Source organism: Streptomyces sp. NPDC006512, from assembly GCF_040611935.1.
Taxonomy (GTDB): Bacteria; Actinomycetota; Actinomycetes; order Streptomycetales; family Streptomycetaceae; genus Streptomyces.
On the sequence record NZ_JBEXPG010000001.1, the window covers coordinates 1 to 111,962 of the forward strand.

Genomic DNA, 111,962 nt, shown 5'->3' on the forward strand with positions numbered 1-111,962 from the left:
CTGGTGGGGTTTTGTTATGTCTTCGTTGTTGATGAGGCTGCTCGGCGGGCCCGCCCGCGGGCTCCGCGCGGCGCCCCCCCCCTTCTCGCGCTCCCGCGGGCCTCAGACGGTGACGCCCGCCCGCCGGGCCACTTCCAGGGCGGCGTCCGCGTCCAGCGCGCCGCCGGCCGCCGCCAGCAGCGCGGCGACGGCGCCGGAGTCCACCGTGCGCCGCTCGGCGTGCCCCGCGAACGCGGACAGCGCCTCCCGCACCGCCGGCCCGCCGGGGGAGGCTTCGCCGAGCACGCACTCGGCCTCGTCGAGGAACTCCTCCTCCGAGTCCGCCCAGGGGGCGGCTCCGTCCAGCCCGTCGCCCATCTCGTCCGCGCGGTAGTCGACGCGGTGCCAGGCACCGTTCTCCCACCAGTAGACGAAGCCGAACATGTTGCCCGCGGCGTCCTCACGCAGCTGGTCCCACGGCAGCCAGTCGGGCCCGCCGGCGAGGAAGTCGAGCGGCTCCGGCCCGACGTGGGTGTAGCTGCCGTCGGCGTCCTGCCCGCAGAACACGGCCCGGTCGGTCCCGCACATCCGCATGCGCCACCAGTACGATCCGCTGCCGTTCTCGCCCCAGACGCCGTCCTCGTCCAGCCAGTACTCGTCGTGGTCGCCGCGCGCGGCCGCCAGCGCCGCGAACGTCACCGCCCTCGCCCACAGGGTTCCGGCGGGATCGAGGTCCTCGGGCACGCTCGGTCGTTGCATCATGATCTCCTTTCGAACGGACACCCTCGCACAGCCCCCGTCCGCCGCCGAACCGCCGGGTTGTCCACAGGTACGGGAGTACGGAGCCGGGGTGTCGGCAGGTGCCGTTAGGCTTCTCGGATGGCCCCTTCGGACCCTTCCCCCGAGATCCCGGACGCGCTGCAGGTACTGCACCGCGTCTTCGGATACAGCTCCTTCCGCGGCGAGCAGCAGGAGATCATCGAGCAGGTCGTCGGCGGCGGAGACGCCCTCGTGCTGATGCCGACCGGCGGCGGCAAGTCGCTCTGCTACCAGATCCCGGCGCTCGTCAGAGAAGGCACGGGCGTCGTGATCTCGCCGCTCATCGCGCTGATGCAGGACCAGGTGAACGCGCTCACCGCCCTCGGCGTGCGGGCCGGCTTCCTCAACTCGACGCAGGACCCGTACGAACGGCAGGCCGTCGAGCAGGCCTTCCTCGCCGACGAACTGGACCTGCTCTACCTCGCCCCCGAGCGGCTGCGCTCGGAGGGCACGCAGCGGCTGCTCGACCGGGGCAAGGTCTCGCTCTTCGCGATCGACGAGGCGCACTGCGTCGCCCAGTGGGGCCACGACTTCCGGCCCGACTACCTGGCGCTGTCCATGCTGCACGAGCGCTGGCCGAAGGTGCCGAGGATCGCGCTGACCGCGACGGCCACCGAGGCCACCCACGCCGAGATCGTGGCGCGGCTCGGCCTGGAGGAGGCCCGGCACTTCGTCGCCAGCTTCGACCGGCCGAACATCCAGTACCGCATCGCCGCCAAGGACAACCCGCTCAAGCAGCTGCTGGAGCTGATCCGGACCGAGCACGACGGGGACGCCGGAGTCGTCTACTGCCTCTCGCGGTCCTCCGTCGAGAAGACCGCGGCGTTCCTGGTGGAACAGGGCATCGACGCCCTGGCGTACCACGCCGGCATGGACTCCAGGGCGCGCGCGGCGAACCAGGCGCGCTTCCTCCGGGAGGACGGGGTCGTCGTCGTGGCCACGATCGCCTTCGGCATGGGCATCGACAAGCCGGACGTGCGCTTCGTGGCACACCTCGACCTGCCGAAGTCGGTCGAGGGCTACTACCAGGAGACCGGCCGCGCGGGCCGCGACGGAGAGCCGGCGACGGCGTGGCTGGCGTACGGCCTTCAGGACGTGGTCCAGCAGCGCAAGCTCATCGAGGGTTCCGAGGGCGACGACGCACGCCGCCGGTCCCTCGGCATGCACCTGGACGCCATGCTCGCGCTGTGCGAGACGGTCGACTGCCGCCGGACGCGGCTGCTCGCGTACTTCGGGCAGTCGGGCGAGCCGTGCGGCAACTGCGACACGTGTCTGACGCCCGCCGAGTCCTGGGACGGGACGGTCGCGGCGCAGAAACTGCTGTCCACGGTGTGGAGGCTGGCGAAGGAACGGCGCCAGAAGTTCGGCGCCGGCCAGATCATCGACATCCTCCAGGGCAAGAAGACGGCCAAGGTCATCCAGTTCGACCACGACGGACTGTCCGTGTTCGGCGTCGGCTCCGACCTGAGTACCGCGGAGTGGCGGGGCGTCGTCCGCCAGCTGCTCGCGCAGCGGCTGCTGGCGGTGGAGGGCGATTACGGGACGCTCGTCCTGACGGACGACAGCGGTGAGGTCCTCGGAGGGTGCCGCAGCGTACAGATGCGCAAGGAGAAGGCGCCGGCCGGCTCGTCCCGGAAGCAGTCCGGGTCGCGCCCGGGGAAGGGCGCCCGCGTGCCGGTCGACCTGCCGGCCGCTGCCGAGCCGGTGTTCCTCGCCCTCCGGGCCTGGCGGGCCGCGACCGCGCGCGAGCAGGGCGTACCGGCGTACGTCGTCTTCCACGACGCGACGCTGCGGGAGATCGCGACGCGGCTCCCGGGCACGGTCGAGGAACTCGGCACCATCGGCGGCGTCGGCGAGGCCAAGCTGGCCAAGTACGCGCAAGGAGTCCTCGACACCCTCGCGGAGTCGGCCGCGACCACCTCCGCGACCGCCCCCGCGACGGCTGCGGCGGTTCCGGCCGGAGGCGCTGCGGCCGCTCCGGCCACCGCCGCGTTCCTCTCGGCGGCCGCCGAGGAGGAGCCGCCGCCGCACGCCGACGAACCGCCCTTCGACCCGGACGAGATCGACCCGCCCTGGGACGACTGGCAGTAGCCGCACCACGACGGCCCCCGTCCCCTCCGGTGTCGCCGGAGGGGACGGGGGCCGTGGCGTGCGCGGGGCGCGGGGGTCAGGCGCGGGCCGAGGGCTCCGGCTCGCGGTCGGCCGACCGCGCGGCGATCCGCGGGTTGCGGGACTTGAGGACCGTCCAGCCGACCGCCAGGCACAGCGCCCAGCCGGCGCCCACGTACAGGGAGACGCGGCTGTCGGGGTCGATGGCGATCAGCACGGTGACCATCAGCAGGAAGGCCAGGGCTATCCAGCTGCACACCGTGCCGCCGGGTGCGGGGAAGGACGAGGCCGGCAGCCGGCCGGCGACCACCGCGCGGCGGTAGCGGATGTGGCTGACGAGGATCATCATCCAGGTCCAGATGCCGGCCGCGGTCGCGACCGAGGTCACGTAGCCGAACGCCTTCTCCGGGACCACGTAGTTCAGGACCACGCCGATGCCCATGAGGGCGGCGGAGAGGGTGATGCCGAGCGCCGGGGTCTTGGTGGAGCTCAGCTTTCCGAGGATCTTGGGGGCCTCGGAGTTGGCGGCCAGGTCGCGCAGCATGCGGCCGGTGGAGTACATGCCGGAGTTGCAGGACGACAGGGCCGCGGTCAGGACCACGAAGTTGACGATCGCCGCACCGGCCGGAATGCCGATCTTCGCGAAGGCCGCCACGAAGGGGCTGACGCCCGGCTCGAACTCGGTCCACTTGACGACCATCAGGATCACGCTGAGGGCGCCGACGTAGAAGACGATGATGCGCCACGGCAGGGTGTTGATCGCCTTGGGGAGCGTCTTCTCCGGGTTCTCGGACTCACCCGCGGTGACGCCGACGAGCTCGACGGCGAGGTAGGCGAACATGACGCCCTGGAGGGTCATCAGGCTGGAGCCGACGCCCTTGGGGAAGATCCCGTCGAATGCCCAGAGGTTGGAGACGGCGGCGGTGTCACCGGCCTGGCTGAACCCGAAGGTCACGACGCCGATGCCGATCACGATCATGCCGATCAGGGCGGTGACCTTGACCATCGAGAACCAGAACTCGATCTCGCCGAAGATCTTCACCGAGATGAGGTTGGCGACGAACAGGACCACCAGGAAGACCAGGGCGGTCACCCATTGCGGGAAGTCCGGGAACCAGAAGTGCACGTAGATCGCGGCCGCGGTCAGCTCGGCCATGCCGGTGACCACCCACATGAGCCAGTACGTCCAGCCGGTCACGAAACCGAAGAACGGACCGAGGAACTCACGGGCGTACTCCGCGAACGAACCCGAGACGGGCCGGTACAGGAGCAGTTCGCCGAGCGCCCTCATGATGAAGAAGACGATGACGCCGGCGAGGGCGTACATGAGGATGAGACTGGGCCCGGCCTTCGCGATGTTCGCGCCGGCACCCAGGAAGAGGCCGACGCCGATGGCGCCGCCGATGGCGATCATCTGGACCTGGCGGCTGTTGAGGCCGCGTTCGTAGCCCTCCTCGGGCGTGCCGCCCGTGGTCGCGTCGCCGTCGTCTCCGCGGTGCTGTTCAACCTGCGTCGAGGTCATGCTGTGGTGCGCCTTTCCGCTCCATGTAGACCCGCGCCGTCCTCGGCCGCGGATCGGGTTCCGATCCCCCGGATGCTGATGGAGTTGCTGCCGGCGGTCGGCCGGCTCCAGCGCCTCTGCTCGGACGTGGGTGGTCCGGCAAACGGTCGTGAAGATGTACCACGCCATTCGGCCGAAAACCGTGGTGTACATCACCGGCAAATCCCTCATTGGCCCGTGATCAGGCCGAAAGACCCTTGCGTGGTCACGGGATCGTTATCCGGATCTGAGGATCTGCTGAGCGAACACACAGTGACATCGAGGCAATGCGTGACACGCGCACTGCCCGTGCGGAACCCGGCGGCCACGCAGCGTGCGCCGCGGGTGCGGACCCGCGTCGCGGGGGTGCGTACACCCGGCGTGAGGGGCCCGTCACGCCGTGCGCCTTCCGAAAACCTGCACATCGTGTGCGCGATCGCGACGGCCCGCCCGCCCGGGCCAGCGGTATGCCGGATATGCCCCATCCGCTTGATGCCGGTTTGATCGTTTCCGTTCCGTGTAAGCAACGGACGGCCCGTATGTGTTACTCGATCTTGTGAAGAAGCCGTCACCATTCCGTGAATCAAACTCCACCTCTCTCTTCAGAGGTGACCATCCACCCGTGATGGGGCGTCAACGGGATTGGGTGGGCAGCGCGTTCGCGTGCTTACATCTGCGCATTGCGGCAGTCCGGAATGGCGGCCGAGTTTCGGGCCGTCGGGCCGCCGGGCTGCCGCGGTAATGAATTCATCCCCCCAATGAAAGGTGCGCATCATGCGTAACGACCTTGAGACCCGTGAGATCGCCGACACCGAGCTGGACGCCGTCTCCGGCGGCATCATCGGCATCTCCGGCGGCCTCGGCGGCGCCGTGACCAGCGATGTCAGCGACGTCGTGGGTGTCGTGGGCTCCCTCCACACCGTCCAGGCCGCGCAGGGCCTCGTCTCCAACGTCCCCGGCCTCGTCACGGGCATCACCGGTGTTTCGGTGAACACCGGTCGCGTCGGTCTCTGATCGTCATTTCCCCATGAACCCCGGAGCGTCCCCCACGGCTCCGGGGTTCCTGGCTGCCCGCGCCCGGCCGATACGAATGCAGTCGAAGGAATAGTCCGTGCAGTTTCGACAAAAGGCTCTTTCCAAGCTGCAATCGCCCGAAGAACTCGACCTGCCCGTCCGCTTCGCACGCCCGCAGGGGCGGCTCGTCCTGGCCGTCACGGTCATCGTCATGGCCGCCGCGAGTTTCTGGGCCTTCACCGGCACCGTGTCCTCCAAGCTGAGCGCACCCGGCATCCTCACCCGCGCCGAGGGCAGCTACGTACTGCAGACCCCCGTCGCGGGACAGGTGACCGCGGTCCTCGCCGAGGAGGGCCGGCTGCTGGACGCCGGCGCACCCCTGCTCACCGTCCGTACCGAACAGGGGGACCGCCCCGTGCGCGTGGTGACCGCCGGCCGGCTGACGGCACTGGTCGCCAAGGTGGGTTCCGTCGTCGCCACCGGCGCGGACGTGGCCACCGTGGAACGCGTGAAGGATCCGCGGGACCCGCTCGTCGCCGTGCTGTACGTGCCGGGCGCCGGCGGACCGGCGATCCCCGTCGGCGCCGAGGTCGACCTGAGCGTCCAGTCCGTCCCGCACCAGCGGTTCGGCATGCTGCGCGGCCGCGTCGAGACGGTCGGCCGCGCGCCCCAGACACGGGCGCAGATCGGCGGCTTCCTGGGCGACGACGCCCTCGCCGAACAGTTCTCCCGCCAGGGCGACCAGGTCATCGCGGTGCTCGTACGGCTCGAACCCTCCTCCACCCCGTCCGGCTACCGGTGGTCCTCCGGGGACGGGCCCCCGTACGACGTCGAATCCAGGACGCCGGTCACCGGATCCGTCCACCTCGTCGAGCAGCGCCCCGTCGACTGGCTGCTGCCGTGACCGCGCCACAGCTTCCGCCGGCCGGCCGCCGACGCCACCGCCCCGACCCCAAGGGCGGAACCCGCCGCAGGCCCGCGCCCGCCCCCAGGGGCAGGACGCCCCGCCCCGTACGCACCCCCACCGTGCTGCAGATGGAAGCCGTGGAGTGCGGCGCCGCCGCCCTCGCCATGGTGCTCGGCCACCACGGCCGCTTCGTCCCCCTCGAAGAACTGCGCATCGCCTGCGGCGTCTCCCGCGACGGCTCCCGCGCCAGCAACCTCCTCAAGGCCGCCCGCGGATACGGGCTGAAGGCCAAGGGCATGCAGATGGACCTGGCCGCGCTCGCCGAGGAGAGCGCCCCCGCCATCCTCTTCTGGGAGTTCAACCACTACGTCGTCTACGACGGCACGGGCCGCCGGCTCGGCCGCAGGGGCGTCTACGTCAACGACCCCGGCAAGGGACGCCGGTTCGTCCCCATGGACGAGTTCGACACCAGCTTCACCGGCGTCGTGCTCACCTTCGAACCCGGTGACGGCTTCCGCCGCGGCGGCCGCAAGCCGGGCGTCCTCGGCGCCATGCCGGCCCGCCTGCGGGGCACTTCGGGGACCATGGCCGCCGCCGTGCTCTCCAGCCTCCTCCTGGTGGCCGTGGGCGCGACGGTGCCGGCCCTGAGCCGCACCTACATCGACATGTTCCTCATCGGGGAGCAGACGTCCCTGCTGGGCGTCCTGTTCGCCTCGATGGCCGTCGCCCTCGTACTCACCGCGACGCTCACCGCACTCCAACAGGCCAACCTGCTGCGCGGGCGCATCATCTCCTCGACCCTGGGCGGCGCCCGCTTCTTCCGGCACCTGCTCAGGCTGCCCGTCGCCTTCTACTCCCAGCGCAACCCGGCCGACCTGGTCCAGCGCCTCCAGTCCAACGACGCGGTCGCCGAGACCCTCGCCCGGGACCTGGCCGCCGCGGGCGTCGACGCCGTCGTGATCGTGATCTACGCGGTGCTGCTGTGGGCGTACGACCCCCAGCTCACCCTCGTCGGCGTGGCCGTGGCACTGCTCAACGTGGTGGCCATGCGGATCGTGATCCGGCTGAGGGCCACCGGCACCCAGAAGCTGCGCGCCGAGAGCGCCCGGCTGACCAACACCTCCTACAGCGGTCTCCAGCTCATCGAGACGATGAAGGCCACGGGCGGTGAGAACGGCTTCTTCCGCCGCTGGGCCGGACAGCACGCCGTCACCCTCGACGTGCAGCAACGGCTCGGCGTGCCCAGCGCGTGGCTCGCGCTCGCCGCCCCCACGCTCGCGGCGTTCAACAGCGCGCTGATCCTGATGATCGGCGGGCTGCGGGCGGTGGAGGGCCACCTCACCGTGGGTCTGCTCGTCGCGTTCCAGGCCCTGGTGACCAGCTTCACCGCGCCGATCTCCCGCCTGGGCGGCGTCGTCGGACGGATCCAGGACTTCGCAGCCGACGTGGCCCGCCTCAAGGACGTCGAGAACTTTCCCGTCGACCCGGTCCACTCCCGGCGCGAACCCGCCGCCGGCACCCGCCGCCTCAAGGGCCATGTGGAGCTGGACCACGTCACCTTCGGCTACAGCCCGTTGGACGCCCCGCTGCTCACGGACTTCTCGCTCTCGGTCGGCCCCGGGCAGCAGGTCGCGCTCGTCGGCGGCTCCGGCAGCGGCAAGTCCACCGTCTCCCGGCTGATCTCCGGCCTGCACGCCCCCTGGGAGGGGGCCGTCCGCATCGACGGGATGCGGCTGGAGGACATTCCGCGCGGCGCGCTGGCCGCCTCCGTCTCCTTCGTCGACCAGGACGTCTTCCTCTTCGAGGGAACCGTCCGGGACAACGTCACGCTGTGGGACCCCTCCATCCCGGACGAGGCCGTCATCGCGGCCCTGGAGGACGCCGCCGTGCACGACGTCGTCGCCCGCCGTCCCGGCGGCATCCACAGCCGCGTCGAACAGGACGGCCGCAACTTCTCCGGCGGCCAGCGGCAGCGCCTGGAAATCGCACGCGCGCTGGTGCGCCGCCCCAGCGTCATGGTCCTCGACGAGGTCACCAGCGCCCTGGACGCGGTGACCGAGCAGGTCATCATCGACAACCTGCGCCGGCGCGGCTGCGCCTGCGTGGTCATCGCCCACCGGCTGAGCACGGTGCGCGACAGCGACGAGATCGTGGTGCTCGACCGGGGCACCGTCGTCGAACGCGGGCGCCACGAGCACCTGCTCGCCGCACGGGGCCCGTACGCCGAACTGGTCAAGGAGCACTGAGGTGACGTACGCACACCACGCCACCACCGCCGGCCAGTGGGGCGGCGCCCCGGCCCCGGACCCCGTCGTGGCGGCCCTGGGCGCACTGGGCTCGCCCGTCGACTGCACGGGCGTGCGCAGCCTGTCCCTGGAGGGCCCGCTCGTCCTGTGGCTCGTCGTGGAGGGCGAGCTGGACCTCTTCGCCGTCGACGCCGCACACGCCGGACACTGGCACTTCCTGGGCCGGCTGGAACCGGGCACGCTGCTGCTGGGCCCGGCCGAGGGCCCCGACCACACCCTCGTCGGCCGCCCCCTCCAGGGGTGCCGGCTGCGGCGCGTCGAACTGCGGGAGCTCCACCGCCCCGAGTACGGCGGCCCGTTCCCCGACGACCGGTTCCAGGGCGGACCGTGGTACGCCGACCAAGCGCAGTACGAGGCCGCCGCAGGACGGCCGAGCCCACTGGAGGACGCCTTCGCGCGCGGCGTGGGCCGCGGCCTGCGCGTGCTGTGCCAGGCACCGCTGGACGGCGGCGCCGGCGCCGCCGGACACGACGGGGCCGACGAGGACATCCTGTGGATGCGGGTCACCCCGGGCAGCGTGCAGTACGGCGCCGTGTACGAGGCGGAGGCGGTGGGCACCCTCCTCGTCGACGCGGCGATGTGGCAGGGCATGGTCGACCAGCAGCACCGCCTGCTGTACGCCCTCGACGGCTGGATCGAGCAGCTGGAGCGTGCGCACGAGGACCGGACGGCGGCCGGGATCGAGGCGGGCCGGGCCGCCCGCACCCAGGCGGACCGGACCTTGCTGGCGTCCATCGTCCGCGCCGGCCGGGACTCCCACCGGACCGCGAGCGCCGACGCGACCTTCGCCGTCTGCCGCCTGGTCGCCGACGCGGCCCGCATCCCGCTGACCGAACCGGGCGGAGCCGACGGCTCCGGCGACCAGGCCGATCCCGTCGAACGCATCGCCCTCGCCTCGCGGATCCGCACCCGCGCGGTCAGGCTCCGCGGACCCTGGTGGCGGGAGAACACCGGCCCGCTCGTAGGCCGGCGCGAGAAGGACGGTACGCCGGTCGCCCTGCTGTGGCGGCGCGGCGGATACGAGGCGGTCGACCCCGCCACCGGCACGCGCGAGCGCGTCGGCAAGGCGAACGGCGACGCCTTCGAACCGCGCGCCGTCATGCTGTACCGCCCGCTGCCCGACGGGCCGGTGGGCCTGCCGGCCCTGCTCCGCTTCAGCGTGCGCGGCACCCTCCCGGAACTGCGCAGCCTCCTGACGGGAGGGCTGGTCGCCGTGGTCCTGGGCGCACTGGTGCCGATCGCGACCGGCCGGGTACTCGGCCGGTACGTCCCGCAGGCCGAGACCGGCCTCATCGTGCAGACCGGGCTGGCACTGATCGCGACCGGCATCGTCTCGGCCGTGTTCATGCTGCTCCAGAACACCTCCCTCCTGCGGATGGAGGGCCGCATCGAGGCCACCTTGCAGCCGGCCGTCTGGGACCGGCTGCTGCGGCTGCCGACGAAGTTCTTCGCCGGCCGCTCCACCGGCGAACTGGCCGGCGCGGCGATGGGCATCAGCGCCATCCGCCGCATCCTGTCCGGCATCGGCCCGGTCTGCGTACAGGCGGGCGCGGTCGGCGCGGTCAACCTCGTACTGCTGCTCGTCTACAGCGTGCCGCTGGCCATGGCGGCGCTCGCCATGCTGGTCGGCGTCGCGGGCGTCTTCCTCGCCCTCGGACTGTGGCAGCTGCGCCACCAGCGCCGGCTGATCGCGCTCGGCCACCGGCTCAACAACCAGGCCTTCCAGACCCTGCGCGGCCTGCCCAAGCTCCGCGTCGCCGCCGCCGAGAGCTTCGCGTACGCCGCCTGGGCGCGGGAGTTCGCCCGTACCCGCGACCTGCAACAGCGCATCGGCCGGATACAGAACGTCATCACGGTCCTGGGCGCCGTCTACCTGCCGCTGTGCACGCTGGTGATGTTCGTCCTGCTGGCCGGACCCGCCCGCGGCGCCATGTCCGCCGGCGAGTTCCTCACCTTCAGCACCGCGCTGACGATGCTGCTGTCCTCGGTCACTCAGCTGACCGGCGCGCTCATATCGGCCGCCGCGGTGCTGCCGATGTTCGAACAGATCAGACCGCTCCTGCGGGAGACGCCCGAGGTGGTCCGCTCCAACACCCGGCCGGGCGAGCTGACCGGGGCCGTCGAGGCCAGGAACCTGTCGTACCGCTACACGGACGACGGGCCGCTCGTCCTCGACGACGTCAGTCTCCGGGTCGGCCAGGGCGAGTTCGTCGCGATCGTCGGGGCCAGCGGCTGCGGCAAGTCGACCCTGCTGCGGATGCTCATCGGCTTCGACAAGCCCGTCTCCGGCAGCGTGCTGTACGACGGGCAGGACCTGGCGGCGCTCGACCAGGCGGCCGTGCGCCGCCAGTGCGGAGTCGTCCTGCAGAACGCCCAGCCCTTCACCGGCTCGATCCTCGACTGCATCTGCGGCGCCGGGACGTACTCGCTCGAAGAGGCGTGGGAAGCCGCCGCGATGGCGGGCCTCGCGGACGACGTCAAGGCCATGCCGATGGGAATGCACACCATGCTGTCCGACGGCGGAGGCACCGTCTCGGGCGGCCAGCGCCAGCGCCTGATGATCGCCCAGGCCCTCATCCGCAAGCCGCGCATCCTGTTCTTCGACGAGGCCACCAGCGCACTGGACAACGAAACCCAGCGCGTGGTCGTCGAATCCACCCGCGCCCTGAACGCCACCCGCGTCGTGATCGCCCACCGGCTCTCCACGGTCATGGGCGCGGACCGCGTGATCGCCATGGCGGACGGCCGCATCGTCCAGCAGGGCCCGCCCGCCGAACTGCTCGCCGACACCACGGGCCTCTTCCACGACCTGGTCCGCCGTCAGCTGCGATGACGGTCGGCGTTTCATCGGGATGTCATCGCCCGCTGCCACTGTCGTCAGGTGACCTCGGCCGACCGCGTCCCCCGACGGGAAGCGGACGCGCGGGCCGACTACCTGGGGAGGATCGCGATGCGAGCAAGAAGGACCGCGGCCGTGTTGTCCGGGCTTCTGCTGACGGCCGGGCTGTCAGTGGCACAGGAGTCCGCAGCGCAAGCGGCGGCCCCGTGCGAGGGCACCTACACGATCGTCGTCGGCGGCACCGGCAGTTCGTGGAACAACGACGGCTTCTACGGCAACATCCAGCAGCACGTCGGCTACCCCACCCAGATCCCCAACGGCGCGAGCGCCCGGGCGGGCGTCAACGAGCTGAACCGGCTGGTCCGCGACCAGCGTGCCGCCTGCCCCGGCCAGCACGTCAAGATGGGCGGCTACTCCCTGGGCGCCGCGGTGGTCCACACCTGGGTCACCGAGAACTGGCAGACGTTCGACAACGTCAACGCCATCCTCATCGCCGACCCCAAGCGCCAGGGCCCTCCCGGCGCCAACGGCGGATCCGTGCCGTTCGGCGGGATCATCGGTGCGCCGCTCGCCGGCGCCGACAGGTTCTTCGGCAACGTGCCGGTCAAGACGATCTGCCACTGGGACTACGTCTGCGACGAGTCCGCCGGCATCTGGACCTACCCGAACAACCACGTCAGGAACTACCCCGAAGACTTCAACATGGACCACCACAACGACGGCGCCAACGAGCAGTGGTACAACGGCGCCTGGTACCCCGCCTAGGCCGTCTCTGCCCGCGGAACCTCCGCCCACCACCTGCCGCCGGCCCGGGCGAACCGGCCGGCGGCAGGTGGTGACGCGTCCGCGCCGCACCGCTACCGCGCCGCACCGCTACCGCGCGGCTCCGGCGAGACCGAGACCGGCTTCGTCCCCGCGCAGGATCATCCGTTGCGTCCGCCGCAGCATCCCGCTCGGGGGAACCCCCAGGGCGTCCGCCAGCCGGCCACGGACGCGCCCGAACACGGCCAGCGCGTCCGCCTGCCGGCCGCCACGGTAGAGCGCCCGCATCAGCATCGCGGCCACCGGCTCGTTCAGGGGGTTGGCCGCGGACAGCGCGAACAGCTCGGCGGTCGCTTCGGAGCACTGGCCCAGGCGCAGCCGGCACTCCGCCCTCCGCTGCGCGAGGGCGATCCGGCGCTCCGTGAGCCGAAGCCGTTCCAGTTCGGCGAGGGGCCCCGGAAGGCCGGCCAGGAGTTCCCCGCGGAACAGGTCCAGCGCCCGCGAACACAGGCGGACCGCCTCTGCCGGGTCGCCCGCCCGCTCCGCCGTCCCGACGCCGGCGACCAGGTCCTCCAGGCGGGCCACGTCCACGTCGACCGTGCCGGAGACCAGCCGGTAACCACGCCGGTCGTGCTCGATGACCGGGTCGGGACCGTCCCCGGCACGCAGGGCCTTGCGCAGCCGGTACACGTACACCGGCACCACGTTCGCGAGCGGCTGCTCCGTCCCCCATACGCCGTCGAGCAGCTTCTGCCGGCTGAGGGTCCGCCCCGCGCACAGGGTCAGCGCCGCCAGTACGGCTTGCTGGCGGAAGGGCCCCAGGTCCAAGGGCCGCCCGCCCTGCCATGCCTGCACCGGTCCGAGCACGGAGATCCGTACCTCCGGCCCGGCCGCGCGGCCCGCGCCGATCCGCGGCGCCCGGCTCACCCGCCGTGTCCGGGGGCCGCGTCCGGGGACGACCAGGCCGCTGTCGAAGGCGTGGACGATGGCGGCGGCCCGGTCGCGCAGACCGAGCTTCACGAGGATCCGTGCGAGGTGTTCGGCCACGGCCTCCTCGGGGAGGGCCAAGGCGGCGGCGATCTCGTCGTCCCGCAGGCCCCGTCCGACCGCGCACAGCACCTCGCGCTCCTCGGGCCCGAGCACGGGGACGGGGGCGGTCGGCCGGTCGGTGGTGGCGGTCGTCGGCAACGCTGCTCCCCGGGCTCCGGACTGGTCGTACTGGCGGACGCCGTCGACAAGGTAGGGGCGGGAGCGCGGGGCGGGGCATCCGGAAGGATCCGGAGTGACACGCGCCGGGGCGTGCCGTGAAACTGGCGGCGGGCGCCCGTACCGCGAGCGCGGCGCCCGTCAGGCGTCGAAGCGGTGGCGGGAGGCTTCGATGTGGCCGAGGTACCGGTGGGTCCAGTCGCACATGCCGTCGATCGTCACCCGCAGGGCCCGGCCCGGCTCGGTGAGGGCGTACTCGACGCGGGGCGGAACGACGGGGTGCACCGTGCGCTCGATCAGGCCGTAGCGCTCCAGCATGCGCAGGTTCTGGGTGAGCATCTTGTGGCTGATGCCCTCGACCTCGCCCCGCACCTCGGTGAAACGCAGGGTGCGTTCGCCCAGCGCCTCGATGATCAGGAGCGCCCATTTGTTGGCGACGTCCGAGAAGATCTCCCGCGCCAGGGAGTCCGCGCGCCTGAGGTCCGCGTCCTCGGGCGAGCCGCTGTACTGCTTGGTCACCTTGAGGTTCCCCCGTCACCGAAAAGTGCGTTCTTCCATGTCAGCGGCCACTCTCCTACGGTTCTCCAGTAACCACAAGAGAGCGACTCGCTCAGCGAACGGAGGCTGGCAGCATGGCCGTCACCCTGGTGAACCCCAACGGACTGCCCGAAATAGACGTCTACCGGCAGGTGTCCATCTCGACCGGGTCGAAGCTGGTCTTCATCGCCGGGCAGGTCGCCTGGGACGCCGACGGTGCCCCGATCGGGGAAGGCGACCTCGCCGCACAGGTCGAGCAGTGCTACCTCAACATCGCCACCGCCCTGGCCGGGGCCGGCGCCTCCTTCGCCGACGTGGCGAAACTGACCGTCTACGTCGTCGACTGGACCCCCGACAAGATGCCCCTGCTGTTGGAGGGGATCGCCCGGGCGGGCGCGGCACTGGGCGTCACGCCGGTCCCGCCCGCCAGCATGCTGGGCGTCGCGGCACTGGACGTCCCCGAGCACCTGGTCGAGATCGAAGCCATCGCCGTCCTCGACTGAACGGGCCCGGCCCGCCAGGGGCGGCCTAGGAGTTGCTCCACCCGGTCGTCGCGGAATACGAGTCGAGCAGGTCCACCACGAAGACCAGGGTCGAGCCCGGCGGGATCAACGGTGAGGGGGACTGGTTGCCGTAGCCGAGACGCGGGGGAACGATGATCTCGCGCCGGCCGCCCACCTTCATCCCCTTCACCCCCCGGTCCCAGCCCTTGATGACCCTGCCACTGCCCAGGGCGAACTTGAACGGCTCGCCCCGGTCCCAGGAGGCGTCGAACTCCTTCCCGGACGCGAAGGTCACCCCGACGTAGTGGACCCTGACCACCATGCCCGGCTTCACCTCGGCGCCGTCCCCGACGACCAGGTCCCGGGTGGTCAGCTCGGCAGGAGCGTCACCCTCCGGAACCACGACCTCGGGCTTCGTCGGTTCACTCATCGCAGCCTCGTCCCTCTCCGTCGAAAGCCCCGGCCCGGACCGGCCGGACCCGTGGACACCCGTACAACAGAGGACCACGCTACCGAGAAGGCCGGCGATCGCGTCCGCAAGGCCGTTGCGCGGGCGGTCCGTCCGGGTCGTTCGTCAGGCGACGACCTCGGAAGCCTTCGTACCCGACTCCGCGGACACCTCTCGGACGCGACCATTTAGGATGTCGGCCGCGCGTTGACGTCACATGCGGTGACGTCACGCCGGGCGTGCCTCGTGTGCGGTCTCGCGTCCGTGAGCCGTCCGACCGGATGCGCCCGGCAGCTGTTCCTACGGGGGAGAACTTCGGTGTTCGGAATCATCAGACCATGCCGTCATCGCCTGGGCGAGGGCCTGCGTACCGAGTGGATGGCGCACCTGTGCGGGCTGTGTCTGGCTTTGCGCAGCGAGTACGGGCAGTTCGCGAGGGTGGCCACCAACTACGACGGCCTGATCGTCTCGGTGCTGACCGAAGCGCAGTCGGAGCGTACGGGGGACTGGCGGCGGGGGGCCGGTCCGTGCCCGCTGCGCGGGATGCGGTCGGCGGACGTGGCGCAGGGTGAGGGTGCGCGGCTGGCGGCGACGGTGTCGCTGGTGCTGGCCGCGGCGAAGATGCGTGACCACGCCGCCGACGGCGACGGCTTGGTGGGGCGCCGCCCGGTGGCGCTGGCGGCACGCCGGATAGCCGACAACTGGGACCGGGCGGGCGTCGCGGGCGGCGAACGACTCGGCTTCGACACCGCGCTGCTGCTCGGGGCGGTCGAGCGCCAGCCGGACATCGAGCGGTCGACCGGCCCCGGTGGCTCGCTGCTGACGGTCACGGAACCCGCGGAGACGGCGACCGCGGCCGCCTTCTCGTACACCGCGGTGCTCACGGACCGCCCGGGCAACGCCGAACCGCTGGCGGAAGCCGGCCGTCTCTTCGGCCGGCTGGCGCATCTGCTGGACGCGGTGGAGGACCTGGACGCGGACGAGGCGTCCGGCGCGTGGAACCCGATCGCCGTGACCGGCGCGGACCGGGCCGAGGTGCGCCGGCTCTGCGACGACGCCGTCCGTGGCATCCGACTCGCCCTGTCCGACGCCGTGTTCGTCGACGGCCGGCTGGTGCAGGCGCTCCTGGGCGGCGAGTTGGAACGGGCCGTCGACCGGGTCTTCGACCCTCGGCATCGTCACCACCAGCACCGCCGCCAGGTGCGGGGCCCGCGCATGCTGCCCTGGCTGGGACGCCGTGCGGAGACGGAAACGCCCGCGGGGACCGGTACGGGCGCGGCCTGCGGCGTGGGGGAGCTTGCGGGCGCGGCCCCGGAGGGCGCGGTGACGGCGTCGGTCCGGCATCCGGAGGGACAGTGCCGGCGGTGTCGCGAATGGGGCCGGTTGTGCCGCGACTGCAGGTTGTGCCCACGGTGCTGCCGCTGCGGCGACGACGCCGGCCAGGATGACGGCGAGCCCTTGCAGTTCGGCGACGGCAACCGCAACGGCGGTGCGAGCCGGGACGGTTCCGGCAGGGACGGTTCCGGTGGTGACGGCTGGTTCGGCGGCCACGGCGGCGGCTCGGGCGGCTCCTCCGGCGGTTCGGGCGGCGGTCACGGCTCCGGCGGCTCCGGTGGTTCCGGCGGGGGCTCGGGTGACGGCTGCGGGGGCGGCGGTGGCTGCTGCAATCCGTGCAAGTGCTGCTGCGACTGCTGCGACTGAACGACGGATGAGCTCGGCTCCCCGCCCGGTTCCCCGCCCGGTTCCGCGCCCTGTTCCCGCCCGGTTCCCCGCCCGGCGGGGAACCGGGTGCCCCGGCTGGAAGTGCGGCGGAGGACGGCTGGAGGGGCGGGCCGGTGCCGGCCGAGGGAGGCCGGAGCGGCGGCCGGGATTGCCCTCGTGGACCCCTCCGCCGCCGGGAACGGTCGGCAAAATGGCTTGAGCCCGGGCGGCGGCAGCGACAGGATCGGCGAACAGCGATGAGTTCTTCCCGGCGCCGCGGTCTGTCTGTGTGACCCGCCCACGTGCGGAGGACACTCACATGACGGAAGGCACCATGCCCGCACCACACGCAACGCCCACGCCCTCGCCCGCCCGCGTCACCGCCGTGCTGCGGATCCTCGTGCTGTCCACGTTCGTCGTCCTCCTCAACGAGACGATCATGGTCAACGCGATCCCGCGGCTCATGCGCCAGTTCGAGGTCACCGCAGCCGCCGCAGGATGGCTGTCCACGGCCTTCATGCTCACCATGGCCGTCGTCATCCCGGTGACGGGGTGGTTCCTCCAGCGCGTGACGACCCGAACCGCCTTCGGCCTCGCCATGGCACTGTTCCTCGCCGGCACGGCTCTGGCCGCTGCCGCGCCCGCCTACCCCGTACTGCTGGCCGCGCGCGTCATCCAGGCCAGCGGCACCGCCGTCATGATGCCGCTGCTCATGACGACGCTGATGACCCTCGTGCCCCCGCACGACCGCGGCCGTGTCATGGGCAACATCACCCTCGTCATCTCCGTCGCACCCGCCCTCGGCCCCGCCGTCTCCGGTGTGCTGCTGCAGCTGGGGTCATGGCGCCTGCTGTTCCTGGCCGTGCTCCCCATCGCCGGAGCCATGGCCCTGTTCGGCCGGCGCAACCTGGTCAACATCGGCGAGCCGCAGGCCGCCCCCATCGACTGGCTGTCCGTCCCCCTGGCGGCAGCGGGCTTCGGCGCCCTGGTCTACGGCCTGAGCGGGCTCGGTGCCGAGAACGCGGCCCAGGCCCCCGTACCCCCGGAGGCCACCACCCTGGTCGGCGCCGTGCTCGTAGGCCTGTTCGTATGGCGCCAGCTGGCACTGCAACGCTCGTCCGCACCGCTGCTGGACCTGCGCGCCCTCACGTACCGGCACTTCTCCGTGGCACTCGGTCTGATGTGCCTGTCCTTCATGGCCCTCATGGGTGCGTTCATCCTGCTGCCGATCTACCTGCAAGAGGTGTGCGGCCTGACCTCACTGCAGACCGGGCTGCTCCTCATCCCCGGCGGCCTGACCATGGGCCTGCTCGGACCACAGGTCGGCAAGCTGTACGACCGGCTCGGCGCACCCCGCCTGGTCGTACCCGGAGCCGTACTCACGGCGCTGTGCCTCGCGCTGTTCGCCCTCACGGGCGAACAGACCTCGCCGTGGCTGGTGCTCGCCCTTCACGTGGCCCTGAGCGCGGGCATGGCGTTCGTCTTCACCCCCGTCTTCACCTCGGGCCTGGCCGTACTGCCGCCGCACCTCTACCCCCACGGCTCCGCCATCCTGGGCTCGCTCCAACAGGTCGCGGCCGCCGCCGGCACCGCCCTGGTCATCGCCGTCATGTCGGGACGCGCCGCCACGGCGGCAGCCGAGGGCGCCGACGCCACCGGCGCCCTCGCCACGGGCATCCGGTGGGGATTCGGCATCGGCGCCGCACTCGGCGCCGTGGCCGTGCTGGTCGCGTTGCTGGTCCGCACCCCGCCCGCTCCGCATCAGCCCCCCGCGCCGGAGCCCCAGGACGAAGACGGCGCCACGACGCACAAAACCGCCCACACACCCACCTGACACCCTGGACGGCCGGACCACCGCCGGCTCTCGACGTGACCCGGCGGGTACCGCTTCCCGTGCCACCCCACCCGCGCCGACGGGCCGGCAGCCGGGTCCGTGCGCTGGAGCGGGATGTTCGCGGCCTACGCCGCGGGCCGCGTGGCCAGCCCCAAACCGGTCCACAGCCAGGCCATCGGAGGCATGGTGAGCGGCATCCGGAACGCGGTGTTCAACGCCACCGGCAAACGCCTGACGGACCTGCCCATCAGGCTGGAGGCGCTGCTCTGAGCGCCGGACCGAGTCGGGCCGATGGCCTCCCCGGGCGGACCTGGTACCGGGCCAGGTGTGAAACTGCCCGTGCGCGCCGCCCTGATCCCCGCCCGCCACCACCTGCCGTGTCACACTCCGGCCGGGTCGGTGCGTTCGGCGGGACAGGGGCTGAGCGGGTGATCCCAGCTGACCGTCGACGGCCGTAAGGCGACCGGAGGAGCAGAGCGGTGACTGACATGGGCCCGATCGTGGTGTTCGCGAACTTCCTCTCGGACTTGGCGGTGGATCTCAACGAGGGCCAGATCCTGACGCAGTGGGCCCAGCAGGCGCCGCGGAAGGTGTGGCTGCTCCGGGCGGGGGACGTGTTCGTCACCCCCGTGCCGCTGAGCCCGGAGTTCCTGCGCTACGCGTACGGCCTGACCGGGGTGCCCCCGGAATCGGTGGCTGTCATCGAGGTGCCCCCCGCCGGAGCCGTCCCGCTGGCGAGGGCGGTGCGCGAGGCGGGCCTCGTCGAGCAGGTGAGGGCTCTCGCCGGGGACCGTGGCGCGGCGCTGCTGCCGACGGCGCTGGACGCGTCGGCGATCGCGTTCGCCCGGGACATCGGCATCGCGGTCCACCCGTATCCCACGGTCGAGGCCGCCGAGGCCGCCCTGAGGATGGCCATGCTGCTCAACACGAAGACCGGCTTCCGCGAGACGGCCGGGAAACTGGGCATGCGGCTGCCGACGGGCCGGATGTGCCGGCGCCCGCAGACGGAAGGCGTGGCGCGTGACCTCTTGAGGCACCACGAGCGCATCGTGGTGAAACCCGACCGTTCGGCCGGAGGGCACGGGATGCGCTTCGTGTCCCGCGACGACCTGAGGGGCGGGGCGAGCCTGCCCCTCGATGCGGTCGGTGGGCCCGAGGGCCTGTGGGTGGTGGAGGAGTGCCTCGACGTCGCCGAGTCGGTCAGCATCCAGATGGAGGCGACCCCCTCCGGGCCACGCGCTCTCTTCAGCGGAGCGATGCGCACGGTGCAGGGTTCCTTCACGGGATACGCCTCTCCGCTGCCGCCGTCCTGCGCACACGTGGCCGGCGAACTGGAGGAGTGGGGGACGGCCCTCGGCCGCCACCTGGCCGACCACGGCTACGCCGGGCCCTTCGGGCTCGACGCGCTGGTCGACACGGACGGCGTCGCGTACGCGAGCGAGAGCAACATCCGCCGTACGGCCACCACCACACCGCACGCCATGGTCACCCGGTTGACCGGAGGACCGGCCGGGCCGCACCCGGCGCCCGCGTGGTCGGTGGCGAAGGGCTGGACGCGCACTCCCATGGACTTCGACGAGGCCCTCGCCCGGCTGCGCGCCTCCCGCCTCGCGTTCGACCCGGATCACGGCGAGGGCGTGGTCCTCTACGCGGACGTACCGCCCGACGGCCGTTCCTGGCGGTACGCGGTGATCGCCAGGAGCCCCGGGGACGTCGAGGAACAGGAAACCGCCGTGGCGGCGGTCCTCGACTTCGAGGGGGGCTGACCCGCACGACGCCGGTCCCGGCACCCAGGAAGGGTGCCGGGACCGGCGTCGTCATGCGGGAACGGGATCAGGCGGGGCGGCCGCCGAAGGGGGCGCCGGTGCCGTAGTACGTGCCCAGCTCCTCCCGGTACCCGGCGTCGCCGAGATGCTTGTCCCGGTGGAACTCGGGGGAGTCCTTGATCTGTTCCTTGGTGCGGTCGACGAAGACCTTCTTGTCCTCCGGGTCGATCCTGACGACGGTGCTCGCCGGCAGCAGGACCTCCTTGCCGAAGATCCACACACCGGTGTCGACCACCAGATAGGCGTCACCGACCTCGTCGGAGTGCTTGTCGACCTTGCCGATGCCGCCGTCGGTCGCCTCGACCTTGTAGCCGGTCAGATCGGTACCGGCCAGGTGGCCCGACGTCGACTTGTAACTCCACACATGTTCAGTCACGCGAAAACAACTCCTCGGTCAATGGAGGACGGCGGCGAACTGCCTCTCCGCCGACCCTCCTTGTTCCGTACGTCGTGCTCGGCGGATGTGCTGCTCACCGCCTGGACTTCACCTGCCCCGCCTTCGCGACTTCACGCACCCGCACCGAAGAACGGGCCCTCGAGGCCTCCTCGGACCAGCAGACATGGCTGATACCGATTGGCTCGACTACTGGCTGTCGCAGGCTCCGCCCTCTCAGAGGGGGCGTTGGCGCTGATCGCCGCTGTGGTTGCCCGGGAGGACGGTGGGGGACCTGCGGCTGAAGCCTGTGCTATCGACCGGCTCAGATGGCTGTCAGCGCGGTGTGAGAGCCTCCAGGGCATGAGTTATGACCTGGCTGTCTGGGAGGGCGAGAGGCCGGCGGATGACAAGTCCGCCGGCCGGGACTTCAACGACTTATACGACCGATACATCGAGGCCGAGGCGGAGGAGCCTCCGTCCGAACGCATAGCGGCCTTCGTCACCAAGCTTCTTGAGCGGTGGTGTGATCTCCCTGAGGACGAGGAGGACACTTCGCCTTGGTCGACCGGGCCGTTGATCGGTGAGGCCAGTGGTCCTTTGATCTACTTCCCGATGCGGTGGAGCATGGCCGAGGAGGCCTCTGCCTACGCGGCGGCCGTGGCGGAGTCCATGGGGCTGGTCTGTTTCGACGTCCAGCAGGACCGGCTCAGGCCTTGAGCGGGTCCCTCACCGGCGGCAGCCGGTGAGGGCTGTGTCCTGCCCGGCACCAGCCCCGTCCTGCGGGAGCATCTAGAAAAAGCCGAGCTTCTTCGGTGAGTAGCTGACCAGGAGGTTCTTCGTCTGCTGGTAGTGCTCCAGCATCATCTTGTGGGTTTCGCGGCCGATGCCGGACTGCTTGTAGCCGCCGAAGGCGGCGTGGGCCGGGTAGGCGTGGTAGCAGTTCGTCCAGACGCGGCCGGCCTGGATCGCGCGGCCCGCGCGGTAGGCCGTGTTGACGTCACGGGTCCAGACGCCCGCGCCCAGGCCGTACGCGGTGTCGTTGGCGATGCGGACGGCGTCGTCGAAGTCCTGGAAGGAGGTCACGGACACCACCGGGCCGAAGATCTCCTCCTGGAAGATCCGCATGCGGTTGTCGCCTTCGAAGATGGTCGGCTGGACGTAGAAACCGCCCGCCAGCTCGCCCTCCAGCTCCTGCTTGCGCCCGCCGGTGAGGAGCTTGGCGCCCTCCCGCTGGCCGATCTCCACGTACGACAGGACCTTCTTCAGCTGTTCCTCGGAGGCCTGCGCCCCGATCATCGTGTCCGTGTCCAACGGGTGTCCGGGCACGATGAGTTCGGTGCGGGCGACGGCCGCCTCCAGGAAGTCCCCGTACCGGCCGCGCTCGATCAGCGCGCGCGACGGGCTCGTACACACCTCGCCCTGGTTGAGGGCGAACATCGTGAAGCCCTCCAGGGCCTTGTCGCGCAGGTCGTCGTCCGTCGTCCAGATGTCGTCGAAGAAGAGGTTGGGGCTCTTCCCGCCGAGTTCGAGGGTGACCGGCGTGAGGTGCTCGGCCGCGTACTGCATGATCAGCCGGCCCGTGGACGTCTCCCCGGTGAAGGCCACCTTCGCGACGCGCGGGCTGGACGCCAGGGGTTTGCCCGCCTCCTCGCCGAAGCCGTTGACGATGTTCACCACGCCGGGCGGCAGCAGGTCCGCCACCAGGCTCAGCCAGTAGTGCACCGAAACCGGTGTCTGCTCGGCCGGCTTGAGGACGACCGTGTTCCCGGCCGCGAGCGCCGGAGCGAGCTTCCACACCGCCATCAGGATCGGGAAGTTCCACGGGATGATCTGGCCGATCACGCCCAGCGGCTCGTGGAAGTGGTAGGCCACGGTGTCGTCGTCGAGCTGGCTGAGCGCACCCTCCTGGGCGCGCAGCGCACCCGCGAAGTAGCGGAACTGGTCGACGGCCAGCGGCATGTCCGCGGCGAGCGTCTCCCGGACCGGCTTGCCGTTCTCCCAGGTCTCCGCGACCGCGAGGGCCTCCAGGTGCTGCTCCATGCGGTCCGCGATCCGCAGCAGGACCGTCGACCGCTCGCCGGCCGAGGTGCGGCCCCAGCCGGGCGCCGCCGCGTGGGCCGCGTCCAGGGCGCGCTCGACGTCCTCGGCGGTGCCGCGCGCGACCTCGGTGAACGGCAGACCGGTGATGGGGGAGGGGTTGTCGAAGTACCGGCCGCGGGCGGGCTCGACGTACTCGCCGCCGATGAAGTGGTCGTAGCGGGACGCGTACGACATCAGCGCGCCCTCGGTACCGGGCGCAGCGTAACGGGCCATGGTGTCCTCCCCTTGCCGGGCGCCGGCCGCCGTCGGACAGCGCTCGGGGAGGAGGCTAGGAGCGGGCAGGTTGCGGGTACGTTGCGTGCCGGGGGCCCGCCGCGGTGACGGGCCCGGCGTACCCGTACCCGGTTCCGTTCCGGCTCGCGGCGGGCGGCGCGCCGAGTTCCGCGTCGAGGGCGCGCACGCGGGCCAGCGCGGCCGGCCGGCCCTCCGGTGGCAGGGCGTCGGCCAGCGCCCTCCACACCGCCGGATCCTCCGCGCCCCACGGGGCGCACACCCAGTCCGTGAGCAGTCCCGCGTCCGCCCGGGCGATCACCGCCGCCCGTGCCTGCTCCTCGATCCGGCGGCGCAGCCGCACGATGCCGGGCGCCGTCGACGCGGGCAGCAGCGGCCCCGCGTACCGGGCGAGCGCGGCCGAGACGGCGCCCGCCGCCAGATGCCGGATCACCGCGGTGGAATCGGCCTCCAGCGGGGCGGCCGTCCGGTAGGGCCGCGAGAGCAGGTGCTCCGCCCCCAGCAGGCCCCGCAGCCGGGACATCTCCGCCCGCAGGGTCACCGCGGAGACCGACTCGTCCTCGTACAGGGCGTAGGCCAGCTCCTCCCCCGACAGGCCCTCCGGATGGTGCGCCAGCAGGGTGACGATCTCGCTGTGCCGCCGCCCGAGCGGGATCCGCCGGCCCCCGAGGACCAGCAGCGCGCCGTCACGGCCGAGCACGGTGAGGCTGTCCCGGCCGACGGCCGGGGGTTCCGGCGCGAGCAGCGCCAGCTGGGTCTCCGCCGCGCGGGCCACCGCCTGGACGAAGGCCAGCGAATGGGGGTGGGCCAGACCGTCGCCGCCCGTGATGTCGACCGCCCCGAGCACCCGCCCCGTCCCGGGGTCACGGACCGGGGCCGCCGCGCACGTCCAGGGATGGACCCGGCGGCTGAAGTGCTCCGCCCCGAAGACCTGGACGGGCCGCCCGACGGCAACCGCCGTACCCGGCGCGTTCGTTCCCATCGCCGTCTCCGCCCAGCGCGTGCCCGGGACGAAACCCAGCCGCTCGGCCCGGCGCAGCGTGGCCGGCTCACCCTCGACCCAGAGCAGCCCGCCCCGCGCGTCGCACACCGCCAGCAGGTGCGCCCCGTGCGCCGCGAACGCCCCGACGAGGTCCCGGAACAGCGGCATCACCCGGGCCAGCGGATGCTGCGCGCGGTAGGACCGCAGCTCGGCCTCCGCCAGCTCCAGCCGGGGCTCGCACTCGGGACTGAGCCGGGCCCCGGCGCACCGCCGCCAGGACTTCGCGATCACCGCCCGGACCGGAGCCTCGACCCGCCCGTCCTCGGTGAAGGCCGCGTGCGCCCGGCGCAGGACGCGCGTGCGCTCGACGGGATCGGCCCCGCCCGGCAGCGCCAACGACGGATCGCCCATGTCACCCTCCCGAGGGACCGTGGTGCCGCGGTACGCGGAGCGCCCCCATCGTCGTGCGGGTGCCCGGCCCCGGCAAGCACTACGTCGGCCACTCCCCGCCGAAACGAGTGCCCGGGGGCGGCCCGTCGATCAGGCCGGCCCGTCGGCGCCTTCGCCGGGGCCGGCCTCCAGAGAGGCCAGGGCCGAGGCCGGGTCCGGCGCGCCCGGGCCGGCCAGGGTCCACCGGCCCGCCTCGCGGCGCAGCGGCCACCAGCGGCCGTCCCGGCCGAGGCGGAGCTGCTGCCGGGCGCCCGGTGCCGTCCAGCGGGCGCGGACCCGGCGCAGCTCCGGAGCATCCTCGTCCGGCCAGGCCGCCGCCAGTGCGGAGCGGGCCCGGGCCAGAGCCTCCCGGTCCGGCGACCAGTCGTCCTCCAGCACCGCGAGGGCGGGCGCCCCGCCGAAGCCCCAGGCCCGTACGGCCAGGGCCATCGCCGGGCCGTCGCGGCCGGAAGCCGCCGCCAGGCGGAAACGGAGCCGGAAGTGGCGGGCCCCGGCGGTGAGCCGTACCGCGTCTTCCGTGGCGGTCAGCGGGGCCCGCCGCGCGTACTCGGCGCCGCCCGCGGCCAGGGCCTCCGCGAGCAGCCGGTGGGCTTCGGACGCGGCCGCCTGCGCGAGGAACTCCACGGCGTCCACGTCCAGTCCCTCCGGCTGCGCCTCGGTGTCCAGCGTCGGCGGCTGACCCGGAGCGTCCGGCAGCTCCGGCGGCGGGGGCAGCGGCGGCAGGCCGGCCCGGGCCGCGAACACCTCGGCCGCCGGGACGCCGGTGTCGGCAGGCCGGACACCCGGTTCCGGTTCCCGTTCCGGTTCCGCTCCGGCGACGCTGCGGTCCTCCAGCTGGATCACGAGGTCCCGCTCCGCACGCCCGCGCAACAGCAGCAGCAGGAACGGGTCCCCGTCCAGCAGCCGCGCCATCTGGTAGCAGAGCGCCGCCGTGTGCGGGCAGTGGTCCCACTCGCCGCAGTCGCAGCGCGGGTCGAGCTCGCCGATGCCCGGCAGCAGGTCCACCCCGGCCGCCGCCGCGTCCTCGGCCAGCTCCGGCGGCACCTCACGGTCCAGCAGCGCGGCGATGTGCCCCGACTCCGCGGCCGCCAGACCCAGCAGCCGGTCCCATTCCGCTTCCGTGAACTCCTGGACCAGCACGTCCGTCCGGTGAGCCGTCCCGTCCCGGTCCCGCACCACGGCCGTCAGCCCGCCCGCGCGCACCGATACGGCGCCGACCGCGCCGGTGCGCGCGTACCGCCGGCCCTGCCTGACCTGCTCCGCGTCGAGGGCGCCGTCCTCCAGGGCGCGCAGCCAGGCGTGACCCCACCAGGTGGTGGCGAAGGCCCGGCCGGCGTGCGGCGGCAGCGCGGGGAACGTCTTCTCGTACGGGTCGTGCGCGCTGCTCATCGGTTGCTCCCCGGGGCCGGGCGCAGGGCCACGAGCTCGGCCAGCTCGGCGTCGGTCAGTTCGGTCAGCGCGCCCTCGCCGCCCGCGAGGACGGAGTCGGCCAGGGCCCTCTTGCGTTCCAGGAGTTCGGCGATGCGGTCCTCGACGGTGCCCTCGGCGATGATCCGGTGGACCTGGACGGGCTGGGTCTGGCCGATGCGGTAGGCGCGGTCGGTGGCCTGTTCCTCGACGGCCGGGTTCCACCAGCGGTCGAAGTGGACGACGTGTCCGGCCCGGGTCAGGTTCAGGCCCGTCCCGGCCGCCTTGAGGGAGAGCAGGAACACCGGGACCTCCCCGGACTGGAAGCGGTCGACGAGTTCCTCGCGGCGCGGGACCGGCGTCCCGCCGTGCAGGAGCTGCGAGGCGATCCCGCGTGCCGCCAGGTGCCGCTCCAGGATCCGGGCCATGGCCACGTACTGGGTGAAGACCAGGACGGAGCCGCCCTCGGCGAGGATCGTGCCGAGGAGTTCGTCGAGGAGCTCCAGCTTTCCGGAACGGGCGGTGTCCTGCGCCGCCTCCCGGCCGCCGGCCCCGGTGGGGTCCTGATCCTTCAGGTACTGGGCGGGGTGGTTGCAGATCTGCTTGAGGGAGGTCAGCAGCCTGACGACCAGGCCGCGTCGCTCCATCCCGTCCGCGGCCGCGATCGCGGCGAGGGTCTCGCGCACGACCGCCTCGTACAGCCCGGCCTGTTCGCGGGTGAGGGACACCGGGTGGTCGGTCTCCGTCTTCGGCGGCAGCTCGGGGGCGATGCCCGGGTCGGACTTCTTGCGCCGCAGCAGGAACGGCCGCACCAGCGCGGCCAGCCGGGCGGCGGCCCGCGGGTCGCGGCCGCTCTCGACGGGCTCGGCGTAGCGCGCGCGGAAGGTGCCGAGCCGGCCGAGGAGGCCGGGCGTGGTCCAGTCGAGCAGGGCCCACAGTTCGGAGAGGTCGTTCTCCACGGGGGTGCCGGTGAGGGCGACGCGGGCCGGCGCGGGGATGGTGCGCAGCGCCCTGGCGGTGGCGGAGCGCGGGTTCTTGACGTGCTGGGCCTCGTCGGCGACGACCATCCCCCAGGGGCGGGCGGCGAGTTCGGCGGCGTCGAGCCGCATGGTGGCGTACGTGGTGAGGACGAAGCCGCCTTCGAGTCCGTCGAGGGTGCGGCTGCCGCCGTGGAAGCGGCGTACGGGCGTGCCGGGCGCGAACCTCTCGATCTCCCGCTGCCAGTTGCCCAGGAGGGAGGCCGGGCAGATGACGAGGGTGGGCTCGGGGCGGTCGCGGTGCAGGTGCAGGGCGATCAGGGTGACGGTCTTGCCGAGGCCCATGTCGTCGGCCAGGCAGGCGCCGAGGCCGAGCGAGGTCATCAGGTCGAGCCAGGCCAGCCCGCGCAGCTGGTAGTCGCGCAGGGTTGCGGCGAGGCCCTTCGGTGCCTCGGGGAGGGCGGCGTGTGCGGGGTCGGCGGTGAGCCGTGCCTTCAGCTCGGCGAGCGCTCCGGCGGCCGTCACCTCGACCCGCGTGCCGTCGACCTCGGTGGAACCGGTGAGTACGGCGGCCAGCGCGTCGGCGGCGCCGACCGTGACGGGGCGTTCCGCGCGGGCGCGGGCGCGCCGGACCTCGGCGGGGTCGACCAGCACCCACTCGTCGCGCAGCCGGACCAGGGGGCGCTTCGCCTCGGCCAGGCGGTCGAGTTCCGCCGGGGTCAGGTCGGCCGCCTGATCGCCGAGGGAGTGGCGCCAGTCGAAGGACAGCACGGCGTCGGGGGAGAGGAGGCCCGGTACCGGCGGTGTCCCGGAGGCGTGCGCGGGAGGGGAGCCGATGACGGCGCGGGAGGTGAGGGTACGGGCGAGCCGGCGCGGCCAGTGCACCTGGACACCGTCGGCGGCGAGGGCCGCGGCGGCGCCGCCGAGCAACTCCGTCACGTCCTCGTCGGCGAGGTCGACCGCGTCCGGTACGGCGGCCCCGAGCAGCGGGGCGAGCGCGGGCCAGATCCGGGCCGCGCGGCGCAGCGCGCGCAGGGCGTCGAGGCGGGCGCGGGGCGGGAAGGGGGCAGGGGCGGCTCCCGGGGGCGCCGTCGGGGCGGCCCAGACGTCGGAGGCGTCGGCGACGAGGCCGGAGTCGGCGAGGCTGTGCATCTGGAGCACGGCGCGCAGGGCCGGCGGGGCCTCGGATCCGGGGGAGTCCGTGGCGTTCGTTTCCGTTTCCGTGTCCGTGGTAGCGGCGTCGGGGGAGAACGGGGAGACCGGGGAGTTCCGTGAGTTCGGGGCGGAGCCGGCGGTGGAGCGGTCGCCGTCGGGCCGGTGCGGGCCGGTGTCGCGGAGTTCGATGCGCAGGGAGATGCGTACTCCCGCGTCGTGGCCCGCAGCGACCTCGTCGGCCCACGCCCGCAGGGCGGGACCCGGCCGGGCGGGCAGGGAGCCCGCGGGCGCCGCGAAGGCGGGGCCGCCCGCGGCGGCGGGTGCGGCGGGGGACCGGGGCAGGGTGTCGGCGACCGCGTCGAGGAAGGCCCGCAGCAGGGGTTCGGGGGCGGGCAGCCGGAGCGGGCCGTCCGCCTCCAGGGGGACGCAGTGGGCTTCGGGCGGCATGGCGGACGCCAGCTCCCGGACCGCCCCCAGGTCGGCGGCCTCCAGCGGACCGGCCCGCCACGCGTCGTACCCGGCGGGGCTCAGTCCCGGCAGCAGGAGCCCCCGGGCGGTGAACCGCAGGGCGAGCAGCGCGGCCGCTCCCCAGAACGCGGCCGGGCCGCTCGCGCCGGGGGCGGTACGGGCCCGGGTGAGCAGCGGCAGGGCGGCGGCGACGGGCAGCACCAGGGCCTGGACGGGCACCCGGCGCAGCGCGGGCGTGACCACGGTCAGCTCCTCCACGACGCCGTCGGGGTGCTCGAAGCAGTCGGAGCCCCGGGAGCCGCCGGAGCCCCGGGAGCCGCCGGAGCCCTGGGAGCCCCCGGAACCCTGGGAGCCGCCAGATCCCGTCTGCCAGAAGGCGACGCGGCCGTTCCGCGGCGGGTCGGCGGGCAGGAAGACCGCAGAGTGGCGGAGGAGGCCGGAGATCTCGGAGCGCACGCATTCCTCAAACTTGACTACCGGGTACGGGGCGGCCGAGAGTACCTCATGCCCGGCCCCCGGCGGTGTCAGCGACGCGGTGACCTGGGTCACGCGGGAACGCGCGGTCGGGGCGGAGCGTTGAGAGGTCAGTAGCCGACGCAGGAGGAGGTGTCCGTAGATGTCGAGGAGCGGAAAGGTCGCGGTTGCCGCGGTCGCTGCAGCCATCGTGCTGTTCTACGTGTTCGGCGTGTGGGGGCTGGTGGCCCTCGTCGCGGTCCCGGCCGTCGCGTACCTCCTGCTGGACACCTCCCAGCGCCGTCGACTGCGGGGCATATCCAGGAAGCAGCTCGGCCGCTGAGGGCGGCAAGGGGGACGTTTTTCATGAACACCGCACAGGTCGCGGCGGTCAGCAGCAACGGCGCGTACTCGTTCACGAAGCCGAACCGGGAGAGCATCACGCTGCTCGCCGGCCTCGGTGTGGAGGGGGACGTGCACGCGGGGGTCACGGTCAAGCACCGTTCGCGCGTGGCGCAGGACCCGACGCAGCCCAACCTGCGGCAGGTGCACCTCATCCACCGCGAGCTGTTCGACGAGGTGGCGGGCCAGGGCTTCGAGGTCGCGCCGGGCGAGCTCGGGGAGAACGTGACCACGCAGGGGATCGACCTGCTCGCGCTCCCGACCGGAACGCTGCTGACGCTCGGCGAGGAGGCGGTCGTGGAGGTGACCGGTCTGCGCAACCCGTGCCTGCAGATCGACAACTTCCGGAGCGGGCTGCTCAAGCAGGTCGTCGGGCGGGACGAGGAGGGACGGCTGGTCCGCAAGGCCGGAATCATGGCCGTGGTCCACCGCGGCGGCACGATCCGCCCCGGCGACACGATCACGGTCACCCTTCCGGCACGCCCGCACGTCCCTCTCGAACGGGTCTGATCCAACGGGTCTGAAGGGACGGGCCGACGCGGACCGGCACCAGAGCCCGGCGTCGGGCCCGCACCCGGTGCCGGGGCGTCCCGTCGACGCGGAGCACCCCGGACCCGTTCCGGCGCGGCTGGGCCGGCGGACCCCGGTTCGGGTCAGTAGTAGTCCCGCATCAGGGCCGTGGCCCACTGCGGCTGGCGGGTCCCGCCGCGAGGCCCGAACTCCTCCATGTACGGCTTGAGGTCGAGCACCGGAGTGCCGTCCACCGCGTCGAGGCCCGCCACGTGCACGTCCAGGCCGTCCACCTTCAGCACCCGGCAGCGCGAGACGCCGAGCCGGTTCGGCCGGTTCTTCCCGCGCTGCGCGAAGATGCCGACCAGCGGCCAGTCCGTGTTGCCCCGGGGATGCCGGGCGCCCGTCTCGATCTTCTTCACCGGTACCCGGTCGAAGTGGTAGACGACCTCCAGGTGCGAGAAGTCCTCCAGCCCGTACAGGGCTTCCGGACCGAACCGCCGCGCGTCCAGCCGGATGACCGCCGTCTCCCGTCCCCAGTCGTCGTCGGCCACCTCCGCGCGGCCTCCCAGGACCACCCCCACCGGCTCGCACTCCACCGACTTCACCGACTTCTCCGACTCCACTGAATCCTCAGCGCCGGCTCGCTCCGTCATGCCGTCCCCCTCGTGTACGCACTTCTCGTTCTCGTGAGTTCACGCCGGCCGCGCGGCCACGCGGTCCAGCGCCGCCAACAGTTCCCGGAGGTCGACCTCCCCCTCGCGGGGGACGGCAAGGACCTCGCCCGGCTCCTCGTCCAGCAGGACGAAGGCCGTGTCGTCGGTCCGCGCCACCAGCGACCAGCCGGGCCCGTCCGCCCGTACGGTACGGGCGCCCTCGGCGGCGAAGGAGGACCGCACCCGGCCCGCCGGCGGCGCCTCGCGGGTGTATCCCGTCGCCTCCTTGAGCGCCCGCGCCAGACCGGGGTGCGCGGCAGCCGCCGCCCCGCCGTCCGTCGCCACGCGCTCGCGCCAGTCCGCCCACTCCCGGGCGATCTGGTCCGCACCCATGCGGCGCTGCACCGGCCCCCAGGCCTCCGCCGAGGGCGGAGTCAGCGGCACCCGGCCGGTGCCGTCCGCACCCTGCTCCGGATCGTGCGGCTCCGGAACACCCGGCGCGGACACCGTCAGCTCCAGCGGCCAGCCCGCGAGGGAGACCACGATCGTCCGCTCGTCGGGCGACAGGTCGTACTCCATGCCGCAGTCCCAGGAGGCGATGGCGGCGGCCACCAGCGAGACGTCGTCCACGACGACCGTCCAGCGCGCCCCCTCCTCGTCCTGCCCGAGCACCAGCCCGTACCCGTCCGTGACCGGCCGTACGCCCAGCAGCGCACAGGCCTCCGGGAAGTCGTCGCCCAGGACGGCCGGGAACTGCGTGGGGGTCAGCAGCACGGCGGTCAGCACGTACAGCGAGCCCCCGTCCTCCTCGTCTGACACGTGGCCTCCCGATCGCTCTCTCGTCGGCGCACCTTAACCAGCGGGTAACACGCACGTCGAGAGCAGGAGGAGTCCGATTTCCAAGCCCGCCACCTGTACGTACAGTTGGGAACCCGCCACAGAAAGGGATACCGGTGCAGCGTTACGACCGGCTGAGGGAAATCCTCCGGCTCGATCCCGACAAGGACTTCCTCGCCATCTACCGGCTCACCGCCACCTACGAGTTCCCCTGGGACTTCACCCGCGCCCTGGAGCTCGCCCTCTTCCGGACCTACGCCGTCCCTTCCATCGGCGGCCTCCTCGCCGAGACCGCCGAGTTCACCGAGCGCACGCAGAAGCGGTACGACGACACCGTGCTGCTCCTCGACGCGGTCGTCGAGCACGGCTTCGACAGCGACACGGCGCGCACCGCGATCCGCCGCGTCAACCAGATGCACCGCAGCTACGACATCTCCGACGACGACATGCGCTACGTCCTGTGCACGTTCGTGGTGATCCCCGCACGCTGGATCGACGCCTACGGCTGGCGCCCGCTGACCCGGCACGAGCGCACGGCCTGCGCCCGTTACTACGCGACCCTGGGCCGACACTTGGGCATCAAGGACATTCCGGACTCCTTCGACGAGTTCGAGAGCACCCTGGAGGCCTACGAGGCGGCCCACTTCGGCTGGGACGAAGGGGGCCGCGCGGTCGCCGACTCCACCCTCGGCCTGATGGCCTCCTGGTATCCGGCGCCGCTCGCCCCCGCCGTGCGGGGCGCGAGCCTCGCCCTCCTCGACGAGCCGCTGCTGAGCGCCTTCCGCTACGAGTTCCCGCGCCCCGGCGTCCGGCGGCTAGTGCGGGGCGCCCTGCGGCTGCGGGGCCGCGCGGTACGCCTGCTGCCCCCGCGCCGAAGCCCCCACCACGCCCGTCAGAACCCGGAGGTCAAGGGGTACCGGGGCGGCTACGACGTGGGCGAACTCGGCACCTTCCCGGTGCCGGGCGCGGGCGGCTGTCCCGTACCCCACCCCCGCCGTCCGGCCGGGGCGGACGCCCAGCCGCCCGCGTAGCACCGGCCGGCCGGGGCGTGCGGGCTCAGGCGCGACGGTCCGCGAGCACCAGGAAGCGGGCGTCCTCGTCGGCGTAGCGGGTCATGTCCCAGCCCGAACCGGCCAGCAGCGGGCCGAGGTTGTGCTCGGCCCGCAGGTCGTCGGGGGTGAGCTCCCGGCCGTGGCGCGCGGCGAGCGCGGCGCGCCCGATCGGGTGGAAGAGCGCGAGCCGGCCCCCGGGGCGCACCACGCGGGCGAGTTCGCGCAGGTTGGCCGCCGGGTCCGGCAGGTGGGCGATCAGCCCGGCCGCGAACACCGCGTCCAGGGCGCCGTCCCGCAGGGGCAGCCGGGCCACGTCCGCCCGCAGCAGCGTCCCGTCCGCCCCGCGCCCGGCCCGCCGCGCGGCGGCCAGCATCTCCTCGGTGAGGTCGACGCCCAGCACGGTTCCGGAGGGCCCGACGGCGGCCCGCAACGGGGTCAGCGCCCGGCCGGTGCCGCAGCCCGCGTCGAGCACCCGGTCCCCGGGGCGCAGCCCGGACTCGGCCACGGCGGCGACGAAGGCGGGCCCGTCCTCCGGGAACTTCCGGTCCCAGGCTTCGGCGCGCACCCCGAAGAACTCCTGCACATGCGTGTGGTCTCCGCTCATGCGCCCATGATCCCGCACGGCGGCGTTCCCACGGCGCCGCGCGGGGTTCTGGCCACCTACCGCCCTCCGAGGCTGCCTGCGGTGCGTGCACAAGGTGGTACGTGGTGTGATCGAAGACGAACGTAGCTCTGTCATATTCCAGCAGTTCCAGCGGCTTTCGAAATGCTCCCCTTGTTCGTCCCCTCACCCGGACTAGCGTCCCGTGGCCATGGGACACCTGGACCACGCCGCCTATGGCTGGCTTACACCCGTACTGTCATACGTGATGGCGTCGATCGGCGCCGCCCTCGGGCTGCGCTGCACCGTCCGCGCGCTCGCCGCGACGGGTACCTCCCGCCGCAACTGGCTCCTCACCGCCGCCTCGGCCATCGGCACCGGCATCTGGACGATGCACTTCATCGCCATGCTCGGGTTCCACGTCACCGGTACCGAGGTCCGCTTCAACGTGCCGCTGACCATCCTGAGCCTGCTCGTCGCCGTGCTCGTCGTAGGCGCCGGGGTCTTCGCCGTCGGCTACGGCAGGAACCGCGGCAGGGCCCTCGTCCTCGGCGGCCTGACCACGGGCCTGGGCGTCGCGAGCATGCACTACCTCGGCATGGCCGCCCTGCGCCTGCACGGCGAGGTCACCTACCGGCCGCTGGTCGTCGCGCTCTCCGTCGCCATCGCCGTGCTCGCCGCGACCGCCGCCCTCTGGGCGGCCCTCAACATCAAGGCACCCGTCGCCGTCGCCGTGGCCTCGCTGGTCATGGGCGCCGCCGTCACCAGCATGCACTACACGGGCATGGCCGCCGTCGCCGTCGGCGTCACCCCCTCGGACACGGCGCTCTCCGGAGCCACGGCCATGCAGTTCATCTTCCCGCTCGCGGTCGGCCTGGGCTCCTACCTCTTCATCACCGCCGCCTTCGTCGCGCTCTCCCCGACCGCCGACGAGCGGGCGGCCTCCGCCTCCGCCCGGAACCTGGGCGAGAGCGCGCTGCCCGCCCGCTGATCCGGCCCCGCCGCCCCCCGACGTCCGCCCCCGACCTTCGCACGCACCACCCGGAACGAGGAGCCCATGCGCAGACCCCGCACCAGACCGGAAGCAGCGGCACAGCGGCCGCCCGTGCCCCCTGCGCGCGGCCGCCGGGCGCACGCGGGGCCCCCGGCCGAGGAACCCGAGCAGGACCGGGCCCCCCTCCCCGGTGCGGCCCCGGCCCGAGCCGCTGCGGGCGGGGTGCGGCCCCGGATCCGGCTGCGGCCCGCCACCGTCCGCGCGAAGATCGTCTCGCTGCTGATGGTCCCCGTGATCTCGCTGCTGGCCCTCTGGGGTTTCGCCACCGTCAGCACCGCCCAGGACATCGCCCGCCTCAGCCGGATCCGCCAGGTCGACGCCGAGATACGCACCCCCGTCGCCGCCGCCCTGACCGAGCTCCAGGCCGAACGCCGGTCGGCCGTCCGCTTCCTGGCCGATCCCTCCGACCAGGGATCCGCCCTGGCACAGCAGGTCCGGCGCACCGACGACGCCGTACGGAGCCTGCGCCTCGGCGACCGCCACACCGTCGCCGACTCCGGGAACCACGGCGCCGACGTCGTCACCCGGCTCCGCGACTTCGTCACCGCCGCGGAGTCCCTCGGCTCCGCCCGCAAGGACGTCACCGACCGCCGCGCCGCCCCCGACGCGGCCTACGAGACCTACACGCGCGTGGCCGACTCCGCCCTCGCCGTCGAAGGTGCCCTCTCCGGTGGCCGCGACCCCGAACTCGGCTCCGACGCCCGCGTGCTGCTGGAGTTCGCCCGCGCCGGGGAACTGCTGGCCCGGGAGGACGTCCTGCTCGCCGTGCCCGGCCAGCGCAGTGCCGAAACGCTTCGGCGCCTGGCCGGGACCGTCGAAACCCGGCGCGCGCTGACCTCCGCCGCCGCCCGGGACCTGCCCGCCGCCCAGCGGGCCGTATGGGAGGCCACCTCCAAGAGCGCCGCGTACGCCGACCTCACCGCAGCCGAGGACCGGGCCCTGGCCGCCACCCCGGGCACGCCCACCCCGGCCGCCCCCGGCAACGGCAACGGCAACGCGGGCGCGGCGCGCGAGGCGTCTGCCGCTCCCGCCGGCTGGGAGGCCGCGTACACGGAGATCAGCGCCTCGATGAAGGAGATCCGCCGGACCGCGCACGCCGAAGCCGCCGACCGCGCCGACCCCTTCACCGAAGGCGCGCTCAGCCCCGCCGGCGCCGCCGTGCTGCTGGGCCTCGCCGCGGTCGCCGCCTCGCTCGTCATCTCGGTCCGCATCGGCCGCGCCCTGGTCGTGGAGCTGGTCTCGCTGCGCAACACCGCCCTGGAGATCGCCCACCGCGAACTCCCGCACGCCATGGACCGGCTGCGCGCCGGACAGACCGTCGACGTGGACGCCGAGACCCCGCCCGGGCCGCCCGCCGACGACGAGATCACCCAGGTCGGGGAGGCGCTGTCCACCGTCCACCGGGCCGCCCTCAGCGCCGCGGTCGAGCGCGCCGAACTCGCCAGCGGAGTGAGCGGGGTGTTCGTCAACCTCGCCCGCCGCAGCCAGGTCCTGGTCCACAAACAGCTCACCCTCCTCGACTCCATGGAGCGGCGCGCCGACGACCCGGGCGAGCTCGGCGACCTCTTCCGGCTCGACCACCTCACCACCCGCATGCGCCGGCACGCCGAGAGCCTGATCATCCTCTCCGGGGCCTCCCCCGGACGTGCCTGGCGGACGCCGGTCCCGCTGACCAACGTGGTCCGCGCGGCCGTGTCCGAGATCGAGGACTACCCGCGCGTCGAGGTCAGCCGGCTCGCCGAGGCGGCCGTCGCCGGCGGGGCGGTCGCGGACCTCACCCACCTCCTCGCCGAACTGATCGAGAACGCCACCCAGTTCTCGCCCCCGCACACCAAGGTCCGGGTCAGCGGCGAGCCCGTCGGCGCCGGCTACGTCCTGGAGGTCGAGGACCGCGGCCTCGGCATGGGCCGCGACGTACTGGCGCAGGCCAACCGGCGCATCGAACACTCCGAGGACCTCGACCTCTTCGACAGCGACCGCCTCGGGCTCTTCGTCGTCAGCCGGCTCTCCGCCCGCCACGCGATCCAGGTGCACCTGCGCACCTCGCCCTACGGGGGCACCACCGCGGTGGTCCTGCTGCCGAACTCCCTGCTCCAGGGCGCCATCGCCGGACCGCCGGCCGCCGCGGCCGCACCCGGAGCCCCGGACGGGGCGGTACCCGGGGCCGGCCCCGCGCCGTCGCCCGCCCCGGCCATGACCGTCGTACGGGAGTCCGTGCGCGGCCTCCCGGCCACGGCTCCGGGTCCTGCCCCGGCCCCGGACCGTGACCGGGTTCCGGCTCCGGCTCCGGCTCCGGCTTCCGGCCCCGCCCCGCAGCGGCACCGGCCCGCCCCGGTGGCCTCGCTGCGGCCGCGCGGCTCCGGCGGCACGGCCACCCGTACCCACCAGGCACCCGCCCCCGTCTCCGCGTCCGTACCGGACCCGGGGCCGCTGCCGGGCCCCGCCGACCCGGCCCCCGGCGCCCCTCCCGCCCCCGCCTCCGGATCCGTGTCCGTACCCGGTGCCTCGGTGACCGAACTGCCCCGCCGGGTACGGCAGGCGAGTCTCGTCCCGCAGCTGCGCGAGGCCCCCGTACCGAAGGCTGCGGCAGGGGCGGGGGGCCCCGGGGAGCCGCCCGGCCGCAGCCCCGAGCAGGCCCGGGACCGCATGGCCGCCTACCGGGACGGCTGGGCGCGCGGCACCCGCGAGAACTCCCCCCACGCAGGCAGCGAAGGAGAAGCGTGATGATCGAGCACCACGGAACCGACCTCGACGGCGTCCGCCGGAACGGCGAACTGGACTGGCTGCTGGACGACCTGGTGACGCGGGTCCGCGAGGTCCGGCACGCGGTGGTCCTGTCCAACGACGGGCTGGCGGTGGGCTCCTCCAGAGCGCTCGGCCGGGAGGACGCCGAGCACCTGGCCGCCGTCGCCTCCGGGTTCCACAGCCTCGCCAAGGGTGCGGGACGGCACTTCCACGCAGGGGAGGTGCGCCAGACCATGGTGGAGATGGACGAGGGGTTCCTCTTCGTCGCGGCGGCCGGGGAGGGCTCCTGCCTGGCCGTCCTCAGCGCGGCCGGCGCCGACATCGGGCTGATCGCCTACGAGATGGCCCGCCTGGTCAAGCGGGTCGGCGAACACCTCTACACGCCCGCCCGGTTCGCGGCCCACCCGCCGGCCGCCGGGTGAGGGCGGGGGCCCGGAACGTGGACGGCCAGTGGTACGACGCCGAGGCGGGGCCCCTCGTCCGCCCGTACGCCATGACCGGAGGGCGTACGAAACCCGGACCCCACGGGGTCCGCTTCGACCTGATCGCGCTGGTCGTGGTCGACCCGGACGCCTCCGGGGACGCGGACGATTCACTGCTGGGGCCGGAGCACCGCACCCTGCTCGGACTGTGCCGCTCCGAAACGCAGTCGGTGGCGGAACTCGCCGCGGACGCGGACCTGCCGGTGGGTGTGGTGCGGGTGCTGCTGGGGGACCTCCTGGAGGCGGGACACGTCAAGGTGAGCCGGCCGGTGCCCCCCGCCCAGCTGCCGGACGAGCGGATTCTGCGTGAAGTCATCGAAGGATTGCGAGCGCTGTGATGGGACTGCACGACAACGGGCCCGCGCGGGCCGACGGTTCGGGGACGGACGGGGAACTGACCGCGCTCGCGCTGAAGATCCTCGTGGCCGGCGGCTTCGGCGTCGGCAAGACCACGCTCGTCGGCGCGGTCAGCGAGATCAGGCCCCTGCGGACCGAGGAACTGCTGAGCGAGGCGGGCGAACTGGTCGACGACACCGGCGGGGTCGACCAGAAGACGACGACGACCGTGGCCATGGACTTCGGCCGGATCACCATCCGGTCGGGACTGTCGCTGTACCTGTTCGGGACCCCGGGACAGGACCGCTTCTGGTTCCTGTGGGACGAGCTGTCGCAGGGCGCGCTGGGCGCGGTCGTCCTCGCCGACACCCGGCGCCTGGAGGACTGCTTCCCGGCGGTGGACTACTTCGAGCACCGGCGGATCCCCTTCGTCGTCGCCGTCAACTGCTTCTCGACCGCCCGGCGTTACGGGTCGAACGAGGTGGCGCGGGCGCTGGACCTGGACCAGGGGACGCCGGTGGTGCTGTGCGACGCGCGGGACAAGGACTCGGGGAAGGAGGTGCTCATCCGGCTCGTCGAGTACGCCGGGCGGATGCACACCGCCCGGCTGCTGGACTCGGTGGGGCCGCAGCCCGGCCCCGCGTGAGCGTCAGTCCGCGACACCGGCCGTCGCGATGACCTTCTCGATGGGGACGCGGACGAGGAGTTCGCCGGGCACGGCGTTGCGCCGGCCGAAGGCCTCGCCCCGTTCCTCGCCCATGTAGCGGCCGCCGATCCGGGTGGCCCAGCGCAGCATTTCCTGCGCGTCGTCGGCGTACTCGCTGAGCGTGGCGCGCCCCTGGAGGACCACGTAGGAGAAGGGCGGACGGTCGTCGTCCACGCAGAGGGACACCCGGCCGTCACGGGCCAGATTCCGCCCCTTGACGGTGTCCTTGCCGGTGTTGAACACGAAGGAATCGCCGTCGAGTACGAACCAGATGGGAGCGATGTGCGGGCTTCCGTCCTCGCGGACCGTGGCCAGCTTCCCGGTACGGGTGCCGTGGGAGACGAACGCCCGCCATTCCTCTTGAGTCATCTTCTGTGCCATGGGCCCATCCTCCTTGCCGGAAAGCCCCTGGTGGGGAAGGCTGGCGGAACGACTACGCGGGGCGGGGCGCGGCCATGTCGGCCGCGGCGACGGGGAGGGGCTGGAAATGGCACTGGACAAGCAGCTGGACTGGTTGCTGGACGATCTGACGCGCAGGGTCCAGCAGGTCCGGCACGCGGTGGTGCTGTCGAACGACGGACTGGTGACGGCGGCCACCGCGGGACTCGCGCGGGAGGACGCGGAGCACCTGGCGGCCGTCGCGGCCGGGTTGCAGAGCCTGGCGAAGGGCTCGGGACGGCACTTCCGGGCGGGTGAGGTGCGCCAGACGATGGTGGAGTACGACGAGGGCTTCCTCTTCGTGGTGGCGGCGGGATCGGGCAGCTGCCTGTGCGCGCTCAGCGCCGCCGAGGCCGACATCGTGCAGGTCGCCTACGAGATGACGCTGCTGGTCAACCGGGTGGGCGAGCACCTGGGAGTCGCCGAGCGGCGGATCACCGGGGGCTGATCCCCCGAGCCTGAGGGCGGGTCTGAGGGCGGGTCTGGTTTCCCAGCCGTCCGGGGCCCTTCGCGGGTCCGTCCGGAGGTTATCCACAGGCCTCGGCCGGTTTCGTCGCGCTGAGTTACGGTCTTTGCACAGAGTGATCGCCACTCGTGGGGGAGGACCGTGATGAAGAAGGCTGTGAAGGTGTGCGCGCGACCGGAGACGACGGCCGTGCAGGCGCTACCGGGGGACCCGCGGCAGGATGACCTGCTCGCCGCGCCCCGGGCCGCCGGGGAACTGGGTCTGGGCCGGGCCGAGTTCGCCCGCGCCGTGCAACTGGGCCTGGTCCGGGCGGGTCCGCGGGCCCCGGGCGGAGCTGCCCGCTTCACCCGGTCCGAGCTGGAACGGGTCAAGGCGGGCGGGGGTTTCCCGGAGGCCCTGCGCGCCCGCGTCGAAACGGTGGCCGGCGCCGACGCCGGGGCGAGGGTGCTGGGCACCGGGCCGAGCCGGTTCACCCGCCTCGCGCGCTGCGGGCACCTCACCCCCGTCGGCTACCGGATCAACCGCTACCGAGTCGTCGTATGGCTCTACCTGGGTGCGGAACTACGGGAGTTCGCCGCCGCGGAGCCGGGGCTGCTGCGCGGGGCCGCGCCCGCGCGGGACCGGGAACTGATCGCGGCCGGGGGAGACCTGAGGCCCAGCGGCTGGCGCGGCCGGCACGTGGGCCTGCTGCTGAGACGGACTTCCGACCCGTGGGAGCGGGCGGCCGTACTGGCCTCCGTGCTCCCCGAGGAGAAGGTGCGGACCGCGGTACCGGACCCGGCCGAGCGGATCGTGCTGGCCGCGCTCGCGCCGCCCCCGCCCTACGGCCACCCGCAGGCCCCGGCGGCCGCGGCGGTGGCGCGGCCCCTCCTGCGGGCGCAGCCGCCGGACGAGGTGGAGCGGTACCGCGCCGGCCTGGACCTCGCCCTGGCCGGAGCCCGCGGTCAGTCGAACTCGACGGGGGAGAGGGGGCCGACGTAGACCCAGGCGCCGGCCTCGCGGGAGAAGGCGCTGTGCTCGTGCAGCGAGCCCGTGTGCCCGCCCTCGCGGTAGTGCGCGCGGAACTCCACGGAGCCCTCCGTCTCGAACATGCCGCCCCGCTCGGTGGCGAGGATCTCCAGCCGTTCCCAGCGCTGCCCGGGATCCAGGTCTAGCCGGCCCGGACGGGTCGAGGAGTGCCAGGAGCGCAGCAGGTAGGCGGTGTCGCCGACCGCGAAGGCGCTGAAGCGCGAGCGCATCAGCAGCTCGGCGGTGGGTGCCTGCTGGGTACCCGCGTGGAAGCGGCCGCAGCACGCCGGGTAGGCGGCGGGCAGCCCGCAGGGACAGGGGAGGGCCGGGGTGGGCATGCGCGTGCTCAGCTCTTCGGTTCGGGAGGGCGGACGGGAACTACTGCGGTGACACGGCCGGCTTGCCGGCGTCGGGTGCGTACGGGCGGAACAGGCCTTCCTGGACGACGGAGACCAGCAGCCTGCCCTCCACGTCGTAGATCCTGCCGCGGGCCAGACCCCGGCCGCCGTGGGCGATGGGCGACTCCTGGTCGTACAGGAACCACTCGTCCGCCCGGAAGGGCCGGTGGAACCACATGGCGTGGTCCAGGGAGGCCATGTCGAAACCGCGCATGCCCCACAGGGGTTCCACGGGGATGCGCACCGCGTCGAGGAGGGTCATGTCACTGGCGTAGGTGAGGGCGCAGGTGTGCACGAGCGGGTCGTCGCCCAGCGGGCCGACCGCCCGCATCCACACCGCGCTGCGCGGGTCGGCGTCCTTGAGCTCCTCCGGGGTCCAGCGGAGCCGGTCCACGTACCGGATGTCGAAGGGCTGCCGGCGGGCCATCCGCTCCAGCGCCTCGGGCAGCGCGCCCAGGTGCTCGCGGATCTCGTCCGCGACCTTCGGGAGGGTGTCCGGGTGCGGGAAGTCGAGGCGAGGGGGCAGCTGGTGCTCGATGCTGCCCTCCTCCGGATGATGGAAGGAAGCGGTCAGATTGAAGATGGTCTTGCCCTGCTGGACCGCGGTGACGCGACGCGTGGTGAACGAACGCCCGTCGCGCACCCGCTCCACCTGGTACACGATGGGCACGCCGGGGATGCCCGGGCGCAGGAAGTACGCGTGGAGCGAGTGGACCGGGCGGTCGCTCTCGGTGGTGCGGCCGGCCGCCACCAGCGCCTGCCCGGCCACCTGCCCGCCGAAGACGCGCTGGAGGGATTCCTGCGGGCTCGCGCCCCGGAAGATGTTGACCTCGATCTGCTCCAGGTCGAGCAGATCGACGAGTCTCTCGGCGGGGTTCGTCATCAGGGGTTCTCCACTGTCGGGTCCGTCGGGTCCGTCGGGTGCTGCGGGTACGTCGCGCGGGGCCGGGTCAGAGCTGGCCGAGCTCACCGACCGAGGTGACCCGGATGACGGCCCGGCCCTCCTCGTCGGACGCCGCGAGGTCGACCTCGGCGCTGATGCCCCAGCCATGGTCCCCGTTCGGGTCGGCGAAGGTCTGGCGGACGCGCCACAGACCGTGCGCCGGGTCCTCCTCGATCTGCAGGAGCTTGGGGCCGCGCGCGTCGGGGCCGGTACCCAGGTCGTCGTACTCGTCCCAGTACCCGTCCATGGCGTCGCCCCAGGCGTCGGCGTCCCAGCCGGACTCGGCGTCCAGCTCGCCCAGCACGTTGACGTGGTCCAGGGCCGCCAGTTCGACCCTGCGGAACATGGCGTTGCGGACCAGCACGCGGAAGGCGCGGGAGTTCGCCGTGACCGGCTTGACCTGATCGGCCTTCTCCTGGGCCTGCTCCGCCGTCTCCACCTCCGGGTTCGCCAGCTGCTCCCACTCGTCCAGCAGGCTGGAGTCGACCTGACGGACCAGCTCGCCCAGCCAGGCGATGAGGTCCTGGAGGTCCTCGGACTTCAGGTCGTCCGGGATGGTGTGGTCCAGCGCCTTGTACGCGCCGGCCAGGTAGCGCAGCACGATGCCCTCGGTGCGGGCCAGCTCGTAGTAGGACGTGAACTCGGTGAAGGTCATCGCCCGCTCGTACATGTCGCGGATGATCGACTTCGGGGAGACGGGGTGGTCCCGGACCCACGGGTGGCTCTTGCTGTACACGTCGTAGGCGTGGAGCAGCAGCTCTTCGAGGGGCTTGGGATAGGTGACCTCCTGGAGCCGCTCCATCCGCTCCTCGTACTCGATCCCGTCGGCCTTCATCGCGCCGACCGCCATGCCGCGTTCCTTGTTCTGCTGCGCGGCGAGGATCTGGCGCGGGTCGTCCAGGGTCGACTCCACGACCGAGACCATGTCCAGCGCGTAGGAGGGGGACTCCGGGTCCAGCAGGTCGAAGGAGGCCAGGGCGAAGGTCGACAGCGGCTGGTTCAGCGCGAAGTCCTGCTGGAGGTCGACCGTGAGCCGGATGGTGCGGCCCTCGGCGTCCGGGGTGTCGAGCTTCTCCACGACGCCGCCGTCGAGCAGCGAACGGTAGATCGCGATGGCCCGGCGGATGTGCCGCAGCTGAGCCTTGCGCGGCTCGTGGTTGTCCTCCAGCAGGTGGCGCATCGCCTTGAAGGCGTCGCCCGGCCGGGCGATGACCGACAGCAGCATGATGTTGGTGACCTTGAAACGCGAGGTCAGCGGCTCCGGGTCGGCGGCGATCAGCTTCTCGAAGGTGGTGTCCGACCAGGCCACGAAGCCCTCGGGGGCCTTCTTGCGGACCACCTTGCGGCGCTTCTTCGGGTCGTCGCCCGCCTTCGCCAGGGCCTTCTCGTTCTCGATGACGTGCTCGGGCGCCTGCGCGACCACGAACCCGGCCGTGTCGAAGCCGGCCCGGCCGGCGCGGCCGGCGATCTGGTGGAACTCACGGGCCCGCAGCGTGCGGACGCGGCTGCCGTCGTACTTGGTGAGCGCGGTGAACAGGACCGTGCGGATCGGGACGTTCACGCCCACGCCGAGGGTGTCGGTACCGCAGATGACCTTCAGCAGGCCGGCCTGCGCCAGCTTCTCGACCAGGCGCCGGTACTTGGGCAGCATGCCGGCGTGGTGGACGCCGATGCCGTGCCGGACGTAGCGGGAGAGGTTCTGACCGAACTTCGTGGTGAACCGGAAGTTGCCGATCAGCTCCGCGATCTTGTCCTTCTCCTCGCGGGTGCACATGTTGATGCTCATGAGCGACTGCGCCCGCTCGACCGCCTGGGCCTGGGTGAAGTGCACGATGTACACCGGGGACTGTCGGGTCTCCAGCAGCTCGGTGATGGTGTCGGTGATCGGCGTCGTCACGTACTCGTACGACAGCGGGACGGGCCGGGTCGCCGAGCGGACCACCGAGGTGGGACGGCCGGTGCGCCGGGTCAGGTCCTCCTCGAAGCGCTTGACGTCGCCGAGCGTGGCCGACATCAGGACGAACTGCGCCTGCGGCAGCTCCAGCAGCGGGATCTGCCAGGCCCAGCCGCGGTCCGGCTCCGCATAGAAGTGGAACTCGTCCATGACGACCTGGCCGATGTCGGCGTACTTGCCGTCGCGCAGGGCGATGGAGGCGAGGACCTCGGCGGTGCAGCAGATCACCGGGGCGTCGGCGTTCACGGAGGCGTCACCGGTCAGCATGCCGACGTTCTCGGTGCCGAACAGCTTGCACAGGTCGAAGAACTTCTCCGACACCAGCGCCTTGATCGGAGCGGTGTAGAAGGTGACCTTGTCCTGGGCCAGCGCCGTGAAGTGGGCGCCCGCCGCGACGAGGCTCTTGCCGGAGCCGGTCGGGGTGGAAAGGACCACGTTCGCCCCGGAGACGACCTCGATCAGTGCCTCCTCCTGCGCCGGGTACAGGGTGATGCCCTGGCCCTCCGCCCACGAGGAGAAAGCCTCGAAGAGGGCGTCGGGGTCGGCGTTCGGCGGGAGCTGATCAATGAGGGTCACACCCCCCATCTTGCCTGGCTTCACCCCGGATGAGGGAACCGGCAGACGGGAGGAAGATCACCGACGGTACGCTGAGCCGTCCGGGCGGCCCGATCGATTCCCTCAACAGGGCCCCATCACCACGGCACTGGGGCGGGAACGAGCATGATGGGTCCGGCGCACTCACTGTCGGGGGCAGCGGCCTGGCTGGGGGTGGGCGCCGCCGCGGCGGCCGCCGGGCACCCGATGCCGTGGCCCGTCCTCGTCGTCGGCGCGCTCATCTGCGCGGGCGCCGCCCTCGCCCCCGACCTCGACCACAAGTCGGCGACGATCTCCCGCGCCTTCGGCCCGCTGTCCCGGGGCCTGTGCGAGGTCGTCGACAAGATCTCCTACGCCGTCTACAAGGCGACCCGCTCACCCCGCGACGCCCGCCGCACCGGCGGCCACCGCACCCTGACCCACACCTGGCTCTGGGCCGTCCTCATCGGCGGGGGCTCCTCCGCCCTCGCGGTCACCGCCGACCGCTGGGGCGTCCTCGCGCTGCTCTTCGTCCACCTCGTGCTCGCCGTCGAAGGCCTGCTGTGGCGGGCGGCCCGGATGTCCAGCGACGTCCTGGTCTGGCTGCTCGGGGCGACCAGCGCCTGGATCCTGGCCGGGGTCCTCGACCAGCCGGGCAACGGCGCGGGCTGGCTGTTCACCGCGCCGGGCCAGGAGTACCTGTGGCTGGGCCTGCCCATCCTGCTCGGCGCCCTGGTCCACGACATCGGCGACGCCCTGACCGTCTCGGGCTGCCCGATCCTGTGGCCCATTCCGATCGCCGGGAAGCGCTGGTACCCGATCGGCCCGCCCAAGATGATGCGCTTCCGCGCGGGCAGCTGGGTGGAGCTGAAGGTCCTCATGCCCGCGTTCATGCTGCTCGGCGGAGTGGGCGGCGCCTCCGCCCTCGGCTTCTTCTGAGCGCCCCGGGCCCTGCGCGTCCCGGGCTCTCCGGGGAGTTCCCGGGCCGTCTGTTCACAGCCGACCCGGACGGACATCATGTGTGCCGACGAGCCGTCGGAGCCGTCGGCCCGCATGACGTCCGGGGGGACCCATGGGCAACACCAGCAGAGCCGTCGGCGCGGGCGTGGCGGCGGCGGTCCTCGCCTCGCTCGCGCTCGCCGCACCGGTACGCGCGGACTCGGGGGACACCGCCGCGGCGCCGGACACCGGGGCCGCCTGCGCACCGGCGCTGCGCGTCCTGAAGTCGCTGCCGGGGCCCGACGGCGGCAATCCGTGGCTGCACACCGACCAGGTGAACGGCATCGGCCCGCTCGGCCTGTCCGTCGGGGTGTCCCACGACAGGCCCGCCTACTGGCTCGGCACCGCCGTGCACGCCGTGCCGCTGCCGGCGGGAGCCGCCGGGGGCAGCGTGGAGGCCGTCAACCGCCTCGGACTCATGGTCGGCACGCTCACCGGACCCGGTGGCCGCAAGGCCTTCAGCTACCGGCCCGGCGCGAAGGCGGTCACGCTGCTGCCCGGCGGCCAGTACGCCACCGCCGTCAACGACCGGGGCCACGTCGTCGGCCGCCGCCACGACGCCTCGACCGGCGCGAGCACCGGCCTCGAATGGTCCGGCCCGGCCCTGCGCAGGGAACTGCCCGTCCCGCCCGGCTTCCGGCTCGACGAGGTCACCGGGATCAACAACGCCGGGCAGATCACCGGACACGGCTCGGGCCCCACCGGCGACGACGACGAGCCCTACGACATGAACCCGGGCCTGCTCTGGTCCGCCGACACCACGGCCGCCCCCACCCTGCTCCAGCCGGTCGGCGGCAACTACGAGTACTACAGGCCGCAGGCCATCGACGAGAGCGGCCGGATCGTCGGCCACCACTGGTACACCCGGGCCATGCAGGAGACCCCGCTCCTGTGGACGGCCCCGTACACGGAGCCCTCCTACGTGCCCCCGCCGGCCGGGAGCACCAGCGGCACCTTCGAGGACATCAGCCCCCGCACCGGGGTCTCGGTCGGCGCCGCCACCACCTACGACCCGCCCGAGGACACCGTCGTCCGGGCCCAGTACCGGTCCGGCGGCGGCCCGATGCGCGTCCTCCCCGGACTCACGCCCACCGGCTACTCCGCCGCCTACGCCGTCGGGGACGACGACCGCGTCGGCGGGGTCGCGCTGGACGCCGCGCACGTGGCGCACCCGGTCGTGTGGACCTGCGCGGGCCGTCAGGCGTACGAGCCCGTCGCGCCGGCCCGCCGGCCCGGCGGCAGCCCCGTAGGCCCCGCCGGCCCGGCGAAGGCCCCGTAGACCCCGCCGGGCCGGCGGCCCGGTCAGCCGTGCCAGGAGCGCCACAGAGCCGCGTACGCCCCGTCGGCCGCCACCAGCTCGTCGTGCGAGCCGAGCTCGCTGATCCGGCCCGCCTCGACCACCGCGATCACGTCCGCGTCGTGCGCGGTGTGCAGGCGGTGGGCGATCGCGATGACCGTACGGCCGTCCAGCACCCGGGCCAGCGAACGCTCCAGGTGCCGGGCGGCCCGCGGGTCCAGCAGCGAGGTCGCCTCGTCCAGCACCAGCGTGTGCGGGTCGGCCAGCACCAGCCGGGCCAGCGCCACCTGCTGCGCCTGCGCCGGGGTCAGTGCGCTGCCGCCCGAGCCGACGTCGGTGTCCAGCCCGGACTCCAGGGCCCGCGCCCAGCCCTCCGCGTCCACCGCGCCCAGCGCCGCCCACAGTTCGGCGTCCCCGGCGTCCGTACGGGCGAGGCGCAGGTTGTCCCGCAGGGACCCCACGAACACGTGGTGCTCCTGGTTGACCAGGGCCACGTGCTCGCGGACCCGCTCCGCCGGCATCCCCGACAGCCGCGCACCACCCAGGGTCACCTCGCCCGTCCGCGGGGCGTAGATGCCCGCCAGCAGCCGGCCCAGCGTGGACTTGCCCGCGCCCGAGGGGCCGACCAGCGCCATCCGGGTGCCCGGCGGCACGGCCATCGACACCTCGTGCAGGACGTCGACGCCCTCCCGGTAACCGAAGCGGACCTCGTCGGCCCGCACCTCGCGTCCCTCCGGGGAGAGCGCGCCGTCGCCGGCCGCCGGTTCGATCTCGTGGACGCCGACCAACCGGGCCAGCGACACCTGGGCGATCTGCAGTTCGTCGTACCAGCGCAGGATCAGGCCGATCGGATCGACCATCATCTGCGCCAGCAGGGCGCCCGTGGTCAGCTGTCCCACCGACATCCAGCCCTGGAGGACGCAGTAGCCGCCGATCATCAGCACCGAACCCAGGATCGTCACGTAGGTGACGTTGATGACGGGGAAGAGGACCGTCCGCAGGTACAGCGTGTACCGCTCCCACGCCGTCCATTCCTTGATCCGCTGCTCCGACAGGGCGATCCGGCGCCGCCCCAGGCGGTGCGCCTCGACGGTGCGGCCCGCGTCCACCGTCTCGGTGAGCACCGCCGCGACCGCCGCGTACCCGGCCGCCTCCGAGCGGTACGCCGACGGAGCCCGCCGGAAGTACCAGCGGCAGCCGATCACCAGCACCGGCAGCGCCACCAGCGCGGCCAGGGCCAGCGGCGGCGCGGTCACCGCGAGCGCGCCGAAGAGCAGCCCGGCCCACACCACGCCGATGGCGAGCTGGGGCACGGCCTCGCGCATCGCGTTGGCCAGCCGGTCGATGTCGGTGGTGATGCGGGACAGCAGGTCACCGGTGCCGGCCCGCTCCAGGACGCCCGGCGGCAGGCCGACCGAGCGCACCAGGAAGTCCTCGCGCAGGTCGGCCAGCATCTCCTCGCCGAGCATCGCCCCGCGCAGCCGAACCAGCCGCACGAAGCAGGTCTGGACGACCAGGGCCAGCGCGAACAGCAGTGCCACGCGCCCCAGATGGAGTTCGCGCGCCCCCTCCGCGAGGTCGTCCACGACCCGGCCCAGCAGGTACGGGCCGGTCATGGAGGCGACCACGGCGACCGCGTTGACCGTCACCAGGACCACGAAGGCCCGCCGGTGGCGGAGGAACAGGCCGCGCACGTAGCCCCGTACGGTCTCCGACGAGCCCACGGGCAGCGTCGCGGCCGTCTCGGGGGCCGCCGGATCGTATTCCGGTGGCGCCACGCCGATCATGCGGATCCCTCGATCTCTGTGAGTGCTTCTTCCAGCCGGACCAGTGCGGCGCCGGTCCGGTCGGTCCCGCCGGTCCCGTCCGTCCCGCCGGTCCTGTCGGGCCCGTCGGGTTCGCGGGTGACGACCGCGCGGTAGCGCGGATCGTCGCGCAGCAGCTCGCGGTGCGTGCCGGCCTTGAGGGCCCGGCCCTCGTGGACGAGGACGACCCGGTCGGCCCGGTCCAGGAGCAGCGGCGAGGACGCCAGCACCACCGTGGTCCGCCCCTTGCGCAGGGCCGTGATCCCGTCGGCGATGCGTGCCTCGGTGTGCGAGTCGACGGCCGAGGTCGGTTCGTCGAGCACCAGTACCTCCGGGTCGGTGACCAGCGACCTGGCCAGCGCGAGGCGCTGGCGCTGCCCGCCGGACAGGGACCGGCCGCGTTCGGTGATCCGGGCGTCCATCGGATCGGTGACCCCGTCGGGCGCCGACTGGAGCAGGGCGTCCAGCACGTCAGCGCACTGCGCCGCGGCCAGTGCCGCCGCGGGCTCCACCGCACCGGAGGCCGGTACGTCGAAGAGCTCGCGCAGCGTCCCGGACAGCAGCACCGGGTCCTTGTCCTGTACGAGGACCAGCGTGCGCGCCGTGTCCAGCGCGAGCTCGTCCAGCGCCACCCCGCCGAGCAGCACCGAGGGCCCCTCGGCCGCGGTGTCGCCGGCCGGTACGGGCTGCCCGCCGAGGCGCTCCGCGAGCCGGCCCGCCACGTCCGGATCCCCGCACACGACGGCCGTGAACCGCCCGGCCGGAGCCAGCAGCCCGGTCTCGGGGTCGTACAGGTCCCCGCCCGGCGCGGGCGCGTCCGGCACGGCGGCGTCCGGGCCGGTGCCGGCGTCGGCGTCGGCGTCGGCGTCGGTACGGGTCAGCGACAGCACCCGGGCGGCGCGCTGGGCGGAGGGACGCGAGAAGGAGTAGGCCATGGCGATCTCCTCCACGTTCCTGAGCGGGTAGAGCATCAGGGACACGGCGCTGAACACGGCGACGAGTTCGCCGACGTCCAGCCGGCCGTCCAGCACGAGCGAGGAGCCGTACCAGACGACCGAGATGAGCAGCAGGCCCGGCAGGAACACCTGGATGGCCGAGATCAGCGCCCACATCCGGGCACTGCGCACGGCGGCGGCCCGGACCTGCTGGGAGGCCTCGCGGTAGCGGCCGAGGAACAGCTCCTCGCCGCCGATGCCCCGCAGCACCCGCAGCCCCGCGACGGTGTCGGAGGCGAGCTCGGTGGCCTTGCCGGCCTTCTCGCGCTGGAAGTCGGCGCGCCGGGTGGCCCGGGGGAGGAGCGGCAGGGCGGCGAGCGCCAGCACCGGCATGCCCACGGCCACGACGACGCCGAGGGTCGGGGCGTAGAAGACCAGGCCCACGCAGACGATCACGATCGCGAGGACGGCCGCCAGGAAGCGGGAGACGGCCTCCACGAACCAGCCGATCTTCTCCACGTCACCCGTGGAGACGGCGACGACCTCACCGGCGGCGACCCGCCGGGTCAGGGCCGCGCCAAGGTCGGCCGTCTTGCGGGCCAGCAGCTGCTGCACCCGGGCGGCGGCCGTGATCCAGTTGGTGACGGCCGTGCGGTGCAGCATCGCATCGCCGACGGAGATGGCGATGCCGAGGAGCACGATCGCCGCCCCGACGAGCAGGAGCCGCCGGCCGTCGCCGTCGACGACGGCTTCGACGCCGAACCCGACCGCGAAGGGCAGGCCGGCGATGCCGCAGTGGTGCAGCAGTCCCCAGCCCAGGCTCTTGGCCTGTCCGCCGAGTTGTCCCCTCCCCAGCCACAGGAGGAAACGGGGGCCGGAGCGGGCGTCGGGTACCCCGGGGTCCGGATACGGAAGATCGCTGATCTGCATGACGCCCCATGACTGGTCGAGTAGTCCAAACCACGCAAGGTTCGCCTTCCGGACCCGGCCCGGGCAATCGATTTTCCGGCCCGGGCCGGGGTCCGGCCGGGGTCCCTGCCGCTCCGGGGCGCGCGCTCCGGAGCGCGCGGACGGCGTACGGGAAGGGTGTGGATCCGGAGGACCTCAGGGCCGGGTGGCCCGTTCCAGGGCGAGGAGCACCGAGTGGTAGCCGCGCCCGGTGGCCCGGTCCATGCCCACCTCGCACATCCGGTTCGCCGACAGGTGCGCGTCGAACCGCCGCGCCGTCACCTCCCGCGCCTCCGGGGCCGTCGCCGACGCCGTCAGCTCCGGGTGGAGCATGCCCCGGTCACCGGCGAAGGCGCAGCAGCCCGCGTCGTCCGGGACGACCACCTCCTCGGCGCAGGCCTCGGCCACCGTCCGCAGCTGCGCCTCGTCGTCCAGGTGCCGCATGGAGCAGGTGGGGTGCAGGACGGCCGATCCCACGGTGCGCAGCACCTCCAGACGCGGCAGCAGTTCCTCGGCCGCCCAGACGACCGAGTCGACGATCCGCAGCCCGGCGTGGAGCGCGCGGTTGTCGTCGGTCAGGTACGGGACGACCTCGCGGGCGAGGCCCAGGGTGCAGGAGGAGGCGTCGACCACCAGCGGGAGCCGGCCCCCGGCCGTCCAGCCCCAGGCGGCCTCGACGGTCCGGTTGGCCATGATCCGGTTGCCGTCCGCGTAGCCCTTGGAGTGCCAGATCGTCGCGCAGCAGGTGCCCGCGACGTCCTCCGGGATCCACACGGGCATCCCGGCCCGCTCCGACACGGCCACCACCGCCTCCGGGAGGGAGGGCCCGGGATGCCCGTCGGGGTTGCCGAAGATCCGGTTGACGCAGGCGGGGTAGTAGACGGCGGCGGCGCCGGCCCGCCGGGTGGGCGGCAGCCGGCGGGCGGCGGCTCCCGGGATCTGCGGCAGCCACGCGGGCACCAGGTCCGGACGGACGGCCTTGCGCGCGAGCGCCGTCGCGGCCCCCAGCAGCCGGTCCGCGACCGCGTCGGGAACCGCGCCGGCGGCGGCCACGGCCAGCCGGGCGGCGGCCTCCACGGTGCGGAACCGCCGGGCGGCCAGGGCCGCGGCCCGCTCCTCGCGCGGGCCGTGCCGGCGGTGGCGGAAGTCCCGCATCAGCGCCCCGGTGTCGATGCCGACGGGGCAGGCGAGCTTGCAGGTGGAGTCACCGGCGCAGGTGTCGACGGCGTCGTAGCCGTAGGAGCCGAGCAGTTCGTCGAGCACGCGGGAACCGGGCTGCTGCCGCGTCATCTCGCGGCGCAGCGCGATCCGCTGGCGCGGGGTGGTCGTCAGGTCCTCGCTGGGGCAGGTGGGTTCGCAGAACCCGCACTCGATGCAGGGGTCGGCGACCGCCTCCACCCGCGGGATCGTCTTCAGGCCGCGCAGGTGGGCCCGCGGATCCCGGTCGAGGAGGACGCGCGGGGCGAGGATCCCGTCGGGGTCGACGATGCGCTTGGTGCGCCACATCAGCGCGGTGGCCTCGGGGCCCCACTCCAGCTCCAGGAAGGGGGCCATGTTGCGGCCGGTGGAGTGCTCGGCCTTCAGGGAGCCGTCGAACCGCTCCACGGTCAGCCGGCAGAAGGCGTCCATGAACGCCGCGTACCGGGCGACGTCCTCGGGCTTCGCGGCGTCGAAGGCGAGCAGGAAGTGCAGGTTGCCGTGGGCCGCGTGACCGGCGACGGCCGCGTCGAACCCGTGCTCCTCCTGGAGCGCGAGGAGTGCCTCGCAGGCTTCGGCCAGCCGCGCCGGGGGCACGGCGAAGTCCTCGGTGATCAGGGTGGTTCCGGGCGGCCGGGCGCCGCCCACGGCGGTGACGAAGGCCTTGCGGGCCTTCCAGTAGCCGGAGATCGTCCCCGGGTCGCGGGTGAAGGCGTTGGTCACGGAGGCGACGGGCGCGACGAGCTCCAGGGCGGGCAGCACCGCGGCCGCGCGGCGTTCGCACTCCGCGCGGCCCGCCGCGTCCGGAGCCCGGAACTCGACGAGCAGGGCGGCCGTGTCCTTGGGGAGGTCCGCCCAGTCGGCGGGCACGCCCGCGACGCTGACGGAGGCGCGCAGCGTGTTGCCGTCCATCAGCTCGACGGCGAGCGCGCCGGCCTCGTTGAACAGCGGGACGGCGGCCGCCGCGGCGGGCAGCGAGGGGAAGAAGAGCAGGGCGCTCGTGAGCTCGCGGTCGAGCGGGACGGTGTCGAAGACGACCTCGGAGATGAAGCCGAGCGTGCCCTCGGAGCCGACCATCAGGCCGCGCAGGATCTCCACGGGCGTGGTGCCGTCGAGGTAGGCGTCCAGCCGGTAGCCGGTGGTGTTCTTGATCTCGTACTTGGCGCGGATCCGGGCGGTGAGCACCGGATCGGCCTCGATCTCCGCCTTGACCGCCATCAGGGCGCGGCACAGGGCCGGTTCGGCGCGGGCGAGCTCCTCGTCCGCGAGCGGGTCGGCGGTGTCCACGACGGTGCCGGTCGGCAGGACGAGGGTGAGGGAGGAGACGGTCCGGTACGAGTTCCTCGTGGTCCCCGCCGTCATGCCGGAGGCGTTGTTCGCCACGACTCCGCCGACGGTGCAGGCGATGGCGCTGGCCGGGTCGGGCCCCAGGATCCGGCCGTGCCGGGCGAGGGCGGCGTTGGCCCGCAGCACGGTCGTGCCCGGCCGGACGCGGGCGCGGCGGCCGCCGTCGAGGACCTCGACGCCCGTCCAGTGGCGGCGTACGTCGACCAGGATGTCCTCGCCCTGGGCCTGCCCGTTGAGGGAGGTCCCCGCGGCGCGGAAGACCACGTCGCGCTGCCTGCCGTGGGCGTACGACAGGACGGCGGAGACGTCGTCGACGTCCTCGGCGACCACCACGACCTGCGGTACGAACCGGTACGGCGAGGCGTCCGTGGAGTAGCGGACCAGGTCGGAGACCTTCCACAGCACCTTCTCGGCGCCGAGCAGTTCGGTCAGCTCCGTGCGCAGGGCGTGGGGGGTGCCGGCGGCCAGCCGGTCCGGCACCCGGTCGGGGGCGGGGACCCCGGGGCCGCGCGGGCGCAGCGCGCCGGGGTCCGGTTCCAGCAGCGGCATGGGCGATCCCCGATCCGTCCCGGCGGTGCCCGGCCGGCACCGCTCCCGGTGACGGCGCCGGAGCGCGGATCAGCAGGGGCGCTCCGCCGCCGGTACGTCCGTCAGCGTGTTCAGCAGGCCGCCGAGCACCTCGCGCTGTCCGGCGGTCAACGGAGCCAGGATCTCCTCTGCCGCGTCGGTTCGCGCGCTGCGCAGACGGCGCAGCGTGGCGCGGCCGGTTTCGGTGAGCTCGATCCGGATGACGCGCCGGTTCGCCGGGTCGGGTGCCCGGCGGACGCAGTCGGCGGCCTCCAGGCCGTCCACCAGGGTCGTCACGGCCCGCGGCACTACCTCCAGACGCGCGGCGAGATCGGCCATCCGGGGCGGCCGGTCGCCGCCGTGGTGCGCGACGAGCCGCAGCAGCCGGCCCTGCGCCGGGGTGATCCCGAGCGGCTCCATGTGGCGCTTCTGTATGCGGTGGAGCCGCCGCGTCAGACGCAGCAGCTGCTCGGCGAGGACGCCGTCTGAGGTGTCGCTCTCGGACCCGGTGCTCATACTGGGAACAGTACCAGGACCCGATTCATTGTGAGCATAGGTAACAATGAGCTAAGCTCATCGGAGTCTCGCCAGAAGGAGGCCCATGCGCCCCGAAGAACCGAAGTGGACACCATCGAACGAAGCCCTCGACCCCTCCCTGCCCGGCCCCGCGGAGCGCCCGCGCGAGCTGCGCCGGATCGTGGGGCTCTTCCGGCCCTACCGCGCCCGGCTCGCCGTCGTGGGCGCGCTGGTCGCCGCCTCCTCGCTGGTCGGCGTCGCCTCGCCGTTCCTGCTCAAGGAGATCCTGGACGTCGCGATACCCGAGGGCCGCACCGGCCTGCTGAGCCTGCTCGCCCTGGGCATGATCCTCACCGCCGTGGTCACCAGCGTGTTCGGCGTGATCCAGACGTACATGTCCACCACCGTCGGCCAGCGCGTGATGCACGACCTGCGCACCGCCGTCTACGCCCAGCTCCAGCGGATGCCGCTGGCCTTCTTCACCCGCACCCGCACCGGCGAGGTGCAGTCGCGCATCGCCAACGACATCGGCGGCATGCAGGCGACCGTCACCTCGACGGCCACCTCCCTGGTGTCGAACCTGACCGCCGTGATCGCCTCCGTCGTCGCGATGCTCGCCCTCGACTGGCGGCTCACCGTGGTTTCCCTGCTCCTGCTGCCCGTCTTCGTGTGGATCAGCCGCCGGGTCGGCCACGAGCGCAAGCGGATCACCACGCAGCGGCAGAAGCAGATGGCCGCGATGGCGGCCACGGTCACCGAGTCCCTCTCGGTCAGCGGGATCCTGCTCGGCCGCACCATGGGCCGCTCGGAGTCCCTCACCGCGGCCTTCTCCGACGAGTCCGAGAAGCTGGTCGGGCTCGAAGTGCGCTCCAGCATGGCCGGGCGCTGGCGGATGTCCACCATCGGCATCGTCATGGCCGCGATGCCCGCGCTCATCTACTGGGCGGCCGGCATCGCGCTCCAGACGGGCGCCCCCTCGCTCTCCGTCGGCACCCTCGTCGCCTTCGTCACCCTCCAGCAGGGCCTGTTCCGGCCCGCCGTGAGCCTGCTGTCGACCGGTGTGCAGATCCAGACCTCCCTCGCCCTGTTCGCCCGGATCTTCGAGTACCTCGACCTGCCGGTGGACATCACCGAGAAGGCCGAGCCGGTCCGGCTGGAGCGGGCGAAGGGCGAGATCCGGCTGGAGGACGTGCACTTCGCGTACGAGGCCAAGAACGGCCCCACGCTCACGGGCATAGACATCACGGTTCCGGCGGGCGGCTCCCTCGCCGTGGTCGGCCCGACCGGGTCCGGCAAGAGCACCCTGAGCTACCTGGTGCCGAGGCTGTACGACGTGACCGGAGGGCGGGTCGCCCTCGACGGGGTGGACGTGCGCGACCTCGACTTCGACTCCCTCGCCCGTTCCATCGGCGTGGTCTCGCAGGAGACGTACCTCTTCCACGCCTCGGTCGCAGACAACCTGCGCTTCGCCAAACCGGACGCCACCGAGGAGGAGATCGTCGAGGCCGCCCGCGCGGCCCAGATCCACGACCACATCCAGTCCCTGCCCGACGGCTACGACACCCTGGTCGGCGAGCGCGGCTACCGGTTCTCCGGAGGCGAGAAGCAGCGCCTGGCCATAGCCCGCACCATCCTGCGCGATCCGCCGGTGCTCATCCTCGACGAGGCCACCAGCGCCCTCGACACCCGTACGGAGCACGCGGTGCAGCGGGCCATCGACGACCTGTCCCGCGGCCGCACCACCATCACCATCGCGCACCGCCTCTCCACCGTCAGGGACGCCGACCAGATCGTGGTGCTGGACGGGGGCCGCATCGCCGAGCGCGGGACGCACGAGGAACTGCTCGGGGCCGGGGGCCGCTACGCCGCGCTGGTCCGGCGCGACCGGGACGCCGCGCTGACGCCCGGAGCGGTCCGCACGGCGGCCGGGGACGCCGGACGGGGCTCCGCCGAAGAGCCCGTACCGACTCCGGTGAACGTGTGATCATCTGACCGGCACAGGGTGCGATGCCGGAAATGCCACACTTCGCCGGTTAGCGTGCCCGTATGCGTCATGAGTACCGGCAGCCGCAGCGCCGCCCCCGGCTCACCCGCCGGGGCCGTCTGGCGCTCTTCCTCGGCACGCTGATCGCGCTCGGGGCCGCGGTCCTGATACCGCTGTTCCAGCGCGCGCAGGCGCCTGAGAAGCCGCGCCAGCTCGCGATCCCCGAGGGATGGCGCGCGCAGCAGGTGTACGCCGCGATCGACCGCGAGCTGAAGCTCCCGGCGGGCTCCGCCAAGGCGGCCGTCGCCACGGCCGGGCTGGACCTGCCCCCGGAGGCGAAGGGCAACCCCGAGGGCTACCTCTTCCCCGCGACGTACCCGGTGACCTCCGAGACCACCCCGGGCGCGCTCCTCGCGTACATGGTGCGGACCGCCCACCAGAAGCTCGCCACCCCCGCCGTCGCCGACGGCGGCAAGGCGCACGGCATGACCCCCTACCAGACGGCCACCCTCGCCAGCATCATCGAAGCGGAGGCCGACACCCCGGCGGACATGGGGAAGGTCGCCCGGGTCGTGCACAACCGGCTCGCGAAGTCGATGCCGCTCCAGATGGACTCCACCGTCAACTACGCGCTGAACCGCAGCACCGTGGACACCAAGCTCAGCGACACCCGCATCGACCACCCCTTCAACACCTACGAGCGCCAAGGCCTGCCCCCCACGCCGATCGACAGCCCCGGCCTGCGCGCCATGGCGGCGGCGGTCGCGCCCACCCCCGGGGACTGGCTGTTCTTCGTCACGGTGAAGCCGGGGGACACCCGCTTCTCGGCCACCTACGACGAGCACAAGAAGCACGTCGCGGAGTTCAACCGGCTGCGTGCCGCGGCGGAGCCGTCCCCCGCCCGCGGGACCTGAGACCCGGCCGGGCCGCTACCGGGCGAGCGAGGGCGCCGGGGTCCGGGCCGCCAGCAGGCGGCGGATCTCGCGGACCGCGGCGCCGCCCGCGCGGTTGGCGCCGACCGTCGAGGCGGAGGGTCCGTAGCCGCTGAGGTGGATCCGCTCGTCGCGCACCGCCCTGGTGCCCTCGACGCGGATGCCGCCACCGGGCTCGCGCAGCCGCAGCGGCGCCAGGTGGTCGACGGCGGCCCGGAAGCCGGTGGCCCACAGGATCACGTCGGCGTCCACGCGTCGGCCGTCCGCCCACTCGACGCCGGACGGGGTGATCCGGTCGAACACCGGGAGCCGCTCCAGCACCCCCGAGTCCAGTCCGGCCCGGACGGCCCCGGTCAGCGCCAGGCCGGTCACGCTCACCACGCTCCGCGGCGGCAGCCCCCGGCGGACCCGCTCCGCCACCCGGGCCACCGCCTCCCGGCCCTCGGCCTCGCCGAAGGCCCCGTCGCGGAACACCGGCGGCCGCCGCGTCACCCAGGTGGTCTCCGCGGCCACCTCGGAGATCTCCAGCAGGTGCTGGACCGCCGAGGTGCCGCCGCCGACGACCACGACCCGGGCCCCGGCGAACTCCTGCGGCCCCGGATAGCCGGCGGTGTGCAGCTGCCGCCCCCGGAACAGCTCCTGGCCCGGGTAGCGCGGCCAGAACGGCCGGTCCCAGGTGCCGGTGGCGTTGATCAGGGCCCGCGCGGACCAGGTCCCGGCCGAGGACTCCACCAGGAGCCGGCCCGCGGCCCCCTCGCGCACGGCCGTGACGTCCACGGGGCGGCGTACGCGCAGGCCGAAGCGCTCCTCGTACGCGGCGAAGTACTCCCCGATCACCTCGGAGGAGGGCCGCAGCGGATCGGCTCCGGTCAGTTCCATGCCGGGCAGCGCGTGCATGCCGTGCACCCTGCCGTAGGTCAGCGACGGCCAGCGGAACTGCCAGGCCCCGCCGGGGCGCGGCGCGTGGTCGAGCACCACGTGGCCGATGCCGGCCCGGGCCAGGTGGTAGGCGCCGGACAGGCCCGCCTGCCCGGCGCCGACGACCACGACGTCCACCTCTGCCGGTGCTTCCGCGTACCGCGCCGTTTCGTTCACGGTTCTACTAACCCGGGACGGTCACCCGGTCTTCCCGTCCGGCGAGGAGGCCGCGCGCCGCCAGTTCCGGGGTCACGCCCTCGCCGAACCAGTAGGCCTCCTCCAGGTGCGGGTAGCCCGACAGCACGAAGTGCTCGATGCCCAGCGCGTGGTACTCCTCGATCCGGTCCGCGACGTCGGCGTGGCTGCCGACCAGGGCCGTCCCGGCCCCGCCCCGCACCAGCCCGACGCCCGCCCACAGGTTCGGGGAGATCTCCAGCTCGTCCCGGGAGCCGCCGTGCAGGGCCAGCATCCGCTGCTGCCCGACCGACTCGCTCACCCCGAGCAACGACTGGGCGGTGGCGATGTCCGCGTCGGACAGGTCCCCCAGCAGCCGGTCCGCCGCGCCCCACGCCTCCTTCGCCGAGTCCCGTGAGATGGTGTGCAGCCGGATGCCGAAGCGGACCGTCCGTCCCCGCTCCTCGGCCAGCGAGCGGATCCAGTCGATCTTCTCCTTCACCTGCCGCGGAGGCTCCCCCCACGTCAGGTACACGTCGGCGTGCTCGGCCGCGACCGGACCGGCCGCCGCCGAGGACCCGCCGAAGAAGATCTCCGGCAGCGGGTCGGGCGGCAGCGCCGTCAGCCCGCCGTCGATCCGGTAGTGCTCACCCCGGAAGTCGTACGGCTTCCCGCCCCAGACGCCCCGTACGACGGAGAGGAACTCGGCGGTCCGCTCGTACCGGCGGTCGTGGTCGAGGTGGTCCCCGAAACGCCGCTGCTCCGCCGAGTCCCCGCCCGTCACCACGTTCAGCAGCAGCCTGCCGCGGGTGATGCGCTGGTAGGTGGCCGCCATCTGCGCGGCCAGGGTCGGCGAGATCACCCCCGGCCGGAAGGCCACGAGGAACTTCAGCCGCTCGGTGTGCTGCGCCAGCGCCACCGTCGTCAGCCAGGCGTCCTCGCACCAGGTCCCGGTCGGCGTCAGCACCGCCTCGAAACCGAGCCGTTCGGCCGCCTTGGCGATCTGGGCGAGGTACTCGATGTCGGGCTCCCGCACCCCGGCGGCCGCCCGGTTGGCGGCGTAGGCGTGCCGGTCGACGAGGGTGCGGCCGTCACCCCCGGTCGGCAGGAACCAGTGCAGGCGGACGGTCATCAGGAGTCCTTCCCGTACGAGCGGGGGGCGGTGTCGGAGGGCGGCAGGTCACGGTTGAAGCGGGTGTCCACGAAGTCCTTGAAGACGACCTTGCCGGGGATCAGCTTCAGCTCGGTGAAGGTGTCGGCGATCTTCTGCTCGGAGGCCACGGCCGCGTCGTCCACGGCGACGGTGACGCGGGTGCCGTTGCTGCGCTTGACCGCGTCGAAGGCCACCTCGTACGGCAGTCCGGTCTCCTTCGACCACACCTTGGCCCATTCCTCCGGGTGCTTGAACACCCAGTCCTGGGCGCGCTGGACCCGCTGGAGGTAGTCGGCGATGGCCTTGCTCTTCGCGCCGTCCTCCAGTGCGGACGGCGCGGCGACCTGGAAACCGAGGCCGTTGACGAGCCCCTCGCCGGAGGTGAGCACGCGCGCGCCGCCGCGCAGCACCTGGGACGTGTACGGATCCCAGACCGCCCAGGCGTCGACCTTGCCGCTGTTGAACGCGGCGAGCGCGTCCGCCGGCTGGAGCAGGGTGATCTGCACGTCGGACGGGGCCAGGCCGGCCTGCTGGAGGCTCGCGATCAGCTGGAAGTGCGCCGAACTGCCCTGGGCCACGGCGACCTTCTTGCCGCGCAGATCGCCGGCCGACCGCAGCGCGGAGTCCTTGGGCACGAGGATCGCCTCGCCCGCCGAGGAGCCGTGCGTGGCGCCCACGACGGCGATCTTCGACTTGGCGGCCGCCGCGAAGACGGGCGGGGTGTTGCCCACGCCGCCGATGTCCACGGCCTTGGCGTTGACCGCTTCCAGCAGCGGCGGACCGGAGGTGAACGTGGACCACTTGATCGTGTAGTCGAGGCCGTCCAGCTCACCGGCCGCGCGCAGCAGGGACTCGTAGCCGCCCTTCTGGTCACCGACGCTGAGCGTGACCTTGGCCCCGCCCTTGGCCCCGTCCGAGGAGGAGGGCGCCGAGCCGCTGTCGGCGGAGGCTCCGGCGCACGCGGTCAGGACCAGGGACAACGGGATCAGGGAGGCGAGCAGGGGCAGGGAGTTGCGTCTCATGTCGGTTCTCTTCGGTCTCTCGTGCACGGGCGGAAGGAAAGCGGGGGTGGGGGAGGGGGAGCCGGGTTCAGCCGACGCCGAGTTCACCGAGGAGCCGGGTCCGCAGTTCCGCGAACCCCGGGTCGCCGACCGAACGCGGCCGCTCCAGCGGCACCTGGGCGTCGTAGGCGATCCGGCCCTCGTCCATCACGAGCACCCGGTCGGCGAGCAGCAGGGCCTCGTCCACGTCGTGGGTGACCAGCAGCACCGCACAGCCGCGCCGCTGCCACAGCTCGGCCACCAGCTGCTGCGCCTTGATCCGGGTCAGCGCGTCGAGCGCCCCGAACGGCTCGTCCAGCAGCAGCAGATCGGGTTCGCGCACCAGCGCCCGGGCCAGCGACGCCCGCTGCGCCTCGCCGCCGGACAGCGTCTTCGGCCAGGCGTCGGTGCGGTGTTGCAAGCCCACCTCGGCCAACGCCCGCTCGGCCCGCTCGCGTTCGGGACGCCCGGGCAGCCCGAGGAGGACGTTGCGCCACACCCGCTTCCAGGGCATCAGCCGGGGTGCCTGGAAGGCCACCGCCCGCCGCTCGGGGACGAGCACCAGGCCCTCGATCTCGCGGTCCAGACCGGCCAGGATCCGCAGCAGGGTGGACTTCCCGCAGCCGCTGCGTCCCAGGAGCACGGTGAACTCCCCGGCGCGCAGCGCCAGATCGAGTCCGTCGATGACGGCCCGCCCGTCGAAGGCCCGGGTGAGGCCCTCCACCCGTACGGCGGCCCGGGGGATCACTGCCCCTTGAACGTCGGTCGCCATTGCAGCAGCAGCCTTTCGAGAGTACGGACGACGAGGTCGGCGGAGAGGCCGAGGAAGGCGTAGACGACCAGGCAGACGACGATCACGTCGGTACGGAAGAACTCCCGCGCCTGGTTCATCAGGAACCCGATCCCGGCGTCCGCGTTGATGGACTCCCCGAACACCAGGGCCAGCCAGGCCGTCGCCAGCGAGTAGCGCAGCCCGGTCATGAACCCGGGCAGCGCCCCGGGCAGCACCACGTGCCGTACCAGACCCCACCGGCCGAGCCCGAGGGCGCCGCCGGCCTCGATGAGCTGCTCGTCCACGCCGCGGATGCCGGCGTACACGTTCAGGTAGAGGTGGAAGGCCGTGCCGAGGGCGATCAGCGCCACCTTCGGCGCCTCCCCGATGCCCATCCAGATGATGAACAGCGGGATCAGACCGACCCAGGGCACCGTGCGCAGCATCTGCACGCTGGCGTCGATCAGGTCCTCGCCGAGCCGTGACAGCCCCGACAGCAGGGCGAGCACGGTGCCCGCGGTGCCGCCGATGACCAGGCCGACCGCCACGCGCTGGAGGGAGATGCCCATGGCCGCGGGCAGGGTCCCGTCCCCGATCAGGCCGATGGCCGCGTCGGCGATCGTCGACGGCGGCGCGAGCGTGTCCACGGGCAACACCCCGAAGGTGCTGGCCAGTTGCCACAGCGCGAGCAGGAGCAGCGGTCCGGTGGCCCGGCGCACCCAGCGCGGTACCGGTGTGCGCCGCGCGGAGGACGGCACCACGGGTACGAGGGCGGGAGCGGAGTCGGGTTCGGAGGCGGTGGCGGTACCGGCGGGCTGAGCGGCCGCCCCGGATCCCGTTTTGGGGGATATGTCGGGCGGCGCGTGGCCGATGCTCATGGAGGCTCCACGGAAGGGGAGAGGCGAGGAGGCGCACGCACCCGCACCGGCCCCGCACCGGTACGCCGCAGCGCAGGGCTACGGGACCGGTACGGCCGGGGAGTTCAGGGCGTGCGGAGGCCGAGCGCGGAGCGCTCGTGACACGAACGGGAAAAGGGCGTCAGCAGCCGCGGCGACACGCGGCGGAGGCCACCCGCAGCAGGTCGATGTGACCGCGCGTGGTGAGGAGGGCTGAACGCAACATGCGGCAGAACGTAGCCACCCGGGCGCCGGGGGGTCAATGCCGTCTCGGCCACTGGACACCGCGTCTCCGATATCGGGACGCCGGGTCCGTCTGAACGGGGCGAACACCCGCGGAACGGACCTCGTCCGCAGGGTGTGGCCACACGGGCGGCCGTCCGCGTACGCGACGAGCCGCGGGCGGGGCGGGCGCGCGGCCCGCCCCGCCCGCGGCGGGGGTGAACGTCCGACGGCCGCCGCGGCGGGCGGCCCGTCGAGGGGGCACCGGTCAGGCCGAATCCCTGATCCAGGCCGCCAGTTGCTCCGGGGTGGTCGAAGGGTCCGCCACCAGCGTGGCGAGTTCGTCCTCCCGGAAGGTGGCCGTGGTGACGGCCGGGCAGCGGTGGCAGGCGTCCACACCCGTCTGCTGCCACCACTGGCACCGGGCGCGGAGGTGGCACCGTGGGACCGCGCGGGTGTCCGCGTCGGCCGCGGGCAGGGCCAGGACCCGTTCCACCAGCGCGCAGTCGTCGCCCCGCCGGTTGACGCAGGCCGAGACGCAGTGCGAGGCGAAGCGCAGGACCCGCGTCGGCTCGATCCCGTCCGGCAGGGTGGACAGGACCTCCGGCGCCGGGACGGGATCGGCGAGGTACACCACCCGGCCGTCGGCCGCCGAACGGACACCGAGGACGACGGACTCGGGAGCCCGGGCCTCGCCGCTCGGACACCAGGTCGGCGCCGCGGCCGCGCTCTGCTCGCTTCCCACGGTGCTCACCGTCCCGTCAGCCTTCGATCGCGTCGTACGACTCGAGCACCTCACGGCCCACGGGGCCGCCTATGGTGCCCTGGAGCCCGAGGGCCTGCTCGTGCGCCACCGCCTGCGCGAGGTTCTCGTGCAGCTGCTCCACGGACGTGATCCGCGCGCCGGACGACGTGCGGTCGGCCGCGTTCGCCGCGCCGACCGCGGTGATCGCTATCCCCGCGGCCATCACGACCGCGGCGCCGCCGGCCGCCAGTTTGTTCTTCTTCATCTCCATCGAGCCCTCTCCTGGTCCGGGGCGGCGTGCTTCCCGCCGCCGCCGAGGCCCGAGACTAGGAGCGGAATTCGGCCCAAAGGGGCAGTTCCCAGGGGCAGTTGGCCCCGCCGCAGCTCAGCGCGGCGCGGTCGGACGTGAGGTCAGCGCGGCCGCAGCGTCGCCGGGACCGGCCCCACCGGCTGGAGGGTCAGGCCGGGGAACACCTTCGCCGGCACCGGCCCGGTGTCGAGGTGGAAGCGCTGCCCCAGCACCGCCAGCACCAGAGCCGCCTCGACCAGCGCGAACCGGGCCCCCAGACAGGCCCGGGGCCCCCCGCCGAAGGGGAACCAGGCGTGCTCGGGCACCGGCCGCGGGGCGTCCGCGTCCCACCGCTCGGGCCGGAAGGCCAGCGGCTCGGGGAACCAGCGGGCGTCACGGTGCACCGACCACGGGCTGGTCCACACCGAGGTCCCGGCCGGAACCGGCCGTCCGCCGAGCCGCGCGCCCTCGCCGGCCACCGCCGAGATCAGCCAGATCGGCGGGTAGATCCGCAGGGCCTCCTTGACCACCTGCCGCGTCCAGGGCAGCCGGGCGTAGTCCTCGTACCCGGGGAGCCGCCCGCCGAGCACCCGGTCCAGCTCCTCCGACAGCCGGGCCCTGGCCTCCGGTGCCCCCGACAGGAGCTGCCAGGCCCACGTCAGGGTCGTGGAGGTGGTCTCGTGGCCGCCGATGTACAGGGTCACGGCCTCGTCCCGCAGTTCCCTGCGCGACAGCGGCTCCCCGTGTGCACCGCGGGCCGCGAGCAGCCGGCTCAGCAGGTCGTCGCGTTCCTCACCGGCCGCGGCGGCCGCCTCGTGCTCCCGTACGACGTGCTCGATCTCCCGGTCGAGGACCGCTACCGCCGCGCGCATCCGGCGCCGCCCCGGCGTGCGCACCCACGGCGGCAGGAACAGCGTCAGCCCCCGGAACTCCGCCCCCAGCTCCCGCTGCGCCGTGGCCATGGCGGCGCTGATCGGAGCCTCCCGGCCGGCCGCGTCGCCCCCGAACAGGGTGCGCACCGCGATCCGTTGGGTGAGCCCGGCCATCTCCCGGTGGACGTCGATCCGGGCACCCGGAGCCCAGCCGGAGGCGAGGGCGTCCGCGCACTCCACCATCGTGGCGGCGTACGCGCGCACCTGCCGCGGCCGCACCGCGGGCTGGACCAGCGCCCGCTTGCGCCGCCAGTCGTCCCCGGTGGCGACGACCACCCCGTTCCCGAGGAGGCTGCGGAACGCCCAGCCCAGTTCGGTCGGCCGGAAGGTGTCCTCGACGGCGCCGAGCAGTTCGCCGGCGTGCTCGGGCCGGGAGACCAGCACGTTGCGGCGGGGTCCGAGGGCCCACGGCACCCAGTCGCCGTACTCGTCGCGCAGGGACTCGAAGAAGGCCAGCGGATCGCGGGCGAAGGCCGGCAGGTTCCCGACGAGGGGCCACCGGCGCGGTCCGCGCTCGGCTCCCCGGGACAGCGGTGGGGCGGTCACCGGGGCATGGTGCCAGCGCCAACGGAAGGGCGCCAGGGTCCGGACGGCGGCTGCCGGAACCCGCACCGGCGGGACACCTGCGCCCAGCCACCCGGCAGACTCCGCGGTGAAGATCAGGCCGCGCCGCGGCCCGCCCCGTGCGCGGTCAGCCAGTCGTGGGCCGCGTCCGCGCTGAACTGCGCCTGACCGCCCGCGAAGAGCAGGCCCGCGCCCGCGAAGGCCGGGTCGTCCGCGGTGGCCGCCACGTACGGGACCGCCACGCAGGCCATCCCGGCGGCCCGGGCGGCCTCGGCTCCGGGCGCCGCGTCCTCGATCACCACGCAGTCGGCCGGCGCGGCTCCGAGCCGGCGGGCCGCCTCCAGGAACACGTCCGGCGCGGGCTTGCCGTGGGCGACCTCCTCGGCGGAGACCACCGTCGTCAGCAGGGCGTCCAGTCCGGTGCCCACGAGCACGGCGTCGATCGCCTCGCGCGAGGAGCCCGAGGCCACCGCCATCGGCACGCCCCGCGCGTGCAGCCGCTCCACGAAGGCGCGCATCTCGGGGAAGGCCTCGGTCCGGGTGCGGGCCAGCTCCAGGTAGGCGGCGTTCTGCTCCGCGAGGAGCTGCTCGACCGGCGCCCGCAGGCCGTACCGCTCCTTGAGGACCTCCAGCGTTTCCAGGGTGCCGATCCCGATGAAGCGGGAGTGCTGCTCCCACGTGAAGTCGGGGACGCCGTGCCGCTCCAGGGTGAGGCGGCCCGACTCGTAGTAGTTCGGCTCGCTGTCCACGAGGGTGCCGTCGAGATCGAATATGACGGAAATCATCCGCTGTGCCCGTCCTGCCGGTCGTGTGCCTGTCCCCGCCATCCTGTCAGGGTTTGCCCGCTGCCCTGTCCGCGGCCGCACTGGTCCCCGCCGCCCTGCCCACCGCCTCGACCAGCGGCAGCAGCCGGTGCGCGACCCGCTCGCGCAGCGCCACCTCGGTCCGCGTCCGGACCACTCCCGGCAGCCGGATCAGCTGCTGGATCACGTCCTCCAGGTGCGCGTTGTCCCGGGCCGCGACCCGCGTCAGCAGGTCCCCGCCGCCGGTGATGGAGAAGGCCTCGATGATCTCGGGCACCGCGGCGAGGGCGTCGCCGACCTCGTCCAGGTGCCCCTGGGTCACCTCGATGTGCACGAAGGCCAGTACGGGATGCCCGAGCGCGGCGGGGGACAGCGCCGGACCCGTCCCGGTGATCACCCCGGTCCGCTCCAGCCGGTCCAGCCGGGCCTGGAGCGTGCCCCGCGCCACCCCGAGGATCCGGGCGTACTCGCGGACGCTGGTGCGCGGCTGCTCGATCAGCAGGCGCAGGATCCGGGTGTCGAGCTCGTCCACGGCCATGCCGCGACTGTACCAATGGCCCGGTTCATCCGGATCGGGTCCGGCCGCCCCGGGCCGGCGGCCACGGCAGGAAACCACTGGTCCGCGCCCGGTACTCCGCGTATCCCGGACGGTCCGCCATGTGCCGCTCCAGCAGCCGCTTCCCGCTGCCGCCGATCAGCAGGTACGACATCACCAGCGGTGACACCACGGAGACCGCGGCCGCCTGCGCGGACCCGGCGGCGACCAGGAAGATCCCCCACCACACGCAGAAGTCGCCGAAGTAGTTCGGGTGCCGGGTCCACGCCCACAGGCCCCGGTCCATGATCTTCCCCCGGTTCGCGGAATCCGCCCGGAACCGGGCCAGCTGCCGGTCCCCGACCGCCTCGAAGAGCAGACCGCCCAGCCACAGCGCCGTCCCCGCCACCGCGAGCCCGCCCGGGGCGCCGTCCGCGTACGCGCCCGCCTGCACCGGCAGCGAGACCAGCCAGACCAGCGCCGCCTGGAGCAGGTAGACCGTGCGCAGGGCGTACAGGTTCCGGCTCCCCGGGGCCCGGGCCAGCATCCGCTCGTACCGCGGGTCCTCCCCGTGCCCCCGGCCCCGCCACGCGATGTGCCCCGCCAGGCGCAGCCCCCACACCACCGTGAGCACCGTCAGCAGCAGGGCCCGGCCGCCGCCCGCGCCCGAGATGCCGCCCGAGACCCCGTACGTGGCCAGCGCTACGGCCGCGAAGGCCGCGCCCCACGCCACGTCGACCACCCGGTGCAGGCCCGTGCGGACCCCCACCGCGAAGGCGGCGAGCATGACGGTGAGGGCGGTACCGGCGGCCACCGCCAGGTTGATCCCGAAGCCGCCCCAGTTCACCGCGTCCCCCTCGCGCCGGCCGCCGGCACACCCGCCGGGGGCACCCGGGGCGGTCGGGGGCGGACGGGGGCCCCGCGCAGCCACAGCCGGACCCCGTGGAAGCGGATGCCCACCGCCACGGCCGCGGTCGACCAGGGGTGCCGCAGCGCCGCGCGCAGCACTCCCCGTACGCCCGCGGGCCGGCGCCTGCCGCGCACGGTCGCCGTGAGGCGGACCCCGTCCGCACCGCCCGCCAGGCGCACGCTCAGCGCGAGCTCCGTCCCCGGCTCCGGCATCCGCATCGCGTAGGCGCCGTCGGCCCCGAGGAAGGGGGAGACGTGGAACTCCTTGGGAACCGTGGCCGTTCCCCCGGCGGCCTCCGGGCCCAGCAGGTAGCAGTGCCGGCCGCCGTACGTGTTGTGCACTTCCGCGACCACGTGCAGCAGGGCGCCGTCCGGGGCGCGGCACCAGTACACCGAGAGCGGGTTGAAGACGAAGCCGAACACCCGGGCGTGCGCCAGCATCGACACCCGCGCCCCCGCCGGCAGCACGACCCCGCGCGACGCCAGGAAACGGTCCAGGCCCGCGCGGATGCCGGGCTCCCCGCCGCCGAAGTGGTCGCGGGCGTCGAAGCGGGCGAGCACGCGCACCGGCCACGGCAGCCGCGGCGGCTCGGCGAGGTCCACCAGCCACAGGTACGTCCGGTGCCGCAGCCGGTACGCCGGGACGCCGGCCCGCACGTGCCGGATGTCCGCCTCGTACAGCGCGGCCCTCACCACCCCACCCCCAGCGCGGCCGCCGCGGCCACGCCCGACCGGCAGCCGTCCTCGTGGAACCCCCACCCGTGGTAGGCCCCGGCGAACGCCGTCACCGGCCCCGACAGCCCGGGCAGCAGGCGCTGCGCCGCGACCGACTCCGGCGTGTACACCGGATGCTCGTAGACCATCTCCGCCAGCACCAGGTCCGGCCGCACCCGCTCGTCGGCGCCCAGCGTGACCACGTACGGCTCCGGCGCGTCCAGCCCCTGGAGCCGGTTCATGTCGTAGCTGACCTGCACCGGAACCTCCTCGTCCGGCAGGCACCCGGACAGCCGGTAGTTCCAGCAGCCCCGGGCCCCGGCCGCGCGCGGCAGCACCGAGGCGTCGGTGTGCAGGACGGTCCGGTTGCGGGAGTAGCGGAAGGCGCCGAGCACCGCCCGCTCGGCGTCCGTCGGATCGGCCAGCATCCGCAGCGCCTGGTCGGCGTGGACGGCGACGACCACCCCGTCGTACCGGGCCCGGGACCCGTCGGCGGTCGTGACCAGCACCCCGTCCGGGGTGCGGGCCAGCTCCCGCACCGCGGAGGCGACCCGTACCGCGCCCGCGCCCAGTTCCTCCCGGACCCGCTCGACGTAGCGCGCCGAACCGCCCTCGACCGTGCGCCAGCTCGGCGAGCCGCCCACCGACAGCAGCCCGTGGTGGGCGAGGAAGCGGAACAGGTAGCGGGCCGGGTAGCGCAGCGCGGTGCCCGGGGGACAGGACCACACCGAGGCCACCAGCGGGATCGCGAAGTGCCCCGTGAAGTACGCGCCGAAGCCGCCCCGCTCCAGGAACTCGCCCAGGGTCGGCTCACGGGCCCCCTCGGGCAGCGTCAGCAGCCGCCGGGCCTGCCGGTGGAACACCGGGACCTGCGCCAGCATCCGCAGGTACGCGGGCCGCAGCGCACCCCCCGGACGGGCGAACAGCCCCCGCGGGCCCCGCGCCCCCGCGTACTCCAGCCCGCAGCCCTCGCAGTGCACCGACAGGCTCATCGTCGTCGGGCGGCTGGCCACGCCCAGCTCACGGAAGAGCCGCAGCAGGTGCGGGTACGTCCGGTCGTTGTGCACGATGAAGCCGGAGTCGACGGCCCGGACCCGGCCGTCGGGGCCCTTCACCTCGTGGGTGTGGGCGTGCCCGCCCAGCCGGTCGTCGGCCTCGTAGAGGGTCACCTCGTGGCTGCGGGCCAGCACGTACGCCGCCGTCAGCCCGGACACGCCCCCGCCGATCACGGCGGTGCGCGGTCGTCCTCGTTCGGTCATCTCGCTCCCTCCTTCACCGTTGCTTCGGAGCCGGAGGGGGTTCCGGATGTGTCCCGGGGCGGATCCGCGCATCCGGTCGGCGCGGTCCGGGCGAATCCCGTACGACGGCCGCCGCGCCGGGCAGGCCGCCCGCCCGGGGTACGACCGCCGACGGGGGCCACGAGCGCCGGCCGCCCGCGGCAGACGGCCGGGTACGACGGGCGCCCGGCTCCCGGACCGGCGACGATGAACCGGCCACGACGAGGGAGACACCCATGACCGGGGACACCGCCACGACCGGCACGACACCCACGACCGGACCGCTCTGCCTGGTCACCGGCGCCACCGGCTACATCGGCGGCCGACTGGTGCCCGAACTCCTCGACGCCGGACACCGCGTCCGCTGTCTGGCCCGCTCACCCGAACGGCTGCGCGACCACCCCTGGGCGGGCCGGGCCGAAGTGGTGCGCGGGGACGTCACCGACGCCGAATCCGTCGCGTCCGCCCTGCGCGGCGTCGACGTCGCCTACTACCTCGTCCACGCCCTCGGCACCGGCCACGACTTCGAGGACCGGGACCGCACGGCCGCCCGGATCTTCGCCGAGCAGGCCCGCGCGGCCGGGGTCCGCCGCATCGTCTACCTCGGCGGGCTCACCCCGACCGGCATCCCGCCCCACGACCTGTCCCCGCACCTGCGCTCCCGCGCCGAGGTCGGACAGATCCTGCTCGCCTCCGGAGTGCCCACCACCGTGCTGCGCGCCGCCGTCATCATCGGCTCCGGCTCCGCCTCCTTCGAGATGCTGCGCTACCTCACCGAACGGCTGCCCGTCATGGTGACCCCCAGCTGGGTCGGCACCCGCATCCAGCCCATCGCCGTCCGCGACGTCCTGCGCTACCTCGTCGGCAGCGCCGGCATGCCGCCCGAGGTCAGCCGCGCCTTCGACATCGGCGGCCCGGACGTGGTGACGTACGAGGAGATGATGCGCCGCTACGCCGTCGTGGCCGAACTGCCCCGACGGCTCATCCTGCGCGTCCCGATGCTGACCCCGCGCCTGTCCAGCCACTGGATCGGCCTCGTCACCCCCGTCCCGCGGGCGCTGGCCCGCCCGCTCGCCGAATCGCTGCGCCACGAGGTGGTCTGCGACGAGCACGACATCGCCGCCTACGTCCCCGACCCGCCGGGCACCCCCATCGGCTTCGACCGGGCCCTCGACCTGGCCCTCCAGAGGGTCCGGGAAGCCGACGTGACCACCCGCTGGTCCTCCGCCTCCCTGCCCGGCGCCCCCAGCGACCCGCTGCCCACCGACCCCGACTGGGCGGGCGGCAGCCTCTACGCCGACCGGCGCGAGCGGGCCGTCGACGCCTCCCCCGAAGCCCTGTGGCGGGTGGTCGAGGGCATCGGCGGCGACAACGGCTGGTACTCCTTCCCCCTGGCCTGGGCCGTACGGGGCTGGCTGGACCGGCTCGTCGGCGGCGTCGGCATCCGGCGCGGCCGCCGCGACGCCGCCCGGCTGCGGGTCGGTGACTCCCTCGACTTCTGGCGCGTGGAGGAGATCGAGCCGGGCCGCCTGCTCCGCCTGCGCGCGGAGATGCGGCTGCCGGGCCTGGCCTGGCTGGAGATGTACGCCGACCCGGCCCCCGACGCGGACACCGACCCGAAGACGGACGCCGGAACCGGCCCGGGGCGGCGGACGCTGTACCGCCAGCGGGCCCTGTTCCACCCGCACGGCCTCCTCGGCCACCTGTACTGGTGGAGCGTGTCCCCCTTCCACGCCGTCGTCTTCGGCGGCATGGCCCGCAACATCGCCCGCGCCGCCGAACGCCTCGACGGGGCACCGGCCCCCGCATCCGTCCGGGCCCCCGCCGCCGAAGAACCCCACGACAGCCGTCCCCAGCCCTGACGCGGAGCCGACAGCCATGAACATCGCGGTGGTCCTGTACACCTCCGACCTGCGCCTGCACGACCACCCGCCGCTGCGCGCCGCCCTCTCCTCCTGCGACCGCGTCGTCCCCCTCTTCGTCCGCGACCGCGCCATCGAAGCCGCGGGCTTCGCCGCCCCCAACCGGCTGGCCTTCCTCGCCGACTGCCTCGCCGACCTCGACGCCGGCCTGCGCGAACGCGGCGGCCGCCTCGTGATCCGCTCCGGGGACGCCGTGGCCGAGGTCTGCGCCCTCGTCCAGGAGACCGACGCCGACGAGGTGCACATGGCGGCCGGGGTCAGCGCCTACGCCCACGCCCGCGAGGAACGGCTGCGCGCCGCGCTCGAAGCCCGCGGCCGCCGCCTCTACGTCCACGACACCGTGGTCACCGCGGTCGCGCCCGGCGCCGTCCTCCCGGCCGGCTCCGACCACTTCGCCGTCTTCACCCCGTACCTGCGCCGCTGGTCCGAACTGCCCGCGCGGACCCCCGCCCCCGCCCCGCGCACCGTCCCCGTCCCCCCGGACATCGGCTCCGACCCCCTGCCCGCCCGCGGTGCCGTCACCGGCACCTCCCCGGGCCTCGCCCGCGGCGGCGAACGCGAGGCCCGCCGCCTCCTGACGCACTGGCTGCGCGACGGCATCACCCACTACGAGGACGTCCACGACGACCTCGCGGGCGACGCCACCTCCCGCCTCTCCCCGCACCTGCACTTCGGCACGCTCTCGCCCGCCGAGGCCGTCCACCGCGCCCGCGCGGCCGGCGGCCCCGGCGCCGAGGCCTTCGTCCGGCAGCTGTGCTGGCGCGACTTCCACCACCAGGTCCTCGCCGCCCGCCCCGCCGCCGCCACCGAGGACTACCGGCCCCGCCAGGACCGCTGGCGCACCGGAGCCGACGCCGAGGAAGAGGTCCGGGCCTGGAAGGAGGGCCGCACCGGCTACCCCGTCGTCGACGCCGCCATGCGCCAGCTGCGCCACGAGGGCTGGATGCACAACCGGGGCCGGCTGCTGGCCGCGAGCTTCCTCGCCAAGACCCTGTACGTGGACTGGCGCACCGGCGCCCGGCACTTCCTGGAACTGCTCGTCGACGGGGACCTCGCCAACAACCAGCTCAACTGGCAGTGGGTGGCGGGCACCGGCACCGACACCCGGCCCAACCGGGTCCTCAACCCCGTCCGCCAGGGCCTGCGGTACGACCCCGACGGCAGCTACGTCCACCGCTGGGTGCCCGAACTCGCCGGCCTGCCCGCCCCCCGCGTCCACGAGCCGTGGCGGCTCCCGGCCCCGGAACGGGCACGCTACGACTACCCGGACCCGGTGGTGGACCTCGCCGACGGCCTCGACCGCTTCCGGCGGGGACGGGACGGTACGTGACGCCCCGCGCCGGTCCCACGGCGTACCGTGAACCGGTGGACCCCGAGCCGCCGCCCCCCGGACCCCCGCAGGACCTCCCCGACGCCGCCCTGAGCACCGGCGCCGTCGCCCGCCGCCTCGGGGTCTCCCCGACCACGCTCCGCTCCTGGGAGCGCCGCTACGCCATCGGCCCCGCCCGGCGCGAAGACGGCCGGCACCGCCGCTGGACCCCCGAGGACATCGCCCGCCTCGACCTGATGTGCCGGCTCACCGCGCGGGGCGTACCCCCGTCCGAGGCGGCCCGGGCCGCGCTCGGCGGAGCCCCCGGCACCTCCGCCGCGAGCGGGCCGGCCGCCGCGACGCCGGGCGGGCGCGGTGCCCTCCCCCTCGGGGAGGCGCGGCCGGAGGGCCGGGGGCTCGCGCGGGCCGCCGTACGCCTGGACGCGCCGGCCGTGGCCGAACTGCTCGACGCCGCCCTGGCGGAGCACGGCCTCGTCACCGCCTGGGAGGAGATCATCGCCCCGACCCTGCACGCGGTCGGCCGCAAGTGGGCCTCGGCGGGGGAGCGTTACATCGAGGTCGAGCACCTGCTCTCCTGGCACGTCTCCGCCGCCATGCACCGCGTCCGCCCGGCACCTCCCCGGCCGGGAACGGCCCCGGTGCTGCTCGCCTGCACCCCCGGCGAACTGCACAGCCTGCCGATCGAGGCACTGGCCGCCGCCCTCGGCGAACGGGGCCTGCCGGTACGGATGTTCGGCGCCGCACTGCCCGCCGAGGCGCTGTTCGACGCGGTGCGGCGCACCGGCCCCCGCGCGGCCGTGCTCTGGTCGCAGTCCCGGACCACCGCCGACCGGGCCCTGGCCCGCTCGGTGGCCGGCATCGAATGGGGACTGCGCGGAGCCCGGGGCCGTTCGGCGCTCCTCCTCGCCGGACCCGGCTGGGGCGGCGGCACCCAGGCCCCGCGCACCGAGCGGCTGTTCGGGCTGCGTTCGGGACTGGAGGTCATCTCGGCGCTGGCAGCCGGCCCGGCTCCAGCGACCGGCGCAGCAGGTGCAGCGCCCGCCGCATGTGGCTCTTGACGGTGCCCAGCGGAAGCCCCGTGCGGGCGGCGATCTGGGTCTGGCTCAGGTCGGCGTAGAACGCGAGGCACAGCACGCGCCGTTGCGCCGACGGCAGCCGGGCCAGCTCCCCGAGGACCAGGACCCGGTCCAGGGCCCGCTCCGGCTCCGGCCGCCCCGGGTCACCGGGGTACGGGGCGAGCTCGTGGACGGTGCCCGCGGCGGCCGCCACCGCCCGGGCCCGCCGGGTCCGCGCCTCCAGGGCGTCGGCGATCTTGTGGCGGGTGATGCCGGTGAGCCAGGCCCCGAGTCCGCCGGGCCCGGGGCGGTAGCCGGCCCGGCCGCGCCAGGCGGCGAGGAACACCTGCTGGGTCACGTCCTCGGCCTCGCGGTCGTCCCCCAGCGAACGCCGGGCCAGGGAGTGCACCAGGGGCCGCCAGCGCCGGTACACCTCCTCCACGCAGCGCTCGTCCCCGGACACGAACCCCGCCGCGAGACCGGGCGGCGACCCGTCGGCCGGCCTGACCGGGGCGCCGGGGCCGCGGGCGCCGGTGTCACCCGCGTCGGCGGTGGCGACCGCGCCGGCGCGGCGGGCGGTCCGGGGGGCGGTCCGGGGGGCGTCCCGCCTCCCGGGTTCCTTCGGGTCGTGGTCGTCCATGGCCCGAGCGTCTCCGGCGCGGCCGCCCGGGCCAACTTGCAGCGTTTCCGCATCGAATTCCCCAGGGCCTCCCGAAGGGAGGGCCGGCGGGGGGACTCAGCGCCCGCCGGTGTGCAGCGAGGGCCGCGCCAGGTACACCAGCGCCACGGCGAAGACCACCGCGGCCGCCGGCAGGAGCAGCCAGTTCACCGTCCAGCCCGCCCGCAGGAGCAGGGCACCCGTCAGCCCGCCGGTGAACATCGCCGTCACCGCCCACGCCCGCCGCCCCCACGAGCCCGTGCCGTACCCGAGGGCCATGTCGTGGCCGAGGGCGGAGCCGCCGAGGAAGGCGGCCATCGACCGGGTGACCAGGGTCGTCGGCACGCCCGGCACGTTGACCCGCATGCTCGTGACCGTGCGCAGCCCCATCGCCACCGCCAGGACGCAGGTCGCGAACAGGTGCCGGGCGGCGGGATCCCCGTACCGCGGTTCCAGGCCCCATCCGATGCACGCGGCGCCCAGGATCAGCGTCCCCTCGACGCCCAGCCCGGTCACGAACCAGTGCTGCCCCCGGACCTCCATCGCCGCCTCCAGCCGGGCCCCGGCCACCGTGCCCGCGGCGAAGGAGACCAGCGAGAGCGCCGGGGCCAGCGCGGGCAGGTTCCCCTCGTGCGCCAGCCCGAAGGCGAGGAACAGCACGTTGCCGGTCTGCATCGCCGTGAACACCGGACCCAGGGCCAGCAGACTGACCGCCTCGACCAGCCCCGTCACCCAGGTCAGGACCACCAGCATCACGGTCAGCGGCGCGGGCCGGACCGGTCGCGCACCCATGTTCATGACGTCCGAGCGTGACACGCCGACCCCGGGGCGACCGGCACCGACATGCGGCCGTAAGGTCCGGCACATGAGTGATCTGCTGCTGGTGAGACACGGGGAGACGGCCTGGAGCGCCGACGGACGGCACACCGGACTGACGGACGTGCCGCTGACGGCCCGCGGGGTCGAGGAGGCCATCTCCCTGGCCCCCTTCTTCCTCGGCCGGCAGCCGGCCCTCGTCCTGACCAGCCCGCTGAGCCGGGCCGTGGCCACCGCGCAGCTCGCCGGGCTGAGCGACGGCGTCCCCGAGCCGGACCTCCACGAATGGGACTACGGCGGCTACGAGGGCATCACCACCGCCGAGATCCGGCGGACCCGGCCCGACTGGTCGCTGTGGACCGACGGGGTTCCGGCGGGCGGCGTCCACCATCCGGGCGAGGACGCGGCCCAGGTCGGCGTCCGCGCGGACCGGGTCCTGGCCCGGGCCGCCAAGGCCCTGAACGAGAACCGGGGCGACGTCGTCCTGGTCGCCCACGGACACTTCCTGCGCGTCCTGACCGCCCGCTACCTCGGCCTGCCCCCCACGGAGGGCCGCCTCTTCCTGCTGCGCACCGGCACGGTCAGCACCCTGTCGACGGAACACGGACTGCCGGTCATCGCGGGCTGGAACACCCGCCCCTGAAACCCGGCTCCGCCACGGAATTGACCCGGGATCCCCGCAGGGAAATGAACCCTCCTGCGGGCCGATTCCCCTTCTAGGTTCTTCACATGACCACTTTTCAGGTTCCCGAGCGCATGAACTTCTCCGCCGTCGCCCCCAAGGTCTTCAAGGCCGTCCTGGCCCTCGACGGCGCCGCCCGGCGCGGGCTGGACCCGGTCCTGCTGGAGCTCGTCCAGATCCGCGCCTCCCAGATCAACCGCTGCGCCTACTGCATCGACTACCACGCCACCGACGCCCGCAAGGGCGGCGAGTCCGAGGAGCGGATCTACCAGCTCAGCGCCTGGCGGGAGTCGAGCCTGTTCACCGTCGCCGAGCGCGCGGCCCTCGCCCTGACCGAGGAGGTCACCCTGCTGCCCGGGGGCGTCTCCGACGCCGTCTACGACGAGGCCGCCCGCCACTTCGGCGAGGAGCGGCTTGCCCAGCTGATCGCGCTGATCTTCACCGTGAACGTCTGGAACCGGATGAACGTCACCACCCGCAAGACCCCCGGCACCGAGTAGCCCGCCCGGCCCCGCCCCGCCTCGCGCGGCGGGGCCGCGTGCGTGACCATGCGTGTATGGGCGACGGTGACGGCGGCGGGCCGGGCGGCGGGGCGATCCGGGACGCCGTACCCGAGGAAGACACACTCAAGGCCAATGCGATCGGGTTCCTCGACGCGCTCGTCATCGGCCTGAACTCCACCTCGCCCGCCTACTCGCTGGCCGCCGTCATCGGCCCGATCGTGGCGCTGGCCGGGATCTACGCGCCCGGCGTGATGCTGGCGTCGTTCGTCCCGATGCTGCTGATCGCCGCCGCCTTCTACTACCTCAACAAGGTCGACCAGGACTGCGGGACCACCTTCTCCTGGGTGACCCGGGCCATGGGCCCCTGGGCCGGCTGGCTCGGCGGCTGGGCCATCGCCATGACCGGCGTCCTCGTCATCGGCTCCCTCGCCGACGTGGCCGTCCACTTCGGCCTGCTCGCCGCCGGCCTCGACGGCTGGGCGGCGAACGAGCTCGTCCGCCAGTCCCTCGCCGTCCTGGTGATCCTGGTGATGACCGCCATCTGCGTCATCGGCACCGAGATGTCCGCCAAGCTCCAGAACGTCCTGATCCTCGCCCAGGTCTTCTTCCTCCTCGTCTTCGCCGTCGTCGCCCTCTACCGTGTCTACGCCGGGACCAGCAGCCTCGACGGCATGCGGCCCTCCCTCGCCTGGCTCAACCCCTTCGGAGCCGGCGGTGCCGCCCTGACCGGCGGACTGCTGCTGGGCGTCTTCATCTACTGGGGCTGGGAATCCGCCGTCAACCTGACGGAGGAGGTCGAGGACTCCGCGACCGCCCCCGGCAAGGCCGGCATCTGGTCGACCGTGGTGCTCCTGGTCACCTACCTGTCCGTCGGCTTCGCCGTCGTCGCCTACGCGGGCACGCGGTTCCTCGCGGAGAACGCGACGGAGGAGGAGGCCGTCTTCGCCGTCCTCGCCCACGAGGTGCTGGGCGGCTGGGACTGGCTGGTGCTCCTCGCCGTCTGCACCTCCGCGCTCGCCTCGACCCAGACCACGATCATCCCCGCCTCCCGCACCGCGCTGTCCATGGCCCGCCGGCACGCCCTGCCGCCGCGCCTCTCGCACATCCACCACCGCTTCCGCACCCCGGACGTGAGCACCTGGTGGGTGGCGGGCATCGCCATCGGCTGGTACCTCGTCGTCAACCGGATCAGCGAGAACGCGCTCCTCGACTCCCTGACCGCGCTCTCCCTGCTCATCGCCTTCTACTACGCGCTCACCGGCCTGGCCTGCGCCATCTACTACCGCCGGCACCTGCTGGAGAACCTGCACAACTTCGTGCTCATCGGTCTGGGCCCCGTCGTCGGCGCCGGACTGCTCACCTGGCTGCTGGTGGAGTCCATCGGGGACATGTCGGACCCGGAGAACTCCGCCGGCGGCGTGTCCTGGTTCGGTCTCGGCCCACCCCTGGTCATCGGGATCGCCATCGCCGTCGTCGGCGTCCTCGTCATGTGCTTCTGGCGGCTGCGCGACGGCACGTTCTGGCAGGAACGGCGCGGGGTGGCCGACCCCGAACTCGTCCACGCCCGGAAGTAGCCACGCACCGAAGCAGGAGGGTCCCCCGATGTCCGTGGTCCTCGGATACGACGAGTCGCCCGGTGCGGAGCGCGCCCTGGAAGTGGCCCTGGAGGTCGCCACCGCCTTCGGCGAGCCCCTGGTCCTCGTCTACGGCGCGAACGCCCCCGGCGCCACGGGAGAGGAGTACCGCGCCCACCGGGAGGCCGTGCGGCAGGCCGGCCGCAGCGCGCTGGCCCGGGCCGTCACGGCCGCGGACGAGGCGGGCGTCCCCTCGACCGTGGAGATCGTCGACGACAGACCGGCCCAGGCCCTCCTCGCCGCCGCCGAACGCCACCGGGCGCGGGTCATCATCGTCGGCAGCTGGGGCGACAGCCCGATGCGCGGCGCCCTCCTCGGCTCCACCCCGCACAAGCTCCTGCACCTCTCGCCGGTCCCGGTGCTGTGCGTCCCCACGGGGAACGGCCCCTGATGAGCACCCGCGCCGCAGCCCGTCCGGGGCGCGGCCTCTTCTCGCCCCGGGACCGCGCGGTGATCGCGGCGGCCGCCATCTCCATGCTCCTGGTGCAGATGGACTGGTTCGCCCTGAACCTCATGCTCCCCGCCATCGGCCGGGACTTCCACACCCCGACCACCGACCTCCAGTGGCTGGTCAGCGGCTACATGCTCACCCTGGGCGCCCTGATGATCACCGGCGGGCGGGCCGCCGACCTGCTGGGCCGCAGACGCGTCCTCGTCGCGGGCCTCATCGGATTCGGCGTCGTCTCCGTCGTGTGCGCCGCCGCCCAGAACACCGCCTGGCTCACCGCCGGCCGAGCGGTCCAGGGCTGCACCGCCGCGCTCGTCCTGCCCGTCTCCGTCGCGGTGGTCACCGCCTACTTCCGCGACGACCGCCAGGGCCGCGCCGTCGGCACCGTCCTGGCTTTCAGCGCCGTCGGCACAGCCCTCGGCCCCTTCATCGGCGGGGCCTTCGCCGAACACGTCAGCTGGCGCGCGGTGTTCCTGCTGAACGTGCCGTTCTGCCTGGCCGCCGCCCTGCTCCTGCTGCGCTACGTCCCCGAGACCCGGGACGAGGGGTCCCGCCACGGGCTGGACGTGCCGGGCGTACTGACCCTCGCGGGCGGACTCAGCGCGCTCATGATCGGCGTCGACCAGGGCGGGCACTGGGGCTGGGCGTCCCCCCAGACCCTCGGCTGCCTCGCCGCCGGGGCCGCACTGCTGGCCGCCTTCGTCGTCGTCGAACGCCGCTCCCGCGAACCCCTGCTGGACCTGGCCCTGCTGCGCAACGGGCCCTTCGTCGCCGTCACGCTCGCCGGATCCCTGTCCAACATCGTCTACTGCCTGGTCGCCGTCTTCTCCGCGCTCTACCTCCAGCAGGCCCGCGGCCTCTCCCCGCTCGACTCCGGGCTGATCTTCCTGGCCCTGTCCGTCGGCGTCGGCGCCGCCAGCTACTGGTCGGGCCACCTGGCCCTGCGGGTGCGCGCCGAGACCCTCATGGCCGCCGGAATGCTGCTCAGCGGGATCAGCCTGTTCGCGCTGACCCAGGTCACCTCGCTCGCCGTCTACACCGCGGTCTTCGCCGTCGTCGGCATCGGTGTGGGCCTCAGCTGGGCCCTGACGAACGTGGCCACCCAGTCCTACGTCGAGGCCGGCCGGCTCGCGGCGGCGTCCGGCCTCGTCCTGACCTCCCTGGTCCTGCTCGGGGCCGTCGCGGTCGCCGTGGCCTCCACGGTGTTGGAGGCCCTCAGCGGCTCCGCCGCCCGCGCCGCCTCCGACGGCCCCGCCATCGAATCGATCCTGCGCGCGGCCGCCCTCCTCGCAGTGCTGGGCGCCGCCGCGATGGCCGTCGTCGTGCGCCGCAACCCGCGCCCGCCCGGGCCGCCTAGCGCGGGCCCCGGGAGAACTTCTCCCACTGTGCTGTGACGATCTCCCGCGGCACCCCGCCGAAGTCCTTCGTGTCGATGATGTCCGAGGAGAAGGACAGCGTCACCGGACCGGAGCGCACCAGGGTGAGGTACTGGTACAGGGAGACGTCCTTCTCCTTCACGTCCTGCGTCACGATCCGGTAGGACCGCGCCTCGTCACCGAGCGCGGGAGCCTCGACCGGCTCCACGCGCAGGACCTTCGCGTCGGTCACCGCGCGTTCCTCCGTGTAGCCGCCCCCGCACCGCTCGCCCGCCTCGGCGAGGGACCTCATCGCCGATCCGGCCGCGGCGGCGTCCCGGTAGGAGCGCAGCAGGACCTCGGTGCCGACTTCGAGGGGTTTGCCGGGTACGCGCACCACCGCGAAGGCCTGGGCCGTGTGGCCCGCCCCGCCGAGGGTGGTCAGCGGTCCGCACACCGCCGGGTCGGCCTCGTACATCTCGCTGAACGGCTCGTCGAGCACCGGCTCGCCCACCTCGTACGGGCCCGCCTTCTCCCCGGCCGCGAGGACGAGGGCTTTCAGCCGCCCGGCGTCCGGCCCGGGCGTTCCCGCGGGGGTTCCGGCGGGGGTTCCGGCGGGCGTTCCGGCGGGGGTGGCGCTCGGGTTCGGGCTCGTGCTCCCCGTGGGCGAGGGCGCCCCGGACGCGGCCTTCCCCGCTGCCGCCGGGCCGCCGCCCCCGCACGCGGCCGTCGCCGCCAGCAGCGCCGCCCCGGCCGCGCAGGCCGCCGCCGTCCGTACGCTCCGCACTCTCCGGCCGTTCCAAGTTCCGCGCATGCCGCTGCCGCCCCCCGTGATCGTGTGCTGGCCCGATTGTGCAGTACGCCTGCGGGCCCGCCCCCGGCGGTACCTCAGTCCCGGAAGATCCCCGCGAGGTACGCGGCCACCCCCTCGGCCGTCGGCGGGCTGATCCGCGCCCCGACATGGCCGTCGGGCCGCACCACGAACGCCGTCGGCGCCGCGGCCCCGTAGAGCCGGCGGAACTCGCCCCGCCCGTCGCGGTACACCGGCAGGGCGGCGGCCCCGGCGGGCGCGGTCCCGCCCTCGGTGAGGACCGCGTACGCCGCAAGCCGTCCCCCGGGCAGCCCGCCGATCAGCTCGGCGAGCGCGGGGACGCACGGGTCCTGCGCGCCGTCGGCGTACAGCAGGAGCACGTGCTCGCGCTCCCGCAGCAGGTCGTACAGCCGCAGGGGATAGGACGGGACGTCCCCGAGCAGCCCGCCGCAGTCGGGGGCCCGGTCACCGGGCCGCGGCCCGGCGCCGTCCGGCGGGGACGTCCTGACGATCGGACTGTCGCGGTAGCCGACGAGCAACTGGGCCTCCCGCATCATCAGCGTCGCCGGATCCTCCGGGTCGGCCTGGACGCCCTCGGCGGCGTGCCGGACGGTACGCCCGACGACCTCCTCGCCGACGGGCCGCCGCTCGGCGTCGTAGCTGGCGGCGAGCCCCGGCTGCGCCCGCCCCCCGACGGCCACGGCGAGCTTCCACGCCAGGTTCCAGGCGTCCTGGATGCCGGTGTTCATGCCCTGCGCGCCGGTCGGCGGGTGGATGTGCGCCGCGTCCCCGGCGACGAAGACCCGCCCGTCGCCGTACCGGTCCACGATCCGGTGGCTGATCCGGAAGACCGACGACCAGCGCATGTCCGTGGCGGTCACCGGCTGCGGGGACAGCCGGTCCAGGACCCCCTGGACGTGGGTGAGCTCCGGGCTCCGCCCGGCCTGCAACCCGTGCGCCACCCCGTCCCCGCCCCCGTCCCCGTCCCGCGGCGCGGCCAGTCCGGGCGGCACGTTCATCGACACGCGGTACCGGCCCGGTCCGGGCAGCGGGATGCACACCAGGGTGCCGTCGACCCGGCCCTCCGCGTCCCGGTGCATGGACCGCACCGCGTACCCGTACGGCAGGTCCCAGCCGATCCGCACGTCGGCCAGCATGTACTCCTCCGGGAAGGCCCCGCCCTCGAAGGCGAGCCCGAGCCCCTTGCGGACCGCGCTGTGCGCCCCGTCGCAGCCCACCAGGAACCGGGTGCGCAGCTCCTCCTCGCCGTCCGGGCCGGTCAGCCGGCCCGTGACCCCGTCGGCGTCCTGGTCGAACGACACCAGCTCGGTACCGCGCTCGATCCGGGTCCCGAACCGCGCCAGGTGCTCCTCCAGGAGCCGCTCGGTCTCGTACTGCGGCAGCGAGGCGAACCCGTAGGGCACCTCGGGCGGCAGCGACAGCTCCAGCCGGCCCCGCTCCTCGCCGTTGACGTAGACCAGCTGCCCGCGCAGGGGGACGGCCACGTCGAGCGCGGCCCGCACCAGCCCCATCCGGTCCCAGACCTCCAGGGTGCGCGGCTGGATCCCGACCGCCTTCGCGTACGGCAGCCGGGCCGGCAACCGGTCCACGATCCGACAGGCCACCCCGCGCCGGCGCAGTTCGACGGCGGCCGTCAGCCCCACCGGGCCCGCGCCCACGATCAGGACGTCCGTCGCGTAGCCGTTCACGCTTCCATGATTCGCGGCCCGGGGCGGTCCGGCCACCGGACGGGCGACCGGGCGGGGAGAGGTCCGTTGGCCCTCATCTGGCCGAAGATCACCGGGCCTGACTGGGCCGTTGGCCCACCGTTCGAGGCCTCACTTGAGCCATTGCACCTCCAGGTGGTTATCTGTGGCGTATCCAAGTACTTACGGCGCCACGCAGCGCCGGACGGCAACGAGGCCGGTCCGGACCGTGGCGCCTTCGCCGTGCCTCCACGCAGCCCACCACCCCCGGGCAGCGGGCGGCCCGGCGTGCTCCATCGCAAGGGGGGGCGGCACACCGCCGTGAAGAGGATGTTCGTGGCTCCGGATCCGGGGCGTATGAGACTCAGGAACTCGCTGCGCGCGGTCATCGGCGTGGGGCTCGCCGTCGCCGTCGCCGAACTGGCGGGACTCTCCCTGACCGCCTCCATCACCGGCGGGCTCGCGGCCCTGCTGGCCCTGTTCACCGTCCTCGACGCGACCGTGCCCGCCCAGCGCGTCACCACCGCCCTGCTGCCCGTGGCCGGCTTCCCCGTCCTGGCGCTGGCCACCACCCTCCACGGGACGCCGCCCGCCCGCGACGCCGCCTTCCTGGCCGTCGTCTTCGCCGGGGTCTACGCCCGCCGCTGGGGGCCTCGCGGCCACGCCCTCGGCATCTTCGGCTTCATGATGTTCTTCGTCACCCAGTTCCTGCACGCCGTCCCCGCGCAACTGCCCGAACTGTTCGCCGCCGTCACGCTCGCCCTGCTCTCCGCCGGCGCCGCGCGGTTCCTGCTGTGGCCCATCGAACGCCGCACCCCGCCCGCCGCCGCCCCGCCCGGCCTCCCGGGCACCGGACTGGCCAGGCCCACCACCCGGCAGGCCTTCCAGGCCACCGTCGCCTGCGGGTTCGCCCTCGCCATCGGCCAGCTGCTGTCCGAGGACCGCTGGTACTGGGCCGTCGGCACCGCCTGGTGGATCTTCGTCAACACCGCCTCGCGCGGGGAGACCCTGGTCCGCGGCTTCCGCCGGGTGCTCGGCACCGTCATCGGCATCGCCGCCGGACTGCTGATCGCCGTACCGCTGCACGGCGCGCCCGCGCCCACCGCCGCCCTCGTCGCCGTCTGCGTCTTCGGCATCTTCTACACGGCGGCCCCCTCGTACTCCTGGATGATGTTCTTCGTCACCGTCATGGCCGGACTCCTCTACGGCCTGCTCGGTGTGCTGCACCCCGGTCTGCTGCTCCTGCGCTTCGAGGAGACCGCCGTCGGCGCCCTCGGCGCGGCCCTCGCCGTCGTCCTGGTGCTGCCGGTGACCACCCACGCCGCCAACGACGCCTGGATCCAGCGCGCCCTGCACTGCGTACGGGCCTCCACCGCGGCCACCCTGGACCGCCTCGCCGGCGACCCGGCCGCCGACCCCGGCCCGCACGCCGCCGAACTGGAACTGCTGCTCGCCCGCGTCCGGATGGCCCTCGCGCCCCTCGTCCACCCGCTGAGCCCGCTGCGCGCCCGCAAGGCCCGCGCCCGCCAGGTCCTCGCGCTGCTCGACGACTGCGCCCGCGAGGTGCGCGGCCTCGTGGCGGTCGCCGCCGACCCGCAGGCCTCGCACGACGCCCGGCTGGCCGCCGCCTGCTGGCGGGTCGAGGCGGCCGTGGAGGCGCTCACCGCCCCGGCCGGCCCGGGCCGGCCCGCCGCCCCGGCCGAGCTGCCCCGGCCCGCCGCCGCCGAACCGGCCCTGGCCCACCTGCACGGGCTGGAACTGGCCCTGACGGCCCTGGCCACCCCGCTGCGCACGGACCCGCGGGCCCCGCTCGTCGTCACCGCGTAGGCCGTCCCTCAGGGGGCGGGGGAGGACGGTGCCGGGGCGGTCGACGCGGAGCCCGGCTGCTTCTTCGACATGCCCCCGTCGCACTGGAGGATGAAGCTGACCGCCGTCGTGGGTTCGCCGGCGGTCCGGGTGAGGGGCTGCGCGTGCGCGGTCCAGTTCGCCTTGCGGAGGCTGTGACCGCCCTCCGCGTACGGGGGCAGGACCTTCCAGCCGCGGCCCTCCGCCCTCTTGAAGGCGTCCTTCAGCACGGCGTCGGCCGTGGCCGCGTCGTGCTCGGCGTACAGGTACTCGTGGCACTCGATGGAGAGGTACTCCTGCGGCATCCGCGTCAGCGCCACGCCCGCCTCGGCGAAGGCGGAGGTCATGTCGCCCACCACCGTCTCCACGGGGACCGGCGGTCCCCCGTACGGCGCCTCCGGCCGGCCCAGGGTCACGCACCCGCTCAGCGTCACCGCCAGCACCGCGGCGACCGCCGCCACCCTCACCCTCACGTGCCATTCCCTCCCCAGGTACCGCAGAAGTCTCGCACGCCAAGATCACGGCGGGCCCCGCTCCGACGGGCCCGCCCGTCTCGCGGACCCGGCGCGCCGGAGTCAGGCTGGGAGGAGGACGCCTCGACGCGGAAGGGGGCCCGGCAGTGGCCGAGGAAGAGGGCCGGTCTGCGGCCGCGGGACAGGGCGCGTCCACGGCGCGGGGCGCGTTCGCCGGATTCCTGGACAACCCGGTCGTCGGCATGGCCCCGTGGATCGTCTTCTCCCTGCTGGTGGGCCCCGGCCGGTTCGAGGTCGCGGTGGCGCTCGCCCTCGGCGTGTCCCTCGTGCTCGTCGTGGGCGGCCGGATCGCCCGTCCCGGCACCTCGTGGAAACTCCTGGAACTCGCCGACCTGATCTTCTTCGCGGCCCTCTCGCTGGTGGGACTGCTGGCGGACAGCGGCACCCTGCGCTGGCTGGAGACGTACGCCGGAGAGCTGTCCAACATCGCGCTCGTCGTGATCGCCTTCGGCTCGATGGCGCTGCGGACGCCGTTCACCCTCCAGTACGCACGCGAACAGGTCGACCGGGCGCACTGGAACTCCCCGGAGTTCCTGCGCGCCAACTACGTGATCACCGGAGTGTGGGGGCTGGCCTTCCTGGTCTCCGCCCTCGCCGGCGCCTACGGCGACCTGGTGCTGCACAATCCGAACAACCTCTGGACGGGCTGGATCATCCAGATCGCCGCCATCGTCGCGGCGGTGCGCTTCACGGTCTGGTACCCGGAGGTGGTGCGCGCCCGGGCGCAGGGCCACGAGGGCGGCCCGCTGTCCCCGGCCGCCCTGCTGACTCCGGTCGCCGGAGTGCTCGTACCGGCCGGCATCGCGGTGCTGGTCTTCGACGGGGACCTGTGGTGGCTGGGCGTGGCCCTGATCGTCGGCGGCGGCGCGCTCACGCGGGCCCTGCACCGCCAGGCCTCCCGGGCACCCGACGGCAGCGCTCCGGCCTGAAACCGGGCCTGAACCGGCCGGACACCGGGCATCCGCCCTCCGGCGGCCCCACCCCGGCGTTACGGTCGGGGGCATGACGAGCACCGGCACCCCTTCCGTCGAGTACCGCACCGCCCGGCCCGCCGACCGGGCGGCCATCGAGGCCCTCGACGGCTCCTTCCACACGGCCACCGTCTTCGACGTGACCGTCTCCGAGACCGGGTTCGCCCTCGCGGAGATCCCGGTGGACCCGCCGCTGCACAAGGTGTTCCCGCCGGACGAGGACGGCCCCGGCGCGGCGGAGGGCGGCTCGGAGGACGCCCGCACCTTCGTCGCCGTCGACGGCGGGGTCCTGTGCGGTTTCGCCGCCGTCACGTACGCGGCGTGGAACCGGCGGCTCACCGTCGAGGACATCGAGGTCGCGCCCGGCCACCGGGGCCGCGGCATCGGCCGGACGCTGATGGAGCACGCGGCCGCCTTCGCCCGCGCCCGCGGCGCCGCGCACCTGTGGCTGGAGGTCAGTTCCGTCAACGCTCCGGCCGTGCACGCCTACCGGCGGATGGGGTTCAGCCTCTGCGGTCTGGACACGGCGCTCTACGACGGCACTCCGGCCGCCGGCGAGCGGGCGCTGTTCATGAGCCGCCCCTGCGGCTGACGCACCCCGGGAGGCCTCAACTCCCGGACTGCGGCGGATGGTACGCCGGTAGCGCCCGCCTCCGCAGGCCGATGCGCGAAGATCACTCGGAGGAGTGTTCCGGGTGTTCCCGGGGCACGGTGCTGACCTGCGGCATGTACAAACGGTGATTGTTGATTGCACATTCATCCGGCACGTACAGGGTGGATCTGGTCGGACAGGGGGTAACCGCCCGCAATGGAAATACTGCAACAGCAGTCGAGCGCCGCTCAGGTGTGGGAGGAAGCCGAGGAGTTCATCCGGCTCTTCCACCGGGAGAACCCCGAGGCCGGTGATCCGCGGGTCCGGCTCGCCGCCGTACGGGCCGAGCTCGCGGAGACCGGCACCTACCGGCACACCCCGCAGGAGCTGGTCCACGGGGCCCGCGTGGCCTGGCGCAACAGCAACCGGTGCATAGGCAGGCTCTACTGGAACTCCCTGCGGGTGCGCGACCGGCGCGGGCTGACGGACTCCAAGGAGATAGCCGAGGAGTGCTTCGAGCACCTGCGCGAGGCGACCAACCGGGGCCGGGTCAGGCCCACCCTCACCGTCTTCGCCCCCGACGCCCCCGGCCGTCCCGGCCCGCTGATCTGGAGCGAGCAGCTGGTGCGGTACGCCGGGTACGGCGACCACCCCTCCGTCACCGTGGGCGACGCCCGCAACGCCCCGCTCACGGAAGCCCTGTTGAGGCTCGGCTGGGCCGGCGGCCCGGGCACCCCCTTCGACCTCCTCCCGCTCGTGGTCCAGGGCGTCGACGACAAACCCCGCTGGTTCGACACCCCCGCGGACGCCGTACTGGAGGTGCCCATCCGGCACCCCGACGAGCGGGACGACTGGAGCGACTGGGGACTGCGCTGGCACGCCGTACCGGCCATCTCCAACATGTGCCTGGAGATCGGCGGCGTCCACTACCCGGCCGCCCCGTTCAACGGCTGGTACATGGGCACCGAGATCGGCGCCCGCAACCTCGCCGACACCGACCGCTACAACCTCCTCCCGGCCGTGGCCCGCAGGCTCGGTCTGGACACCTCCAGCGACCGCTCCCTCTGGAAGGACCGGGCGCTGGTGGAACTGAACCGGGCGGTGCTGGACTCCTTCGACCGGGCCGGGGTCACCATCGCCGACCACCACAGCGAGTCCCGGCGGTTCCTCTCCCACCTGGAGCGGGAGGAGCGCAAGGGCCGTGACGTCGGGGCGGACTGGTCCTGGATCGTCCCGCCGATCTCCGGCTCCGCCACCCCCGTGTTCCACCGGACCTTCGAGGACCGGCCGAGCACCACGGCGTACGTCCACCACTCCGGCGCACAGGAACGCGCCAAGGGGCGGGACTTGGTCTAGACCTTCTGTTACCGTCGGCTCCGAACGGATCCGGAGCGGCGGAGAGGGCACCAGTGAGCGGCGCGGACAGTACGGACCACAGCGGCGGGCACCGGGCCTACATCGGCTCGTTCACCTCGGGGGGCGGCCGCGGCATCACCGCCGCGGCCGTGGATCCGGCCACCGGGGCGCTGACCCCGCTCGCGGCCACCGGGTCCCTCGCGGACCCCTCGTACCTGGCCTTCTCCCGGACCACCGGCCTGCTCTACGCGGTGAGCGAGGCCGAACAGGGCGCGGTGGCGGCCTTCCGGCCCACCGCCGACGGGCTGGCCCCGGCCGGCCCCCAGGTCCGCGTCGGCGGATCCGGCCCCACCCACCTCAGCCTGGCCGGCGGCCGGCTGCTCACCGCCAACTACACCTCCGGCAGCGTCAGCAGCCTGCCCCTGGCCGCCGACGGCAGCCCGTCCGGACCGGCCTCGGTCCTCGCGCACCGGGGCTCGGGCGTCGACGCCGACCGCCAGGAGGCCCCGCACGCGCACCAGGTGCTGCCCGACCCGGCCGGCCGCTGGGTGCTCAGCGTCGACCTCGGCACCGACTCCGTACGGGTCTGCGCGCTCGATCCGGCCGCCGGCGCGCTCCGGCCGCACTCCGAGGTCGCCCTGCGCGCCGGGACCGGACCGCGCCACCTCGTCTTCCACCCGGCCGACCCGGTGGCGTACGTCCTGCACGAACTGGAGCCGCAGCTGACCGTCTGCCGCTGGAACGCGGCCTCCGGGCAACTGGAACCGGTCTCCGAGGTTCCGGTCGCCTCCAGCGGCGCCCCAGGGGCCGTACGGGCCTACCCCTCGGCGCTCGTGGCCTCGCCGGACGGCCGCTTCCTGTGGGCCTCGGTGCGCGGCACCGACGTCCTCGTCACCTTCTCGCTCGCGGGCGGCGCCGAGGAGCCGCGGCTCACGAGCACCGTCGGCTGCGGCGGCAGCTGGCCGCGCGACCTCGCGGTGGACCCCTCCGGCCGTCGCCTGTACGCGGCCAACGAGCGGTCCGGGGACGTCACCTGGTTCGACGTGGACCCGCTGACCGGACGGCCCCACCGGTCCGGATCCGTCCCCGCCCCGGCCGCGACCTGCGTGGTCTTCGGCTGACGGCGCCCGCGCCGGGGGATCCCGGGACGTGCGGAAGGGCCCGCCCCCGAGATCCCGGGGACGGGCCCTTCACTGCGTCCAGAGCGCCCGCGGCGGCTACTGGGTGACGGCGCCCAGGGTGATCCCGAGGGCGGCGCTGTACTGGGCGACGGCGAGCTTGCCGAGCGCCGGGTAGGCGCCGAGCACCTCGGCGGTGGCGCAGTCGGCCTCCTTGCAGGCCGTGTCGAGCAGGCCCTCGGCCGCCTCGGGGCCGATCAGGTAGGGGGCCAGCGCGAGCTGCGCCGAACCGGAACCGCGCAGCTCGGCGGCGACGGCGGCCACCGAACCCTCCTGGTCCAGGGCGGCGGCCATGACGGGCACCGCGAGACGGGCGGCCAGCAGCATGCCGGTGATCCCGGCGGCCTGGACGGCCTCCTCGCCGCCGGTGGTGGCCAGGATGATGCCGTCGGCGGCGGTGGCCACGGTGAACAGCCGGGCCCGGTCGGCGCGGGCGAGGCCGGCCTCGGAGAGGCGCACGTGCAGGCCCTCGGCGAGCAGCGGGTGCGGGCCCAGTACGTCGGCCAGCTCGGCGGCGGCCGAGGAGTCCATCAGCGCCTGGCGCACGCGGCGCAGCAGGTCGCCGTCGGGGCCGGCCAGCAGGGGCACGACCACGGCGTCCGGGCCGGTCGGCGCGGGCACCTCGTGACCGGCGGCGCGGGCGAACTCGGCGCGCGCGGCACGCTCGTTCGCGACGGCGGTCAGCACGCCGGCGAGCGAGGGGAACTCGCAAGAGGCGGCGTCCTCGCCGTCGGTGCCTTCGAGGTAGCCGATCCGGGCGTCCAGGCCGGGCAGTTCGGAGCGGCCGATGCTGATGATCTCTTCCGCGAGACCGCGCGAGGCGGCCGAGGGGGCACCGGGCACGGCGAGCACCAGCGCGGGTGCGCCCTCGGGCGCCACCGCGGGCTCGGGCCGGCGGTGCCGTCCGGTCTGGCGGGGTCGCGGCATTCGTACGGGCAGGCCATTTGCGGGCCCAGTGGGGGAGCTCATGGCGCCGCATGCTACTGGTTTATCGGAACGGGGTGTTCGGGCAGGGCCTGGACGGGCGGCATCTGTCCGTATTTATCCGTTGAATGTCATATAAGGTTCAACTGACTGTGGGCAAGTGCCAGTCGACGGGCTGTGCTCCCTGCCTGACCAGCAGGTCGTTGGTCCTGCTGAAGGGCCGGGAGCCGAAGAAGCCGTTGGCGGCGGACATGGGGGAGGGGTGGACGGACTCCACGGCCGGCAGCTCGCCCAGCAGCGGCCGCAGGTTGCGGGCGTCACGTCCCCACAGCACCGACACCAGGGGCTTTCCGCGCGCGGCGAGGGCCCGGATCGCCTGCTCGGTGACCGCCTCCCAGCCCTTGCCGCGGTGCCCGCCGGTCTTGCGCGGGGCGGTGGTCAGGGCGCGGTTCAGCAGCAGCACGCCCTGCCGGGTCCACGGCGTCAGATCGCCGTTGGCCGGGCGGGGCACGCCGAGGTCCGTGTGCAGCTCCCGGAAGATGTTGTCCAGGCTCGGCGGCACCGGCTGGACGTCGGGGGCCACCGAGAAGGACAGGCCCATCGCGTGCCCCGGGGTGGGGTACGGGTCCTGTCCGACGATGAGTACCTTCACCTCGTCGAAGGGCTGCTGGAACGCGCGCAGCACGTTCGCCCCGGACGGGAGGTAGGTTCTGCCCGCCGCGATCTCGGCGCGCAGGAAGTCGCCCATCGCGGCGACCTGGGCCGCCACCGGTTCCAGAGCCCGGGCCCAGCCCGGCTCGACGATCTCGTTCAAGGGTCTCGCTGCCACAGTGGATCACTCTAGTGGCTCAACGGCTCAGGGCAGTACGGCCGCCCGGACGCACAGCACGTCGGGCAGGTGCCCGGCGAGCAGCTGCCAGCTGTCGCCGTCGTCGTGGCTCGCGTACAGCTCTCCGTTGCGGTTGCCGAAGTAGACGCCCGCCGGGTCGGCGTCGTCCGTGCACAGGGCGTCGCGCAGCACCGTGCCGTAGTGGTCCCCGGCCGGCAGGCCCTTCGACAGCGGCTCCCAGGTGGCGCCCGCGTCCCGGGTGCGGAAGACCCGGCAGCGGTGCTGCGCCGGGACGCGGTCGGAGTCGGCGTTGAGCGGGAAGACGTAGGCGGTGTCGGGCCGGTGCGGGTGCGCGGCCACGGCGAAGCCGAAGTCGGAGGGCAGTCCGGCGCCGATGTCGGTCCACTCCGTGCCCGCGTCGTCGCTGCGGTAGACCCCCCAGTGGTTCTGGAGGTACAGCCGGTCCGTGTTCCCGGCGTCCTGGGCGATCTTGTGGACGCACTGGCCGAACTCGGGATCCGGATCGGGCAGGAACACTGCCGAGACCCCGTGGTTGGACGGCTCCCAGCTCTCCCCGCCGTCGCGGGTGCGGAAGACCCCGGCGGTGGAGACGGCGACCGTCACCGCCCGGGGGTCCGCGGGGTCGGTGATCACGGTGTGCAGCCCCTCACCGCCGCCGCCCGGCTCCCAGGCCGACCGGGTCGGGTGCTCCCACAGGGGCCGGACCAGCTCGAAGGACTCGCCGCGGTCGGTGGAGCGGAAGAGGGCGGCGGGCTCGGTCCCCGCGTAGACCACGTCCGGGGCCTCCGGTCCGGCCGGATGCAGCTGCCAGACCCGCTCCAGGGAGGCCCCGGTGTCCTGCGGGAACTTCACGGCGGCGGCGGTGGGTTCGCGCCAGGTCGCCCCCAGGTCGTCGGAGCTGAAGACGGACGGTCCCCAGTGCGAGCTGTCGCCGCCGACCAGGAGCCTCGGCGCGGGCCCCCGCCGGTCGATCGCGACCGCCGACACGGCCTGGGCGTTGAAATGGGGCCCGTCGAACTCCCAGGGGCCGGCGCCCTCGCGCCGGCCGATGAAGAGCCCCTTGCGGGTCCCCGCGAGCAGCAGTACGTCGGTCATCGCCGACACCTCCGGACGTCCTGGTCCTTCACGGCAGCTTTTCGGCCAGTGTGCACCCGACCGCCGACACCGGCCGTGCGGCACGCGCGGCCGGGGCCGGCCTCTTGTACGGGATCCCTCGTACTATGAGAGATTTCGTAGTACGGTAGTTCTCGTACTTAGCCGCCGATCCCCGGTGCGCGTCCGGTGACGTCTGGAGAGCCCCATGAGCGCTGCCCCCGCTGCCTTTGCCGCCCTTTTCCGGCCCTACACCCTCCGTTCGGTGACGGTCCCGAATCGCGTGTGGATGGCCGCGATGTGCCAGTACAGCGCCGAGCCCGCCGGTCCGGCGGCCGGCGTGGCCACGGAGTGGCACTTCGCGCACTACGCGGCCCGGGCCACCGGCGGTACGGGCCTGATCGTCCAGGAGGCGACCGCCGTCTCCCCCGAGGGCCGGATCAGCCCCTACGACCTCGGCATCTGGAACGACACCCAGGTCGAGGCGCTCCGCCGCATCACCGCCTTCCTGAAGGCCCAGGGGACCGTCCCCGGAATCCAGATCGCCCACGCGGGCCGCAAGGCCTCCACCGACCGCCCCTGGAAGGGCGGCCGCCCCGTGGGCGCCGAGGCGCACGGCTGGCAGCCCGGTGCGCCGAGCGCCGTACCGTTCGCCGAGGGCCACCCCGTGCCGCACGCGCTCACCGTCGAGGAGATCCGTACGATCACCGGCGAGTTCGCGGCCGCCACCCGGCGCGCCCTCGCCGCGGGCTACGAGGTCGTGGAGATCCACGGCGCCCACGGCTACCTCATCGGGGAGTTCCTCTCCCCGCACAGCAACCGGCGCACCGACGCCTACGGCGGCTCCTTCGAGAACCGGACCCGCTTCGCCCTGGAGGTCGTCGAGGCCGTGCGCGCCGAGTGGCCCGAGGACCTCCCGCTGTTCTTCCGCATCTCCGCCACCGACTGGCTGGAACAGGACGGCTGGACCGCCGATGACACGGTCGAACTGGCCGGACTGCTCCAAAGCCGCGGGGTCGACCTGCTCGACGTGTCCACCGGCGGCCTCGCCCCCGGCGTCACGATCCCGCTCGGCCCCGGCTACCAGGTGCCCTTCGCCGCCAGGGTCAAGGCGGAGACGAGCCTGCCCGTCGCCGCCGTCGGCCTGATCACCGAACCGGAACAGGCCGAGAAGATCCTCGCCAACGGTGAGGCGGACGCGGTCCTGCTCGGCCGGGAACTGCTGCGCGACCCGTTCTGGGCCCGCCGCGCGGCCGCCGAACTCGGTGCGGAGATCCGTACCCCGGACCAGTACCGCCGCGCCTGGTGACCGGCGACGGTCCTACGACGGTTCTCGTACGATAGGGGCACGGGCACGGCAAGACGAACGAGTGGAGCAGGACATGACGGAACGTGACGCGGCCCGTGTCCTCGCCCACCCCGAGGCGGCCGGGATCAGGCTGGAGAGCGTGCTGCACGCGCTGTCCGACCCGGTCCGGCTGTCCATCGTCCGCGACCTCGCGGCCACGGACGCCGAACTGGCCTGCTCGTACTTCGACCTGCCGGTCACCAAGTCGACGACGACCCACCACTTCCGCGTCCTGCGCGAGAGCGGCGTCGTACGCCAGACCTACCGCGGCACGGCCAAGATGAACGGCCTGCGCCGCGAGGACCTCCAGACCCTCTTCCCCGGCCTCCTGGACAGCGTCCTCGCCGCGGCGGCCGCCGAGGCCTCCCGGCTCGGAGGGCTCGCGACCTAGTGCCGTGACCGGAAAGGTCCACCGGGTCGCGACGCCCGGCACGGCACCTCTCCGCGTTGTCGGACCACGGAGGTACGTCCAGTACGAGCCGTGGCCCTCCGCCTTGAGACGCACCGCACCGGACGCCGCGACCCGGCAAACCTTCCCGGCCACGGCACTAGGGGCGGACGCCGCGACCCGGCGGACCCTTCCGGTTCCTCCGTGCAGCCCGCGAGCAGCGCCGCTCCCGCCGCCGCCGTCAGTGCCGCGTACGCACCCCGTCGTACCGTCCGCCCCGTCGCCAACTCCCCTGACCGGTAGAGGATTCGGCGACCCTATGCGAGGCCGGCCGCGCCCCGCAGGCCGGCCCAGTCGGGGATCTTCACCGAGCGGCGGCCCAGGGAGAGTCCGAGTTCCGCCTCGGCCGACTCGATGGCCAGCCAGCCCGGCCACTCCACGGGGCGCAGCCCCGCCGCCCGCAGCGCGTCCAGCGGGTCCCGCGCGAGTTCGCGGCGTGCCAGCGCCCCCGCGTCCTGGAGCAGCGAGGACACCGTCTCCTTCGCGCACGGCCGGTTCGTGCCGATCACCCCGGTCGGCCCGCGCTTGATCCAGCCCGCCACGTACTCGCCGACCGGGGCCCGGCCCGCGCGGAGCACCCGGCCCGCCGCGTGCGGCACGGTCCCCTTCGCCGCGTCGAACGGCAGGCCGGGCAGCGGCACCCCCAGGTACCCCACCGAGCGCAGCACCAGGTCGGCCGGGACGTCCTCGTAGGTGCCCGTCCCCGTGACCCCGCCCCGGCCGTCGGGGGCGGTCCGCTCGAAGCGCAGCGCGCGCACCCGGCCCTCCCCGGTGCCCAGCACCTCGACCGGCCTCAGGTAGAAGCGCAGCGTGATGCGGCGCTCCTCCCCGGCCGCCGGGCCGGTGTCCGGCCGGGCCCAGCCGCGCAGCACCTCCAGGTTCCGCCGGGCCGCGGCGGGCAGCGCGGCCGCCGCCTCCGGGTCCCCGTACGCCGGGTCGAGGGCCGCCTCGGCGGGATCCACCCGCGTCGCCACCCCCGGCAGCGTGCCCAGTTCGCGGAGCTCCTTGGTGGTGAAACGGCCCTGCGAGGGTCCGCGCCGGGCCACCATCGACACCTCGCGGACCCCGCTGCCGGCAAGGACGCCGAGGGCCGCCGCGGGCATGTCCGTCGGCGCCAGCTCCGCCGCGCCCCGGGCGAGGATCCGGGTCACGTCCACCGCGACGTTCCCGGCGCCGACCACCACGGCCGAGCGGACCCCGCCCAGGTCGAAGGCCCCGGCGTCCGGATGGCCGCTGTACCAGGACACGAAGGCCGTGGCGGAGTGCACCCCGGCCAGTTCCTCGCCCGGGATGCCGAGGGGCCGGTCGCGGGCGGCGCCCACGCAGTAGACGACCGCGTGGTAGAGCTCCAGGAGCCGGTCGGTGGTCAGGGGTCCGGTGCCGACCTCCACGTTCCCGAGGAAGCGGATCCGGTCGTCCTCCAGCACCGAGCGAAGGCTTCCGGTCAGCGATTTGATCTTCTCGTGGTCGGGGGCCACCCCGTACCGCACGAGTCCGTACGGGGCCGGCAGCCGGTCCAGGACGTCGACCCGCACGCCGGGGACCTCACGCTGCTGGACCAGGGCCTGGGCGGCGTAGACCCCGCTCGGGCCCGAACCGACGACGGCGACACGAAGCACGGCGGAGCTCCTCCCGCAGGTGTTCCCAGCATGACACCGGCCCCCGGACCCGTCAGCCCATCGCGCGCATCCGGTGGATCTCGGCGCTCTGGGTGGCCACCACCTCGGTCGCCATCTCCTCGACGGCGACGTTGTTGCCCCGGGCGAGGGCCTCGCCGGCCATCTTCAGGGCGCCCTCGTGGTGGGCGGTCATCAGCTTCAGGAAGAGCCGGTCGAAATCGGCGCCCCTGGCGCTGCGCAGCTCGTCCAGCTGCTGCGGCGTCGCCATCCCCGGCATGGACCCGTGGTCGTGGGCACCCGGGTCCGGGGCGGGCGCGGGGTGGAGGGCGCCCCACCTCTCCATCGCGCCGATCTCGGGGCCCTGGGCCGCCGCGATCCGTTCCGCGACCCGCTTGACGCCTTCGGCCGAGGCCCGCTCGGGGGCGAGCGCGCTCATCACGAGGGCCTGGCGGTGGTGTTCGGTCATGTTCCGCACGTACGCGCGGTCGGCCGCGTTCGGGCTGTCGTCGGGCCGTTCCTTCGCCGCCTGTTCGGGGGAGAGGGTGCGGGCCTTCTCGCCCGGTCTGCCGGGTGCGACCACCACCGGCCCGTCGCCTCCCGCCGCGGCCGCGGCGCCGTCGTCCTCGCAGCCGGTGAGCGCGAGGAGGAGTCCGGCGGCCAGGGCCGCCCCCAGGAATCGGCTGACTAACGCATTTGCCATGTCCATGGAAAGGAAGATACTGCCGGGGTCCAGGTTCCGTTCCCATGAGGAAGCGGGACGTTCGGGCCCCCACGGGAGGCACAGTGACCTCGCTGCACACCGTCAGAGTGCGCCACCGGAGCCTGGGGGTGGCCTTGGCCGCCGCCGGACTCCTCACCACGCTCCTGGCCACCGCCGGACCGGCGGCCGCCACCCCCGACCCCGGAGACCTGCGGCCCGGCGCCGGCTCCGGGCAGAGCGCCGCTCCCGCCCCGGACCGCGAACTCGCCCCCGGCGAGATACCCGGCCAGGACGAGATAGTCCACAGCCGCAACATCAAGCCCCTGGCCAACATCCCCAGCGCCAACCCCGCCGCCGTCAACTCCGACCTGGCGTTCGAGGGCAGGTACGCCTACGCCGGCAACTACGACGGCTTCACGATCTACGACATCGCCAACCCCAAGGCCCCGAAGGTGGTCAGCCGCGTCCTGTGCCCCGGCGGCCAGAACGACATCTCGGTCTCGGGCGACCTCCTCTTCCTCTCCACGGACTCCTCGCGCAGCGACGACTCCTGCAACAGCGTCTCGCAGCCCGCGACGGAGAAGTCGTCGTGGGAGGGCATCAAGATCTTCGACATCAAGGACAAGAAGAACCCGAAGTACGTCAAGTCCGTCGAGACCGCCTGCGGCTCCCACACCCACACCCTGGTGCCCGGCGGCCGTGACCTCTACCTCTACGTCGCCTCGTACTCCCCGAACGAGGCCTTCCCGGACTGCAGGCCCCCGCACGACGGCATCTCCGTCGTGAAGGTCCCCAAGAAGGCCCCGGCCAAGGCGGCCGTCGTCGGCTTCCCCGTCCTCTTCCCGGACGGCGGCAACCCGGGCGCGCCCGCCAACCCGGGCGTCTCCAAGACCACGGGCTGCCACGACATCACGGTGCTGCCCTCCAGGAACCTGGCCGCCGGCGCCTGCATGGGCGACGGCATCCTCTTCGACATCACCGAGCCCGAGCAGCCGAGGGTCATCGACCGGGTCCAGGACAACGTGAACTTCGCCTTCTGGCACTCGGCCACCTTCAACGAGCGGGCGAACAAGGTGGTCTTCACCGACGAGCTCGGCGGAGGCGGCGGCGCCACCTGCAACGAGGCGACCGGACCCGACCGCGGCGCCGACGGCATCTACGACATCACCGGCCGCGGCGACCAGCGCAAGCTCGTGTTCAAGAGCTACTTCAAGATCCCGCGCCACCAGGCCGACACCGAGAACTGCGTGGCCCACAACGGCTCGCTGGTCCCGGTCGGAGGCGGTCGCGACATCATGGTCCAGGCCTGGTACCAGGGCGGCGTCTCGGTGTGGGACTTCACCGACTCCACCCGCCCCAAGGAGATCGGCTACTTCGAACGCGGTCCGCTGACCACCGACCGGCTCGGCCTCGGCGGCTCCTGGTCGGCGTACTACTACAACGGGCACATCTACTCGAACGACATCGTCAAGGGGCTCGACGTGCTGAGGCTCGACGACTGGCGCACCGACAGCGCCAAGTGGGTGCGGATGGACCGCCTCAACGTGCAGACCCAGCCCGACTACCACTGACCCCGACCGCCCACCCGTCACCCGAAGCCCGTAGCTCGTACCCGCACGCGAAGCCGTCACACGAACGTCCCGCCGGGCGGTCCGCCGTCCGGCGGGACGCCCAGCTCCCAGTCCAGTCCGTACCGCTGGAAGAGCTCGGCCCGCAGCCGCGGTCCGGGCATCGGCGCCCCCGGCAGCAGGACCGCCACCACCGCTCCCATCAGCAGGGCCCGCAGCAGCGGGTAGTCGGCGTCCACGTCCGCCGAGCCGTACCGGGCGACGGTGTCCCGCAGCAGCTCCGCGAGGCGCTGCTGCTCCGGGCACTGGATGAAGCCCTCGGCCTGGAGGATCCCCGCCATGTGCGTGCGCATCAGCCGGGGGTGGTCCCGGGCCAGCCCGAGGACCGCGTCGATCGCCCGGGCGAGGCGCTCGCGGCCGTCGTCCGTACGCGGCTCCCGCTCCAGCGCCTCCTCCAGCGTCATGTGCATCAGCCGGTGCACGGCGGACTGCAACAGCTGCCGCTTCCCCGGGAAGTAGTACGAGACCAGGCCGCGGGCCGCGCCCGCCCGGTCCGCGATGTCGCCGAGCGTCGTGGCCTCGAAGCCCCGTTCGGACACCAGCTCGACCGTCGCGCGGAGCAGCCGCTCCCGGGAACGTCTGCGCAATTCTTCATTGACCGATGCGCTGCGCGGGGACATGCTTACTCCTGCGTTGACTGGCTCTCGGCCAATATACTCAGCGCACGGTGTCGTCTGTTCGGGGCGACGCGGGGGATCGCCCCGGGCAGGCACACCGGCACGCCGCGAGCGCCACCAGGGCCACCCCCAGGAGCCAGCCCGCGAGCACGTCCGAGAACCAGTGGACGCCGAGGTAGAGCCGGGTGAAGCCGACCCCGAGCACCGAGACCGCGGCCACCGCCCACGCGCCGTACACCAGCCCCCGCGGGGCCTTCGCCGGCAGCAGCCACAGCAGCATTCCGCACACCACCGTCGCCGTCATCGCGTGCCCCGACGGATAGGCCGCGTACTGCGCGGAGTCGACGGGATCCGGCCACTGCGGCCGCTCCCGGCCCACGAGGGCCTTCAGTCCCTGCTGCACCGCCGACGCGACCAGCGTCACCACCGCCACGCGCACGGCGCGCGAGCGGTCACCGTGCCACCACAGCCACGCGCAGGCCGCCGCGGCCAGGGCCCGCATGGTCCAGGGGTCCCACACCCAGTCGCTGAACACCCGCGTCAGACCGGTGACCGCCGGGTGCGAGACGGCGTACGGGTGCAGTGCCCCGGCGATCCGTTCGTCGAAGCCGATGAGCGGCGGCCACGCCACCACCACCAGGACGGTCAGCACGGCCGCGGCCAGCGCACAGGCCGGCCCCGCTCTCCCCAGCTGGTCGTTCCGCATGCCCCCGATCCTCGCAGCATGCGGAACGCAACCTTCACCTCAGCGCGCTGAGTCCCGGTACGAAGGCCACCAGCAGCGGTACCGCCGGCACCAGGGTGGCCAGCGCCGTCAGCCGCAGCCGGCGTCCCGGGGAGAGCCGGGGCGAGGCCGACAGCAGGCGCCGCACGCGCTGCGGGACGTGCGCCTGCGCCGTGGGGGAGGGACCGAAGACCCCCCGGTCCTCGTTCAGTCCGACCAGGGCCAGCGCGATCGTCAGACGTCCGTAGCGCCGCGAGGCCACGTCGTCGGCGGCCAGCTCGACCAGCCGGTGCATCTCCGCCTCGAACGCGGCGAACACCGGCACCTGCGGGAACCCCCGCGACAGCGCCCGCGAGCAGTGCAGCAGCCAGTCGTGCCGGGCCGCGGCGTGCCCCTGCTCGTGCGCCAGTACGGCATCCAGCTGGCTGCCCTTGAGACGGCCGAGCGCCGCCGTGGTCACCACCAGCTGCGGGACCGCCCCCGGCTGCCACCAGGCCTCCGGCCGCGGCCCCTCCAGGACCACGAGCCGTCCGGCCTCCGGCTCCTCGCCGGGCAGCAGCGGAGCGCGGACCAGCAGTTCGGCCCCCTGGGCGCGGCGCCGGGCCCGCGCCCGCAGCACCTCCCGCGTCAGCATCGCGCCGGTCCACAGGCCCCCGCAGGCCAGCGCCAGGGCGGTGGCGGTCGCCCACGGACCGCCCGCCGCGCCCAGCTCGTACGCGTCGACCACCCCGTGCGGGGCGACCGCGAAGAGCCGGCCCCGGACCGCCTGCCAGGCGGCGGCCGCGCTCAGCAGCATCGACAGGGCCAGGCACAGGAGCGTCGCGCCCACCACGCACTGCCACGCCCACAGCGCGACGACGGGTTCGCGCTCGGGCCACTGGGCCCGGGCCAGGAGGCGGGGTGCGAGCACCGCGGTCAGTGCGCCGAGCAGCAGGAGAACGGCGGGGACCATCATGTCCGCCAGCCTATGAGCGCACCCCTACCTACGGGTACGCCCCCGGGGCTTTGGTGACGCAGGACACGTTTCCCCGCGCACCCGGCGCGGCCGCCGCCCGGCGGGCCCGCCCCGGCGCGGCCTTCACATGGCCGCCAGCATGGCCAACATCCCCGTACCCATGGCGAGTCGGCACGCCCGGGTCAGGTCCTCCGGGCCGCCCGCCGCCGCCACCGGGGGCTGCCCGCCGCCCGCCGCCACCAGCCGGGCCCCGCCGAGCAGCACGTAGCCCGCGTAGTAGAGCAGCAGCGCCCCCGTCACCACCGGGAGTCCCGCGCGGCCGTGCCCGTGCCCGGCGGTCATCGACAGCGCCATGTACGCCATCGCCAGCGAGCCCACCAGGTGGTGGGCGTGGTGGACCCCGTCGCGCAGCATCCACAGCGCGTGCACCGACGCTCCGCAGAAGACCGCCAGCAGGACCCCCGGGCCCCACGGGCCGGTCCCCGAGGGCACGGCCATCGCCGCCATCCCGAACCCCATCACGGCCTCGCCCGCCGCCGGCCCGCGCTCCGGCCGCCCCGCTCTGCGCGCCCGCAGCAGACAGTACGCACCGCTCACGGCACACAGCAGCACGAGCAGCCAGGAGGACACGGCGGAGGCGGAGAAGGGGGAGAACGACATGGCGGGACCGTGCACGGCGGAACCTCCCGGTTCGTCGGCGTCACGGGAAGGGATGCCCCTCTCACACCGCGCTCACGCCGCCCCGCGTTACGCTCTCCCTGCCGCACCAGGCATGTCATATGCCGCCGCATCGAACGGAGCGCCCGATGTCCACCGCCCAGCCCGCCGCCCTCAGTTTCCGCTCCGCCGTGGACGCGGACGTACCGGAACTGGTGGCCCTCGTCGAATCCGCCTACCGCGGAGACGCCAGCCGGGCGGGCTGGACCACCGAGGCCGACTACCTGGACGGCCAGCGCACGGACCCGGACGGGGTCCGCGCGATCATCGCCAACCCGGACGGCGTGCTGCTCGTCGTCGAGCGCGCGGGCGAACTCATCGCCTGCTGCCAGCTGGAACACCGCGGGGACCACGCCTACTTCGGCATGTTCGCCGTCCGCCCCGGCCTCCAGGGCGGCGGACTCGGCAAGGAGATCCTGGCCGAGGCGGAACGCCGCGCACGCGAGACGTGGGAGGCCAAGGAGATGCGGATGACGGTGATCAACGTACGGGAGGAGCTCATCGCCTACTACGTGCGCCGCGGCTACCTGCGCACCGGCGAGCTGAGCCCCTTCCCCTACGGCGACGCGCGCTTCGGCGAGCCGCGCCGCGACGACCTGGCCTTCGAGCTCCTCGTCAAGTCGCTCTGACGGCCCGGGCGTCCGCTCAGGCCGTGAAGCGGCCGGTGCTGCGGATCTCCGGGAGACCGGTGACCGCGCCGTCCAGTTGGAGCGCCCGCGCCAGCCGCAGCTGATCCAGGGTGTCGACCGTCCACCCCGTCACCCGCAGCCCGGCCGCGTGCGCCGCCTCCACCGTCTCCAGGGTGATGCGGCGCAGGTCCAGGTCGAGCGTCCCCGCTCCCGCGGCCAACGCCCGGTCGACGACGTCCGCCCCGTGGCGCTCCGCGTGCAGGACCGTCCGCAGGCCCGGCGCGAGGTGGGCGGCGGTGGTGAGCACCGCGCCGTCGCGCGAGGCCACCTCCACCCGGGAGGTCAGGTCCCCGCGTACGAGGAGTTCCGCGAGCGCGGCCGCGGTCCGCTGGTCGTGCACCGACACCCGCAGCGGGACCCGGACGGCGTCCAGGACCTCCTCCGGGACGGGCACGCGCTCCCCCTGGCCGGCGTCCAGGGCGCGCAGCTCGGCGAGGGTCAGGTCGGCGACGGCGCCCGCGCCGTCGGTGGTGCGGTCCACTTCGGCGTCGTGCAGGACGACGAGGACGCCGTCCTTGCTGAGTCGGACGTCCAGCGCGATGGCGTCCATCCCGCAGCGTTCCGCGCGGACGAACGACCGCAGGGTGTTCTCCGGTTCGACACCCATGACCCCGCGATGACCGATGGTGAGGAAAGTCAAGGTTCTCTCGCTTCCGTCGACGGCGGCTCCCCGCACGGTCGCGGTGTCCCGACCGGCCGCGCGCGGTGAGGACGCATGCTAGTGCGCGCCGCCCGCGAAGGGACCGGGCGTGCGGGGGCCCGGATCGGCCGTACGGCGGCTTCCCGCCGGGGCCGTACGCGCCGGGGCGGTGCGGTGCGGGCCCGCCGCGTCACCCGGGCGTGGGCGCGTCCCCACAGCCTTGACGGCCCGCCGCGCGGAGCTTTCGGAGGCCCTGCTTCCGGGGGACCCTCGACCTCAGGTCCAGGGTGAGACCGGGGCGGCTCCGCGCGGGTCCGGGACCCTTCCCGGTCCGGTCCCGGGGCGGGGCTCCGTCCGCCCCCGCTCCTCGTCCGGGTCGCCGCCCGCGGCTCAGGCTCCGGGCGCGGTATCCGCTGCGGTTCCCGCTGCGGGCTCCGGCCCGGTCCCGGTCGTGTCCGCCGGCTGCGCCGTGCCCGTCGTCTTCGCCGTCTCCGCCTCCGTGAGGTCGGCCAACAGGGCGTCGGCCAGCTCCAGTTCGGCCAGGTGCTGGCGTTCGCTCCAGCGCAGGACCAGGGTGGGGAAGGCCCACTCGCGGACCTCCGCCGCGTGCTCCATCGCCTCCCGTACGGCGGCCAGTTCGCCCCGGGTCCGCTCCATGTGCTCGTTCACCATGGCGCGCAGCCGCTCGGGCTCCGCGAGGTGTCCCAGCCAGATCCGCAGCAGCAGTCCGTGCTTGAGCACCGGCGGGCCTGCCTGCGCCGCGTCGCCCGCCCATCCGGTCAGCGCCTCGCGGCCCGCCCCGGTGATCGCGTACCGGCGCTTCGCGCGGGCCTCCTCGGGCCCCGAGCGTACGGAGACCGCGTACCCCAGCTCCTCCAGCCGCCGCAGTTCCGCGTAGATCTGGCTGATAGCGGGCGACCAGTAGAAGAAGCGCAGGGAGGAGTCCGCCCACTTCTTCAGCTCGTACCCGGTGCGCTCGCCGGGGAACGACAGCAGGCCGAGCACCGCCCACGCGGTCGGCGGGAGCTCTTGCTTCTTCGGTTCCTGACTACTAGTCATATTCTGAATCGAAGTGAGACCGGGCACGGGACGCAACCCTGGAGGCATCGTGAAGTTCTCCGTCATCTTCGAAGCTCAGCTGGCCGACCCGACCGTGGAGCGTGAGCACCAGGTCATCCGCGACTGCGTCGAGCAGGCCGTACTGGCCGAACGCATGGGATTCGACCGGATCTGGGCCGTCGAGCACCACTCGCTGAAGTGGTACGCCCACATGTCGGCTCCGGAGGTCTTCCTGAGCTTCGTCGCGGCCCGGACGCACACCATACGCATCGGGCACGGCGTCGTGTGCATGCCGTTCAACTTCAACCACCCGGTCCGCGTCGCCGAGCGGGCGGCCATGCTCGACCTGCTGTCCGGCGGCCGGCTCGACCTCGGGGCCGGGCGCGGCGGGACGGAGCAGGAGACCTCGCTGTGCGGGGTGGACCGCGAGCGCACCACCGCGGAGGTGGAGGAGGCGCTGCGGATCATCGGGAGGGCCTGGCGGGAGGAGGAGCTGGAGTATCACGGCGAGCTGCTCGACATCGCCCCGCACCCGATCCTGCCGCGCCCGGCGCAGACCCCCCACCCGCCGCTGTTCCTCGCGTGCAGCCGGGGCGAGACCCTGGTGCGGGCGGCGGAGCTGGGCGTGGGGGCGCTGGTCATGGGCTTCGCGGGGCCGGAGGCGGTCGCCGGGATGCGCGCCGTGTACGACGCGGCGATCGCGGGGCGGGACGGGAGCGCCTTCGTGTCGAGCGCGGTCAACGACCACTTCTCGGTGCTGTGCCCGACGATCGTGCTGGAGGACCCGGACGAGGCCCGCCGCGTCGGGATCCGCGGCCAGCGCTTCTTCGCGCAGTCCATCGGCCACTGGTACGGGGGCGCGGGCGTCCCGGACGAGGCCGTGGTGGCGGGCGCCGACGAGGCGGCCCGGATGAGGCGGGCCGCCGAGCAGGTGGTGGCCCGGCTGCACGAGCTGGACATCCCCGTCCGGCCCACGGCGACGGCCACCTTCAACGCCGACCACGCCTACGGGAGCGCGGACGACGCGATCGCGTACGTGGAGCGCCTGGAGGCCGCCGGGGCGGACGAGGTGATGTGCCTGATCCAGATGGGCACCGTGCCGCAGGAAGCCTGCATGGAGACCATCCGGCAGTGGGGCGAGAAGGTCATCCCGCGGTTCGTCCACCGCGGTGCGAACGATGCGGAGTGATGGCCTCCACGCTGAGTAACGGGAAGACTTCCGGTGGATTGGGGGGTGACGCAGGATAATTTCCTGGGTTTCCTCTTGAGTGGGAGAGCCTCACATGCCTACCCTGTCCCGACGTGAGGTTCTCCTGTGGAGGAAGTGACATGACGGAAACTCTTGTGCCGGGTGCCGGCGGTGCCGTGATAACCGCTGGGGCGCGGGTGGTCGACCACCCCGCGTGGCCCGAGCTCAAGGCCGCCGTGGAGGAGATCCGCCCCTGGCAGAGCGCGGACGGCTCCATCGACTTCGAGGCGGAGGGCGCCCACGCCCGCGCCACCGTCCTGGCCGCCCTGGAGCGCGTGATCAGCGCCGTCGAGACGCTGTCGCCGCTGCTCCCGCACGCCACGGCCTACCACGAGGCGCTCGTCGCCGACCTGCGCAAGTGGGCCGCCGACGACTTCCGCGTCCCGGACTTCCTCGACTCCCTGATGGCCTTCCAGCCGGCCGCCGAGCGCGCCGACGGGCTCCAGCACCTCGTGGTCTTCCCGATGTACACGCAGAACGGCAACCCGGACCGCAACCTGGAGGCCGTGGCGCTCAAGATGGTGTGGCCCGAGTGGCTCGCCGAGCTGGAGCGCACCCGCTACGACAACCCGCTGTTCCTCGGCATCACCTTCGAGGACTTCACCCCGGGCTACGACACCAACTCCGCCGTGCTCTTCCCGGAGACCATCGCCGTCCGCGAGGCCCCCGAGCGCTTCACCTGGGGCGGCATCTTCTGTGACCGCGAGGCCGCGCGCTACCGCAAGGTGACCGCCGCCGCCGTGGACATCCTCGGCATCGAGCTGCCCGAGGACATCGCGGCCATGGTCGAGGACCAGGAGCGCTGCGAGAAGGCCTTCGTCCTGTGGGACATGGTCCACGACCGCACCCACAGCCACGGCGACCTGCCGTTCGACCCCTTCATGATCAAGCAGCGCCAGCCGTTCTGGATGTACGGCCTGGAGGAGCTGCGCTGCGACCTCACCGCCTTCAAGGAGGCCGTGAAGCTGGAGTCCGAGGGCAACGAGCACGGCCGTGACGTGCAGTACGCCGTCCTGTTCGACCGGATGTTCCGCTTCCCGGTCTCCGGCGACCGCAACCGCAACTATGACGGCCTCGGCGGCCAGCTGCTCTTCGCCTACCTCCACAAGCACGACGTGGTGCGCTGGACGGACAACAAGCTCAAGATCGACTGGATGCGTGCCCCGCAGGTCACCAACCAGCTCTGCGCCGAGATCGAGGAGCTGTACCGGGCCGGCATCGACCGCCCGAAGCTCGTCCACTGGTTCAAGGCGTACGAGCTCGTCTCCACCTACCTGGCCCCGCACCCGGGATCCAAGTGGGCCAAGGGCCCCGACGCCCTCGACACGACGCAGCCGCCGCGCAAGCTCGTGGACGACGTGCTTCCGGACGAGTTTCCGCTCAGCATGTTCTACGAGGCCCTCGCCAAGAAGCTCAAGGGTGTGATCGCCTCGACCAAGGGCATCACCGCCCTGAACGCCGAGACGGCCGGCCAGGCCGCCGCATGAGCGACGCCCCGCAGGAGGCTGCAGAGATGAACGGCTCCGTGAACGGCAACGGCAAGCTCCACGGAGCGGTGGTCGCGGTGGCGGGAGCCGGCGGACCCGCCGGCCGCGCCACCCTGCTCCGCCTCGCCGAGGCGGGCGCCGTGGTCGTCGCCTCCGACGCGAACCCCGAACGCCTCGCGGAGGCCGTCGACGCGGCCCGGTACGCCCACGGCGGCGCCACCATCACCGGCGACACCGTGGACCTGCTCGACCTGGCCGCCACCCGGGCCTGGGCCGAGCAGATCGAGAAGGACTTCGGCCGGATCGACGGCGTCGTCCACCTCGTCGGCGGCTGGCGCGGCAGCAAGACCTTCACCGACGTGGACCTCGCCGACTGGGACTTCCTGGAGAAGCTCCTCATCCGCACCGTCCAGCACACCTCGCTCGCCTTCCACGACGGCCTGCTGCGCAGTGACCGCGGACGCTACGTGCTGATCAGCCAGTCCGGCGCGCACAAGCCGGTCGCCAACAACGCCGCCTACAACGCCGGCAAGGCGGCCGCCGAGGCCTGGACCCTCGCCATGGCGGACTCCTTCCGCAAGGCGGGGGGCGAGGACGGCCCGAGCGCCGCGGCTGCGATCCTGGTCATCAAGGCACTGGTGCACGACGCGATGCGCGCCGAGCGTCCCAATGCGAAGTTCGCGGGCTTCACCGACGTCAAGGAGCTGGCCGAGGCCATCGCCGGCGTGTGGGAGCGGCCCGCCTCCGATGTGAACGGACAGCGTCTGTGGCTCACTCCGCAACCGTGAGGACCGATGCCGTGAGGACCGATGCCGTGAAGACCGACGCCCGGCGCCACCACGATCCGGCGGTGCGCGGGTTCGCGAGCGACAACTACGCCGGGGTGCACCCGGAGGTCCTCGCGGCCCTCACCCTCGCCAACGGCGGCCACCAGGTCTCGTACGGCGAGGACGAGTACACCGAAAACCTGCAGAAGGTCTTCCGCAGTCACTTCGGGCCGTACGCGGAAACCTACCCGGTCTTCAACGGCACGGGCGCCAACGTCGTCGCCCTCCAGGCCATGACCGACCGGTGGGGCGCCGTGATCTGCGCCAAGAGCGCCCACATCAACGTGGACGAGGGCGGCGCGCCCGAGCGCATGGCCGGCCTCAAGCTGCTCGCCGTCCCCACGCCCGACGGCAAGCTCACCCCCGAGCTGATCGACCAGGAGGCCTGGGGCTTCGAGGACGAGCACCGGGCCATGCCCCAGGTCGTCTCGATCACCCAGAACACCGAGCTCGGCACGGTCTACACGCCGGACGAGATCAAGGCGATCTGCGACCACGCCCACGGCCTCGGCATGAAGGTGCACCTCGACGGCGCCCGCATAGCCAACGCCGCGGCCTCGCTGGACGTGCCGATGCGCACCTTCACGAACACGGTCGGCGTGGACGTGCTGTCGTACGGCGGCACCAAGAACGGCATGATGTTCGGCGAGGCCGTGGTCGTGCTGAACCCGGACGCCGTCCGCAAGATGAAGCACATCCGCAAGATGTCGATGCAGCTCGCGTCGAAGATGCGCTTCGTCTCCGTGCAGCTGGAGGCGCTCCTCGCGAAGGACCTGTGGCTGCGCAACGCCCGCCACGGCAACGCGATGGCGCAGCGGCTCGCGGCAGGCGTGCGCGAGACCGACGGCGTGGAGATCCTCTACCCGGTGCAGGCGAACGCGGTGTTCGCCCGGCTGCCGCACGAGGTCACCCGGCGGCTCCAGGAGCGCTACCGCTTCTACTTCTGGGACGAGGCCGCCGGCGACGTCCGCTGGATGTGCGGTTTCGACACCCAGGAAGAGGACGTGGACGGCTTCCTCCAGGCGCTGAAGGAAGAGCTGGCGCGCTGAATTCCACGCGCCGATAATTCGATAGAAATGCGCGAAAGCGCATAGGTATGCTCCTGGATCATGGAAATGATCCAGGAGCATTCCGACCTCTCCGCCTACCTGGCGGCGGACGAGGCAGTCGACCACGACCACCCCTTCGTCCTCGAAACCGCCGACGCCCTCTGGACGGCCACGGGCGAGGACCGGGCCTACGCCCAAGTGGCCTTCGAGTTCGTCCGCGACACCGTCGCGCACTCCGCGGACTCCGGCGACCAGCGCGTCACCTGGCGGGCCTCCGACACCCTGAGCACCCGCAACGGCATTTGCCTCGCCAAGTCCCACGCCCTCGCCGCCCTGCTGCGCGCCCGCGGCATCCCGGCCGCCCTGTGCTACCAGCGCCTCGCCGACGACGACACCGGGACGCGGCACCTGCTCCACGGGCTGATCGCCCTCCGGCTGCCCGGCACCGCCCGCTGGTCCCGGCTCGACCCGCGCGGGAACAAGCCCGGCGTCGACGCCCGCTTCGACCTGGAACACGAGCGGCTGGCCTTCCCCGTCCGCCCCGAGCTGGGCGAGGCCGACTACCCCGGGCTGTACGCCGCCCCGCACCCCGCCGCGCTCAAGGCGCTCCGGGAGTCCGCGGACCGGACGCGGCTGTGGGAGAACCTGCCGACGGCTCTGTAGCGGCCTCCGGTACGGGCCCCCGGGCCGCCACCAGTACGTGCAGGGCGGCGGCCGCGAGCTGGAGCGCCGCGATCCCGAGCAGCAGCGCCCACGCCGGCGCCGCGGCCGCCAGCCCCACGAGGGCGGCGCCGGCCGAGGCCGCCGTCAGCTTGAGCCCCGCGCCCAGGGTGAACACCTGCGCCCGCGCCCCGTCCGGCGCGTACCGCGACCGGATCCGCAGCGTGGCCGTCAGCAGCGGCCCGTCGCACACCCCGGCCGCCGCGAACAGCACCGCCGTCGCCGCCACCGACGGGGTGAACGCGGCCGCCGCCAGGGCCGCCCCCGTTCCGGCCATCGCCCAGCGCGCCAGCCGGCCCGGGGCCACCGAGGTGATCCGGCCCAGCGTCAGGGAGCCGCCCAGGGCGCCCACCGCGAACGCCGTCATCAGGACCCCGCCCGCGCCCGGGCTGCCGCGTTCCGTGGCCAGCAGCACCGCGCTGGTGGTCAGCGCCCCGATGCCGACGAAGGCCAGGGTCGTCGCCGAGGTGACGGCGCGCAGCTCCCGTACCCGCCACAGTGCGGCGAGGCCCGCGCCGAGCCCGGCCCGGGGTCCGTCCTGCGGCCGGGCCGCGCCCGGGTCCCCGTACGGGAGGGTCGCCGCCAGGACCACCGCCAGGGCGCCGGAGCACGTCAGCAGCGCCATCGCGGGCCCCGCCGAGGCCAGTGCCGTGACCGTCCCGACGGCGGCCGGAGCCGTCACCGCCGCCGCGTTGTAGGTGGACGCGTCCCAGCCGTACGCCCGGTCGCGGCCCGGCCCCTCCGGCACCAGCCCCGCCACCAGGCTGGACAGCCCGCCCGTCACCATCGGCCCGCAGGTGCCCCCGAGCACCGCCACGGCCAGCACCACCGGCCAGGGGGCCCGCCCCAGCAGCGCGGCCAGTACCCCGGTCGCGGCCGTGAAGCCGGCCAGCGCGCCCGCGTAGAACAGCCGCGGCCGCCGGGTCCGGGCCGCCGCCGCCCCCGCGAGGGGAGCCGCCAGTACGTGCGGAGCCAGCCAGGCGGTCAGGACGAACGCCCCGTGCGCCGCGCTGCCGGTGCGTTCCAGGGCCAGCAGCACCACCGCCATGCCCATGCCCTCGGAGGCGAAGCGCGCGGCCAGCGCCGCCCCCAGATACCGCCCGAACCCGCCCATGCCCGGCCCCCTCCGCGATGGGTAACGTGATATCCGCAAAAGACGTTACGTCATGTGGGTGTACGGCGAAAGGATCCGGCGATGGCGGACGCGCGGAGCGCGGGCGGTCCGGCGGGGGAGGGCTTCTCGGCGGCGCGGCGGCTGGTCGAGTGCGCCGAGGCGGTCCGCGCGGACCCCGAACTGGCGCGGGACGCCCTCGCCGCCCTGCTCGCCCGGCACGGGGAGCACCCCGCGGACCTCGCCCCCGGGGCGTTCGGCGAGGCGGACGCGGCCGAACTGCGGGCCGCGGCGCTGCGGATGGCCCGGGTGCTGGCCGAGACGGACGAGGACCGTGCGGCCGGCGCCCTGAACGCGCTGCTGGAGGAGTGCGGAACCCGGCCCCGGCTGACCCGGCACGACGGCCACCCCTGGCACCTCCACGTCGACCGGGGCGACGGGGCGCACTGGGGCGACTGGTTCCTGGCCTCGGGCGCCCTCGCCCTGGCCCAACTGCTCACCGAGCACGGGCGCATCGTGTGGGGTGCCTGCGCCGCCGCGGGCTGCGGGCGGCTCTTCCTCGGCGCCGGTCCGGGCAGTGCCCGCCGCTACTGCTCCACCACCTGCGCCACGCGCGCCCGGGTCGCGGCGCACCGGCGCCGCAAGCGCGAGGACGCCGGGGGCTGAGGACACGGCCGCACTCCGGCGCGGCCGTGCCGACGGCTCAGCCGGCTTCCTTGACCTGCGCCGCCGTCGGCGCGGTACCGCCCAGGTGGGCCGGGAGCCACCAGGAGTCCTCGGGGCCCGAGGGCTTGGCCGGGTAGGCGCGCTGCGCCGCCTCCAGCAACTCCTGGACGCGCTCGCGCAGCCGGCGCGTGATGGCCCCGGCGTACTCGTCGGACGGGGCCTCGATGGGCTCGCCGATCCGCATGGTCACCGGGATGTGGCTGCGCTTGAGGTTCTTCGGGCGGCCCTTGGTCCACAGCCGCTGCGTGCCCCACAGCGCCACCGGGATCAGCGGGACGCCCGCCTCCTGCGCCATGCGCGCCGCACCCGACTTGAAGCTCTTGAGCGTGAACGACTGGGAGATCGTGGCCTCGGGGAACACCCCGATGATCTCGCCCGACCGCAGGGAGTCCAGGGCGTGCTGGTACGCCGACTCACCCTGCGTGCGGTCCACCGGGATGTGCTTCATCGCGCGCATCAGCGGGCCGGAGACCTTGTGCCGGAACACCGACTCCTTCGCCATGAACCGCACCAGGCGCTTCTGCGGCCGGGCCGTCAGGCCGGCGAAGATGAAGTCGAGGTAGCCGATGTGGTTCGACACCAGGACCGCCCCGCCCTGGCGCGGGATGTTCTCGGTGCCCTTCATGTCGATCCGGATGTCCAGCGCACGGAACAGGGTGTGCGCGGCGCCGATCACTGGGGGGTATACGAGCTCAGCCATGGTGGGGAGACCCCGCTTTCTGCCTGGGGAGGTGCTCCCGGCCGGAAGTTACGGAAGCGTAGGTACGCGACCATGTGGGGATCGTGCCCCAAACACGGCCCGCTGGCCAGCCCAGACGCCCGTGCCCGAAGAGATTCTCGTCACGCGGGGAATGCCGCGCGGCGGCGGTGCGCTCGGACAGGGGGCTCTCCCGGCTCCCGCCGGGCGGGTGCGAACATACGGACAGGGTAGACAGGAGCACACGTGCGCGGGCACGAAGGGGACGGGTACGACGCCGGCCGGGAGGCGGGCGCGCCGCTGGGCGCCGCCGAACTGGGCGCGGAACCGGGGGAGCGGGCCAGCCTGGTCCAGTTCTCCAGCGCCTTCTGCCAGCCCTGCCGGGCGACCCGGCGGATCCTGGCCGAGGTGGCCGCCATGGTGGAGGGCGTCGCGCACATCGAGGTCGACGCCGAACGGAACCTGGGGCTGGTGCGCGCCCTCCGCATCGAGAAGACCCCGACCGTCCTCGTCCTGGACGCGGCGGGCCGGATCGTGCGCAGGGCCGAGGGGATGCCCCGCAAGGCGGACGTGATCGCCGCGCTGGGAGCGGCGGTATGACGGGGGCGGTGCGCCGGTGCGCGCGCCCGTACGCAGCGTGACGCGCCTGACATCTGGCCGATGCGGCTTGACTGTGTACGCGTGAGATCGTCAGGCTGACGACATGCGGTATGAACTCCTGCTTTACGGGCGGGTCCATGTGGACCTCGTCCGCTACGCGAGCGCGCGCTGTTGGGATCACTGAACGCCCCCGACCCCCGATCCCCGACTGCGCCCGCGACTCCCGCGGCAGAAGGAAGCCCTCCCATGACCGCCCCGACGGCCCCGATGGCCTCGCCCGCGCCCTTCGGCGCCGACCGCTCCGGCCTCCCCGGCTCGCCCGAACTGCTCCGTTCCGTCTTCCGCCGTCACGCCGCGGGCGTCGCGGTGATCACCGCGGAGAACGGCGGCAGGCCGACCGGATTCACCGCCACCTCGCTCAACTCGGTGTCCGCCGAGCCGCCCCTGCTCTCGTTCACGATCGGCACCGGATCCTCCAGCTGGCCCGCGATACGGGACTCCGAGCACCTGGGCGTCCACATACTCGGCGAGCACCAGCAGGACCTGGCGGGCCTCTTCGCGACCAGCGGCGCCGACCGTTTCGGTCTCGGCACCCGCTGGGCCGAGGGTCCGCAGGGCGTCCCGCTCCTCGACGGGGTGCTCGCCTGGCTGGTGTGCCGGGTGGTGGCGAGGGTGCCCGCGGGCGCCCACCGTGTGATCATCGCGGAGGCGGTGGCCGGGGACCCGGCCGGGGAAGGCCGTCCGCTGCTGTACCACCAGGGGCGCTTCAACGCGTTGCGGGACTGAATCGTCCCTGCTGGGGCGGGTTCGGGCGGCGTTGTCAAGGTCACAGTTCGGCGGCCTTGCACCCGGCGGGCACCCACGGTGTACTGACGAGTAACATTCCCATCGGAGCGCGGGCCGCCCCGACCGGGATCCGCCCGACATGGCGCCTATGCTGCCTGCACAAGGCGGTACCAAAAAAGACGATGCGGTAGGAGAGCCGGCGTGAGCCTGAGGATCGTTGTCTGTGTGAAGTACGTGCCCGACGCCACCGGCGACCGGCAGTTCACCGAGGACCTGACCGTCAACCGTGACGACGTCGACGGCCTGCTGTCGGAGCTCGACGAGTACGCCGTCGAGCAGGCGCTGCAGATCGCCGACGAGGCGGACGACGCGGAGATCACCGTCCTGACCGTGGGTCCCGAGGACGCCAAGGACGCGCTGCGCAAGGCGCTGTCGATGGGCGCCGACAAGGCGATCCACGTCGAGGACGACGACCTGCATGGCTCGGACGTCATGGGCACCTCGCTGGTGCTCGCCAAGGCCGTCGAGAAGGCCGGCTACGACCTGATCATCACCGGCATGGCCTCCACCGACGGCGTCATGGGCGTGCTGCCGGCCATCCTGGCCGAGCGCCTGGGCGTCCCGCAGGTCACCCTGCTCTCCGAGGTCAAGGTCGAGGACGGCGTCGTGACCGGCCGCCGCGACGGCGACTCCGCGAGCGAGCAGCTGGAGGCCTCCCTCCCCGCGCTCGTCTCGGTGACGGACC

Annotated in this window: 106 protein-coding genes (1 of these 106 running past the window's edge); 53 read left to right on the forward strand and 53 right to left on the reverse strand. The window is 73.7% G+C overall.

Annotated features, from left to right (window positions below; genetic code table 11):
- Window positions 1–102: 102 nt before the first annotated feature.
- On the reverse strand, window positions 103–741 hold the full coding sequence (locus tag ABZZ17_RS00005) for a hypothetical protein (protein ID WP_356870215.1): 639 nt from the start codon (window positions 739–741) through the stop codon (window positions 103–105).
- Between the two features lie 117 nt (window positions 742–858).
- On the opposite strand from ABZZ17_RS00005, the gene recQ reads away from it, so the two are divergent.
- Complete coding sequence (gene recQ, locus ABZZ17_RS00010) at window positions 859–2,889, forward strand: DNA helicase RecQ (protein WP_356870217.1); 2,031 nt, start codon at window positions 859–861, stop codon at window positions 2,887–2,889.
- Window positions 2,890–2,965: 76 nt separating this feature from the next.
- Here the strand turns inward: recQ and ABZZ17_RS00015 are convergent, their stop codons facing one another.
- A complete protein-coding gene (locus ABZZ17_RS00015; RefSeq protein ID WP_356870219.1) occupies window positions 2,966–4,429 on the reverse strand; it encodes an amino acid permease in 1,464 nt (487 codons plus the stop codon).
- 792 nt (window positions 4,430–5,221) lie between these two features.
- On the opposite strand from ABZZ17_RS00015, the gene ABZZ17_RS00020 reads away from it, so the two are divergent.
- From ABZZ17_RS00020 to ABZZ17_RS00040, 5 genes are all read left to right on the forward strand, one after another.
- Window positions 5,222–5,461 (forward strand): hypothetical protein, encoded by a 240-nt coding sequence (locus ABZZ17_RS00020; RefSeq protein ID WP_356870221.1) that lies wholly within the window; start codon window positions 5,222–5,224, stop codon window positions 5,459–5,461.
- Between the two features lie 97 nt (window positions 5,462–5,558).
- Window positions 5,559–6,365, forward strand: a complete 807-nt coding sequence (locus ABZZ17_RS00025) for a hypothetical protein (protein ID WP_356870223.1) — start codon at window positions 5,559–5,561, stop codon at window positions 6,363–6,365.
- Window positions 6,362–8,614 (forward strand): NHLP family bacteriocin export ABC transporter peptidase/permease/ATPase subunit, encoded by a 2,253-nt coding sequence (locus ABZZ17_RS00030; protein WP_356870225.1) that lies wholly within the window; start codon window positions 6,362–6,364, stop codon window positions 8,612–8,614. The genes ABZZ17_RS00025 and ABZZ17_RS00030 overlap by 4 nt, the downstream gene beginning before the upstream one ends.
- 1 nt (window position 8,615) lies before the next feature.
- The gene (locus ABZZ17_RS00035; protein ID WP_356870227.1) at window positions 8,616–11,507 is read left to right on the forward strand and encodes an NHLP bacteriocin export ABC transporter permease/ATPase subunit; all 2,892 of its coding nucleotides are present in this window, start codon (window positions 8,616–8,618) and stop codon (window positions 11,505–11,507) included.
- A gap of 117 nt (window positions 11,508–11,624) precedes the next feature.
- The gene (locus ABZZ17_RS00040) at window positions 11,625–12,278 is read left to right on the forward strand and encodes a cutinase family protein (protein WP_356870229.1); all 654 of its coding nucleotides are present in this window, start codon (window positions 11,625–11,627) and stop codon (window positions 12,276–12,278) included.
- Window positions 12,279–12,386: 108 nt separating this feature from the next.
- On the opposite strand, the gene ABZZ17_RS00045 is transcribed toward ABZZ17_RS00040, so the two are convergent.
- Window positions 12,387–13,463 carry a BTAD domain-containing putative transcriptional regulator gene (locus ABZZ17_RS00045; protein WP_356870231.1) on the reverse strand — a complete coding sequence of 359 codons (1,077 nt, stop codon included), beginning with the start codon at window positions 13,461–13,463 and terminating at the stop codon, window positions 12,387–12,389.
- 159 nt (window positions 13,464–13,622) lie between these two features.
- The gene (locus ABZZ17_RS00050; protein ID WP_356870233.1) at window positions 13,623–14,000 is read right to left on the reverse strand and encodes a helix-turn-helix domain-containing protein; all 378 of its coding nucleotides are present in this window, start codon (window positions 13,998–14,000) and stop codon (window positions 13,623–13,625) included.
- 113 nt (window positions 14,001–14,113) lie between these two features.
- Between ABZZ17_RS00050 and ABZZ17_RS00055 the strand changes: the two genes are divergently transcribed.
- Entirely contained in the window at window positions 14,114–14,521 is a 408-nt protein-coding gene (locus ABZZ17_RS00055; RefSeq protein ID WP_356870235.1) for a RidA family protein, read from the forward strand.
- A gap of 25 nt (window positions 14,522–14,546) precedes the next feature.
- Here ABZZ17_RS00055 and ABZZ17_RS00060 read toward each other — a convergent pair whose 3' ends face one another.
- Entirely contained in the window at window positions 14,547–14,951 is a 405-nt protein-coding gene (locus ABZZ17_RS00060; RefSeq protein WP_356870237.1) for an FKBP-type peptidyl-prolyl cis-trans isomerase, read from the reverse strand.
- Between the two features lie 336 nt (window positions 14,952–15,287).
- Between ABZZ17_RS00060 and ABZZ17_RS00065 the strand changes: the two genes are divergently transcribed.
- From ABZZ17_RS00065 to ABZZ17_RS00080, 4 genes are all read left to right on the forward strand, one after another.
- Window positions 15,288–16,670 (forward strand): DUF5685 family protein, encoded by a 1,383-nt coding sequence (locus ABZZ17_RS00065; protein ID WP_356870239.1) that lies wholly within the window; start codon window positions 15,288–15,290, stop codon window positions 16,668–16,670.
- Window positions 16,671–16,989: 319 nt separating this feature from the next.
- A complete protein-coding gene (locus tag ABZZ17_RS00070) occupies window positions 16,990–18,504 on the forward strand; it encodes a DHA2 family efflux MFS transporter permease subunit (RefSeq protein ID WP_356870241.1) in 1,515 nt (504 codons plus the stop codon).
- A 114-nt stretch (window positions 18,505–18,618) separates the two neighbouring features.
- Window positions 18,619–18,774 (forward strand): hypothetical protein, encoded by a 156-nt coding sequence (locus ABZZ17_RS00075; protein WP_356870243.1) that lies wholly within the window; start codon window positions 18,619–18,621, stop codon window positions 18,772–18,774.
- Window positions 18,775–18,992: 218 nt separating this feature from the next.
- Window positions 18,993–20,270 carry a peptide ligase PGM1-related protein gene (locus ABZZ17_RS00080; protein ID WP_356870687.1) on the forward strand — a complete coding sequence of 426 codons (1,278 nt, stop codon included), beginning with the start codon at window positions 18,993–18,995 and terminating at the stop codon, window positions 20,268–20,270.
- A gap of 67 nt (window positions 20,271–20,337) precedes the next feature.
- On the opposite strand, the gene ABZZ17_RS00085 is transcribed toward ABZZ17_RS00080, so the two are convergent.
- Window positions 20,338–20,706 carry a PRC-barrel domain-containing protein gene (locus ABZZ17_RS00085; RefSeq protein ID WP_356870245.1) on the reverse strand — a complete coding sequence of 123 codons (369 nt, stop codon included), beginning with the start codon at window positions 20,704–20,706 and terminating at the stop codon, window positions 20,338–20,340.
- A gap of 360 nt (window positions 20,707–21,066) precedes the next feature.
- Between ABZZ17_RS00085 and ABZZ17_RS00090 the strand changes: the two genes are divergently transcribed.
- Entirely contained in the window at window positions 21,067–21,423 is a 357-nt protein-coding gene (locus ABZZ17_RS00090; RefSeq protein WP_356870247.1) for a hypothetical protein, read from the forward strand.
- Window positions 21,424–21,495: 72 nt separating this feature from the next.
- Here the strand turns inward: ABZZ17_RS00090 and ABZZ17_RS00095 are convergent, their stop codons facing one another.
- The 4 genes from ABZZ17_RS00095 to ABZZ17_RS00110 form a co-directional block, all read right to left on the reverse strand.
- Window positions 21,496–23,019: an aldehyde dehydrogenase family protein gene (locus ABZZ17_RS00095; protein ID WP_356870249.1), complete on the reverse strand. Its 1,524-nt coding sequence runs from the start codon at window positions 23,017–23,019 to the stop codon at window positions 21,496–21,498.
- A 55-nt stretch (window positions 23,020–23,074) separates the two neighbouring features.
- Window positions 23,075–24,430, reverse strand: a complete 1,356-nt coding sequence (locus tag ABZZ17_RS00100; protein ID WP_356870251.1) for a GAF domain-containing protein — start codon at window positions 24,428–24,430, stop codon at window positions 23,075–23,077.
- A 129-nt stretch (window positions 24,431–24,559) separates the two neighbouring features.
- Window positions 24,560–25,858: an SWF or SNF family helicase gene (locus ABZZ17_RS00105; RefSeq protein WP_356870253.1), complete on the reverse strand. Its 1,299-nt coding sequence runs from the start codon at window positions 25,856–25,858 to the stop codon at window positions 24,560–24,562.
- Window positions 25,855–28,932: a DEAD/DEAH box helicase gene (locus tag ABZZ17_RS00110; protein WP_356870255.1), complete on the reverse strand. Its 3,078-nt coding sequence runs from the start codon at window positions 28,930–28,932 to the stop codon at window positions 25,855–25,857. Before ABZZ17_RS00110 ends, ABZZ17_RS00105 begins: the two co-directional genes overlap by 4 nt.
- Window positions 28,933–29,092: 160 nt before the next feature.
- On the opposite strand from ABZZ17_RS00110, the gene ABZZ17_RS00115 reads away from it, so the two are divergent.
- Both ABZZ17_RS00115 and ABZZ17_RS00120 read left to right on the forward strand, forming a co-directional pair.
- Window positions 29,093–29,272: a hypothetical protein gene (locus ABZZ17_RS00115; protein ID WP_356870257.1), complete on the forward strand. Its 180-nt coding sequence runs from the start codon at window positions 29,093–29,095 to the stop codon at window positions 29,270–29,272.
- Window positions 29,273–29,295: 23 nt separating this feature from the next.
- A complete protein-coding gene (locus tag ABZZ17_RS00120) occupies window positions 29,296–29,841 on the forward strand; it encodes an MOSC domain-containing protein (protein ID WP_356870259.1) in 546 nt (181 codons plus the stop codon).
- A gap of 143 nt (window positions 29,842–29,984) precedes the next feature.
- Here the strand turns inward: ABZZ17_RS00120 and ABZZ17_RS00125 are convergent, their stop codons facing one another.
- Window positions 29,985–30,497 (reverse strand): SAM-dependent methyltransferase, encoded by a 513-nt coding sequence (locus ABZZ17_RS00125; RefSeq protein WP_356870261.1) that lies wholly within the window; start codon window positions 30,495–30,497, stop codon window positions 29,985–29,987.
- A gap of 39 nt (window positions 30,498–30,536) precedes the next feature.
- Window positions 30,537–31,316 (reverse strand): hypothetical protein, encoded by a 780-nt coding sequence (locus ABZZ17_RS00130; protein ID WP_356870263.1) that lies wholly within the window; start codon window positions 31,314–31,316, stop codon window positions 30,537–30,539.
- A 134-nt stretch (window positions 31,317–31,450) separates the two neighbouring features.
- Here ABZZ17_RS00130 and ABZZ17_RS00135 point away from each other — a divergent pair, with 134 nt between their 5' ends.
- Window positions 31,451–32,365 (forward strand): oxygenase MpaB family protein, encoded by a 915-nt coding sequence (locus tag ABZZ17_RS00135; RefSeq protein ID WP_356870265.1) that lies wholly within the window; start codon window positions 31,451–31,453, stop codon window positions 32,363–32,365.
- Between the two features lie 25 nt (window positions 32,366–32,390).
- Here the strand turns inward: ABZZ17_RS00135 and ABZZ17_RS00140 are convergent, their stop codons facing one another.
- Complete coding sequence (locus tag ABZZ17_RS00140) at window positions 32,391–32,990, reverse strand: methyltransferase domain-containing protein (protein ID WP_356870267.1); 600 nt, start codon at window positions 32,988–32,990, stop codon at window positions 32,391–32,393.
- A 208-nt stretch (window positions 32,991–33,198) separates the two neighbouring features.
- Between ABZZ17_RS00140 and ABZZ17_RS00145 the strand changes: the two genes are divergently transcribed.
- The 5 genes from ABZZ17_RS00145 (at window position 33,199) to ABZZ17_RS00165 (ending at window position 38,250) form a co-directional block, all read left to right on the forward strand.
- Window positions 33,199–33,978: an MHYT domain-containing protein gene (locus ABZZ17_RS00145; RefSeq protein WP_356870269.1), complete on the forward strand. Its 780-nt coding sequence runs from the start codon at window positions 33,199–33,201 to the stop codon at window positions 33,976–33,978.
- Between the two features lie 66 nt (window positions 33,979–34,044).
- Complete coding sequence (locus ABZZ17_RS00150; RefSeq protein WP_356870271.1) at window positions 34,045–36,765, forward strand: ATP-binding protein; 2,721 nt, start codon at window positions 34,045–34,047, stop codon at window positions 36,763–36,765.
- Window positions 36,765–37,208, forward strand: coding sequence for a roadblock/LC7 domain-containing protein (locus ABZZ17_RS00155; protein ID WP_356870273.1), 444 nt, complete (start codon window positions 36,765–36,767; stop codon window positions 37,206–37,208). Before ABZZ17_RS00150 ends, ABZZ17_RS00155 begins: the two co-directional genes overlap by 1 nt.
- Window positions 37,205–37,606, forward strand: coding sequence for a DUF742 domain-containing protein (locus tag ABZZ17_RS00160; RefSeq protein WP_356870275.1), 402 nt, complete (start codon window positions 37,205–37,207; stop codon window positions 37,604–37,606). The genes ABZZ17_RS00155 and ABZZ17_RS00160 overlap by 4 nt, the downstream gene beginning before the upstream one ends.
- Window positions 37,606–38,250, forward strand: a complete 645-nt coding sequence (locus ABZZ17_RS00165) for an ATP/GTP-binding protein (RefSeq protein ID WP_356870277.1) — start codon at window positions 37,606–37,608, stop codon at window positions 38,248–38,250. Before ABZZ17_RS00160 ends, ABZZ17_RS00165 begins: the two co-directional genes overlap by 1 nt.
- A 3-nt stretch (window positions 38,251–38,253) precedes the next feature.
- Here the strand turns inward: ABZZ17_RS00165 and ABZZ17_RS00170 are convergent, their stop codons facing one another.
- A complete protein-coding gene (locus ABZZ17_RS00170) occupies window positions 38,254–38,691 on the reverse strand; it encodes a PPOX class F420-dependent oxidoreductase (protein WP_356870279.1) in 438 nt (145 codons plus the stop codon).
- 106 nt (window positions 38,692–38,797) lie between these two features.
- Here ABZZ17_RS00170 and ABZZ17_RS00175 point away from each other — a divergent pair, with 106 nt between their 5' ends.
- Window positions 38,798–39,196, forward strand: coding sequence for a roadblock/LC7 domain-containing protein (locus ABZZ17_RS00175; RefSeq protein ID WP_281209658.1), 399 nt, complete (start codon window positions 38,798–38,800; stop codon window positions 39,194–39,196).
- A gap of 162 nt (window positions 39,197–39,358) precedes the next feature.
- The gene (locus ABZZ17_RS00180) at window positions 39,359–40,195 is read left to right on the forward strand and encodes a DUF6397 family protein (protein ID WP_356870281.1); all 837 of its coding nucleotides are present in this window, start codon (window positions 39,359–39,361) and stop codon (window positions 40,193–40,195) included.
- On the opposite strand, the gene ABZZ17_RS00185 is transcribed toward ABZZ17_RS00180, so the two are convergent.
- The 3 genes from ABZZ17_RS00185 to ABZZ17_RS00195 form a co-directional block, all read right to left on the reverse strand.
- Window positions 40,159–40,560 carry a YchJ family metal-binding protein gene (locus ABZZ17_RS00185; protein WP_356870283.1) on the reverse strand — a complete coding sequence of 134 codons (402 nt, stop codon included), beginning with the start codon at window positions 40,558–40,560 and terminating at the stop codon, window positions 40,159–40,161. The genes ABZZ17_RS00180 and ABZZ17_RS00185 overlap by 37 nt on opposite strands.
- A 40-nt stretch (window positions 40,561–40,600) precedes the next feature.
- On the reverse strand, window positions 40,601–41,503 hold the full coding sequence (locus tag ABZZ17_RS00190) for an acyl-CoA thioesterase II (protein WP_356870285.1): 903 nt from the start codon (window positions 41,501–41,503) through the stop codon (window positions 40,601–40,603).
- 67 nt (window positions 41,504–41,570) lie between these two features.
- On the reverse strand, window positions 41,571–44,093 hold the full coding sequence (locus ABZZ17_RS00195) for a DUF3516 domain-containing protein (protein WP_356870287.1): 2,523 nt from the start codon (window positions 44,091–44,093) through the stop codon (window positions 41,571–41,573).
- A 144-nt stretch (window positions 44,094–44,237) separates the two neighbouring features.
- Between ABZZ17_RS00195 and ABZZ17_RS00200 the strand changes: the two genes are divergently transcribed.
- Together ABZZ17_RS00200 and ABZZ17_RS00205 are read left to right on the forward strand one after the other, a co-directional pair.
- Window positions 44,238–45,029 carry a metal-dependent hydrolase gene (locus ABZZ17_RS00200; protein ID WP_356870289.1) on the forward strand — a complete coding sequence of 264 codons (792 nt, stop codon included), beginning with the start codon at window positions 44,238–44,240 and terminating at the stop codon, window positions 45,027–45,029.
- A gap of 133 nt (window positions 45,030–45,162) precedes the next feature.
- Window positions 45,163–46,368, forward strand: coding sequence for a hypothetical protein (locus ABZZ17_RS00205; protein WP_356870291.1), 1,206 nt, complete (start codon window positions 45,163–45,165; stop codon window positions 46,366–46,368).
- 23 nt (window positions 46,369–46,391) lie between these two features.
- Here ABZZ17_RS00205 and ABZZ17_RS00210 read toward each other — a convergent pair whose 3' ends face one another.
- The 4 genes from ABZZ17_RS00210 to ABZZ17_RS00225 all read right to left on the reverse strand — a co-directional run bounded on the left by ABZZ17_RS00210 (window position 46,392) and on the right by ABZZ17_RS00225 (window position 53,701).
- Window positions 46,392–48,173 (reverse strand): ABC transporter ATP-binding protein, encoded by a 1,782-nt coding sequence (locus tag ABZZ17_RS00210; protein WP_356870293.1) that lies wholly within the window; start codon window positions 48,171–48,173, stop codon window positions 46,392–46,394.
- Window positions 48,170–50,056 (reverse strand): ABC transporter ATP-binding protein, encoded by a 1,887-nt coding sequence (locus tag ABZZ17_RS00215; protein ID WP_356870295.1) that lies wholly within the window; start codon window positions 50,054–50,056, stop codon window positions 48,170–48,172. Before ABZZ17_RS00215 ends, ABZZ17_RS00210 begins: the two co-directional genes overlap by 4 nt.
- Window positions 50,057–50,230: 174 nt before the next feature.
- Entirely contained in the window at window positions 50,231–53,167 is a 2,937-nt protein-coding gene (locus ABZZ17_RS00220) for an FAD-binding and (Fe-S)-binding domain-containing protein (protein WP_356870297.1), read from the reverse strand.
- Between the two features lie 69 nt (window positions 53,168–53,236).
- Window positions 53,237–53,701, reverse strand: a complete 465-nt coding sequence (locus tag ABZZ17_RS00225; protein ID WP_356870299.1) for a MarR family transcriptional regulator — start codon at window positions 53,699–53,701, stop codon at window positions 53,237–53,239.
- Between the two features lie 85 nt (window positions 53,702–53,786).
- Here ABZZ17_RS00225 and ABZZ17_RS00230 point away from each other — a divergent pair, with 85 nt between their 5' ends.
- The gene (locus tag ABZZ17_RS00230) at window positions 53,787–55,685 is read left to right on the forward strand and encodes an ABC transporter ATP-binding protein (RefSeq protein ID WP_356870301.1); all 1,899 of its coding nucleotides are present in this window, start codon (window positions 53,787–53,789) and stop codon (window positions 55,683–55,685) included.
- Between the two features lie 62 nt (window positions 55,686–55,747).
- Window positions 55,748–56,599 (forward strand): endolytic transglycosylase MltG, encoded by an 852-nt coding sequence (gene mltG / locus ABZZ17_RS00235; protein ID WP_356870303.1) that lies wholly within the window; start codon window positions 55,748–55,750, stop codon window positions 56,597–56,599.
- Window positions 56,600–56,614: 15 nt separating this feature from the next.
- Here the strand turns inward: mltG and ABZZ17_RS00240 are convergent, their stop codons facing one another.
- The 14 genes from ABZZ17_RS00240 to ABZZ17_RS00305 all read right to left on the reverse strand — a co-directional run bounded on the left by ABZZ17_RS00240 (window position 56,615) and on the right by ABZZ17_RS00305 (window position 68,542).
- Window positions 56,615–57,712: an NAD(P)-binding domain-containing protein gene (locus ABZZ17_RS00240; protein WP_356870305.1), complete on the reverse strand. Its 1,098-nt coding sequence runs from the start codon at window positions 57,710–57,712 to the stop codon at window positions 56,615–56,617.
- Window positions 57,713–57,719: 7 nt separating this feature from the next.
- Entirely contained in the window at window positions 57,720–58,841 is a 1,122-nt protein-coding gene (locus tag ABZZ17_RS00245) for an LLM class flavin-dependent oxidoreductase (protein ID WP_356870307.1), read from the reverse strand.
- On the reverse strand, window positions 58,841–59,884 hold the full coding sequence (locus ABZZ17_RS00250; RefSeq protein ID WP_356870309.1) for an ABC transporter substrate-binding protein: 1,044 nt from the start codon (window positions 59,882–59,884) through the stop codon (window positions 58,841–58,843). Before ABZZ17_RS00250 ends, ABZZ17_RS00245 begins: the two co-directional genes overlap by 1 nt.
- Window positions 59,885–59,951: 67 nt before the next feature.
- Entirely contained in the window at window positions 59,952–60,674 is a 723-nt protein-coding gene (locus ABZZ17_RS00255; protein WP_356870311.1) for an ABC transporter ATP-binding protein, read from the reverse strand.
- Window positions 60,647–61,552 carry an ABC transporter permease gene (locus ABZZ17_RS00260; RefSeq protein ID WP_356870313.1) on the reverse strand — a complete coding sequence of 302 codons (906 nt, stop codon included), beginning with the start codon at window positions 61,550–61,552 and terminating at the stop codon, window positions 60,647–60,649. The genes ABZZ17_RS00255 and ABZZ17_RS00260 overlap by 28 nt, the downstream gene beginning before the upstream one ends.
- Before the next feature lie 160 nt (window positions 61,553–61,712).
- Complete coding sequence (locus ABZZ17_RS00265) at window positions 61,713–61,796, reverse strand: putative leader peptide (protein ID WP_349817350.1); 84 nt, start codon at window positions 61,794–61,796, stop codon at window positions 61,713–61,715.
- 264 nt (window positions 61,797–62,060) lie between these two features.
- Complete coding sequence (locus ABZZ17_RS00270) at window positions 62,061–62,546, reverse strand: hypothetical protein (protein WP_356870315.1); 486 nt, start codon at window positions 62,544–62,546, stop codon at window positions 62,061–62,063.
- Window positions 62,547–62,553: 7 nt separating this feature from the next.
- Window positions 62,554–62,808: a hypothetical protein gene (locus ABZZ17_RS00275; protein WP_356870317.1), complete on the reverse strand. Its 255-nt coding sequence runs from the start codon at window positions 62,806–62,808 to the stop codon at window positions 62,554–62,556.
- A gap of 140 nt (window positions 62,809–62,948) precedes the next feature.
- Window positions 62,949–64,304 (reverse strand): cytochrome P450, encoded by a 1,356-nt coding sequence (locus ABZZ17_RS00280; protein ID WP_356870319.1) that lies wholly within the window; start codon window positions 64,302–64,304, stop codon window positions 62,949–62,951.
- A gap of 113 nt (window positions 64,305–64,417) precedes the next feature.
- Window positions 64,418–65,107 carry an HAD family phosphatase gene (locus ABZZ17_RS00285; protein ID WP_356870321.1) on the reverse strand — a complete coding sequence of 230 codons (690 nt, stop codon included), beginning with the start codon at window positions 65,105–65,107 and terminating at the stop codon, window positions 64,418–64,420.
- A gap of 46 nt (window positions 65,108–65,153) precedes the next feature.
- Window positions 65,154–65,663 (reverse strand): Lrp/AsnC family transcriptional regulator, encoded by a 510-nt coding sequence (locus ABZZ17_RS00290; protein WP_356870323.1) that lies wholly within the window; start codon window positions 65,661–65,663, stop codon window positions 65,154–65,156.
- Between the two features lie 25 nt (window positions 65,664–65,688).
- Window positions 65,689–66,447, reverse strand: a complete 759-nt coding sequence (locus ABZZ17_RS00295; protein WP_356870689.1) for a DUF1295 domain-containing protein — start codon at window positions 66,445–66,447, stop codon at window positions 65,689–65,691.
- A 56-nt stretch (window positions 66,448–66,503) separates the two neighbouring features.
- Window positions 66,504–67,262 (reverse strand): DUF1365 domain-containing protein, encoded by a 759-nt coding sequence (locus ABZZ17_RS00300; RefSeq protein ID WP_356870325.1) that lies wholly within the window; start codon window positions 67,260–67,262, stop codon window positions 66,504–66,506.
- Window positions 67,259–68,542: an FAD-dependent oxidoreductase gene (locus ABZZ17_RS00305; RefSeq protein WP_356870327.1), complete on the reverse strand. Its 1,284-nt coding sequence runs from the start codon at window positions 68,540–68,542 to the stop codon at window positions 67,259–67,261. Before ABZZ17_RS00305 ends, ABZZ17_RS00300 begins: the two co-directional genes overlap by 4 nt.
- 254 nt (window positions 68,543–68,796) lie before the next feature.
- Here ABZZ17_RS00305 and ABZZ17_RS00310 point away from each other — a divergent pair, with 254 nt between their 5' ends.
- Genes ABZZ17_RS00310 through ABZZ17_RS00320 form a run of 3 tightly spaced genes read left to right on the forward strand, consistent with a single transcriptional unit; the run spans window position 68,797 to window position 72,870 of the window.
- Window positions 68,797–70,422, forward strand: coding sequence for an SDR family oxidoreductase (locus ABZZ17_RS00310; protein WP_356870329.1), 1,626 nt, complete (start codon window positions 68,797–68,799; stop codon window positions 70,420–70,422).
- A 16-nt stretch (window positions 70,423–70,438) separates the two neighbouring features.
- On the forward strand, window positions 70,439–71,812 hold the full coding sequence (locus ABZZ17_RS00315; protein WP_356870331.1) for a deoxyribodipyrimidine photo-lyase: 1,374 nt from the start codon (window positions 70,439–70,441) through the stop codon (window positions 71,810–71,812).
- A 35-nt stretch (window positions 71,813–71,847) separates the two neighbouring features.
- Complete coding sequence (locus ABZZ17_RS00320; RefSeq protein ID WP_356870333.1) at window positions 71,848–72,870, forward strand: MerR family transcriptional regulator; 1,023 nt, start codon at window positions 71,848–71,850, stop codon at window positions 72,868–72,870.
- Here the strand turns inward: ABZZ17_RS00320 and ABZZ17_RS00325 are convergent.
- Window positions 72,794–73,507 (reverse strand): sigma-70 family RNA polymerase sigma factor, encoded by a 714-nt coding sequence (locus ABZZ17_RS00325; RefSeq protein ID WP_356870335.1) that lies wholly within the window; start codon window positions 73,505–73,507, stop codon window positions 72,794–72,796. The two genes, ABZZ17_RS00320 and ABZZ17_RS00325, sit on opposite strands and share 77 nt — an antisense overlap.
- 96 nt (window positions 73,508–73,603) lie before the next feature.
- Window positions 73,604–74,323, reverse strand: a complete 720-nt coding sequence (locus ABZZ17_RS00330; RefSeq protein ID WP_356870337.1) for a YoaK family protein — start codon at window positions 74,321–74,323, stop codon at window positions 73,604–73,606.
- Between the two features lie 67 nt (window positions 74,324–74,390).
- Here ABZZ17_RS00330 and ABZZ17_RS00335 point away from each other — a divergent pair, with 67 nt between their 5' ends.
- The 5 genes from ABZZ17_RS00335 (at window position 74,391) to ABZZ17_RS00355 (ending at window position 79,002) form a co-directional block, all read left to right on the forward strand.
- Entirely contained in the window at window positions 74,391–74,984 is a 594-nt protein-coding gene (locus ABZZ17_RS00335) for a histidine phosphatase family protein (RefSeq protein WP_356870339.1), read from the forward strand.
- An 86-nt stretch (window positions 74,985–75,070) separates the two neighbouring features.
- The gene (locus ABZZ17_RS00340) at window positions 75,071–75,523 is read left to right on the forward strand and encodes a carboxymuconolactone decarboxylase family protein (RefSeq protein ID WP_356870341.1); all 453 of its coding nucleotides are present in this window, start codon (window positions 75,071–75,073) and stop codon (window positions 75,521–75,523) included.
- Between the two features lie 56 nt (window positions 75,524–75,579).
- The gene (locus ABZZ17_RS00345; RefSeq protein WP_356870343.1) at window positions 75,580–77,100 is read left to right on the forward strand and encodes an APC family permease; all 1,521 of its coding nucleotides are present in this window, start codon (window positions 75,580–75,582) and stop codon (window positions 77,098–77,100) included.
- Window positions 77,101–77,128: 28 nt separating this feature from the next.
- A complete protein-coding gene (locus ABZZ17_RS00350) occupies window positions 77,129–77,551 on the forward strand; it encodes a universal stress protein (protein WP_356870345.1) in 423 nt (140 codons plus the stop codon).
- Window positions 77,551–79,002, forward strand: a complete 1,452-nt coding sequence (locus ABZZ17_RS00355) for an MFS transporter (RefSeq protein WP_356870347.1) — start codon at window positions 77,551–77,553, stop codon at window positions 79,000–79,002. The genes ABZZ17_RS00350 and ABZZ17_RS00355 overlap by 1 nt, the downstream gene beginning before the upstream one ends.
- Here ABZZ17_RS00355 and ABZZ17_RS00360 read toward each other — a convergent pair.
- Together ABZZ17_RS00360 and ABZZ17_RS00365 are read right to left on the reverse strand one after the other, a co-directional pair.
- Window positions 78,962–79,750 (reverse strand): hypothetical protein, encoded by a 789-nt coding sequence (locus ABZZ17_RS00360; protein ID WP_356870349.1) that lies wholly within the window; start codon window positions 79,748–79,750, stop codon window positions 78,962–78,964. The two genes, ABZZ17_RS00355 and ABZZ17_RS00360, sit on opposite strands and share 41 nt — an antisense overlap.
- A gap of 101 nt (window positions 79,751–79,851) precedes the next feature.
- Window positions 79,852–81,483, reverse strand: coding sequence for an FAD-dependent monooxygenase (locus ABZZ17_RS00365; RefSeq protein ID WP_356870351.1), 1,632 nt, complete (start codon window positions 81,481–81,483; stop codon window positions 79,852–79,854).
- A gap of 327 nt (window positions 81,484–81,810) precedes the next feature.
- Here ABZZ17_RS00365 and ABZZ17_RS00370 point away from each other — a divergent pair, with 327 nt between their 5' ends.
- Window positions 81,811–83,307, forward strand: coding sequence for an FUSC family protein (locus tag ABZZ17_RS00370; RefSeq protein ID WP_356870691.1), 1,497 nt, complete (start codon window positions 81,811–81,813; stop codon window positions 83,305–83,307).
- Between the two features lie 8 nt (window positions 83,308–83,315).
- Here ABZZ17_RS00370 and ABZZ17_RS00375 read toward each other — a convergent pair whose 3' ends face one another.
- Entirely contained in the window at window positions 83,316–83,798 is a 483-nt protein-coding gene (locus ABZZ17_RS00375) for a hypothetical protein (RefSeq protein WP_356870353.1), read from the reverse strand.
- Window positions 83,799–83,944: 146 nt separating this feature from the next.
- Here ABZZ17_RS00375 and ABZZ17_RS00380 point away from each other — a divergent pair, with 146 nt between their 5' ends.
- The 4 genes from ABZZ17_RS00380 (at window position 83,945) to ABZZ17_RS00395 (ending at window position 87,898) form a co-directional block, all read left to right on the forward strand.
- Window positions 83,945–84,787 carry a hypothetical protein gene (locus ABZZ17_RS00380; RefSeq protein ID WP_356870355.1) on the forward strand — a complete coding sequence of 281 codons (843 nt, stop codon included), beginning with the start codon at window positions 83,945–83,947 and terminating at the stop codon, window positions 84,785–84,787.
- Between the two features lie 73 nt (window positions 84,788–84,860).
- A complete protein-coding gene (locus ABZZ17_RS00385; RefSeq protein ID WP_356870357.1) occupies window positions 84,861–85,421 on the forward strand; it encodes a GNAT family N-acetyltransferase in 561 nt (186 codons plus the stop codon).
- Between the two features lie 216 nt (window positions 85,422–85,637).
- Window positions 85,638–86,777 (forward strand): nitric oxide synthase oxygenase, encoded by a 1,140-nt coding sequence (locus ABZZ17_RS00390; RefSeq protein ID WP_356870359.1) that lies wholly within the window; start codon window positions 85,638–85,640, stop codon window positions 86,775–86,777.
- 53 nt (window positions 86,778–86,830) lie between these two features.
- On the forward strand, window positions 86,831–87,898 hold the full coding sequence (locus ABZZ17_RS00395; protein ID WP_356870361.1) for a lactonase family protein: 1,068 nt from the start codon (window positions 86,831–86,833) through the stop codon (window positions 87,896–87,898).
- Window positions 87,899–87,994: 96 nt separating this feature from the next.
- Here the strand turns inward: ABZZ17_RS00395 and ABZZ17_RS00400 are convergent, their stop codons facing one another.
- The 3 genes from ABZZ17_RS00400 to ABZZ17_RS00410 all read right to left on the reverse strand — a co-directional run bounded on the left by ABZZ17_RS00400 (window position 87,995) and on the right by ABZZ17_RS00410 (window position 90,824).
- Window positions 87,995–88,924: a hypothetical protein gene (locus ABZZ17_RS00400; protein WP_356870363.1), complete on the reverse strand. Its 930-nt coding sequence runs from the start codon at window positions 88,922–88,924 to the stop codon at window positions 87,995–87,997.
- Window positions 88,925–89,021: 97 nt separating this feature from the next.
- Window positions 89,022–89,708: a uracil-DNA glycosylase gene (locus ABZZ17_RS00405; protein ID WP_356870367.1), complete on the reverse strand. Its 687-nt coding sequence runs from the start codon at window positions 89,706–89,708 to the stop codon at window positions 89,022–89,024.
- 27 nt (window positions 89,709–89,735) lie between these two features.
- Window positions 89,736–90,824: an exo-alpha-sialidase gene (locus ABZZ17_RS00410; RefSeq protein ID WP_356870369.1), complete on the reverse strand. Its 1,089-nt coding sequence runs from the start codon at window positions 90,822–90,824 to the stop codon at window positions 89,736–89,738.
- A 205-nt stretch (window positions 90,825–91,029) separates the two neighbouring features.
- Between ABZZ17_RS00410 and ABZZ17_RS00415 the strand changes: the two genes are divergently transcribed.
- Together ABZZ17_RS00415 and ABZZ17_RS00420 are read left to right on the forward strand one after the other, a co-directional pair.
- Window positions 91,030–92,130, forward strand: a complete 1,101-nt coding sequence (locus ABZZ17_RS00415; RefSeq protein WP_356870371.1) for an NADH:flavin oxidoreductase/NADH oxidase — start codon at window positions 91,030–91,032, stop codon at window positions 92,128–92,130.
- A gap of 73 nt (window positions 92,131–92,203) precedes the next feature.
- Window positions 92,204–92,560, forward strand: a complete 357-nt coding sequence (locus ABZZ17_RS00420; RefSeq protein ID WP_356870373.1) for a helix-turn-helix transcriptional regulator — start codon at window positions 92,204–92,206, stop codon at window positions 92,558–92,560.
- Window positions 92,561–92,874: 314 nt separating this feature from the next.
- Here ABZZ17_RS00420 and ABZZ17_RS00425 read toward each other — a convergent pair whose 3' ends face one another.
- A complete protein-coding gene (locus ABZZ17_RS00425; RefSeq protein ID WP_356870375.1) occupies window positions 92,875–94,236 on the reverse strand; it encodes an FAD-dependent oxidoreductase in 1,362 nt (453 codons plus the stop codon).
- Window positions 94,237–94,288: 52 nt separating this feature from the next.
- The gene (locus ABZZ17_RS00430; protein WP_356870377.1) at window positions 94,289–94,942 is read right to left on the reverse strand and encodes a DUF305 domain-containing protein; all 654 of its coding nucleotides are present in this window, start codon (window positions 94,940–94,942) and stop codon (window positions 94,289–94,291) included.
- A gap of 77 nt (window positions 94,943–95,019) precedes the next feature.
- On the opposite strand from ABZZ17_RS00430, the gene ABZZ17_RS00435 reads away from it, so the two are divergent.
- Window positions 95,020–96,507 (forward strand): hypothetical protein, encoded by a 1,488-nt coding sequence (locus ABZZ17_RS00435; RefSeq protein ID WP_356870379.1) that lies wholly within the window; start codon window positions 95,020–95,022, stop codon window positions 96,505–96,507.
- Between the two features lie 56 nt (window positions 96,508–96,563).
- On the opposite strand, the gene ABZZ17_RS00440 is transcribed toward ABZZ17_RS00435, so the two are convergent.
- The 4 genes from ABZZ17_RS00440 to ABZZ17_RS00455 form a co-directional block, all read right to left on the reverse strand.
- Entirely contained in the window at window positions 96,564–97,184 is a 621-nt protein-coding gene (locus ABZZ17_RS00440; protein WP_356870381.1) for a helix-turn-helix domain-containing protein, read from the reverse strand.
- A gap of 37 nt (window positions 97,185–97,221) precedes the next feature.
- Complete coding sequence (locus ABZZ17_RS00445; RefSeq protein ID WP_356870383.1) at window positions 97,222–97,887, reverse strand: phosphatase PAP2 family protein; 666 nt, start codon at window positions 97,885–97,887, stop codon at window positions 97,222–97,224.
- 34 nt (window positions 97,888–97,921) lie between these two features.
- Window positions 97,922–98,860 carry a M56 family metallopeptidase gene (locus ABZZ17_RS00450; RefSeq protein WP_356870385.1) on the reverse strand — a complete coding sequence of 313 codons (939 nt, stop codon included), beginning with the start codon at window positions 98,858–98,860 and terminating at the stop codon, window positions 97,922–97,924.
- Between the two features lie 123 nt (window positions 98,861–98,983).
- On the reverse strand, window positions 98,984–99,520 hold the full coding sequence (locus ABZZ17_RS00455; RefSeq protein ID WP_356870387.1) for a DUF5134 domain-containing protein: 537 nt from the start codon (window positions 99,518–99,520) through the stop codon (window positions 98,984–98,986).
- A gap of 146 nt (window positions 99,521–99,666) precedes the next feature.
- Between ABZZ17_RS00455 and ABZZ17_RS00460 the strand changes: the two genes are divergently transcribed.
- The gene (locus ABZZ17_RS00460; protein ID WP_356870389.1) at window positions 99,667–100,206 is read left to right on the forward strand and encodes a GNAT family N-acetyltransferase; all 540 of its coding nucleotides are present in this window, start codon (window positions 99,667–99,669) and stop codon (window positions 100,204–100,206) included.
- A gap of 16 nt (window positions 100,207–100,222) precedes the next feature.
- Here ABZZ17_RS00460 and ABZZ17_RS00465 read toward each other — a convergent pair whose 3' ends face one another.
- Entirely contained in the window at window positions 100,223–100,906 is a 684-nt protein-coding gene (locus tag ABZZ17_RS00465; protein ID WP_356870391.1) for a glycerophosphodiester phosphodiesterase family protein, read from the reverse strand.
- A 390-nt stretch (window positions 100,907–101,296) separates the two neighbouring features.
- Window positions 101,297–101,965, reverse strand: a complete 669-nt coding sequence (locus tag ABZZ17_RS00470; RefSeq protein ID WP_356870393.1) for a PadR family transcriptional regulator — start codon at window positions 101,963–101,965, stop codon at window positions 101,297–101,299.
- A 49-nt stretch (window positions 101,966–102,014) separates the two neighbouring features.
- Between ABZZ17_RS00470 and ABZZ17_RS00475 the strand changes: the two genes are divergently transcribed.
- The 5 genes from ABZZ17_RS00475 (at window position 102,015) to ABZZ17_RS00495 (ending at window position 107,240) form a co-directional block, all read left to right on the forward strand.
- Window positions 102,015–103,154: an LLM class flavin-dependent oxidoreductase gene (locus tag ABZZ17_RS00475; protein WP_356870395.1), complete on the forward strand. Its 1,140-nt coding sequence runs from the start codon at window positions 102,015–102,017 to the stop codon at window positions 103,152–103,154.
- A 140-nt stretch (window positions 103,155–103,294) separates the two neighbouring features.
- Complete coding sequence (locus tag ABZZ17_RS00480) at window positions 103,295–104,701, forward strand: DUF6421 family protein (protein WP_356870397.1); 1,407 nt, start codon at window positions 103,295–103,297, stop codon at window positions 104,699–104,701.
- Between the two features lie 26 nt (window positions 104,702–104,727).
- Window positions 104,728–105,489, forward strand: a complete 762-nt coding sequence (locus tag ABZZ17_RS00485; protein ID WP_356870399.1) for an SDR family oxidoreductase — start codon at window positions 104,728–104,730, stop codon at window positions 105,487–105,489.
- Between the two features lie 26 nt (window positions 105,490–105,515).
- Window positions 105,516–106,577 carry a low specificity L-threonine aldolase gene (locus ABZZ17_RS00490; protein ID WP_356870693.1) on the forward strand — a complete coding sequence of 354 codons (1,062 nt, stop codon included), beginning with the start codon at window positions 105,516–105,518 and terminating at the stop codon, window positions 106,575–106,577.
- Window positions 106,578–106,637: 60 nt separating this feature from the next.
- Entirely contained in the window at window positions 106,638–107,240 is a 603-nt protein-coding gene (locus ABZZ17_RS00495; RefSeq protein WP_356870401.1) for a transglutaminase family protein, read from the forward strand.
- Here ABZZ17_RS00495 and ABZZ17_RS00500 read toward each other — a convergent pair.
- Window positions 107,176–108,411 (reverse strand): MFS transporter, encoded by a 1,236-nt coding sequence (locus ABZZ17_RS00500; RefSeq protein WP_356870403.1) that lies wholly within the window; start codon window positions 108,409–108,411, stop codon window positions 107,176–107,178. The two genes, ABZZ17_RS00495 and ABZZ17_RS00500, sit on opposite strands and share 65 nt — an antisense overlap.
- An 81-nt stretch (window positions 108,412–108,492) precedes the next feature.
- On the opposite strand from ABZZ17_RS00500, the gene ABZZ17_RS00505 reads away from it, so the two are divergent.
- Window positions 108,493–109,074 carry a CGNR zinc finger domain-containing protein gene (locus tag ABZZ17_RS00505; RefSeq protein ID WP_356870405.1) on the forward strand — a complete coding sequence of 194 codons (582 nt, stop codon included), beginning with the start codon at window positions 108,493–108,495 and terminating at the stop codon, window positions 109,072–109,074.
- A 37-nt stretch (window positions 109,075–109,111) separates the two neighbouring features.
- Here ABZZ17_RS00505 and ABZZ17_RS00510 read toward each other — a convergent pair whose 3' ends face one another.
- Window positions 109,112–109,834 (reverse strand): lysophospholipid acyltransferase family protein, encoded by a 723-nt coding sequence (locus ABZZ17_RS00510; RefSeq protein WP_356870407.1) that lies wholly within the window; start codon window positions 109,832–109,834, stop codon window positions 109,112–109,114.
- Between the two features lie 243 nt (window positions 109,835–110,077).
- On the opposite strand from ABZZ17_RS00510, the gene ABZZ17_RS00515 reads away from it, so the two are divergent.
- The 4 genes from ABZZ17_RS00515 to ABZZ17_RS00530 all read left to right on the forward strand — a co-directional run.
- Entirely contained in the window at window positions 110,078–110,431 is a 354-nt protein-coding gene (locus ABZZ17_RS00515; protein WP_356870409.1) for a thioredoxin family protein, read from the forward strand.
- A 103-nt stretch (window positions 110,432–110,534) separates the two neighbouring features.
- On the forward strand, window positions 110,535–110,615 hold the full coding sequence (locus ABZZ17_RS00520; protein ID WP_356870695.1) for a putative leader peptide: 81 nt from the start codon (window positions 110,535–110,537) through the stop codon (window positions 110,613–110,615).
- Window positions 110,616–110,698: 83 nt separating this feature from the next.
- Window positions 110,699–111,217 (forward strand): flavin reductase family protein, encoded by a 519-nt coding sequence (locus ABZZ17_RS00525; protein ID WP_356870697.1) that lies wholly within the window; start codon window positions 110,699–110,701, stop codon window positions 111,215–111,217.
- Between the two features lie 201 nt (window positions 111,218–111,418).
- On the forward strand, window positions 111,419–111,962 hold the 5' portion of the coding sequence (locus ABZZ17_RS00530; protein WP_356870411.1) for an electron transfer flavoprotein subunit beta/FixA family protein. Its footprint extends 242 nt past the window's final position; 544 of the gene's 786 nt are visible here — the first part of the coding sequence; the start codon lies at window positions 111,419–111,421; its stop codon lies beyond the right edge, outside the window.

Coding starts and splice junctions, on each gene's coding strand:
- ABZZ17_RS00115 (WP_356870257.1), top strand. CDS start 29,093: ATGTCGAGGAGCGGAAAGGTCGCGGTTGCCGCGGTCGCTGCAGCCATC.
- ABZZ17_RS00345 (WP_356870343.1), top strand. CDS start 75,580: ATGGGCGACGGTGACGGCGGCGGGCCGGGCGGCGGGGCGATCCGGGAC.
- ABZZ17_RS00185 (WP_356870283.1), bottom strand. CDS start 40,560: ATGCCCACCCCGGCCCTCCCCTGTCCCTGCGGGCTGCCCGCCGCCTAC.
- ABZZ17_RS00520 (WP_356870695.1), top strand. CDS start 110,535: ATGCGGTATGAACTCCTGCTTTACGGGCGGGTCCATGTGGACCTCGTC.
- ABZZ17_RS00335 (WP_356870339.1), top strand. CDS start 74,391: ATGAGTGATCTGCTGCTGGTGAGACACGGGGAGACGGCCTGGAGCGCC.
- ABZZ17_RS00155 (WP_356870273.1), top strand. CDS start 36,765: ATGATCGAGCACCACGGAACCGACCTCGACGGCGTCCGCCGGAACGGC.
- ABZZ17_RS00450 (WP_356870385.1), bottom strand. CDS start 98,860: ATGATGGTCCCCGCCGTTCTCCTGCTGCTCGGCGCACTGACCGCGGTG.
- ABZZ17_RS00495 (WP_356870401.1), top strand. CDS start 106,638: ATGGAAATGATCCAGGAGCATTCCGACCTCTCCGCCTACCTGGCGGCG.
- mltG (WP_356870303.1), top strand. CDS start 55,748: ATGCGTCATGAGTACCGGCAGCCGCAGCGCCGCCCCCGGCTCACCCGC.
- ABZZ17_RS00480 (WP_356870397.1), top strand. CDS start 103,295: ATGACGGAAACTCTTGTGCCGGGTGCCGGCGGTGCCGTGATAACCGCT.
- ABZZ17_RS00370 (WP_356870691.1), top strand. CDS start 81,811: ATGTTCGTGGCTCCGGATCCGGGGCGTATGAGACTCAGGAACTCGCTG.
- ABZZ17_RS00330 (WP_356870337.1), bottom strand. CDS start 74,323: ATGAACATGGGTGCGCGACCGGTCCGGCCCGCGCCGCTGACCGTGATG.
- ABZZ17_RS00385 (WP_356870357.1), top strand. CDS start 84,861: ATGACGAGCACCGGCACCCCTTCCGTCGAGTACCGCACCGCCCGGCCC.
- ABZZ17_RS00325 (WP_356870335.1), bottom strand. CDS start 73,507: ATGGACGACCACGACCCGAAGGAACCCGGGAGGCGGGACGCCCCCCGG.
- ABZZ17_RS00080 (WP_356870687.1), top strand. CDS start 18,993: ATGGGCCCGATCGTGGTGTTCGCGAACTTCCTCTCGGACTTGGCGGTG.
- ABZZ17_RS00250 (WP_356870309.1), bottom strand. CDS start 59,884: ATGAGACGCAACTCCCTGCCCCTGCTCGCCTCCCTGATCCCGTTGTCC.
- ABZZ17_RS00460 (WP_356870389.1), top strand. CDS start 99,667: ATGTCCACCGCCCAGCCCGCCGCCCTCAGTTTCCGCTCCGCCGTGGAC.
- ABZZ17_RS00090 (WP_356870247.1), top strand. CDS start 21,067: ATGAGTTATGACCTGGCTGTCTGGGAGGGCGAGAGGCCGGCGGATGAC.
- ABZZ17_RS00140 (WP_356870267.1), bottom strand. CDS start 32,990: ATGAGCGGAGACCACACGCATGTGCAGGAGTTCTTCGGGGTGCGCGCC.
- ABZZ17_RS00215 (WP_356870295.1), bottom strand. CDS start 50,056: ATGCAGATCAGCGATCTTCCGTATCCGGACCCCGGGGTACCCGACGCC.
- ABZZ17_RS00120 (WP_356870259.1), top strand. CDS start 29,296: ATGAACACCGCACAGGTCGCGGCGGTCAGCAGCAACGGCGCGTACTCG.
- ABZZ17_RS00400 (WP_356870363.1), bottom strand. CDS start 88,924: ATGAGCTCCCCCACTGGGCCCGCAAATGGCCTGCCCGTACGAATGCCG.
- ABZZ17_RS00445 (WP_356870383.1), bottom strand. CDS start 97,887: ATGCGGAACGACCAGCTGGGGAGAGCGGGGCCGGCCTGTGCGCTGGCC.
- ABZZ17_RS00390 (WP_356870359.1), top strand. CDS start 85,638: ATGGAAATACTGCAACAGCAGTCGAGCGCCGCTCAGGTGTGGGAGGAA.
- ABZZ17_RS00170 (WP_356870279.1), bottom strand. CDS start 38,691: ATGGCACAGAAGATGACTCAAGAGGAATGGCGGGCGTTCGTCTCCCAC.
- ABZZ17_RS00075 (WP_356870243.1), top strand. CDS start 18,619: ATGTTCGCGGCCTACGCCGCGGGCCGCGTGGCCAGCCCCAAACCGGTC.
- ABZZ17_RS00315 (WP_356870331.1), top strand. CDS start 70,439: ATGAACATCGCGGTGGTCCTGTACACCTCCGACCTGCGCCTGCACGAC.
- ABZZ17_RS00305 (WP_356870327.1), bottom strand. CDS start 68,542: ATGACCGAACGAGGACGACCGCGCACCGCCGTGATCGGCGGGGGCGTG.
- ABZZ17_RS00100 (WP_356870251.1), bottom strand. CDS start 24,430: ATGGGCGATCCGTCGTTGGCGCTGCCGGGCGGGGCCGATCCCGTCGAG.
- ABZZ17_RS00020 (WP_356870221.1), top strand. CDS start 5,222: ATGCGTAACGACCTTGAGACCCGTGAGATCGCCGACACCGAGCTGGAC.
- ABZZ17_RS00220 (WP_356870297.1), bottom strand. CDS start 53,167: ATGCCGCTGCTGGAACCGGACCCCGGCGCGCTGCGCCCGCGCGGCCCC.
- ABZZ17_RS00275 (WP_356870317.1), bottom strand. CDS start 62,808: ATGGAGATGAAGAAGAACAAACTGGCGGCCGGCGGCGCCGCGGTCGTG.
- ABZZ17_RS00430 (WP_356870377.1), bottom strand. CDS start 94,942: ATGGACATGGCAAATGCGTTAGTCAGCCGATTCCTGGGGGCGGCCCTG.
- ABZZ17_RS00500 (WP_356870403.1), bottom strand. CDS start 108,411: ATGGGCGGGTTCGGGCGGTATCTGGGGGCGGCGCTGGCCGCGCGCTTC.
- ABZZ17_RS00095 (WP_356870249.1), bottom strand. CDS start 23,019: ATGGCCCGTTACGCTGCGCCCGGTACCGAGGGCGCGCTGATGTCGTAC.
- ABZZ17_RS00205 (WP_356870291.1), top strand. CDS start 45,163: ATGGGCAACACCAGCAGAGCCGTCGGCGCGGGCGTGGCGGCGGCGGTC.
- ABZZ17_RS00285 (WP_356870321.1), bottom strand. CDS start 65,107: ATGATTTCCGTCATATTCGATCTCGACGGCACCCTCGTGGACAGCGAG.
- ABZZ17_RS00265 (WP_349817350.1), bottom strand. CDS start 61,796: ATGTTGCGTTCAGCCCTCCTCACCACGCGCGGTCACATCGACCTGCTG.
- ABZZ17_RS00470 (WP_356870393.1), bottom strand. CDS start 101,965: ATGACTAGTAGTCAGGAACCGAAGAAGCAAGAGCTCCCGCCGACCGCG.
- ABZZ17_RS00230 (WP_356870301.1), top strand. CDS start 53,787: ATGCGCCCCGAAGAACCGAAGTGGACACCATCGAACGAAGCCCTCGAC.
- ABZZ17_RS00125 (WP_356870261.1), bottom strand. CDS start 30,497: ATGACGGAGCGAGCCGGCGCTGAGGATTCAGTGGAGTCGGAGAAGTCG.
- ABZZ17_RS00410 (WP_356870369.1), bottom strand. CDS start 90,824: ATGACCGACGTACTGCTGCTCGCGGGGACCCGCAAGGGGCTCTTCATC.
- ABZZ17_RS00350 (WP_356870345.1), top strand. CDS start 77,129: ATGTCCGTGGTCCTCGGATACGACGAGTCGCCCGGTGCGGAGCGCGCC.
- ABZZ17_RS00200 (WP_356870289.1), top strand. CDS start 44,238: ATGATGGGTCCGGCGCACTCACTGTCGGGGGCAGCGGCCTGGCTGGGG.
- ABZZ17_RS00165 (WP_356870277.1), top strand. CDS start 37,606: ATGGGACTGCACGACAACGGGCCCGCGCGGGCCGACGGTTCGGGGACG.
- ABZZ17_RS00255 (WP_356870311.1), bottom strand. CDS start 60,674: ATGGCGACCGACGTTCAAGGGGCAGTGATCCCCCGGGCCGCCGTACGG.
- ABZZ17_RS00145 (WP_356870269.1), top strand. CDS start 33,199: ATGGGACACCTGGACCACGCCGCCTATGGCTGGCTTACACCCGTACTG.
- ABZZ17_RS00525 (WP_356870697.1), top strand. CDS start 110,699: ATGGCCTCGCCCGCGCCCTTCGGCGCCGACCGCTCCGGCCTCCCCGGC.
- ABZZ17_RS00225 (WP_356870299.1), bottom strand. CDS start 53,701: ATGAGCACCGGGTCCGAGAGCGACACCTCAGACGGCGTCCTCGCCGAG.
- ABZZ17_RS00505 (WP_356870405.1), top strand. CDS start 108,493: ATGGCGGACGCGCGGAGCGCGGGCGGTCCGGCGGGGGAGGGCTTCTCG.
- ABZZ17_RS00175 (WP_281209658.1), top strand. CDS start 38,798: ATGGCACTGGACAAGCAGCTGGACTGGTTGCTGGACGATCTGACGCGC.
- ABZZ17_RS00180 (WP_356870281.1), top strand. CDS start 39,359: ATGAAGAAGGCTGTGAAGGTGTGCGCGCGACCGGAGACGACGGCCGTG.
- ABZZ17_RS00420 (WP_356870373.1), top strand. CDS start 92,204: ATGACGGAACGTGACGCGGCCCGTGTCCTCGCCCACCCCGAGGCGGCC.
- ABZZ17_RS00260 (WP_356870313.1), bottom strand. CDS start 61,552: ATGAGCATCGGCCACGCGCCGCCCGACATATCCCCCAAAACGGGATCC.
- ABZZ17_RS00040 (WP_356870229.1), top strand. CDS start 11,625: ATGCGAGCAAGAAGGACCGCGGCCGTGTTGTCCGGGCTTCTGCTGACG.
- ABZZ17_RS00455 (WP_356870387.1), bottom strand. CDS start 99,520: ATGTCGTTCTCCCCCTTCTCCGCCTCCGCCGTGTCCTCCTGGCTGCTC.
- ABZZ17_RS00190 (WP_356870285.1), bottom strand. CDS start 41,503: ATGACGAACCCCGCCGAGAGACTCGTCGATCTGCTCGACCTGGAGCAG.
- ABZZ17_RS00070 (WP_356870241.1), top strand. CDS start 16,990: ATGACGGAAGGCACCATGCCCGCACCACACGCAACGCCCACGCCCTCG.
- ABZZ17_RS00005 (WP_356870215.1), bottom strand. CDS start 741: ATGATGCAACGACCGAGCGTGCCCGAGGACCTCGATCCCGCCGGAACC.
- ABZZ17_RS00245 (WP_356870307.1), bottom strand. CDS start 58,841: ATGACCGTCCGCCTGCACTGGTTCCTGCCGACCGGGGGTGACGGCCGC.
- ABZZ17_RS00295 (WP_356870689.1), bottom strand. CDS start 66,447: ATGCTCGCCGCCTTCGCGGTGGGGGTCCGCACGGGCCTGCACCGGGTG.
- ABZZ17_RS00105 (WP_356870253.1), bottom strand. CDS start 25,858: ATGAGCAGCGCGCACGACCCGTACGAGAAGACGTTCCCCGCGCTGCCG.
- ABZZ17_RS00510 (WP_356870407.1), bottom strand. CDS start 109,834: ATGGCTGAGCTCGTATACCCCCCAGTGATCGGCGCCGCGCACACCCTG.
- ABZZ17_RS00310 (WP_356870329.1), top strand. CDS start 68,797: ATGACCGGGGACACCGCCACGACCGGCACGACACCCACGACCGGACCG.
- ABZZ17_RS00440 (WP_356870381.1), bottom strand. CDS start 97,184: ATGTCCCCGCGCAGCGCATCGGTCAATGAAGAATTGCGCAGACGTTCC.
- ABZZ17_RS00150 (WP_356870271.1), top strand. CDS start 34,045: ATGCGCAGACCCCGCACCAGACCGGAAGCAGCGGCACAGCGGCCGCCC.
- ABZZ17_RS00210 (WP_356870293.1), bottom strand. CDS start 48,173: ATGATCGGCGTGGCGCCACCGGAATACGATCCGGCGGCCCCCGAGACG.
- ABZZ17_RS00290 (WP_356870323.1), bottom strand. CDS start 65,663: ATGGCCGTGGACGAGCTCGACACCCGGATCCTGCGCCTGCTGATCGAG.
- ABZZ17_RS00355 (WP_356870347.1), top strand. CDS start 77,551: ATGAGCACCCGCGCCGCAGCCCGTCCGGGGCGCGGCCTCTTCTCGCCC.
- ABZZ17_RS00055 (WP_356870235.1), top strand. CDS start 14,114: ATGGCCGTCACCCTGGTGAACCCCAACGGACTGCCCGAAATAGACGTC.
- ABZZ17_RS00015 (WP_356870219.1), bottom strand. CDS start 4,429: ATGACCTCGACGCAGGTTGAACAGCACCGCGGAGACGACGGCGACGCG.
- recQ (WP_356870217.1), top strand. CDS start 859: ATGGCCCCTTCGGACCCTTCCCCCGAGATCCCGGACGCGCTGCAGGTA.
- ABZZ17_RS00060 (WP_356870237.1), bottom strand. CDS start 14,951: ATGAGTGAACCGACGAAGCCCGAGGTCGTGGTTCCGGAGGGTGACGCT.
- ABZZ17_RS00415 (WP_356870371.1), top strand. CDS start 91,030: ATGAGCGCTGCCCCCGCTGCCTTTGCCGCCCTTTTCCGGCCCTACACC.
- ABZZ17_RS00485 (WP_356870399.1), top strand. CDS start 104,728: ATGAACGGCTCCGTGAACGGCAACGGCAAGCTCCACGGAGCGGTGGTC.
- ABZZ17_RS00340 (WP_356870341.1), top strand. CDS start 75,071: ATGACCACTTTTCAGGTTCCCGAGCGCATGAACTTCTCCGCCGTCGCC.